This is a genomic window from Mongoliitalea daihaiensis, from assembly GCF_021596945.1.
GTDB classification, from domain to species: domain Bacteria; phylum Bacteroidota; class Bacteroidia; order Cytophagales; family Cyclobacteriaceae; genus Mongoliitalea; species Mongoliitalea daihaiensis.
Genome location: NZ_CP063779.1, coordinates 761530 through 876872 on the forward strand (window position 1 = coordinate 761530; position 115343 = coordinate 876872).

Below are 115343 nucleotides of genomic sequence, written 5' to 3' on the forward strand. Positions count from 1 at the left end.
TGCTTTCAAAAATACGGACTAGAGAATCCCATTTAGAAACCATCAAAAGCTCGTCCTTGTCAGAAACCAACTGAATGATTTTGAATGTACCATATGTTGTAGTGATCTGCATAGCCGTAAATTTTAAGTACAATCAAAATTACGGAAGACAAGGACTTTAGACAATACGTACTAGCACGTATTTTGAAGCAAAAAAATCATTATTTGAGTTTTAAAATATTAGTCCTTTATTTTTTTGAGCCCAAAGTAACAACGCGTTGGTTTTTTTATCTAGCTGTAGTTTTTGAATAATATTGCTACGATGCTTTTCCACAGTACGATCAGATATAAACAATCTTTTAGCTATTTGACGAGTGTCTAATCCCTCTGCTATTAAGCGAAGAATCTTTTTTTCAGATGGAGTGATTTTAGCATCCGTTAGTAGGCTAAACTCTTCGGTGATTTTTGGATACAAGTTTTCAGAAAAAAACTGCTGACCAGCAATGACCTGATCAAGACAACGTTTCATTTCCTCAATTGCAAATTCTTTCAATAGATAACCAGACAGGTTCAAGTTATCTGCTTCTTGGGCTAAATAAATCTCTTTATGAAAAGTGAGGATAATAATTTTAGTACCTAAACCAACGGTTTTTACTTCCTTTGCCACTTCTAAACCAGTCATCAAAGGCATTTCTAAATCAACAATCGCGAGATCTGGTTCATGCGCTTTTATCAGTTCAAAAGCATCATGGCCATTGAAAGCCTCCCCCAACACCTGCAAACCGTATTCCTCTACAAATGAGCGTACGCCTTTCAAAAACAAAGGATGATCGTCCGCTATAATAACAGTACTCATGAAATAGGAAATTGGAAGATGAATTTAGTTCCTTTATTTTTTTCTGACTCTACTTTTATTGAACCAGATAGCGCAGCACTTCTTTCTTTTAAAGTTTTTAACCCTAAACTTTTGAAATCATTAAATTTTTCAGAAAAATCAAAGCCCACGCCATTATCTTCAATAGTCATCAAGATGTAATTTGTCCGTTTTTTCAATGTAAATCGAACGCCTTCTGCTTGAGAATGTTTTAAAATGTTATTAAAAACCTCCTGGACTATTCTATATACATGTAAGCTTGCTTCTCGCTTAAAGTATGCATCAACATCTTCTATACTTTTATCAATAAAAACATCATGACTTTCATCAATTTGATCAATTAAGTAAGCAATTGCTCTAGTCAACCCTAATTCTTCCAATTGAAAAGGATGTAAAGATCTCGAAATCCCTCGCAACTCCTCTATGGCTGAACCCAATAATGAAGATGTAGAATCATCTGAAGTAAGAGCTACTTTATTTTTGATCAATAACAAACTTTGTCCAAGACCATCATGTAAATCTTTAGAAATCCGTTTTCTTTCTTCTTCCTGATAAATTAATAAATCTTGAGCGAACTGAGCCTGCAACTGTTGAGTCTTTTTTAAGCTTGATAGCCTATTAATGAGGTACAATAAAAATAATCCAACAATGATTACGGATGCAGTGATGACCAATATTCTGATCTTACTTGCATTTTCCCTAGTGATTGTATCGATTTCGATGGTTTTACTTAACAGCTCGCGCTCCTTCCGCTCTGTTTCAAACAAAGTTTGATAATAAGCAAAAGAATTAGCTTGATTGACAGCAAAAACAGAATCCTTAAATACATGATATCTTTCAAAAGCATTTAATGCCTGTTCAGGCCTATCATTTAATTTGAGTGCCTTCGCATAAAGCTCTAGCCCCTCTAACTTGTAGTCATAATTATCTGTGCTCTTTACCAACTCTTTAAAATTCTCTGCAAGTTTTAATGCCTTATCCTTATCACGACGTTCTAAGGCTTCAATCAATCTCGCTTTGGCCATACTCAATTCGGTAAACGAGCCACTTAGATTATTTACCAATACAATTGATTCTCCTAAATTAAAATAATGAGATTGCTGTGCAAGATTCTTTTGGAATGCATAGTAGTTTGCGAATTGGAAGTAAATAAGCGCTTGAAGTGTAGGGTCCACATCTTCCTCAGGAAAGTTTGCTTCTATTTCCTTTAAAAGTTGGAATTGCATTTCAGTATTGCCTACTTTTCTGTAATCATTACTTCTGTTATACATTAAGATACACCAATCATAAAATTGCTCATCCTTATTTAATTTTTGTAACAATTGTACCCGTATCTTTTCTGCTTCCTCAACCAAACCATACTTGCTGAACAAAATTGAAATACCATTTAAAACATAGTCTACGAATTCTTGGTCACCCAACTGTTCATAATATTTGCGAGCCAACTCATAATCTTCAAGGGAGGATAAAAACATTCCTCTGTAATCTTTTGCTTGTCCTCTGAAAAAGAGTGCGTCAGCAACGAAAATAGAATCATTTTCCCCAAACCTATTTTTGGCTACAGAATAGAACTCGATAGCATCATCAAATTGACCAAGATTATAGTAGGCAGCTGCTAGCTTCAAATATAAGTTTCCTCCTAAGCGGGTAGAAGGAACTTTTTCAGCAATTTTTTTGGATTCCAACATCAACGCCAATCCTTTTTCAAAATCATTTTCCCTATTCACAAATATTTCATACAGCTGGAGAGCCCAGTCTCCCGCATTGTGTAGAGAATCAACAGCAATAGCCATTGCAATACCTTCTTGGTAAAATTTAATTTGTTGCTCCAAAGAAAGCTCTTGCATGCGCTGTCGGTCTTCTTTTAAGAGTTGTCTTAACAAGGAATAACGTTCAAAATTCCCTTTTTCCTCTTTCAGTTGCTCCCATAAAGCATGCGAACTATCATCCTGAGAATATACGCTTGAAAAAAGCAACAAAGACCAAAAAAAGGCTATGTACAAAACAATATTTATTTTCATTTCAGGCATATGTGAATGTAAATAACAAAATATTTCATCAATTATCTCCATTAAAATAGGCAAATGTTTCAGACCGCTCAAAAAAAATTAGGACAGTTTAGACCAGAATTCTACTATTGATGTATATACAGGGATTTTTAAAACATAAGGCCTTGGGAATCGTTTATAAGATTGGCACATCATTTAAATAATTGTATTTCAGACTTATACAATTACAGTGATTTTCAATTGTCGTGAATTATTTAAATGCTGCACCAAAGACTAAACCAACAATTATGAAATCTATTTATCTAACAGTTTCCTGCATTTTTTTCTTTTTTCAAACCATTGCTTATGCTCAGGATGTAACAGTCAAAGGCCGTGTAATCAATGCAGAGACTTCGGAAGTACTGGAGTTTGCCAATGTCGCTATTCTTTCTCCCCAAGACTCCAGTTTGATCAAAGGTGCTGTCAGTGAGTTGGATGGTACTTTTTCCCTATTGTTGCCTCAAGGATCTTATTTACTTCGGGTAAACTTTATCGGCTATGAAAATTACTTCAGAAGTTTCCAGATCGGAGACCGTAATCCCTACAATTTAGGTAACATTCGAGTCAGACCTGCTGCAACAGACCTTGGAGAGGTAGTGGTGGAAGGAGTGGCTTCAATCTTCGAAAGTGATATCGACAAACGCACATACAATGTTGAAAACAGCATAGTGGCAGAAGGTGCAACGGCAGCAGAATTATTAAGCACACTTCCTTCTATTCAAGTAGATGAACAAGGAGGCATTTCCATGCGCGGAAGTGGTGAGGTGATGATTTTCATCAATGGAAGGCCTTCAAATTTGGGAGGCGGAGATATGGAAAGCATTCTTTCTCAGTTCCCAGCCAATAGCATCAAGTCAGTTGAGCTGATCACCAATCCCTCCTCCCGATACGATGCCGCTGGTGTAGGAGGTATCATCAATATCATTTTGAAACAAAATCAAAACTTGGGCTTCAATGGTCAGGTAAATGCCTCGGTGGGTACCCGAGATAAATACCAAGTTGGAACCAACCTCAACTATGCTACTGAAAAAGTGAATTATTTTTTCTCCTTAAATGCACAAGACCGTCAATTATTTAGAGAAGCCGAAGGTTTTCGAGAAAACTTTATTCCGGGAGTTTCCCGATTCTTGGATCAGGATGATTTTGAATTATCGAGGAGAAGAAGTGCTTTTATGCGTACTGGTTTTGATTACAATGTGAGGGATAACATGGTTTTGGGCTTTTATGCCCAAGGTAATACGAGCGATGGAAGAGAAACTGAAGAAACTAATCAGCGAAGCTTGAATCAGCTTTCAGCCATTGATTCCATTTTTGTAAGGGATAGGGCTCAGCAGCAGCTAGGCAGAAATTTTGAAACTGGATTAAACTACACTTGGAATATCGATAGTGTGGGACAACGCCTTTACTCTTCTGCTTCCATAGCATGGGATAGCAGAACACAATCTACCGGTACAGACCAAACTTTTTTCAATTCTATTAATGAACTTATTCCTGCCAATGGCCTAAATCAGCTTGAGGATATGACACGAGAAAGTCGCTTGGCTATCCTTCAGCTTGACTATGAAAAGCCTATAGGTAAAAACGGAAAACTGGAAACCGGTTTAAAAGGAACTTTCAGTAATTGGGAAAGAGGGCAGGCCTTTGCCCAAGGAGATATTGGCAATAACTTTCAGCCATCTCAAATTGATTCATTGAGTGACACATTTTCATTTACAGAAAATGTATATGCCTCATACTTTATTTTCAAAAACCGTATTAACAAATTTGGATATCAAGTTGGTGCTAGAGCTGAATATACACAAACAGAAGGAAATTTATTTAGCAACGGAGAGCGATATGTCAATGATTATTTTAACATCTTCCCGAGCGTCTATACTAGCTATAAATTGGGTGAGGAAGAAGAGATTTCTGCCAATTACAGCCGACGAATTTCCCGACCAGGGATATGGGCACTTTCTCCAATCCTCAACCTAAGAGACCAGCTAAACTTTAGTGTGGGTAACCCTCTATTACAACCGGAATTTACGGATAGCTACGAAGTGGGCTATATGAAGGGCTTCAAAAGTTATCTATTGAATGCTACGGTCTACCATCGCTACAGTACGGATATTCAGACAAGAATCGTCACTTTATTGGATAATAATATTACCATCCAAAGCCGTGAAAACGCAGATATCCGAAGAAGCACAGGTTTTGAATTGGTCAATCAATTTGAATTTACTAGTTGGTGGAATGTAGCACTTACCGGTAATTTCTTCTATTCAGAGATTTTTGGAGCCAACCTAGGCGAAGGATTCAACAACTCCAATTTTAGCTGGACAGTTAACATGCTTTCTACAATGTCTATTCCTAATCTTTTTTCCGTGCAGATTCAAGGAGACTATCGAGGGCCAATTGTTCTTCCTCAGGGACAGATTGAACCTTTGTGGGGCATCAATCTAGGGATTAAGCGTGATGTACTGAATAAAAAGGGAACTATCAGTGTGAATGTATCGGATATTTTTGATACCAGAATATTCCGCATCACCACCAATGACAGCCGATTTGATTTAAACCGAATGTTTAACCGAGAGACAAGAATCGGAACGGTTGCTTTCACTTACCGATTTGGTGGCTTTAAAGACAGAAATGGCAATCGTGAACGTGGGGGCAGAGATATGGGAGAGGATATGGATTTTTGAGTAAACAACTGATAGATAGCAAGTTGCCAGTGGCTACCAAAAGGAAAAGTCAATTCCTTTTGGTAGTTGATCAGAAATCTTATTCCAAAAAAAGCATATCAATTTTTCAACAGCTTCTCATAGTCATACTTATCATATTCCTTTAAATCCTCTTTCCTTAATTTGGCCAATTCATTTTTGACTTGAATTCTATACCAATACTCAGGTTTTGTACGAGAAAAAGAACTGATTTTAAGAACAACTTCCGGGTTCAATCTTCTTTTACCCGTTAGGTATTTATGGAGATTGCTATCTTTCATTCCAAAATAACTAGCGAGATCTTTCTTGGTGATTCCGAAAACTTTCAGATACAATTTCACAAAATCTAAAATATCAAGAATTTCATCTTCACAAATCTCATCTTTTTCAATATAATCCTCCAGCTTATACTGAATTGCAAGCAACTTATTCCTGATTTTTCGTTCATCGGATTGACCTTCGCTATGTTTCTTAACAAACTCGTTTAGCTTACCAATTTTTTCATCATTCCAGATATCCGCAGGCAAAATTTCTTTATTTTTCATAACTGGTTATCTTAAGAATTCATGTATCAATTTTTCACTTCCTTCGGGTAATATTATCATTGTTGTAGTATGATCTAATCTAACAGCTCCATATTTCTGACTATACAGATTCATCAACTTTCGCTCGTCTTCCTCGGACTCTTCCAACACGTCAAATGCTAGATATCCTTCTTTTCCTTTAATAAAGCTCTGCCGGCAAGCAAAAGCTATTAAACATCCTGCTACCCTATAATATTTCTTTTTTTCTCCCCTATTATGAGGAGCGACCTCAACAAAGGCCATGTAAACTTCATAATGTCTTTGAACATTAATTATCAGACACCCCTCTATTATTTCTGGAGATTGGATAGTGGTTAAGGCTTAGGTCTCAAAACCTTTTTTCAATGAATGTTTACTGAAATTGAATCTCCAACCTTCGGTTAAAGAAGGTAGCTTGGACTTGTTTTTTGTCACTAGCCCAATTTTAGATTTAATCCGCGAGTTGGTCGAAACATCTAAAATTTCTACATTCATGGAAATTGTTGCTATTAGTTAAATATACGAATAATTATACAAATCGTATAATCGAATTCTACGCTCATCGCAATTTATTTTCTACGATTGCACCACCTCCCTTTCAAATAAAATCGGTAAGTTTCCCTCATGAAACCTTCCCAAACAATCATCCAAGCCTTAGAAGCACTCCGAGACGAGGAAAAAGCCATTTTTCTCCAACGCTTCTTCAAAACCGGACCAGGTCAGTATGCGGAAGGGGATGAATTTTGGGGTATTGTCCTTCCAGAGCAACGGAAGATTGTCAAACAGTTTTGGAAAGGTTGCTCGGCAGAAGACATAGCCATATTACTCAATCATCCTGCACACGAAGTGCGGATGACCGGTGCACTGATACTGGTACAAAAGACACAAAAGAGCAGCTCCGGAGATGAAATCGAGCGATGGGCTCAGGTCTACTTGGACAACAAAGCTGGCATCAACAATTGGGATTTGGTGGATAATTCGGCCCATCATGTCTTGGGAAGGTGGCTATTTGAAAAAACTGACCGCAGTATCTTACAAACACTTTCGGATAGTCCTTCTCTTTGGGATAACAGAATCAGTATCCTAAGTACTTTTTACTTCTTGAAAAAAGGAGATTTCGAAGATACTTTTTACCTAGCTGAGAAAATGCTGCATCATCCCCATGACTTAATGCACAAAGCCATTGGGTGGATGATAAGAGAAGTGGGCAAGCGGGACTTTGGAGCTGCTTATGGTTTTCTTGCCAAGCACTATCACACGATGCCACGCACCATGCTTCGCTATGCTATTGAAAAGTTTGATGAACCCTTACGGAAGGATTTTTTGGAAGGGAGAGTTTAGCTAACCTATCCCCTCCAATTCACTCAATTCCAGCCAACGCAATTCCAACAATTCTGCCTCATCCTCTATTTCTTTGATTCTTGTAGAAATCGATAAAATCTCCTCATGATTTCCTGACACAGCGGATAATTTATCCATCAAACTTGTCTTTTCAGCCTGTATGCGCTCAAGAGTCTGCGAGATGCTTTCAAACTCCTTTTTTTCTTTAAAACTTGCCTTGGCAGTTACTTGCTTCGGGGCTGTTGTTTGTTCAACTTTAACTTCTTTGGTAGTTTCTACCTCTTTTTTTGAAGATTTCTGCTCCTTTTCCCGCTCTCTAAAATCGGTATAGTTGCCCGGGAAGTCACTGATGACACCTTCTCCCTCGAAAACAAACAAGTGGTCTACCAATCGATCCATAAAGTATCGATCGTGGGAAACTACTACCAAGCAACCCGGAAAATCATCCAAAAATTCTTCCAAAATATTGAGCGTCATGATATCCAAATCATTGGTAGGCTCATCCAAAATTAAGAAATTAGGACTTTTGATCAAAACCATCAAGAGCTGCAATCTTCTTCGCTCTCCCCCACTCAACTTGGCAACAGGCGTATGTTGTTGCTTCGGTGGAAAACCAAATTTATTCAAAAATTGAGCGATGGTAATGGTACTGCCCCCTGCAACTGTCACAACTTCTGCCACTTCTTTGACAATATCTATGAGTCGCTTTTCCTCATCAAAACTATCTTCTTCTTGTCTGTAATACCCGATGACAGTAGTCTGACCGATAGCCACTTTGCCTGCATCCGGTTGCCCAAGTCCAGTAATCAAATTCAAAAATGTGGTCTTACCTGCACCATTTGGACCAATGATCCCGATTTTGTCTCCTTTTTTGAAGACATAGTTAAAGTCCTCGATAACAGTTTTAGTATCAAATGACTTCTTTAATTTTTCTATTTCAATGATTTTATTTCCCAAGCGCTGGGTAGTCACATTTAATTCAATCTCCCGTTCCTCTCTTTTTCTGAAGGCCTTCTCTTTGGTCTCTTCAAAAGCATCCACACGGTATTTAGCTTTGGTACCTCTTGCTTTGGGCTGTCTTCGGATCCAGTCTAATTCTTTTTTGTACAAACTTTTGGCCTTTTCTTGTTCAGTAGCTTCGATTTCTCTCCGCTCGGCCTTTTTTTCCAAAAAGTAGGAGTAATTTCCTTGATAGCGGTAGATACCGCCATTATCCAACTCCAAAATCTGATTGGTCACTTTTTCCAAAAAATAACGATCGTGCGTCACCATCAGCAGCGCCAGATTAGCTTTGGCCAAGTAGTCTTCCAACCACTCAATCGTCTCTAAATCCAAGTGATTGGTCGGCTCATCCAATAACAATAAATCGGGCTTTTCAAAAATGGCTTTAGCGAGCGCTACACGCTTACGCTGCCCTCCACTCAAATTGCCTACGGGTAAATCCGTATCATGTAAACCTAATCTTCCCAAGATTTCCTTGATCTGATGTTCAAAATCCCAAGCTTGATAGCTATCCATCAATTCAAAAAGCTTTTGGAGCTCGTCCCCATTGTCGATACCCGCCTCAGCATCGATCATGGCTTTGTGATAGCGTTCAATGACTTTCAGCACTTCGTTGCTACTTCCATCAAAGATCGTCTGGTAAATGCTTAAGCTTCCTTCAAACACTGGATTTTGATGCACATAAGAAACTTTGACTTGTTGATTAACTGCCACGCTTCCTTCGTCAGGTACTTCAATACCCATGATGATACGCATCAGAGTGGATTTTCCAGCTCCATTAACCCCTACGAGGGCTACTTTTTGACCTTGGTCAATACCAAAGGAAATTTTTTGAAAAAGTTTACGTTCGCCAAAAGATTTACTCAGGCCTTCTACTGATAGATAATTCATACCACAAAGATAGGCAGGAAGTAGAAGATTTTTGCCTTACTTTCCTAAAAGGGTCTTGATTCCTTCTAAAATATGTTTGATCCCTTCCTTAAAATGCTCAGAAGACTCGTTGATTTGAGGTTCGTATTCCGTCTTTTTTTCCTGATAGAGCTTCTCCAGCTTTTCTTTACCTTTTTCAAACTCCGCCTCCAAGGTTGTTTTCTTCTCCCGCAACTCTGAGATCTTCTTCTCTATTTCTTCTTTGGCTTCTCCGCCTACTTCTGTACCTTTTTCAATTAATTCTTCTATTTTAGTACAAATATCTTTGAGCAGTGTCTCCACTTCCTCAAAGCCTGTTTTTCTTTGTTCCATATTCCTTGACCTTATCCAAATGATTAACAAGATACTAAGTAAGCTTGAAACTACCAGTAAATTGAAGTATGAATTGTATAGCAGTACGAGAAATTTGTTCCTCGATTTGGAACGGGTAGCCCAAGAAATTTCCGAAGAACTAAGAGCCAATGCTCCAGATTTGGGTGAATTACGCATCGGGGTCAAACGTATCAACGATCATGAGTTTTTATTTCAAATCGGAGGAGATACACTTGTTTTTATCCTTCAAAGCAATATCAGCAGGCTATCTGACGACTCTTATTTAAGCAAATCCAAGTACCTGCGAAGTGATGAAGAACTAAAATACTTTGGCCAGATTTTGATTTATAATTTTTTGAGCGATACGATTGTCTACAATCGATTGGATGATGCAGGGTATTTAATTGGAAGATTGCTTCTAAATAAAGAACAAAAATTCTTTTTTGAGGGTGAACGAAAGATCGTATTCAATTTTCCGGAATTGAAAGACAATCCTGTCACAGAAGAGAAAAAGCGTAGCCTAATTGAGCAACTGTTGATGTCAGCCTTGGAAAATGATTTGCTGACACCCGCTTTTCAGGACATCATGATGATTAGTTATCACCAGAAAGTTGAACATACTTCTAGTATGGGAAGTCCAAAGAAAATCGGCTTTGACCTTTTTGCAAAAGCAAGGGAATGAAAATCAGCACTTAAATATCTTGTAACCACAGGAAAACCTGGCAGGTTTTTAGGCAAGTCAACTGCATGTAAAGCATTTATATCGAACTAAACCTACTAGCTTTTACTACTCCACAATCAATCTTCTATAGTCTCTGGCTGCTGTGTTTGCTTTTCAAAGAGATCTGCATACACACCTTTGAGCTCAAGAAGTGCATCGTGTGTTCCCTGCTCCACCATTTGGCCATCATCTAATACGATTATCTTATCTGCCAGCTTGGCTGAAGATACCCTATGGGAAATAATAATGGAAGTACGTTGCTTCATGATCCGCTTCATTGCAGATAGGATGGAGTTCTCAGTTTTTGTATCTACGGCGGATAAGCAATCATCCAGCAATAAGATACTTGGCTCTTTGGCGATGGCACGAGCTATAGAAACACGCTGTTTTTGACCTCCAGAAAGTGTAATTCCCCTTTCTCCCAATTTGGTGTCAAATCCATTGGGAAAATCGATGATATTATTGTACACATCTGCATCTTTGGCCGCTTGCTCCACTATGGGCAAAGTTACTTCATCCATTCCAAAGGCAATGTTGCTACTAATCGAATCACTGAATAAAAATACATCCTGTGGCACAAAACCTATTTGTTTTCTTAAGGATGCTAATTGATATTGCTCAATTGGGCGGTCATCTATACGAATACTACCTTCACTTACATCGTACATACGCATCAGCAAGTATGCAATCGTGGATTTTCCGGACCCGGTAGTACCGATGATGGCAAGTGACTGCCCTGAATTAATAGTAAATGAAACATTTTTTAGTGCCTGAATGCCTGAATTGGGATAGGTAAAAGACACATTTTCAAAAGAAATGTTTCCCGTAATCGGCACTGTCAGACTTTCTACACTTTGAATATCATTTGTTTCATCCAAAAACTCATTAATTCTTGTCTGCGAAGCTGCTGCTCGTTGGACAATGCTAGTTACCCAACCCAAGGAGGTCACAGGCCACGTCAGCATATTGACGTACAAAATAAACTCCGCAATGACTCCATACCCAATTGTCCCTTCAATCACCTGCATGCCTCCAATGTAAACGGTAAGGATAGTACTTATTCCAATCAATGCTAAGATTACTGGATAAAACAATGCCTGCACGATCGTTAGGCGTATAGATTTATCTTTGTAATCTACACTTGCTTTGGTGAAATCATTAGAAGAGTCTTCTTCCCGCACAAACGCTTTCAATACTCGTATTCCTGAAAAAGCTTCCTGAACAAAAGTACTGAGGCTGGATAGACTACGCTGAATTTTTTCAGAGCGTTCGTTGATGAGGTTGTTGACAAAATAAATACTCACAGAAAGGATCGGTAACGGAAGCAGCGAATAAATTGTCAATTCAACATTCACGGAAAGCATGTATCCAATGACCATTGGGAATAAGATCAAGAGATTCAATCCATACATGATTGCAGGTCCCAAGTACATGCGTACCCTGCTGACATCTTCAGTGATGCGAGCCATCAAATCACCCGTGCTGTTTCGTCTGTAAAAACTCAGTGGTAATTGTTGGTAGTGATTGAAAATTTCATTTTTCATGTCATATTCGATCAATCGAGACATGATAATAATTGTTTGGCGGATCAAAAAGAGAAAAAATCCCCTCAACAATGCCATAACGAGTATCAAAACTCCGAAAATAAGTATGTAATGTAAGTAAGCTGACCTTGCAGGTCCTGACAATTCTAGTCCATCAATTACCCTATAAAAGGTAAAGCTCTCTACCACATAATCTATGGCAATCCTGACCAACTGCGCCGGAATAATAACAAAAACATTGGAAATGATAGTAAATAAGATTCCCAAAAGGAGATATCCCTTATACTTGTATAAATATTTATTGAGGCGCCAGAGTGGTTTCACGAAAGAAAAACTTTAAAATCACTTGATTAGTTTTAGAATACTCTATTAATTGCATTAGTAAAGCCTGTAGAAAATATATAATTTTGTGCGGGCAATTTTACCAATCAGCAATCCCAAATATAACGCATTTAAAAATTCCTAGTTCAAATGGTAGAGACTAAAACCGAGGAAAAAGTGAGAGAAGGTTCCATATATGGACAAATAACCTCTCTAGGCCATGAGCAGTTGGTCATTTGCTATGATGAGCCAACTGGCTTGAAAGCACTTATAGGTATTCACAACACTGTTCTTGGCCCTGCTTTGGGAGGGACACGTATGTGGAACTATGCCAGTGAGGCAGAAGCCATTACCGACGTATTGAGATTATCCAGAGGTATGACTTTCAAGGCTGCCATTTCAGGATTGAATCTTGGTGGTGGTAAGGCAGTAATTATTGGAGATCCAAAATTAAAAAATGAAGCCTTCATGAGAAGGTTCGGTAGATTTGTAGAAAGTCTGAATGGAAAATACATCACTGCGGAAGATGTCAACACCAAGACCAGTGACATGGAATTTATCCGCATGGAGACCAAGCATGTAACTGGACTTCCTGAATACAAAGGTGGTGGAGGAGATCCTTCTCCTGTGACTGCTTATGGAACTTACCTGGGAATGAAAGCTGCAGCTAAAAAAGCCTACGGAACTGATTCTTTGGAGGGAAAAAAGGTGGCCGTACAGGGGATTGGCCAGGTAGGTAAATTTTTAGTCAACCATTTGGTACAGGAAGGTGCCATTGTATATATCACCGATATCTTCGAAGATAGATTAAAAGCAGTTGCTGCAGATACCGGTGCTACCGTAGTAGATCCTGCAATGATCTATGATATAGATATGGACATTTATGCTCCATGTGCCTTGGGTGCTACTGTTAATGACAATACCATTTCCCGATTGAAGTGTCAAGTAATTGCCGGTGGAGCTAACAATCAGTTGTTGGACGAAGAAAAGCATGGCCAATTACTGTTAGAAAAAGGCATTATCTTTGCTCCTGACTTCTTAATCAATGCGGGTGGTTTGATCAACGTATACACTGAATTCCAAGGTGGTTATAAGCGTGAAACAGCATACGGTCAAGCTGAAAAAATTTACGACACCTGTCTCGCTATTTTAAACAAATCGGAAGCAGATCGCATTCCTTCGCAACAAGCGGCTATCGAAATGGCTTGGAACAGAATAGAAGCAGTAGGTAAAGTTAAATTATCTTACTAATCCATTAAAAATCGCTCGCAAGGGAACTCAAGCCTCTTGTGAGCGGTTTTTTTCATGATAAACAGGGGGAATTAAAGGCTGATATCCTTTGCTTCCTACAAATTGAGTATATTTACGTTCTTTAAAATCAGGTATGTTAAACAGAAGAATTCTCCGGGTAAAGGCTTTTCAAAACCTTTATGCCTATGATCAGTGCAAGTCCTCCAATTTCAACCTTGCCAAGGATCGCATCAAAGATGCTTTTCAACCGGACTTAAACAGCATGGAAGTGCAGGATAAAAATCTCCTAAAAAAAGAAGCTGCAATAGCCACTGACCTGTTTGTATCCAACCTGAATAACGACATTTTGGACACCAAAGACTTTAGCCAACCTAAAATCATCAATGCTGTCAAAGATGCTTTAAATTTTTTCAGACAATCCAATACCAAAGATTACGAGTTTTTGATCAAAAACATGGTTTCTTCGGCTGAGCGATTACCCCAATTGTATTTGTATGCAATAAAATTACTCTTGGCCTTTAGCGATCATGTAGCTGGAGAGACGGCCCGTAAAAAGAAATTCAGCGGAGATAAGGTTTCCGTTACGCTTGGGGAAATGAACATGGCAAAGAATGTATTGCTGGATAAAATCCGTCATTCTAAAGAATTTGATGCTGCCTGCACGAGAAACCAAGTGGATTTGGAAGAATTAGAGCTCGAAATTAAAGAATGGTTTAGAGATTATGTCAAGCCATTGGAAGAATACCAAGCTTACATTGCCCTTTCTACGCCTTCAGCAGATGAGGATTTCGAAATTGCCGACACCATTCTAAAAAAGGTCATTTTCCAAAATGAAGTGATTCTCAATTTCTTTTCGGAAAAAGATATGAATTGGACAGAAAATAAATCCATTGTTAGGAGTTTGGCATCTAAAGTGCTTAAAAATGTTAAATCTCACTTGGATGAAACAGGGGAAGTACTCCCTGAAATCGCCTTGAACTGGGAGGAAGATAAGGAATTCTTCCAAAATATCTTTAACTTAACCATCCAAAATGACGATCAAAACAGAAAATTGATCGCTAAGAAGACAGAAAACTGGGATATTGAACGAATAGCCCAAACTGATAAAATCATTTTATCAATGGCCTTGACAGAGATGCAAAACTTCCCAAGCATCCCAACAAAAGTAAGTATCAACGAGTACATTGATATCTCGAAGACATACAGCACTCCTAAAAGCAAGCAATTTGTCAACGGTTTGTTGGATGTGATGTCAAAAGAATTAACCGATAAGGGTTTAATCCGTAAAAGTGGTAGAGGACTCTTAGACAACAAATAGACAACGACAACATGAGCAAAAATTCAAATGCATGGATAGCCTTTATCGCAGGAGCTGGAATCGGCGCTGCATTAGGCGTTTTATTCGCACCTGATACTGGAAAAAACACAAGAGATAAGCTTTCTTACCAACTTTCCAAATACAAAGAAGAGTTGGAGAGACTCGTGGCTGATTTGAAAGAGGGCAAGAATATGCCTCATAATGAAGCTAAATCTGAAGGAAACCGTGTGATCACAGATGCGAAAAATAAAGCCGAGAATTTATTGAGTGATGTCAATAAACTGATCGAACAAATCAATAAAGAAGCAACAAATTAAAACCCTTAACGATTATGAAATACTTTAAAGTCCCTGCTTTGATGCTGGGAGCAGCTTTGATGGTATTTGCTTGTGATAGCAAAACTGAAAATGCAAGCGACCTAGCTGCAAAAAACGCAGAATTGGAACAAAGATTAGCGCGATTGGAAGCTGCACAACCTGTAGCTACGCCTACCAATGTGGTTAGCAATACCCCTTCAGATCCTTCTAGCTTAGGACAATTTAAATTTGAAGAAACAGATTTTAACTTTGGCACCATTGATGAAGGCAAAGTGATCGAAAAAATCTTCAAATTTACCAATGAAGGTCAGGCACCTTTGGTAATCTCCAATATCACAGCATCCTGCGGATGTACAAGCCCTGATTGGAGTAAAACTCCTGTAAAACCAGGTGAAGAAGGCTTTGTAAAAGTGGTTTTTAATTCCACTGCCAAAACAGGTGCACAAGCACCAACGGTTACTATTCAAGCCAATACTACTCCAAACGTGACTCGCTTGAGCATGAGAGGAAATGTTACACCTAAATTATCTGCAAGTCCTGTAGCTGCTGGTCCTGTAAAAAGAGATTAATCTATGACACTCAACTGGATACTTGCCCAAGGGATGGGCAGTGATATTATGGGCCAAGTATTTTTATTTGGTTCCATCATTTTGATCATGTATTTCTTCATGATCCGACCTCAACAGAAAAAACAAAAAGAAACCAAAAACTTTATCGACTCCATCAAAAAAGGAGACACTGTTGTCACCATTGGAGGCATTCATGGTAAAGTTTATGCTTTAGAGGGAGAAACCGTAATTGTCGAATTGGATAAAGGCATGAAATTGAAAGTTGAAAAAACTGCAATTTCTGCTGATTTTTCCAAAAAATTAACGGGAACTAAATAAGTTAACCTTGGCAAAAATCAATCGATTCTTTCCAAAACTCACTCCCGAAAAAGTGAGAAATCTCAAGGTGGCAGCTGCTTGCTTTTTAGCAGCTGCCACCTTTTGGGTTTTAAACGCCCTCAATAAGGATAATTACAATACAGTGGTAGATTATCCCATCGAAATTATATTCGATGAAACTGAATTCATGGCTGTAGATAAACTTCCTTCTAGGGTTACCATTGAAGTCAATGGCAATGGTTGGGACCTACTCCGTAAATACTTTAAATTTAATGAGACTCCTTTTCTCATTGAAATCAACAACCCCTCTACTAAAGATTATTTGCTTACTTCAGATATTAGAAGAAGCTTGGCGGAAAATATCAGTCCCACTTCCCTGATATCGATGGTAACAGACACGGTGAAATTTAAAATTGATAAAATCGTTACCAGAAAAATAAAAATTGCAGCAGACACCAGCAACTTAAGTCTTGCAAAAAATTTCAGATTGGCTAGTGCCATCGAAATTGATCCTGCAATCGTTTCTGTCAAAGGACCAACCTCTATTTTACAAAAACTAAATGGAGAATTATTGGTAACAGTCGATGAAAATAAACTTTCTGGTAACTATAACAAAATCTTACCTCTTGAACTCCCATCAGGTACTAAGGAGTATTTGGAATTAGATGAAGAAAGTGTGCACATTCGCTTTGAAGTATTTCAATTACTGGAGGGTAACAAAAGACTAAAAACCAAACTTACCAACTTTCCAAAAACAGCTTCATTAAAAGAAGATCCAGGTACAATAGTCATGTCTTATCTTGTGGATGAGCGGAAAGCAAAGCAACTTTCAGAAATGGATTTTGAAGCAGTCATCAATTATGCCAATAGGAATAGGGATGATAGTACTGTCCGCATTCAGATTTCTCCGAATCCATCTTTTTTAGAAAATGTTGTAATCAAACCAGAAGTCTTAAAGATCAAGTATGAATAATCCAATGACTGTAGGTATTACAGGTGGGATTGGCTCTGGCAAATCTACTGTTGCAAAGATTTTTTCTATCTTAGGTATACCCGTTTATTTTGCTGATGATCGCGCCAAGTGGCTGATGAGTAGCCATGCACCCTTAAAATCAGCTATCATCACACACTTTGGGGAAGAATCATATACGAGCGAAGGCCACCTGAATCGAAGCTATCTCGCCAATCAGGTGTTCAATGATCCCGCCAAAACAGCGCTCATAAATAGCTTGGTACATCCTGCTGTAAAAAAGGATTTTGAGCAGTGGATTAGCATACAGCATAGCCCGTACATTTTAAAAGAAGCTGCTCTCCTTTTTGAAACCGGCTCCTACAAAGAACTGGATATGACCATCAATGTCAGTAGCCCCTTGATAATCCGCATTACCAGAATCATGTTACGTGACCCTCATCGAACCGAAGCGCAAATTCACGCCATCATTGATAAGCAATTGCCTGATGAACAAAAGAATGCTTTGGCAGATTTTATTATTAAAAATGCGGACAATAAATTATTAATTCCACAGGTATTGAAAATCCATGAGAAAATCATTCGACAATCAGAAACTAAAAATTGAGATTGATCTGATCTAGGTAAAATTTCATTCGACTATGCTTTTCAGGTAAAAAGTCAACATGGTCGATTTTGTCGAGCTTATGGTTGTAAAACACCTCCACATACCGATCTTCCAGCAAATACAAATTCACTTTGTGGGAATAATACCGGATTCCAACAATAAAAGTACCTTCCGTATAAAGCTTGTGTATTTTGATATGAAGGGGTAACTTCTTAAACTCCTCTTGCTCCATTTATTCCAACTTTGTAAGTTCCATTTCTGACGCAATATAACCAAAAGCGGACCAATATCCCGTATCCAATACCTGTTGGAAAATACTTTTCGCCATCAGCGTATCTCCTAATGCAAGATAATAGTTACCCAAACCATAGCCCTGTGTGACATATTGAAGGCCTTGATCATCTGCTGCTGTATCCCTACTCATCAAGTCACTTGGGGATAATTTGCCCTGATACATTTGTATGCGCTTATAATAGGCGTCATTTTCAATGATATTCATATCCGAATGTACAATTGAAATAGCCTGATTTGCATCCTCCAGTCGATTTAGCTTTACCAAGGTCATATAATACCAATCTAATGTTGCCACTATCAGATCATCATTATCAGAAACCTGCATGCATTGCTCATAAGCAAGCAACGCTTTTTCGTAATCTGCTTTCAGATAATGTGCAAGCCCCAAGTGATACCAAACATTGAACTGAACAGAAGACAAGGGTATATTCAAAGCATTGGGAAGCCCATCTTCCTCTAATTGAATAGGTATTCCTTCCATCAATCGCGCTGCCTTTTCAAAATCTACAATAGCTTCATCCAATTTACGGATACTGATGTATCGATGCCCACGATGCCTCAGTGGTTCATATGCTTCCGGAAAGTCTTTGATAGCCTTCGAAAATGTCTTAATTGCCAAATCATACCTGCCTAAATACGCTTCTCTCCTACCAATCCAAATAAGATTTCCAAGAGATTGTTCGTCCTCATAAGCCTGCTCGGCCAGTTGCAATTTTTCTAGTTGAGATTTTTGAGAAGTAGAATCTACTTGAGTAACTAACGAGTCTCCTAAAAAGCTCATTCCTTGGAAAATTTTCACATCAGGAATAGATACATGGTCCAATTGCATATTGACTTTTTTGGATTCAGGCTGACATGCAATTAACAGGATGGCCAACAATAAAAAACGGGAAATCATAGTTTATAGATTTAGCGTTAGAAAACTTTGAGAAGCGAACACTCCTCTGTATTATTGAAGGTAAAAATATTCTAGTTGAAAATGAATTTAATTGGCAAACAAAATCGCAAAAACAAAAATTTCTATTGGTTATCAGCGATTTTACTTACTTTTTTGATCACATCCTGTGGCTCTTCCAAAAAATTATATACACAAAATGTCAATAAAGTAGTAGATACTGCCAAATCTTACAGAGGTACTCCATATCGCTACGGCGGAACTACGCGGTCTGGAATAGACTGTTCAGCATTGATTTACCATTCCTATGCAAGTATCGGCGTACAATTACCCCGAACCTCAGAAGCCCAAAGCAAAATTGGAAAAAAGGTCAATGACCGTAATCTTCAGAAAGGGGATTTAGTGTTTTTTGCCACGGGAAGGAGAAAAAATAAAGTAACACATGCAGGAATCGTTACAGAAAATCAACGAGGAAGAGTCCTATTCATCCACTCCTCCACAAGTTTGGGGGTAACAGAAGATAACCTTGAAAATAGGTATTGGTCCAAAGCCTTTTTATTTGGCAGGCGGGTATTGGATGAAAAAAAATAAACCCCATACATCCCAATTTGGAACGTACAGGGCTTACACACCATAAATAAAAAAATCCCAATGATTATCTTGCTTTCACTAAGGCATATTCAAAGGACGGGCGACCTCTCTCTCCATCTCTGGTAAGGGATACAAACCGGACCTTATAAAAATTACCTCGAGTATCTTTCACGATGTAAAAACGATCGTTTCTAATGGTTGGAGCCATATTTGGGCCTCCCCCACCTCGCCAATTAGACCCTATAGTCAGCCGATTATCGGCATTTAAAGTCAATCCTGGCAAATGGGTTTCATTGAAGTTGTCGTAACCAATTTCAGATTCCAGCACCTGCACTGCCGTCACTCCACCGTAAATATTATGGAAGACCAAATCTTGAAAGAAATATGCTAAAGTCCCATTGACAGCTTGAGGAAACGGAGTGGTAGCAGTACCTGCATTCCATACAAAATCCCAATCCTCCTTCTTTGGCTCCACGTCTACTTTGCCTTGCTCAAACGAGACATAAACAAAATTAAAATCAGGATTTTTTTGAATTTCCAACGTATTGAACGTAGCCGCATCTACATCTGCATGCTGCAAGACATACCTCCCATTTTGCTGCAGGATACGAATCTTTTTCCAAGGCCTCTCTTCAGCACCCATACTTCCCCTGTTAAGAATGTAAACTTTATTGTCTGCCTGAATCGTACTTACCGGAGAAATGATGGGTTGATTCAATGGATTCGATGGATTATCTACCCGTAAAAGAGCCTCCATATTGGAAAAGGTCATGTCCAAACCTCCAGATGACCTGAGATCTGCTGCTTGTGCATCACCAACTTGATTCAAATCATTGGCTGAAGTCTGGAAAGCCATCGCCCCTGTATTGCCGTTGATCAAGACTCTAAAGTCTGACCCAGTTGAAAATGCCAAATCCCAACGCTGCCGCTGTACAATAGTTTGCTCACCAGTTCGCAAATTGATAAATGCCATATTTGGAAAACTAGCACCTCCTCCATTGATTTCAATGAAGCCTTCCATGGCAGGATCAGGTTCCATAATAGGAGATTCTGCTGAATCACAAGCAAAAACCCCCATCGAGAGGACTAAAAGTCCAATTAGTAATTGATTAAGTTTCATAATAGAAATTATTTTGATAGTTGATAAGTTAATCCAAGAAAATAAGAGCGACCCACACCCATAGGTCTCATAGGTCCACCACCATGGGCCGAACCAGCCATAGCAGTACTCTCTATGTCCACAACATTCAGAGCATTTCTGACACCGACATTGATCCGTAAACCATTTTTGAGTGGCTGATTGATAGTGAAATCCATCCAATGAAACCCTGCCAACTCTACTTCCATAGGCCTTAATTCGCCCTGTCCGTCTAGTTGCATTTGAAATGCTGGCAAAGGTCCAGTCCATTTATAAAATAAATTGAATTGTGTTTTTGGACCGGGAAGTCTATAGGTCAGATTGGTATTGATTTCAGGAGAATAAAGCATGCTTGGCAAAGAGGCTTGTTCAACCGTAAGTTGATTAAATCGACCTATGTAGGATGTCCCAATATCTACAGACCATTGAGCACCCATCAAAGTAGCATTAGCCATCAAGCCTTGAGACCGAAATCTGTCTATGTTAAACATGGTAGTAATTCGCGGATCTTCCGGGTCAATGGTGAATCCAATCCTATTTCGTACATCGTTATAAAAACCATTCAAAGCAAATTTGAAAGTGTTTCGCTGCAAAGTCTTTTCATGTGTGAATGAAAAGTTATAACTATCCGACGTCTCAGCAACCAAATCCGGATTTCCTCTAATGCTATGACTCGCATCAAAGAAGTTGAAATAAAGTTCGCGAATAGAAGGAGCTCGAAAACCATTGGCATACGAAAGTCTAAAGTCCCAAGAGGCACTTAAAGCTACTTTTGCATTAAGCGATGGAATCAGCGGAGGAGCTTCGTAAGCGGAATTATATGCCTTTCTTAAACCAGGTCTGATTTGAAGAAACTTTGTCGGCTTCCACTCACCTGTAAGAAATGCTGCATAATCTTGTATGCCTCGATTTTCACTGATTCTATCTCCTACCCCATTTTCAGTATTTATATCGACACCAGGTATCAGTGTCAACGTTGGTGAAAGCATCCAGTTTGCTAACAGACGGAATGTTATTCCTTCATAGTTTAGCATAGCCTGAGCACCTTGTTGCCTGGAAAGACTGCGTTCATTCGTCCGGACATTGGTAACCCAAGTCTGAGTTTCTCGCCGAAAATCGGTATATGCAGCCTGCATAGATAGCTGAAAGGTGGGTTTTAGTTCCCAGCGTCCATTGATACGATGCATCCAACGGGTGGTAATAAAATCGGTATCAATTACTTCCAACCGATTTTCAGGACCTAGTGAATTGATCGTTTCATCCAAAAAATCTACACTGTAATCCAACTCGAAATCACCTTTATTAAAAGCTACAGATGCATTTGCAAGGTTTTGACTTTTGGGAAGCCATCGATGCTGCCTACCTTCATCACCACCTTTCCATCCTCCAAAGTTATTTTGAGTAAAGCCACCACGAAAGGATAGGTGCTCGCTTTGCCTCCAAGAAGCTCCAATCGATCGAATGTGTGTTCCTAGACCAGCGAAGGGGCTATACTCATTTCCTGCCGTTTCTTCCTGTATTCGTGCAGTGATCGAATATGAATTGACTCCTTGACCATTTTTGGTGATGATATTGATGACGCCAGCAAGAGCATCTGCTCCATAGATAACTGACATGGGGCCCTCTACAATCTCAATACGTTCAATCATATTGACATCAATCTGGTTCAAATTGATTTCATTGTTGACTCCCTGACGGCCCACCATAGGTACTCCATCAATCAGGATCTTTACATTTTGTCCCGATAACCCATTCATTTCGAGATTGGAGCTTCCTAAGGCATTATCTTGACTAAAACGAATTCCCAATTCTGTATTGAGCACTTCTTGCAAATTCATTGCAGCCCTGCTTTGAATAACCTGCTGATCAATGGTACGCACCATGTACGTAGATTGCTTGGCACTTTGTGGACCAAAGTTTCCCGTCACCACAACCTCACCTAGTTCACTGAGGGATGACTGAAGCACCACTTTTTTCATAGACTTCAATTCATCTATGTGGAGCTCGACTTGGGTGTATCCCATAGCAGCTATCTTAATTTTACTTGCAGATGGAATTTTATCTAAAGAAAAATAGCCCTCAGTATCCGCTACAACTCCTTTTCCTTCATCCCATATGATCGCTGCAAAAGGAACACTTTTGCCTCGTTCGTCTACTATTTGTATCCGTTGGCCAGCATCTGCAATAACCACCCCAACAAGGCAAATCACTAGAAGAAGTGTTCCTTTAATTTTATTTAGATTAATTCTATACATGTATTCAAATTTTTTTGGCGGGCGAACCCGCCTAAAAAGATTACAAACTGTCAATTAAATTTTTCCAAACAGGTAATTGAGCTATTCCTGGTTTTCTTAGTCCGAAAAATTGCGCAATCATTTCCCCTTCTTTATCAAAGAGCTCTAAAGAAGAAACAAGGCCATCGTCCGTATTTTTATGCACCACAAAAGCACAATCAATCTGATCTTCATTGAGATGCATATTGAAATCAGGATCCATCACATTCAACCAAGAGCCCATCTGACGAATTGTTCTAACTTTTCCCTGATGGATTTGAATGTTACCCTTATTCCCAGCAAAAATCATAATCGGCATTTTTTCAGCTGAAGCAACTTCAAGGATCTTTCTTGCAGAAAGTCTATCGACCTCATATGCCCATTTATCATTGATCCATTTGACAGCATTGAGTCTATGCACCTTGTACCTCCGAAGCATCCCAAAAAACTCATGGGTATCTTTCATTTGTTCCCAATCCTGAGTAAACGCTTCCATGTCTATGCTATCAGCATATTCAGGAACAGGGAAAGACTCCAATGCCAATTCAATATCTTGATCAGCGGCTTGGTAAATTTGGATGATATCATCAAAAGCAGCTAAATTACTTTTTTCCTGCAGATATACTTTCATTACAGCTTCTCCAGCTTTATCAAAAAACTGAAAACTCCTCATAGTACCTCTTGGCGTTTGGTTGATCACCGCATAACCAAATTTCCAACCGCTAAAAAACACGCGCTGCTCGATGGGTCCTATTACTGTCGCAACTTGATGAGGGGCCTGACCCTGAATATCAATTTTTTGAAATGTCCCTTTGTGTTCCAAAACACAACCATCATTCCTAGTAAGGGCCATTACTTTACCTAGTTTTTTGAGTTCAATTAGCAAAGAAGCCCAATCTCCCTCTAATCTTATCGTATGTGTCCCTACAGTAGTATGTAACAATTCTAATTCAGTTACACCCAATTTTTTGGCAGCGTCTCGAATACGAAGCTGAGGTTCTGATGATTTCAACTCCTCCCATGCTCTAGTTAATGACTCTTTTGATGTTTGTTGAACAAGTGTTTCCATGATTATGCTGTTTTGACAATTGCTGATGTTGTATGAATAGGTAATGATTGAATATGTATGCCATGATAGGCTTGATTATCGTATACCTGAATCGGATAATCATATACATGGTGTAATTTTTCGGAAGTCAAGGTCTCTGCTACAGAACCCGCTTGATAAATCCTTCCATTCTTTAGCATGATTACTTGGTCGGAATAGGCAGCAGCCATATTCAGATCATGTAAGACAGCCAATACCCCAATATTTTTACTTTTGAGGCGTGACGCGATGTGCAAAACATGATGTTGATGCGCAATGTCTAAGCTCGAGGTTGGTTCATCCAACAAAAGATACCGGGGGTTGGAGGACTCACCCCAAATCTGCGCTAACACTCGGGACAACTGTACCCGTTGCTTTTCACCACCAGATAATTGGCTATACAGCTTATCTTTAAAATGCCAGGTTTGCGTTTCCTCCATGACTTCTCTTACAATTGCCTCATCAGCACGATCACCTAAAGCAATCATACCCAACTCGACGACTTCCTTAGCGTGAAATGGAAAGGATAATTGGGAATGTTGGGGCATCACTGCCCGAATTTTAGCAAGATCTTTTGCTTTTAATTTTTTTAAATTCTGACCATTATATAAGATAGTCCCGTGTTGACAAACAATATCACCAGCTAGGATTTTTAGAAGCGTGGATTTGCCTGCACCATTGGGACCGATGATGGTCGTCAACTTGCCCGGTGAAATATGTAATTCAGCCGTATCTACAATTGGCCTGTGCTGAATGCAAAAATGAATATTGGAAGCTTGAAGCATATCAGTAACGAATTTGTTTAATAGATGAGAGTAACCAAATAAAGAAAGGAGCTCCAATGATAGCTGTGATGATTCCTATTGGCATTTCTGATGGAGCTACCATTGTTCGTGCAAGAGTATCTGCGACGGTCAATAGAATCGCTCCAGCTAACCATGCAGCAGGTAACACCAAGCGATGATCTGCACCAATCAAAATCCGAAGCAGGTGGGGGACCACAAGACCCACAAAACCTATCGTACCAGTAAATGCCACGGCCGTACCTACTATAAGAGCTGACCCAATTAATACAATCAACTTCGTTTGCTGTACATTGATCCCCATGTGAAAGGCCTCACTTTCTCCAATAGCTAAGGCATTTAATGCTTGAAATTGTCCCAGTATTAATCCTACAGGTATGACTGAAACCAAACTCATAATCAATACCTTTTCCCAATTGGCTCCTCCCACATCCCCTAAACTCCAAAAGGTGAAATTCCGAAGGGCTGCATCATCGGCATAGAATATGGCTAAACCAATCAAAGCCCCTGCAAGAGCATTCAGTGCTACACCCGCGAGAATTAAAAGGGATATGTCAGTTTTGCCAGCCTTGCTGGAAAGCTTATACACCAATGCAGTATTCATCAGACCGCCTACAAAAGCGAAGAGTGCTAATCCAACTTTGCCCATCCATGCAAGCCAAGCAACAGAAGAACCAAATACAATATAGACCACTGCAAACAACGCACTCCCACTGCTCACACCTATCAAACCAGGTTCGACCAAAGGATTACGGAATAAGCCTTGCAAAGCAGCACCCGCCATGGCTAGTGAGCCACCAACCAACATTGCCATCACAATTCTTGGCAATCTGATTTGTAGTAAAACATTTCGTTCCTGTAAGGTCAGGGATGCATCACCCCACTGTATTCCTACTAGAAATTGAAAAACCTTGGGAAGACTGATGGGAAAAGCACCCATGGTAAGCGATGCCGCAACTATCAGCAACAAGATGCCGGCAAGACCTACCAATATCACAGATCGCTTTTGTGTGCGGGACGATATGGACAGCAAACTTGGCATTAATTGGCACGGATAGCTTTGGCTAATTCTAAAGCAGCTTGAGCAACACGAGGACCAAACCCAGATAAGTATTGACCGTCGAAACTCAAAATATTTCCGTTTTGAAGAGCTTTTGTTTGATTCGCTCCTTTGATTTGCTGTACACCGTCTTTTCCTCCAATCGTACCCAAGCCAGAATCAAAAAACAATAGGTAATCAGGATTAATACCTACAATCGCTTCCGGGGTTAGTGGAATAAAATCTTTGAAACCCGTACCTGCTGGCTTTCCTCCTGCCATTTGAATGATTTCACTAGCAAATGTTTCTTCACCTGCCAAGAAAACCGTTTCCAATCCTCTAGCCATAATGAAGGCAACTGCTGGAGGATTGATCAAAGGGTTATTCTTAACATATTCTTCTAGGAGTGTTTGCTCAGATTTTACTTGCGCAAGTAATGTTTCGCCCTTTTCCGGCTCTTCGAGAAAGGCTGCCACCTCTTGAATAAGTCTGTAAGTACCATCAATCGATGTTGGTTTTTCAAATAATTTAACTTGAATACCTGCCAATTTCAATTGATCCAACACGTCCTCAGAAAGATACCCTGACTCAGCCAAAATCATATCAGCCCCCAAAGCCATCAGTCCTTCTCCTTTGATTTGATTTCTGTATCCTATGGATGGGAGTTGCTGCAATGAAGCAGGAAAAGTGGAAGTAATATCCGTCGCAATGATTCGCTCCAAATACCCTAAACTAACCACCACTTCAGAAACTGTACCCCCAGCAGTAATCAATTTCCACTCCTGTTTATCAACTTCCTCAGAAACTTGTTTTGAACTACATGCAAAGAGTGCACTCACTACGAATCCTACTACAAACCGCGCTATCATTATTAAGATCAATTTTAAACAACATGACAAAGGTCATATTATTTGGATTAAATCCAAATAAATACTAATTGATTTTTTCTATCATTTCAATGATTTAATTACCTGAATATGAAAGAATCCACAAGGTCCTAGGAACGGAAAATTAGTAAGGTGGTTTTCCAAACTGAATAAAAAATTTTAAGATGAAGCTAAAACCCTTAGTCAGTTTTTCAATTTATTCAGGCAACTTCAGGCTTTAATTAGGGAAACAAAACATCCGACTCAAGCCCTTCAGCTATAGGCTTAGCAAAAAAGAAATAATCACACGATTAAAATCCCCAAACATCCTTTGGTATTAAGCTTTTATAATTAATTTTGCACTCGAAATAAAAAAGCATCATTTCTTTTTATACAATAAATCAAATGGCAAACATTGGTAAGATAACACAGGTAATCGGTCCCGTAGTGGACGTGTCCTTCGAGGGCGGAAAATTACCAAACATCCTCGATGCATTGACAGTGACCAGAGAAGATGGTCACCAAATCATCTTGGAAGTACAACAACACTTAGGTGAAGATAGAGTAAGAACTATCGCGATGGACGCTACTGAGGGCCTTGTAAGAGGTACTGACTGCGTTGACAACGAGGCACCTATTTCAGTACCTACCGGAGATGCTATCAAAGGACGTTTGTTTAACGTAGTAGGTTCAGCAATTGACGGCCTTCCGGAGGTTGTATCTACCAAGCGCTTGCCAATTCACCGTTCTGCACCAAGATTCGAAGATCTTTCCACTTCTACGGAAGTATTATTTACCGGTATTAAAGTGATTGACTTGATCGAGCCTTATGCAAAAGGTGGTAAGATCGGTTTGTTTGGTGGTGCCGGAGTAGGTAAGACGGTATTGATTCAGGAATTGATCAATAACATTGCAAAAGCATACTCTGGATTATCTGTATTTGCCGGTGTAGGTGAGCGAACTCGTGAAGGTAATGACCTTTTGAGAGAAATGATCGAGTCCGGCATTGTAACTTACGGTGAAGAATTCTTGCATTCTCTAGAAACAGAAGGCGGCTGGGATCTTTCCAAAGTAGATTTAAAGAAATTAGAAGAGTCCAAAGCAACCTTCGTGTTTGGTCAGATGAACGAGCCTCCTGGGGCCCGTGCACGAGTAGCCTTGACAGGTTTGACCTTGGCTGAATACTACAGAGATGGAGAAGGTGACGGAGCTGGAAAAGATATCCTATTCTTTATCGACAACATTTTCCGATTTACACAAGCGGGTTCAGAAGTATCTGCTCTACTTGGCCGTATGCCATCTGCCGTAGGTTATCAGCCTACTTTGGCAACTGAGATGGGTGCCATGCAGGAACGAATCACTTCTACAAAGCATGGTTCCATTACATCTGTACAGGCTGTATACGTACCTGCTGATGACTTGACTGACCCTGCTCCTGCGACAACCTTTGCTCACTTGGATGCAACAACAGTACTTTCCAGAAAGATCGCTGAATTGGGTATCTACCCTGCAGTGGATCCATTGGATTCTACTTCCAGAATTCTTTCTCCAGATATTTTGGGTGAAGAACATTACGGATGTACTCAGCGAGTGAAAGAAATTCTTCAACGCTACAAAGAATTGCAGGATATCATTGCTATCTTGGGTATGGAAGAATTGTCTGAAGAAGATAAGATGGTCGTTCATAGAGCAAGAAGAGTTCAGCGTTTCTTGTCACAGCCATTCCACGTTGCAGAGCAGTTTACAGGTTTGAAAGGTGTATTGGTTGATATCAAAGATACGATCAGAGGCTTTAACATGATCATGGACGGTGAATTAGATCATCTTCCAGAATCAGCATTCAACTTGGTAGGTACGATTGAAGATGCCATTGCCAAAGGTGAAAAAATGTTGGCTGAATTAAACAACTAATTAGCAAAGCAATCAATCATGATGCAATTGACGATAATTACCCCTGACCAAAAGGTATTCGAAGGTGAAGTAAGCGAAGCTACTTTCCCTGGAGCTTCTGGTTCTTTTCAAGTATTGAAAAACCACGCTCCTCTTGTATCGGCATTGGACAAGGGCAATGTTTCCTACACGACCAAAGAAGGAAAACTTTCACTCGTCGTAGATGGGGGCGTTGTAGAGGTAAAAGATAACAAGATTGTCCTGTTGGCTGAAAAAGTCATCGGGTAACCAATCATTAACTAATTTAAAGAGGCTGGTTTGAGGAAATCAGCCTCTTTTTTATTGAAAGTCTTGAATTTCTGAAAATTAATTGGGATACAAAAAATAAAATCCTACCTTTGCAACCCTGAAAGGAGGTGTATACATATGATCATAGTCAACGTAAAAGAAAACGAATCAATCGAAAAAGCGCTTAAGCGTTTTAAAAAGAAGTTTGATAAAACTGGAGCTGTCAGAGAACTGAGAGCCAGACAACACTTTGTAAAGCCTTCTGTCAAGAGAAGAGATCAAGTTATCAAAGCTGCTTATAAACAAAGAATGCAAGCAGAAGCATCCAACTAATTGTTTGCTATCTTTTTGAGATACATTCCAAAGACACACCTGCCGAAAGTGGGTGTGTTTTTTTTTGGATTTATAGTTCGTTTGGCGGATTGGGTGATTGAGTTGTAAGTGGGTTTAGGTTATAAAATAGCATTTGAAACTCCAATCATATACTCTTCATCCCATTACTTGAAATTTTTTAGAGCGGTTTGGTGTTGCAAGAAAAAAGCATTCTCATGTCCGCTGCAATTCAATTCAATTTCGATACAACCTACACCAACCTTCCTTCATTTTTTTTCAGTGAGGTAGTTCCAACAGCTGTTGCAAATCCCCAATTGGTTTTATTGAACCAAGGACTTGCTCAAAGGCTGGGAATTCCTTTTGATGAGAATAGAATTTCAGAAATTGGAAAGATCCTTTCTGGAAATACCCTCATACCAGAGACTACCCCCCTTGCTCAAGCCTATGCAGGACATCAGTTTGGGAACTTCACCATGTTAGGAGATGGTAGGGCTATCCTCCTTGGAGAGCAAATAAGCCCTCAAGGCGAGCGCTATGACATCCAATTGAAAGGAGCTGGCAGAACTCCCTATTCACGGGGAGGAGATGGACGCGCCCACTTTGCGGCCATGCTGCGGGAGTACCTGATGTCGGAGGCTTTGCATTACTTACGAATTCCAACTTCCCGATCTTTAGCGGTCGTATGGACAGGTGAACCTGTGTACAGAGAGCGAACAAGACCCGGCGCTGTATTGACAAGAGTAGCCAAAAGCCACCTACGCGTGGGTACGTTTGAATACGCTAAAAATTTTCAGGGAGGAGCTTATCTTCAAGATCTATTAAACTATGCCATCGCAAGACATTTCCCAGATTTGGATGAATCAGAAAATAAAGCCATTGCCTTTTTTGAACAGGTCATGGAGTTACAGGCAGCATTGATTGTAGATTGGATGCGGGTAGGATTTATTCACGGAGTAATGAATACGGATAATATGTGTATCGCAGGAGAAACAATTGATTATGGCCCCTGTGCATTTATGAATGCTTATGAACCTAAAACAGTATTTAGCTCCATCGATACTCAAGGTAGGTATGCCTATGGGAATCAGCCTTACATTGCCCACTGGAATCTATCCTGTCTGATATCCGCCTTATTGCCAGCCATCTCATCCAACAAAGAGGAGGCAGTCAAATTAGCGGAAGCAAGTTTACAAAAATTCCCAGCTTTTTATGAAGCTCAATGGTTGGATATGATGCGTAGCAAACTAGGACTTACACAAGTAGATGTCAAGGACAAGCAACTCATTGATCGACTGCTTGGATGGATGCAGGGACAAAAAGCTGATTTTACCAATACATTTTTCTATCTACAAGAGGGGATATTTCCTGATACAGCAACCTATCAATCTTCTATTCTGGAAGAATGGATTTCCGATTGGGAACAACGGATTGCAAAAGAAAACAGGTCAAAAGCAGATGCTCAGACAACAATGCGCAACGTCAATCCTGCATTTATCCCAAGAAATCATCGAGTGGAGGCGGCGCTGAGTGCTGCGGAGAAAGGAGATATGGAACCATTTCACCAATTATTAGAGGTCATCCAACAACCATACCTTTTCAGACCTTCCTTGGAAAGCTATCAAGAAGTGCCGGAATCCTTTGATGAAAACTATCAGACGTTCTGCGGAACCTGATATCCTTAGTAGCCGAATATTTGCTTATTTCAGAACTCCCGCCCCGTCTGCTGTTTTGACGGGGTAAATTTCTGGTTCTATACCGAAAGCACCCATATAAGAATCCCGCAGTTTGGAAAGCGTGTCCTCCATGTGCTCTTGATCTATTAAGTTAATGGTACACCCACCAAAGCCGCCACCCATCATCCGGCTTCCCCAAACGGATTCTAGTTGACTTGCTTGAGAAACCAAATGATCCAATTCTTCACAACTGACTTGATATAACTTGCTGAGACCCTCATGGGATTGATACATTAATTTCCCTAAGGCTTTCACTTGTCCAGCTTGCAGGAGTTCAGCAGCTTTTTCAACACGCAAATTTTCCTCCACCACATAGCGGCAACGCTGACCAATCACAGAAGGGAGATCCACTGCTTCCAACATGTCAAGGCTGACATCCCGCAAAAACGTTACCTCAGGATAAGCTTGCTGGATGATAGCGACTCCTTGTTCGCATTCCATTCTTCGCTGATTGTACTGAGAATCACCAAGACTGTGGCTGACTTTGGTATTGATTAAGACTAAGCCAGCCTTACCTAATGACAAGGGCAGGTATTGATAGTTTAGACTCCGACAATCCAATTGGATAGCATGCCCTTCCTTTCCCATCACAGAAGCAAACTGATCCATCACTCCACATTTGACTCCAGCGAAGTTATGTTCTGCCTCTCTTGCAATCCGAATGACTTCATCTTTATTGAGTTCACATGAAAAAAGTTTGGCAAGTGCATAAGTAGTGGAGCACTCCAAAGCTGCCGAAGAAGATAACCCTGAACCAACCGGAATATTGCCACCAACAACCGCATTGAACCCTTCTAGTGCGACCCCTTTGGCCTGTAGGCCATACATCACCCCAATGATATAATTCGCCCAGCTTTTTTTTACAGGTTTTAAAGGTTCATCTAAAGAAATGTATATGCTATCATTCAAATCTACAGCAATCAATTGGCATGTACGCAAGCCATTTTTTGATACGGCCATCGTAATTCCAAGGTCAATAGCAGCAGGTAATACAAACCCCTGATTATAATCTGTATGATCTCCGATGAGGTTGATTCTCCCAGGAGCATGGGCTGTCACTTGAGGTGTTCCGAAGTGATGTTGGAATAGTTCGGTGATTTGGGATTGAAGGTTCATATAGGTTTAACGGATTAGAAAGGAAGCCTTTTTTATGAATAGGAGCCTATAACTGCAAGGACTGAATCCATCGCATCAACAAGGTATCATGCAATTGGTACTGTTGCTGCTCGTAGACAACAAATCCCTTGGTGAGAAGCACCTTCAAGGCAGTTGCCACAGAACTTGCTGCCCCTAAGTTGTGGATTTGTACGAATTCTTGACTTTGGGGCGACTGTACTTTTTCTTCCAATGCGATAGCTTTCAAAACCTTCCATTGGGTATCGGTAAACAACTCCAAGTAACTGCTAAATACAGGTGCTTCTTGCTGTACCATTTCATGCTTCACTTCTGCCAGCAGTTCGGGATCTACCATCTGTTGTTTTGCATACAACTTGTTACACAATAGCTGCACATAGTAGGTCTGCATTCGAGTCCATTCAAAAATATCCTGAATAATCACCTTATCCATTTTACTGGAAGATGTGGCAAAAAACCCCTGAATAAAAGCCTCATATTCATCCCTATCAATCGCCTGCAAGTCATACAGCTGCGCACTGTTGTAAAATGGACGACTTTGATCAGTAAACATAGACTGCATCATCCTACGATGACTCCCACTAAAGATAAATCGAATCATGGGTAAGGCTTGAACCCATGACCGAAAAACCGCTTCAACGTTCTTCTCTGGATAATGTAGGATTTGCTGAAACTCATCAATCGCAATAATAATTGGCTTTTTCTCCTGCATTAAAAACTCCCCGAGCACTTCCAATGATTTTTCTGTTGCAATAGGCGGATTTAGCGACAAACTTACCTGAGGAGTACCCGACAATGGATCCAGTCCAATAGTAGCTCCCAATGCACTTAATAAATTGAGCATGCGTTGCCCTATTCCACCTTTAAATTCACCAAATTTTTGAATAATTGCTGATGCGATCTTCTTATTGGCTTCTTCAATCGTTGCTGTTCCAAATAAATCAATGAATAACGTAGAGGCTTGCTTCTTTTTTTCCAAGTGATAAAAAAAATGCCGAATCAGAACTGTCTTCCCCATTCTTCTGTGGGCATAAAAGACCATATTCCGCTCATTTAAAACCTGTTCTTCCATCCATGAGAACTCTACTTTTCTGTCACAAAAGTATTTGGGACTATGATAACCGATTAGTAAAAAAGGATTTTTGGGAGCTCTCATACATTTTTAATAATTATAACGTACTTTGCGTGACGTAAATTACGTTACGTAAAGTACGTAAAATAATTTCGTATCTACTTAAGAACTTAGCTTATTTTTTTCCACAAGCTGTTGTGCAACCGTGTGTTTCTCAAACCGTTTGGAAAAACTTTGGTCCTCTGTCTTCATCCAAACATCCCAAAAGGTAAAGTATAAGCCATAATTACACTTGTAGCGTAAGTGATGCAAGTCGTGATGGGTTGCTCCCACCATCCACTTGGCCCAAGAAGATTGCAATGTCTTGGAGCCATACACTTCCACACCTGCATGATTGATAACGGCAGTGATAGACATGGTCAGTAAGAGCGCAAGCAATACAAAAAAATGCATGGGCAATACCAACACCAAAAGCGGTAGAAAAATTGCCTGCAACAAAGCTTCATAGGGATGAAATGAAAAAGAAGTGAAGGAACTCGTATACAAACTATTGTGGTGAATATGATGAAAATACTTCAATACCCCCGGTTGATGCATCCATCGATGCAACCAATAATAATAGGTCTCATGGAAAAATAATGCAAGAGCAAAACTGACAGGCATCCAAAGGATATCCCATACTCCCAATTGGGTGTACAACAAGGTCCAATCCCGCTGCCAACAAATAAGCATGATGGTACCTGAAACCGCAAAGATGATTGCTCCCAAAAAAGAATACCAGATTTCCGTCTTGACCTGAGGCAGCTTGATTTGCTGATGGAGTCTCCTATGGGGCATTTTATCCCCATAATTTTTATAGACCAATTCATGATAGCCCCAAGCCAACAAAAGGTATCGTGAAAAAACTCCTAAAAAGAGAATCCCAACAATCAACATAAAATTGGAAGGCTCTGTATAATCAACTCCTAGAAGCCAGTCTAAATTAAAATCCATAGTCATACATCAGTAACACAAAAATAGTTGGTATATCTGTTTAAACCATTCTAAAAAACCGAATTCTCCATAAAGAAAATCAATTCCCAAATGCCGTCAGCACCAACTTCCTCGATCCACCCATATCTCTGAATTCACACAAATAGATTCCTTGCCAAGTTCCGAGGTTTAGCTTGCCATTGGTAATTGGAATTTGCACACTGTTGCCTAGCAAACTGCTCTTTAGATGAGCCGGCATATCGTCTGCACCCTCATAGGTATGGATAAATTTGTGATAATTTTCAGGTACCAAATCATTAATAAATGATTCGAAATCCTTTCTCACGGTAGGATCTGCATTCTCGTTGATGGTCAGGCCAGCGGAAGTATGTTTGATGAAAACCTGCAGCATCCCTGCCTGAATCTGCCGAATTTCCGGAAATTGCTGCTCAATCAAAGCAGTGATCAAATGGTAACCTCTGGCAAAAGGCTTGAGCTGGATTTCTTTTTGGAAGAGTTTCATTATCGTAAAAAGGTCAGTTTACACATATATCCACTCAGCAAATAGAGAAAGAAAGAACCCTCCAACCAAGGAAATTCTTTATTTTTACAAAAAATGGGCTGTAGAGTACCTTTTCTCGAAAGTTAAGCCCTATTGAAAAAAATACACTTGATATGTCCAATAACGATATCCTTCGAAGCTTACGCTACACCTTTGATTTTTCAGATGACCAAATGATGCAACTTTTCAAACTTGGCGGTTTGGAAGCAAGCAGGACAGAAGTAAGTGATTGGCTAAAAAAGGAAGATGACCCTGATTTTAAAGCCATTTACGATATCGATTTAGCTGCTTTTCTGAATGGATTTATCATCAAAAAGCGGGGCAAGAAAGATGGAGAAGAACCTAAACCTGAAAAATCCCTGAGCAACAATGCCATTCTTCGGAAACTAAAAATTGCGCTAAACATGAAGGACGAGGATATCTTGGACGCTTTGGCTTCAGTGGATTTTAAGTTTGGGAAGCACGAACTCAGTGCTCTATTCCGTAAACCTACTCAAGATCAGTATAGACCGTGTAAAGATCAGGTGCTTAGGAATTTTTTAAAAGGCTTGCAAGTGAAATACCGTCCAAATTAAACGTTTTGTTGTTTTGTCCTAATCATCAAATTTTAATTCAAGCTTGTACACCATAAAATAATCCCTTTCAATCTCCATATCCACCTTCCCCATGGCCCATAGTTGTCCGTCTCTTTGGACGATGTTTCTTGGATCTGCATTGGAAGGCACAAAATCATTTATCAAACTACCATTAGAGTCAAAAATCGCAACTCTATGAGGATATTTTTTCAGCATATGTTGACGAAATTCTTGCCATTCTTCTGGAGATTTGTTCTCGTTTGAAGTCGCTAAGTCTTGCGGATCATAGCCTGGAAAATAACCTAAAATGAAGTAGCCATTTATCTGGGTAATTGTTTCGATTCTGCCGTATGAAAAGAAATTCAAGAAAGAATCTGGATTGTAGACATCCTCACCCTTATAAAAATTGTAATCGGGAATGTCCAGCGGGATTTCTTTGATTAGCCTGAACGGTCGTGTTTTCTCGTACACATAAATCTTAGGTTCTGCACCATAAACCACTAGTAATTCATCCTCCATAAGCTCAAAAATAGGAGCCCAGGCATCTCGGTAGAAATACTTCCCGTTACGATAAAGGCTTGATTCCGGGATTTTCATCAACTCCTCCCTTTTACCGGTGATTTTATCTAGTAAAATCATGGCATTTACTTCTTCATACAGTCGGCGATCACTATAATCAATGTTTCGCGAGCCCTGATCAAAGTAGAGAAACCCTTCCTCCAGAATTCCCAAACCGAAACCCATAGATTTTTTCGCAAAATTATATGGCTGTATATCTTGGATCTTTGTACGGGAAAGGAGTAGTCCCGAAAAATCATATGTCAATAGTCCATTGATTCCATAGGCCAAGAACTCATTCTCACCGACGATCTTTAAAGGGGCAAATAAAACGCCATAAGTATCTGGCAAATTACCTAGTTTAGAATAGGAGTAAAGAATATTTCCATCAAATCCCGCCACATAAATATCCTCAAAATTATTTCCTTGCTCAGTGAATAAAATCACTCTCGAATTTGGGTCGATGTCTTGAACAATGGGATTACCTAAGAATGCGATCTGAACACTGTCAATTTTTTCCAATCTAACTTGAATATTGTCGACTTGATTAGATAATTCAGACTCTTTTCTTGATTGGCTACAAGAAATTAAGAGCACTTGAAATACAAGTAATCGAACAAGATGCTTCATGGAGCCAAAATTTTGTCTTTTAAATATACTCATTGCTTAGTTACAAAACAACTAATCCTTCAGTCATAGAAAAAAGGAAAATGGTCCAGCTTTTAAGTTCAGAAAGCAAGAAATGAGTACCATATTCCGTAAACCAAGCCAAACACACTAGATACCTTGTAAAGATCAGATGTCGAGAAACTTTTTGAAAGAGCCGCTCGTAAGAAATTACCCAATTAAAATAACATTTATATCTTAACTTTATATCAGTTGATCAAACTTACCTTTGTAATATCATGAAAAAATCGCGGATCATCGTCCTTGCCCTTTTGTTGATAATCACTGGGTTCATTATCCCTATAATCATACCACACGAAACTGACTTACTAGGGTTTTTAAGTGGAGCAGCATTTGGTGGAGGTGCTGGCTTACTCATAACACAATTACTTAAAAAAAAGGAATCATAAAAAAAGCGAGGTTATTCAACCTCGCTTTTTACTTGTAGTTCTATTTCTTCTCCTGATTCATCCAGGAATTTGTACTCCGTCACCGGAAGTGAGGAATCTTTAATCAGTTTAACCCACTTAAAATATTTGAAAAACCACTTGACCCTTCTAGAAACCACCCCGTTTGTAAAATAAGCGAAAAGGTATGGGTGAAGTCCAATGTGGATGTTTGACACGTTTTGGATAGTGGCAATATGTTCCAAGTCTTTTTCCAATTGATCTGCGACCAAGATGGATGCTTGAATTTTGCCTGTACCATTACAAGATGGACAGGTTTCTTTAGTGACAATATTTACTTCGGGTCTTACGCGCTGCCTCGTGATTTGCATCAAACCAAATTTGGTTAACGGCAGGACAGTATGTTTAGACCGGTCATCACTCATTTCTTCCCTCATAGCATCGTAAATAGCCTTTTTATTATCGGCTTTTTTCATGTCTATAAAATCTATGACGATGATACCTCCCATATCGCGGAGGCGTAATTGTCTGGCAATTTCTTTAGCAGCAACCAAGTTTGTTTTTAATGCTGTATTTTCTTGGTCACTTTCCTGATTGGATTTATTACCACTATTGACATCGATGACATGTAATGCCTCTGTGTGTTCAATAATGACATAACCTCCCTGGGGAAGGCTAATCGTCTGTCCAAACAAGCTTTTGATTTGCTTTTCTATTCCAAAACTTTCAAAGAGCTTCGCTTTTCCGTTGTAAAGCTTAACAATTTTTTCTTTTTCAGGGGCTATAGACCTGATGTAAGACCTGATTTGATCGTAGATCAATTCGTCTTCGACGGTGATTGCATCGAATGATTCATTGAGTAGGTCTCGAATAATCGAGGAAGCCATACTCATTTCTCCAATTATCTTGTCGCAACTTTTCGCTTTATGAAGCTTTTTGATGCCATCCTCCCAAGAAGTTAACAGATTTCTTAAATCCTTGTCTAACTCGGTTACGGATTGCCCTTCGGCCACTGTACGAATGATAACGCCAAAATTGGCCGGCTTGATAGAAGTAATCAAGCGAACAAGTCGCTTGCGTTCCTCTGCACTTCGAATCTTCTTGGAAACACTGACGGAATCCGAAAAAGGTACGAGTACAATGTATCGCCCTGCCAAGGAGAGCTCACAGGAAAGTCTTGGACCTTTAGTGGAGATGGGTTCTTTTACCACCTGCACCAGTATCTGATTATTTTTAGAAAGGACATTGGAAATCTTTCCAAGCTTTTCGATATCAGGCTCTAAGTCAAAGTTTTTAAAGTTGAAATTAGCATACCCATTGTTTTTGATCAATTTAGTGAACTTGTTCAAACTATTGATCTGTGGCCCTAGGTCTTGATAATGCAAAAATGCATCTTTTTCATACCCTACGTCGATGAATGCTGCATTGAGCCCATTCACGATTTTGCGGACTGTACCAAGGTAGATGTCTCCAACTTTAAACTGGTTTTCTCCACCTTCTGAGTGGAGTTCAACCAAGTTTTTGTCTTTTAATAGAGCGATCCGACTTCCATTTTGAGCAGAATCAATTAACAATTCTGTGCTCAAATTTGTCTTGTTTGTATGTGTTAATACGATTGATTAGAAATCAAACAAGAAGAAGTGATTACTTCTTCTTATGTCTGTTTTTTCTAAGTCTTTTCTTACGCTTGTGCGTAGCGATTTTATGTCTTTTTCTTTTCTTACCGCAAGGCATAGTTTTAAAGATTTAACGTGGAACAATTAGTTTATAGTCTTTCCAAGTAGCTTTCAACACTTGCTAAAATCATCGGATCTGAGCTCATGTTTTTCACATCTTGAAATTGCTTTTTTGCTTTATTTGTTTGCTTGGATTCAAAATAGCTTACACCTAAGTAAAACTGACCTTGAATATTCGCAGGGTGGTGTTTCACCAATTCTTCAAATCGTTCGGCAGCTCTTCTGTACTGACCTGACTGCATAGATAAAATCCCCATATTAAATAGGGCATCTTCATTGGTAGGATCTGCATCCAAAATTTCCCGAAGCATGGTAATACCCTGCATTGGATTGGAGGAAGAAACATACGTCATAGCCACGCGGGTCTTCAAATCAGATCGAGCAGGATTTGCCTCCAATACCTTGTTCAGGTAAAAGCGGGTTTTCTCTGCCAACATCGCCACTTTTTCCTCATTCAAAGCAAAAGTATACGCTTCGTAATACGCTACACCAGCTTTTTCAAAACGCTCTAATGTCTGAATTCTTTCGGCAGCAATGTCCAAGAAATAGGCAGCAGAATCAAACTTTCCAGCTTGCGTATACAAAGAGGCTAGTGTGTCAGTAAAAGCTGCAAACTTCTCTAAATTTTCTTCCCTACTTAGCTGTTCAGAAATTCGTTGCAGTGCTTCTTGGGCCTCAGGGGCAATAGGTGCACTGTGTAAATCTTCAGCAGCGGAAGGAACTGTATTCCCTGCTTCTGAAATAGCCGACTCACCCTCATCATTATTGACAATTACCCTAGGTAAGGAAAACAACAAACCTATAGCTACTACTCCAATAACAATGGCAATGAGTTGTGACTTTTTCATCAGCGGGGAATTTAAGCAACAATTAGTCCTGCGGAGCTAATTCTTTAATTTTTTTACTGTTCTTGATTTTCTCAATAAACACTTTGGATGGCTTGAATGCTGGCACATAGTGCTCATCGATTACAATCGCAGTGTTCTTAGAAATATTACGTGCAATCTTCTTCGCTCTCTTCTTATTAATGAAGCTACCGAATCCTCTCACGTAAATATTTTCTCCTTCTGCCATGGAATCTTTTACCACTTTAAAGAACGCCTCAACTGTCTGAGTTACATCGTCTTTCTGGATTCCAGTCTTCTCCGAAATCTTGGTGATTACTTCTGCTTTAGTCACTGTTGTTGAATTTAAATTATTATCGAATAAGCTTAACCAGCTATTAACCAACTATTTTTGGGACTGCAAATTTAAAGGAAGCAATTCAATATAAAAACAAAAACCCTAAAATTAGATTGAATTGTTTAACAATAACTTCACACTTAACGTTCATAATACCTTGAATAATAATGCCTTTGCACATAATATTCTCCAATGGTTTGAAGCCAATAAGCGGGATTTACCATGGAGAAACACCAAAAATCCGTACATCATTTGGTTATCAGAGATAATTTTACAGCAAACCCGCGTCGCCCAAGGCTTGCCATATTTTAAAAAATTTTTAGAAAATTATCCTACTGTACAAAATTTGGCAGCTGCACCCAGCGAGGATGTTATGCGCCTATGGCAAGGACTCGGTTACTATTCGCGGGCACGAAACCTTCATTTTTGTGCGCAACAAGTAGTGAACGACTACGCGGGAAATTTCCCTTCTACCTATCAAGAACTCTTAAAGCTCAAAGGCATTGGAAGCTATACAGCTGCAGCCATAGCTTCCTTCGCCTTCGACGAAGCAGTGGCTGTGGTGGACGGAAATGTATTTAGAGTTCTCTCCCGGTACTTTGGGATAGCTACAGATATCGCAAGCCATGCTGGAAAGAAAGAATTTGAAACACTCGCCAATACTGTGTTACCTCCACAAGAGGCGGCAGACTACAATCAAGCAATCATGGAATTTGGCGCATTGCATTGCAGTCCACAAAAGCCCAATTGCGAAGAGTGTCCTTTAAAAAGCTCCTGTGTCGCCTTTACCAATGGGCTAGTTCAAGAACTTCCAGTGAAAATCAATAAAGTAAAGGTTAAGGAACGGTTTTTTCAATATTTCCATATGACGTGCGGAGATCAGGTGCTTATCCGACAGCGAGGAGCCAAGGACATTTGGGAAGGGCTATTCGAATTTCCCTTGATAGAGATGGACTCAGTAAACGCATTAAAAGATATCAATCAGCAAATTTTCAATGGATTAGAAGTTATCCCGACACAAATTGTCCATCAATCTTCGCAAGTATTCAAACATATTCTGTCACATCAAAGAATTTTTGCCAACTTTGTGCGGTTCGAATTTGATGAAGTACATGCTCCTGAATTGCAAGCTTGGGCACACGTACACGATTGGCAACTGGTATCAAGCGAGGCTTTCGAAAAACTAGGAAAATCACGGTTGATTTTGAGGTATTTGAACGATGAAGAATAATCCTTATCTTAATGAGGTTCTTTTTGTTAAACATTTAAACAATCAAAACGATGGCAGGAGTAAATAAAGTTATTTTAGTCGGAAATTTAGGTTCTGATCCTGAAGTAAAACATTTAGAAGGTGACAAAGTCGTCGCTAATGTTAGCTTGGCCACTACCGAAAGTTACAAAGATCGCAGTGGCAATAGAGTTGATAATACGGAGTGGCATGATTTGGAACTTTGGGATGGTTTGGCAAAAATCGCTGAATCATATTTAAAAAAAGGAAGTAAAATCTACGTTGAAGGTAAAATCAAAACAGATTCATGGCAAGATGAGCAAGGGAATAATCGAAAAAAGGTTCGCATCCGTGTACTCAATATGACCATGCTGGATTCTAGGCAAGATGGCGGAGGAACCCCTGCCCAATCAGGCGGCTACCAGCAAAACCAGCCTTCTCAAGCAAGGCCTATGCAGCCTGCCCCAACGGCTCCAGAACCTTTGCAAGAAGACGATGATTTACCTTTCTAATATTGAAGACTTGAACTTTTGAGTATTATTTGCTTAATTTTGCAAATACCAATTTAGAAACTTGATGGACGACCCATACCCGAGTCTTTTGTTGTTGGTTGAAACCTCTCAGGTTTCGACCAACTACTTGTTAGTTAATATAGTTATTTTTGTCCTGTTATTAATAGCTTCTGGCTTGGTATCAGGTTCTGAGGTCGCTTATTTTTCGTTGGATACCGATGACTTGGAAGAGATCAACAAGCAGCAAAAGCCACAATCTATCTTGGTCAAGCAACTAGTAGAGTCTCCCAAGCGCTTGTTAAGCACTATTTTAATATTGAATAATCTCATCAATATTGCATTGGTAACTTTAACCACATTTGTGGTATGGGATATCTTTGGTACAGATGCCAAAGGAATAATGATTCTCCTGATCCAGACCATCGGTGTCACCTTCTCTATCGTATTCTTTGGGGAAATTGTACCAAAAGTCTATGCGACCAAAGCAAAAATTGAATTCTCCTTGTTAATGGCCCCTTATTTAAGTGTTGCTAACAAAGTATTGAAACCACTTTCATTTATTTTGATGTCCTTCAGCAAAATCATTGAGCGGAGAATCGAGAAAAAAGGCTATGCATTGTCTGTGGATGAGTTGAATCAAGCATTGGAACTTACTAGTGAAGATAGCAGCGAAAAAGAGAAAGATATTCTAAAAGGAATCGTGAATTTTGGGACCCTAACTGTCAAGCAAGTGATGCATTCACGGATGGAAATCACAGCAGTAGAAGTTGATACAGATTTCCACGAACTCATGGATAAGATTAATAAGTCGGGCTACTCAAGGATTCCTGTATACAGAGAAACGATAGATAATATAGAAGGTATTCTTTACATTAAAGACTTATTGCCGTTTATTGAAAAGGACGAATTTTTTGAATGGCAAAAATTAGCACGCAAAATTTTCTTTGTACCAGAAAACAAAAAAGTTGACTCATTGCTCAAGGATTTTCAAAAGAAGCGCGTGCATATGGCTATTGTAGTGGACGAATACGGGGGCACTTCCGGATTAGTCACCTTAGAAGACTTAATCGAAGAAATCATCGGGGAAATAAACGATGAATTTGATGACCCTGAAGATTTTTACTTTAAAGAAATCGATAGCAACACGTATATTTTTGAAGGAAAAGTTTCCCTCAATGATTTTTGCAAAAAACTAGATTTGGATCAAAGCATGTTCGATGAAGTGAAAGGAGAAAGCGAATCCTTGGGAGGCTTATTGCTAGAGTTAAACGCCAATCTCCCCAAAAACGGTTCTAAAATTCAGTTTGCACATTTTGAATTTACCATCATCGCCGTGGATGCCAAGCGCATCAAAAAAGTAAAAGTCTCTATATTGGATAATTACCCGGATAAGCTTGGGGATTACGAAGATTGATGATTTTGTCACAATTTCGTGTTTTTGCTATTTTTCAAAATTTTATTTTGATTAATGATTTTTTATAATGAAGCCAATCATTTCATGTCAACATCTCAGAATTAAAAAATTACATCCTTTTAGAAAAAAAAATAAAAAACCATTTTTACCAATAATCACATATTTTTTTTAAAATTAGGATCAATTTAAAACTGACTATTTCAAAAATTGATGCTTTTTGAAATTTTATACATTATTTTAAAAGTAGATTTATTTTTTTCTATTTTTTAACAACAAGCCATTAATTATAGAAAAGCGGCACAAAACCGAATGTTTGGTTACATAGATTTTAAAAAAAGCAATTTTTTTTGTATTTTTTGCAACCAAATTAATAAAACCTATTAAATATTCTGTGATGAATAAAGGATTATACGATGAAGCATTTGAGCATGACGCCTGCGGCATAGGTGCAGTTGTCAACGTGAAGGGGGAAGCATCACACGAGACAATCAGCGATGCATTATTTATGCTCAGCAACATGGAACACCGAGGTGGTCGTGGCAGCGACCCCAAGACGGGAGATGGAGCGGGCATTCTTATACAAATCCCACATAACTTCCTAAAAGAAATCTGTATCAGAGGAGGTATTGAGCTTCCTCAAAAAGGGAGTTATGGCGTTGGAATGACTTTTTTCCCAAAAAACAAGCAGCTCTACAAAAAGTCTAAGGCACAACTCAATGAAATTATTGAAGAATTGGGATTTAGGCTATTGGGATACCGTGCCGTGCCAGTAGATGAAACAGTACCGGGCTCAGGCGCATTGGATGTAATGCCCAACATTGAGATGGTATTTGTGACCCATAAGACGGGAATCCAAGACATAGACTTGGAAAGAAAACTCTACGTACTGAGGAATTATGCTACGAAAACCATCAATTCAAGTATCCCTGGTGTAAACTCATCTTTTTATTTTGCAAGTTTCAGTGCTGAAACACTTATATATAAGGGACAACTGCGAACAGACCAAGTTCTTCCGTTTTATAAAGACCTTCAAAATAAAAATATCAGTTCAGCTTTAGCGGTAGTTCACTCTAGATTTTCTACCAACACATTTCCTAATTGGAGACTGGCACAGCCTTTCCGCTACCTCTCCCACAATGGGGAGATTAATACCATTCGGGGAAACCTCAATAAAATGAAGTCTAAAGAAACGCTCATGCGCTCTGTACACTTCTCTGACGAGGAACTTTCCAAATTAATGCCTATTACCAATAAGCATAATTCCGATTCAGCCAATCTAGATGCCATGGTGGAATTGTTGACACTGAGTGGTCGACCGCTCCCTCACGTGATGATGATGTTAGTCCCAGAGGCTTGGCAGGATAATCAGCTCATGGATAAAGAAAGAAAAGCTTTTTATAAATTTCATGCAGCTTTGGTGGAGCCTTGGGATGGTCCAGCGGCATTACTTTTTACAGATGGGAAATCCCTCGGGGCAACATTGGATAGAAATGGCTTGCGACCATTGCGGTACTTTATCACAAAAGATGACCGATTGATACTTTCTTCTGAAGCAGGAGCTTTACCTATACGAGAAGCTAGTATTGTGCAGAAAGGAAGAATCAGTCCAGGGAAAATGCTCTTAGCCGATTTGGTTAATGGGAAAATCCTGTTTGATGATGAAATCAAGAAAAGCATTTGCGAAGATAAGCCTTACGAAAAATGGGTAAATGAAGAGCGCTTAAAGTTGCGTTTGATGCCGGATCCAAAAAAACTGGAACACCCATACTCTACAGAGGCAATCAAACAGCGACAGACCATATTTGGATATACATCGGAGGAAATCAAGGTGGTCTTGTCGCCCATGGGCGATACTGCCTACGAGGCCATTGGCTCCATGGGAGCTGACACTCCTTTGGCTGTCTTATCCAAGCAAAGTCAGCATATTTCCAATTACTTCAAGCAATTGTTTGCACAGGTAAGTAATCCACCCATTGATCCAATTCGGGAGCGTCTGGTGATGTCTTTATTCACCAGAATTGGAGAGAGTCATAATATTTTGGCTGAAAGCCCACGTCATACCCGTCAGATTCACATTTCTCAGCCAGTATTACTCAACGAAGACCTCGAGAAACTCAAGCACTTGGAAGAGCATGGGTACAGAGCAGTGACACTCACCGCGCATTTTGAAGCGGATCATCAACCTGGGAGTTTACTTGCCGCGTTAAACCAATTATGCAAAGAAGCTGAAGGGGCAATCTATGCAGGTAAAAATATCATCATTATTTCTGATCGAAACTCTACCCCAGAAAAAGCCCCCATTCCATCTTTACTCGCCATCGGTGCAGTACACCATCACTTGGTAAAAAAGAAACTTCGAACGCGTGCAGGTTTAGTATTGGAGTCAGCAGATATTCGGGAAACACACCATTTTGCCACTGCAATAGGGTATGGCGCTTCAGCAATCAATCCCTATCTAGCCTTAGAAACATTAGCCGATCTTAATGAACGGGGATTGCTTTCTAAATCTTTGGATCAAAGACAGCTCTTTAAAAACTATCAGGACGCTTTAGGCAAAGGATTACTGAAGGTCTTATCCAAAATGGGCATCAGCACCTTACAATCCTACCAAGGCGCTCAGATATTCGAGGCTATTGGTTTAGGGCCCGAAGTCATCGATCGATGCTTCAAAGGTACCATCAGCAGAATATCTGGGATTTCCTTTGATGAACTGGCAGAAGAGGTTCTGATTCGTCACCATGCGGCCTATGAAACACAAAGCCCAGTCCTGGAAACAGGGGGGATTTATCAGTGGAAACGAAGGGGTGAAAAACACTTATTCAACCCAGAGACCATACATCTGCTCCAAAAGTCAACCCGCTTGGGAGATTACGATTTGTATAAAAAGTTTGCTCAAAAAATCAATGAGCAGACAAAAGACGCCTTAACCTTACGAGGACTGTTTGAATTCAAAAAGAGAATTTCGATTCCAATCGAGGAAGTTGAACCGGAAGAACAAATCCTGAGAAGGTTTGCTACGGGCGCTATGTCATTCGGCTCAATTTCCCATGAGGCACATGCTACCTTAGCCATTGCCATGAATAGAATCGGCGCAAAATCCAATAGTGGAGAAGGAGGCGAAGATGAAATCCGGTTCAAACGAAAAGAAAATGGAGATTGGGAACGATCTGCAATCAAACAAGTGGCATCGGGGAGATTTGGAGTAACCTCCAATTATCTGACCAACGCCGAGGAATTGCAAATCAAAATGGCTCAAGGAGCAAAACCTGGAGAAGGTGGACAGCTACCCGGCCACAAAGTAGATGATTGGATTGGACGAGTGCGGCATTCGACGCCTGGGGTTGGATTGATTTCTCCACCACCTCACCATGATATTTACTCGATTGAGGATTTGGCTCAATTGATTTATGATTTAAAAAATGCCAACCGCAGAGCACGTATCAATGTAAAATTGGTATCTCAAGCTGGAGTGGGTACTGTGGCTGCCGGGGTTGCTAAAGCACAAGCCGACGTCATCCTAATTTCAGGAGCTGATGGAGGTACAGGTGCATCGCCCTTAAGCTCCATCCGACATGCAGGCTTGCCTTGGGAACTTGGCTTGTCAGAAGCACATCAAACATTGGTCAAAAATAATCTTCGCAGTAGAGTTGTTTTACAGACAGATGGACAACTACGCACTGGTAAAGATATTGCCATCGCCACATTGCTAGGGGCAGAGGAGTGGGGAATTTCCACTGGTGCACTTGTAGTAGAAGGATGCATTATGATGAGAAAATGCCATATGAATACCTGCCCTGTAGGAATTGCCACCCAAGACCCTGAATTACGCAAACTATTTACGGGTGATCCAGATCATGTGGTCAACTACTTCAAATTCTTGGTTCAAGACCTCCGTGAAATTATGGCTTCCCTTGGGTTCCGCACCATTGATGAAATGGTGGGCCAATCGGATGTTTTGAAAACGGGGCATATGGATCATTGGAAATGGGATAAATTAGACTTATCTCCAATATTCCATAAAGTGGAAGTTCCCGATCATGTGGGAATCCATAAGCAAATTGACCAAGAGTTTGAGTTGAAAGAAATCTTAGATAGGAAGCTGTTGGAAGCTGCAATACCTGCTTTGGAACAAGCCAATGCAGTCCAAGGGAATTTTAAAATCAAAAACACAGATCGTACCGTTGGGGCCATGCTCTCTAACGAGATTTCTAAAATCTATGGCAGTCCTGGCCTACCCGAAGACACCATTCACTTTCAGTTTACAGGCTCAGCTGGACAGACGTTTGGCGGGTTCCTGACCAAAGGAGTCACCTTTGAACTGGAAGGAGAGTCTAATGATTACTTTGGGAAGGGTTTATCTGGAGGCAAACTCATCATTTATCCAAGCCGAAATGCTTCTTTCGTTCCGCATGAAAATATCATCATCGGAAATGTGGCCTTCTACGGCGCTACTTCGGGCGAAGCTTACATCAATGGCAAAGGAGGAGAGCGCTTCTGTGTACGAAATTCAGGTGTTCAAACTGTGGTCGAAGGTATCGGAGATCATGGATGCGAATACATGACGGGAGGACTGGTGATCAATCTCGGTGAAATCGGGAGAAACTTTGCTGCTGGTATGAGCGGGGGTATAGCCTATATTCTTAAGGAATATGATTACCTGATTAATACCGAAATGGTAGACCTTGATCCTCTCAATGAAGATGACTTTGTAACCATCAAAACAAAACTTCAAGCCCAGCTGGAACTAACAGGGTCTACCTTGGCAGGGGAGTATTTAGAAAATTGGTCTACTTACAAAGAGAAATTCATCAAAGTAATCCCAAGAGATTACAAAGAGGTATTGAGAAAAAAAGCAATTGAAAACACTTCAACATTGGTATAAGATGGGAGCAAAAGACGGATTTATGAAGTTTGGAAGGGAGTTGCCGCAAACGCGACCCCCACAAGAGCGCGTAAACGATTACAAGGAGATATACGAAGATTTTGAAAAAGATAAGTTAACAAAGCAGGCCGCAAGGTGCATGGACTGTGGGGTGCCCTTTTGTCATCAGGGTTGTCCTCTCGGAAATATTATTCCAGAGTTTAACGATGCCGTGTATAGGAATGAATGGGAAGAAGCCTATTTTATTTTGAAAAGCACAAATAATTTCCCAGAGTTCACAGGTAGGATATGTCCAGCACCTTGCGAGTCCTCTTGTGTCTTAGGAATCAACAAGGACCCTGTAGCCATTGAATTGATAGAAAAATCAATCGTGGAGAAGGCTTATGAGATGGATTTGGTCAAAGCAAATCCACCCAAAAGCCGCACAGGAAAATCGGTGGCAGTTATTGGTTCTGGACCAGCTGGACTAGCCGCAGCAGATCAGTTGAACCAAGCAGGACATGAGGTAACTGTGTTTGAAAAAGATCAAAAAGCAGGTGGACTGTTGCGATACGGGATTCCTGATTTCAAATTGGAGAAATGGGTGATCGACCGACGGATCCAATTGATGGAAGCGGAGGGCGTAATATTCAGTAATGGAACGGAGGTAGGCTTCAATATTAAGGCTGAAAATATTCTGAGAAACTTTGATGCAGTCGTAATTTCTACAGGAGCACAACAGCCAAGATCATTGAATATCAAAGGTTCAGACTTTAAAGGCGTACACTTTGCCATGGATTTCCTAGGCAAGCAAAACCAAGTCATTGCAGGTGAGCTATCTGAAAATCCAATCAATGCAAAAGATAAACAGGTACTGGTTATTGGCGGAGGGGATACAGGTTCGGATTGTATAGGAACTTCCAATAGACATGGGGCCAAAAGCATAACCCAACTAGAATTACTGCCAAAACCTCCACAACAACGGACTATTCTGAATCCATGGCCTGAGTGGCCGATGACCCTTCGAACCTCTAGTTCGCATGAAGAAGGAGCCGATCGGGTCTTTTCTGTACTAACAAAGGAATTTGTGGGTAACCAAGAGGGAGAAGTCACGGGCTTAGTACTGGTAGATATCGAATGGAAAGAGCAACATGGACGCATGCAATTTGTGGAAGTTCCAGGAACAGAACGTACCATCCCATGCGATTTAGCTTTTATTGCTATTGGGTATACTGGCCCTGCTGCCAATGGACTCTTAGGGGCATTTGGCGTACAGCAATTAGAAAACACTTTACCAAAATCCAAAAATTACCAAAGCAGCAATCCAAAAGTATTCTTAGCAGGAGATATGCGCAGAGGCCAGTCTCTGGTTGTTTGGGCGATTTCCGAAGGACGGGAAGCTGCTGTAGCTGTTGATGAATTTTTGATGGGCACCTCTTCCCTACCTAAAAAAGATGAGGGTTATTATGAGGTAGAAGAGCAATTTATAAGCGAACAAAAATTAGTTTAGTTGACAAGTACCCAAAATCAAAAAGTGAGGTCAATGACCTCACTTTTTTTCAATCATCGTCAACCAACTGTTAAAACTAATTCATGATTGGATTCAACTCTCGGGTAGGCTTGTCTTTTTTATTCTCTCCTTGCTTGCCTCCTCTTCTTTGCTTACCATCACCTTCTTTAGGCCCACCTCTTCGGTTTCTCATATATTGACCATCCTCGGTTCCTCCTCTGCGGTTTTGCATGCGAGGACCTTCTCCTCTATTTCCTTGATTTTGGGCTCTCATTTCTTCCCATTTTTTCTGCTGATCAGGAGTTAAAAGTTGCTCGATTTCTTCTTGTTGGGTAGATCGTTGTTCCATCATACCTTTTCTTTGCTGCTCCCGCTCTTGCTGTCTTTTCTCAACTTGACCTTGTCGCTCGCCAGCATGCTTCAAATTAATGGCATAAATGGCTTCCTTTTGTTCAGCTGAAAGCTCCAGCGATGTCGCCAAGCGTTCAGTCATTCGTTTGGCTCTTTCTTCTGGGGTTTGAGCTGCTCCCTGACCTCTTTGTGCATATCCTGCAAAAGAAAATAGTAACATTGCGGCAATCAATACTAGCTTGTTCATGGCTTTCATAGTTTGTTAATCGTGAAACATATTCGCAAGAAAGCTGTACCCGGGATTTGCCTTTTTATATGCGATTTATACTCATTAGACTCACAAAACCAAGGTAGGTTTAATAGCCTGCCTTGTTTAAAATGTTAAGAAAGGTTAACTGGAGATTGGTTGATTGGTCGTTAGTTTAGTAGTGATTAGTTGATTAGTGATTATTGATTGGTTGATTAGTGATTAGTTGATTGGGGCGAAGATGAGATTGCTCGGTTTTATTGCTTGAGTCCATGGGGGGCCCATGGTACTATAAACAATCCTCCTTTTAGTAAGCATCCATTGGTCTTGTTTCTTGCCTATTGATTCTTGTTTCTTTGTCAGGTCCTGAAATTTCTTGACACTTTTTTCTTTTGTTTTCAATGCTTTTGCTTCTTTTTAGATGGATAAATCCCAATCCTTCCAGTTTTCAAAGATATACTCCTGTGATTGGGTGTGTTTTCTCACGTTCCATGGTAGTGGGTTAAAACCCACGTATATGAATCAGGAGATACTCATGTTTTCCCGGGTTAAAATCCGGAGCAATTGATGGAGCTAAGTAGTTGATTCTTAATTTTTCTCTTTGCGTACAAATTTTTCCACGCGAATTTTTCTACGTTTTCCGTGTATTCTGCGAACTAAACTCTCATTTCTCGCTTCTCGTCTCTCGCTTCTCGTCTCTTGATTCATTGACATTTGACCTTACCAAAAACCGGTACAATAAAAATTCATGCTTTTTCTTAAAAATTCCTTCAATTTGCGATATGATGAACAACAACCACATCTACTACTTCGGCTATGCCAGCAATTTGGACATAGAAACCTTGAAGGGAAGACTTCCAGCAGAACCAAACTTGATGGGTATTGGCTTGTTGGAAAACCATGAATTTCAATTTAGCTTTCCCAATCCAGATGGTAGTGCTCGGGCAAACATTCATGCAAAAGAGGGAGGAAAGGTATTCGGATTGGTATTTCAAATCTCTGCAAGCGCAGTAGATTACTTTTTAAATTCTGAGCCTGGATACGATTTTATACCCAAAGAAATCCTAGTGGGTGGAGCCTTAATTACTGCCTACACTTTTCAATCAAAGATTAGAAGAGAAGGACTTACACCCAGCAAGGAGTATATCGATACCATTGTCAGAGGGGGCCAAACTCAAGACATCCCCTCTTGGTACTTAGAAGAAGTTATTTCCAAATCAATCTAAAAAATAAACGCGTTTGACCCTGCTGCTGATGTTGGTCAATAACTCGTAGGGAATGGTTGCGATGGTTGTCGCCAATTCCTTGAGGGATATACCCGGTCCATAGATGATGACTTGATCCCCTTCTTGGGCATCAATCCCACTGATATCCACCATGCACATATCCATACACACATTGCCGACAACCGGTGCTTTTTGGCCATGAATCAGCACAAATCCCACACCATTGCTAAATCTACGATCAAATCCATCTGCATAACCTATTGCTATCGTAGCAATACGACCACCTTTTGGCAAATAGCCTTTCCTTGAGTAGCCTATACTCTCTCCAGGCTCAATTTCCTTAATCTGAGAGATGGTCGTCTTTAAGACCGAAACAGGTTTTAACTGGGTATCATGTCTTCCATTGACCTCCACTCCATACAAACCAATGCCTAAGCGGACCATGTCAAATTGAAACTCAGGAAAACGAACGATTCCTCCTGAATTGAGTGCATGTTTGAGGGGTTGATAGCCCAACTGATGCTCCAGTTCAGTAGCCATTTTTTGAAATAAATGTAACTGATGCATTGAAAAGTCATCATGCATGTCTTCATCTGTGCCCACCAAATGCGTATACATGCTCGCTACACGTAGTTCAGGGAATTTTTTAAGCAGGCCAATCAACTCAGGCAAATCACTTTCCTTAAAACCTAGGCGGTTCATGCCTGTATCAAGGTCTAAGTGGATCGATAGTTCAGCCGATTGATTTCGGCAAAAATATCCCAATTCCTTAAAAAATTGGGGACTATAAACCACTGGCTCTAATGTATGCTGAAGCAATTGCCCAAAAGATTCCTGCAAAGGATTGAGAACCATCATAGGCAACCTGATTCCTGCCTCTCGAAGTGAAACTCCCTCGTCGCTGTATGCCACTGCTAAGTAATCCGCTTTCAATTGCTCCACATGATTGGCTATTTCGGAAGCTCCTCCCCCATACGCAAAAGCCTTGACCATGACCATCACCTTTGTAGATGGTTTCAGCTGCGTTTTGTAAAAATTGTAGTTATGGGTCAATGCATTCAAGTTGATTTCTAAAACAGTTCCATGCACCTGTTGCTGTAAACGTGCAACTATGGACTCCAATGCAAAAGCCCTTGCACCTGTCACCAAAATCAAATCCTGGTGAAAATTCAAGTTCTTTATAGACTGCAGAAATTGAGCCGTCTCTTGATAGCCTATAAAGGACCCTTTCCAAAACGTTTTCAATTGCTGAATCTGTGTTCCTATTCCAATTAACTGATCAATTTGATAGAATTCCAATAGGCTAGCCACCTCCCGATACACCTGAGTTGGCTCACCAACTTGCAACAAATCTGATAATATTAAAATCCGTCGGTTTTTTTGCCGCTGAGCTGCCATAAAATCCAATGCCAACCGCAATCCTGCCAAGTCATTGTTATACGTGTCATCAATCAGCAAACAGTCATGAATACCCGCTTTGAGTGTCAGACGCATCTCGACGGGACGCAAATGCCGTAACACTTGCTGAATCTGCCCCGCCTGTAAGCCTAATACCATAGAGGCTACTATGGCATGGCGAATGTTTTCCAAGGAAGCTTCATCCGTAAATGGAACAGTAAATGTAAACATGCTCAAATCAGGTTTGAGCAAAATAATTTTAGAAAAACTACCTTCTTTTTTTACTGATAGGGTGTAATCAGCACCGGCTTGATCAGACCATGCTATCAACCGATCTGCTGCAAAAGTTTTCTCTAAATACGAGGCTATGGATACATGCTCCTTTCGGTAAATTATAAACTTGGATGCTACAAAGAGTTGTGCTTTTTCGATAAGTTTTTGAAGCTGAGAATCAAATCCCTCTTCATGAGCTGTTCCGATATTGCTAAAAATTCCTATATCCGGTTTTAAAATTGACTCTAGTCGCCTCATCTCTCCCACTTTCGAAATGCCAGCCTCCATGACCGCCACCTGATGATAAGGTTTGATTCCAAATACAGAAAGGGGAACACCCACTTGGGAGTTGTAACTTTTCGGACTTTTGGCAAGTGCATATGCTGTACCAAGCAATTGACCTAGCCATTCTTTAATGATGGTTTTGCCGTTGCTCCCGGTAATCGCAACCAATGGCTTTTCAAAAAGGCTCCTTTGATAGGCTGCTAGTGCCTGTAAGGCCTCATGCGTATCAGCCACCTCTAAAATAACCAAAGACTCCCGGCTGAGCTGCGGTAATTGAATGCCCTTTTTTACCAAAAAACCCTTCACTCCCTGTGCTATTAACTCAGGAATAAATTGATGCCCATCGAATTTTGCCCCCTTAAGTGCTACAAATAAGGTATTGTACGGCTGACTGACAGTACGGGAATCAATGCTAACCTGAGCAAAGGACTGTTGCGCATAGCCCTGCTCCAGTCTTGCGGCAGTGATTTTTACGATCTCCTGAACACTTAATTCCCGTAGCATAGTTTTTATGATTCTTTTTTAACAAAGAATACCTGTTTGATCCAACGAGGCAAAAAGATCGCCCCTAACAATAGGTATGGATAGTAGGATAGCAACCTCCATAATATACTGGTCACAAAAGTATATCCACCCAAAAACTCGGTGAAGAATTGGGTAAAGAAAAACTCTGCGGTACCGCTACTTCCCGGAGTTGGAGAAATCATCATCACAATCCACATGATCACCTGTCTAGCAAATACAATTACATGTTCTGAAAAACTAAGTGAATCGTATGCTGTAATTAAAGCATTCAGCATCAAGTATCTGGATGACCAGATAAATATAGTCGCCCCAACAATCGGTATCCAATATTTAATCTTTTTCCCTTTGAGTTCCTTAGAAGCTTCGATAATTTGATTGCCGTATTCATGTGCATCGTACTTCCACTTCCGGAGCCACTTGATCGAAAATAACTTAACCAAGACCCATTTGAAAACCCTTGGCCTAAAAAAGAGCGCAAGTGCCATTACTAAGGAGTAGATCGCATACAAAGCATAACTGGACCAAAAAAGAATTTCCAAACTTTTACCCAAACGCATTTCCATCAATCGACTGGCAGGAAAAATATTCCCTTGAGCAAAATATAGAATGATGGGAGCACCAATCACAAAGAAAAGATTATCCAAAATAGCCGTCACCATCACGTAGGCTATGGCTTTACCTAGTTTAATCCCTTCTTTATTGAGGATAAAAACAGCAACAGCAGTACCCCCAACAATAGAAGGGGTAACAGCAGATGCAAACTCCCATAAAATTATCACATACAAAGCGCGCGTCCATGTCAGCTGCTTATCGGTAATTTCTCGAATTCGATAAATGTAACCTACATCTCTCCCTAAAATCACCAGAATTGCTAAAAATATACCCAAGGGAGCCGCATCAAATACACTTTTTAGAGTCTTGGCATTCACATTTGGATCCGCGTAAAACAATCCAAATACAATCGCAATTCCTATCAGTACAGGCACCCAAACCTTATTGGGATTCAGGGTTTCGAAAATCTTTTTGTTATCCAACTTCATATCAGGCGACAGGCACTGTTTCTATTTTTTCTACCCAGAAATTATTAAAGCCCTCTCCGATGACTATGGTGACCAAGGAAAGTTGTAAAAGCTCCAGAATCGCTAAAAAGGTATAAATGACGAATATTTTATCAGGCTTATAGCTGATAAAGTCTGAAAAGGGGATTTTGTTTTTAAAACTTATTTTTTCCAAAACAAACTCTTTTTGCTGCTCAATGGTATATGGATACTGAATGACGGTATGTTTGGTTTCATCCGTACGGGAGGCATACTTAGACATCACACGCTGAAAGACCTTTAGCAGTTTATATAAATCTATATCTTGAATCTCTGCTTCTACATCTTCCACCTTCGAAAGTTCCTTTAACTCAGCCGCAATATTACCGCGCTTTTCTTTGGACATTCTAAGTTCCTCCATTGAAGCTAACTCTCCAATGACGGATTTATATTTTTTATATTCTAGCAGATGTCTAACTAGCTCTTCTCGGGGATCAATTTCTTCACCTTCCTCATTGAGTTCAGGACGTGGGATTAACATTTTTGACTTGATTTTCATCAAGGTAGCTGCAAATAAGATGAATTCACTCGCTACTTCAATCTCCAATTTTTCCAATTGATGAATGTAATCCAAAAAATCCCGTGCAATCTTGGAGATGGGAATATCATAGATATCCAGTTCATCTCTTTCGATGAAAAAGAGCATCAGATCGAAAGGACCCTCGAAAAGTGGTAATTTGATTTCGAAACTCAAGGATTGAATTTATTTTGTGTTAATTTTGCGCAAACTTGAATTCAAAGATATTCAATTAATAGTAAATTGATGGGCCAGAATACAAATGGTTTTAATTAATTTACGAAGCTAAGGGGATAAGTGAAAAACAATATACTCCCCAACTTGTTATTTTCTTTTATAAAGAAACAGACCGCTGATGATAATCCAACCAGGTAAATTGCTTGCTCAGATCAACACGCCAGATGATCTCAAAAAGTTTTCCAAAGATCAACTTATTCAGATTTGCGATGAATTAAGACAATTCATTGTAGACAATGTCTCAGTATATGGAGGACATTTTGGGGCTAGCTTAGGAGTTGTCGAACTCACTGTAGCATTGCATTATGTGCTCAATACACCTGATGACCAATTGGTGTGGGATGTGGGCCATCAAGCCTATGGTCATAAAATATTAACTGGGAGAAAAGAACAATTTCATACCAACAGGATATACGGAGGTTTATCAGGATTCCCAAAACGTAAAGAAAGTGAGTACGACACCTTTGGTGTGGGCCACTCAAGTACTTCTATTTCTGCCGCCTTGGGTATGGCCATGGCGTCCAAATACAAAGGATTATCTCGCAAACAACACGTAGCAGTGATTGGAGATGGTTCAATGACAGGGGGTATGGCTTTTGAAGCGATGAATCATGCAGGAGTCTCCGATACCAATATGATCATCATCTTGAATGATAATTGCATGTCGATTGACCCAAATGTGGGTGCTTTAAAAGATTATTTGACAGATATCACCACTTCGCATACCTACAACAAGGTAAAAGATGAAGTTTGGAATCTCCTAGGTAAATTCAGCAAGTTTGGTTCCTCTGCTCAGGAAGTGATTTCTAAGGTAGAAGGTGCCATAAAATCCACGGTTCTTAAGCAAAGCAACTTATTCGAATCATTGAATCTCCGATACTTCGGCCCAGTAGATGGACACGATGTACACCACTTGGTAGAAATCTTATCTGATTTACGTGATATCCCAGGTCCAAAAATCCTTCATTGCGTCACCGTAAAAGGAAAAGGATATGCTCCCGCAGAAAATGGGAATAAAACTACTTGGCATGCACCAGGCTTGTTTGATAAGGTAACAGGAGAGATTTATAAGAAAACTCCGACGAAACCACAAGCACCAAAATATCAAGATGTTTTTGGTCACACCTTGGTGGAGTTGGCGAAAGAAAACGATAAAATCATGGGGATAACCCCTGCCATGCCATCAGGTTCATCGTTGAATATCATGATGAAAGAAATGCCTGACCGCGCATTTGACGTGGGGATTGCAGAGCAACATGCGGTAACATTCTCCGCAGGTTTGGCAACTCAAGGATTGATTCCTTTCTGTAATATTTACAGTTCATTCATGCAGCGTGCCTATGATCAGGTGGTACATGATGTAGCCTTACAAAACTTGCAAGTGGTATTCTGTCTTGACAGAGCAGGATTCGCTGGTGCAGATGGGCCTACGCATCACGGTGCTTACGATATTGCTTATTTCCGATGTATTCCCAACATGGTGGTTACGGCACCGATGAATGAAGAAGAGTTGAGAAATTTGATGTTTACCGCTACTAAGTACGAAGGACCATTCTCCATCCGCTATCCTAGAGGACAAGGCGTAATGCCTGAATGGAGAACGCCTATGCGTGAAATCCCAATCGGGCAAGGTAGGATAGTCAAAGAGGGAGAGGATGTGGCAATCTTAACCATTGGTCATATCGGTAACTATGCTGTAGAAGCTTGTAAGATGTTGACAAAAGAGGGGCTAAATCCTGCTCATTATGACATGCGTTTTGTTAAGCCTTTGGATGAGTCCTTGTTACACGAGGTATTCGGAAAATTCAAAAAAGTGATCACTGTAGAAGATGGCAGCTTGATGGGCGGTTTTGGTTCTGCTGTGATTGAGTGGATGCTAGATAATGGCTATCAATCCCAAGTGAAGCGATTGGGGATTCCTGATCGTATTATAGAGCATGGAGAACAAATTGAACTCCACAGAGAATGTGGATTTGATCCGGAAGGTATCGCGGAAGCTGTCAGAGAGATGGCTGAAGTAAGTGTAAAGTAATTTTGCCAATCGTTCTTCGAAAAAATGGCTACAGATTCTTCTTTTAATCAAACGATAACAAACCTATTCATATTGAATAGGGAGACAAACCTTCTAAATTCTTCGTTTTATCTATTGGGCTCGTAAAAACCATAGCTTTGGGCCAAAAAATATAAAAGAAACCACTAATTTAATTCATGAAAATCATGAATTATTAGTTACCGCTTGGTATGAGTACTTCGGTTATAAATAAATCTCCATTAGCAAGAAAGGTAAGGTTTGATGAACAACGATTTTATATTCTTTTAGATGATGAAAGGGAATTAGGTATCCCTTTAGACTGTTTCCAAAAACTAAGAGTAGCAACCTTTCATGAATTGAATGAATACAGGTTAATCGGAAAGGGAGAAGGGATACATTGGGAAAGCCTTGATGAAATATACTCATAGAAGCCTTACTGTGAAAGCAGTAAGGCTTTTTTATTTAGATTCAAGTGAAATTTAAATCGGAAAATCCGTGAAAAATTAATTATTTCCAATTAATGTGTTGATTCTCTGAAATCTTGGTATCATATTGTCATGTCATACAATTAATGCCCACTATGAAAAAAATCTTTTTTGTAATCTCTCTAGCCTGCTTCGTATTGAGCAACGCTTTTGCGCAACAATCTCCCAAAGGCACAGCTGATATCCCACTCAGCTATTACCTACCCGAAGGATACACCTATAACTCAGAGGTACCCACCCCCAAATCCTTTTTGGGCTATGAAATCGGCGAATGGACCATCGATTATGGTCAATTGATCCGATACTTTGAAGCTTTGGCTGCCAGTTCTCCAAGAGTTCAATTAGAGGAATTTGGAAAAAGTCACGCCAAGCGACCCCAACTTTTGCTTACCATTACAGCACCAGACAATTTTTCCAAACTCGCTGAAATCAAAGAAGACAGGCAAGCCCTACGGGATGCGAGCGCAAGCATAGACTATGCCGCCATGCCAGTAGTATTGCAAATGGGTTACAGTGTCCATGGCAATGAAGCAAGCGCCATCAACTCAGCAGTGTTGGCTGCTTACCATTTTGCTGCAGCCAATGAGGTCAGAGAAGACTTAGAAAATATCATCGTATTAATCGATCCCCTTTTAAATCCAGATGGATATGCCCGGTATTCCACTTGGGTCAACTCCCATCGATCCATGAATCTCAACGGTGATCCCAATAATCGTGAACTCGGAGAGGCTTGGCCTGGGGGCAGAGGCAATCACTATTGGTTTGATTTGAACAGGGATTGGTTGCTTGTACAGCATCCAGAATCTCAAAATCGAGTGGCTAAATTTCAGGAATGGCTCCCCAATATCTACTTGGATTATCATGAAATGGGTACCAACACCACCTTTTTCTTTCAACCGGCCATTCCTTCCCGAGACCATCCTCTGATACCCAAAAATATCATCGACATGACCAAGCGCATGGCCGATTACCATGTAAAAGAATTTGATCAGAGCAAAGGCATGTACTTTGCCAAGGAACGCTTTGATGAATACTACTTTGGGTACGGATCTACATACCCTGATATCCAAGGGTCGGTAGGCATTCTGTTTGAGCAAGCATCTTCCCGTGGACACTTACAAGAGAGCGACTTTGGATTACTGACCTTTGCCCACACCATCAAAAATCAGTTCAAAGCCGCCTTGAGCTCCTTTGCCGCTGCTGCAGAAATCAAAGGAGATTTTAATAAGCTGACACATGAATTTTATAAAGATGCAGTCAGTTTAGCGGCTTCAGACCCTGAAAAAGCATATATTTTTGGTTCTGCTGTAGATGCAGCTAGGGGATATCATTTAGCAGATATATTGCGCCAACACCAGATAAAAGTATTCGAGCTAAACGAAGATATTACAGTCAATGGTGTTGCCTACAAAGGTGGTAATGCCTACATCGTCCCTACAGACCAAGCACAGTATCGTCTGATTAAAGCTATGTTTGAGGTAAGAAATGAATTTAAGGACAGTCTTTTCTACGACGTATCAGCTTGGACTCTTCCCATGTCTTTCAATTTGGATTATGCTGCTCTCAATAGCAGAGTATATAACTTAGCCAATGTGAGCCCTATTCAGGATGATTTTGCTTTGACTCCTGGAAAATTGATCGGTGAAGAGGAAGCGGTCGCATATGCTTTCGGTTGGGAGAGTTACTATGCACCTAAAGTAACATTTGAACTACTTTCCAAAGGTTATTTAGTGCGGACAGCCACCGAAGCCATTATCATTCCTACAGGAAAAAGATTGGAGCGAGGCAGTATTTTGGTAGGGTTAAAAAAGGATGCTCCGGCAAGTGATTGGGAAAAATTGGAAAAAGATCTTACAGAACTTGCGGAATCCTCTGGCCTAAACATCCATAAGGTCAGTACAGGATATACTGCGGGATACAATATCGGATCCCCAACCATGCCCGTATTGAAAAAACCTACGGTTGCATTGATTGTCGGTACGGGAGTCAATTCCTTGGAAGCAGGAGAAGTATGGCACCTCCTAGACAAACGAATGGATATGGATATCACGCTTTTACCAATTGAGCGTATTTCCAGTGCCGACTTGAGCCGATACAACGTGCTTGTCATGCCCAATGGGAATTACAATGCACTAAACAAGGCACAAGCGGAAAAAATCAAATCTTGGACAACTCAGGGAAATACTTTAATCGCCCGAGGAAATGCTTTAAAATGGTTGAATGAGCAGGAAATCGCTACCTTCAAATTTAAAGAGGAAGACGAAAAGAAAGAGGAAGGACTAAAGCCTTATGCAGACTATGAAAAAAACACAGGCGCTCGACTGACTAGTGGAACCATTTTCCACGGAAAAGTAGATACTACCCATCCTTTGGGCTACGGATTTGATCAAGAAAAAATCTATTTATTCCGAAACAATAATTTATTTTTGGAAGCAGCTACGAATCCATACGCAAACCCTGTCAGCTACACCGCTGAAGGATTGGCTTCCGGATATGTGCATCCTGAGAATTTAGAGAAAGTCAAAAATACCGTTTCTACACAAGTTAAAAAGGTAGGCAGTGGTAGAGTTGTAGGGTTTGTTGATAATCCTAATTTCCGAGGGATATGGTTTGGAACCAACAAACTATTTTTAAATGCAGTATTCCTTGGGCAGATTATCCAAAGCGGAACAGCGGATTAATCTCTCACAGATCGAGGTTCTCGCAGATCAAAGAGATTTGGTGGATTACCACGGATTTTGATTGACTATTATAAGATGGCTGAAGATATTGATAGTTTTCAGCCATCTTTTTATAAAAGGGTTTAAATTTGAGTCATGGAAAATAAGTTTTTAAAAAAGTACCCTACCTACTTTTCTTGGTTAGTCAGCTGGTCTCTATGGATATGGGCAGGGGCCGCAATTCTGTACTATTTATTTCTTATCGGATTTGATTTTGATAATTTAATTCAAACCGATAAACTGTTTCAAAGCATTTTGTGGATGGTATTTATGCAGGTATTTAATTATTTCTTTTTTTACCGATACCAAAAGAAGCATGCACTGAAGCAACAGCAGGAGGAGAATTTGGAAAACAAGGGATAGTTTGTTCCTATGGTAAGTAGTATGGTTACCGCAAAGTTCTCAAAGTCTAAAGCCAAGGTCTCAGAGGTCGGAATTAGATACTGATTTCCCTTCCAAAGAATGATAGCGTTATTTTTAGAAAGTTAAAATTTATCACAACCACCCAATGAAAGCAAGTCAGCATTCGTGTAATGAGTCATGGGTGTTCATTCATGTACCTGACTGACAGCATTGGACGGCAATATCTACCTGTTTAAAAAAACCGAAGTTGTCTTATGCGAGTTTGAGTTTTAATTCGCCTTTTCTTTTGACGATTTTAAGCTCGAAATGTTGATTGATAAATGCCTTGCAGTGGTTTTCAGACCATTCTGCACGACCTTCGCCATCATACAACAAGGTCATCCGAAGCATCGTCTTTACATAAGGCTCATGCTGTCCTAACTCCCTACACCAAAGTTGCATCTGAGCTGTCCAGTCATCCTTAAATTTCTCCAAATGCGTACGACCATCAAAAAGTATCTCTAGTTGATTGTCTCTATTCTTGTAGCGGTAGATTCCGCAGAGCTGCCAGTAAATCATGCGTAAACGATCTAGCGGATACTCATACGTGTCCAAAATTTTCTCAAAAGTCTTGTCCATCAGCATCAACGGATTGTATAGCTGCGTATAGGACTTCCTCAACTCATATACCATTAAGTCAAGCATTTCATCTTCTAGTTGAGATTGTGCTTGCCTTAGGATATAATTTTTGTCTAATGGAAAGAGCTTTTGAATCATGTTACCGTCAAATATTTTGCAAATTAGGAGAATTCATGCAAAAAATAAAGCATCTGACTTATTTTAACTTTTCAATTTCTGATAATACTCCCTGAATCAAGTCTTGTTCAAAGCCTCTTCCCAACAAATACTGCTGCACTTTCATTTTTCGTTGAAAGCTGTCAAACTTTTCCAGACTGTTCCATTTTTTCTCACTTTCTCCCTTAAGCACATGGTAGTATTCCTCTGGATCAATTTCTCTCATCCCTGTTTGGATGCATCGATCTGAAATCTTCTTAAACTTCAACGCTTGTCTAATTTTGATCCTACCCCATTTTTTCAGAGAAAATTTGCCTCTAGCAAACGCTTGCGCATAGCGCTCTTCATTCAGAAAACCCTCTTCTATCATGACAGCAATCAGTTCTTCCGCCTCTTCTCCATGAATACCCCGCTCTGTCAATCTCATCCGTACATCCTGCTGACAGCGCTCTTGATAGGCACAAAAAGCCGCAATCTTCACCTTTGCCTCCGCAGGTGTCCAATACTTTTTCCTGGGCACTGAACCGTAATCTTTTCTTGAGTAGGACATTTTGTGTAATTTAGCCTTCCAAAAGTAAGGCCTTGCGCCACTTTTTTCAAATCTTTCATTAAACCATTACAAACCATGCGTAAGAAAATTGTAGCTGGAAACTGGAAAATGAACCTTGGCTTTGACGAGGGACAAAAACTAACTTCCGAGATTGTTAACATGCTGAAAGATGAGGAACACAGCGGTGTGACTGCCATCTTAAACCCTCCATTTGTTCATTTGTACCCAGTTAAGAAACTCATCGGAGATACACCAAACTTATTTTTGGGAGGACAAAACTGTTCAGATAAAGCCTCAGGAGCTTATACTGGAGAAATTGCAGCTTCCATGCTTGCGTCATTTGGAGCCTCCTATGTGATCTTGGGACACAGCGAGCGCAGAGAATATTTTAAAGAGTCCAATCAATTGCTCACAGAAAAAACTAAACAGGCGTTAGCCAATGGCCTAACTCCTATTTTTTGTTGTGGAGAGCCTTTGGATATCCGTGAAGCAGGCACGCATGAGGAGTATGTGAAAAATCAGTTGACAGAAAGTTTATTTGATTTTTCTGCAGAAGAAATCTCCAAACTAGTCATCGCATACGAACCTATCTGGGCCATCGGAACTGGTAAAACTGCCTCTTCTAATCAAGCACAGGAAATGCATGCTGCCTTAAGAGGTCATTTTGCTTCGAAGTATGGACAGGAAGTTGCCGATAATCTATCTATTCTTTATGGCGGCAGCTGTAATCCGGGCAATGCCAAAGAGATCTTCTCCAAGCCTGATGTGGACGGAGGTTTGATCGGAGGCGCATCTTTGAAATCAAGAGATTTTGTGGATATTATTAAGTCCTTTTAAGTACGGAAAAAAGTACGTAATTTTGTCCAAAATAAACTTCCATGATAGCAGCAAACTATTCCGAATTCAGAACAGGTTTAAAAAATTTTCTTGATCAAGTAGAACAGGAAAATGAGATTTTGATTATCAAACGAAAATCAGGTAAAGGGGCTGTTGTGATCTCTCTTGAAGAGTATAATGCTATCATGGAAACTCTTCATTTATTAAGCTCTAAGAAAAACGCCGATAGATTATATGAATCTATCGAACAAATGAAATCAGGCAAAATCTTACATCCTACCTTAGAAAGCTGATGAAACTAGCCTTCACCTTACACGCTTGGGAAGATTATAATTATTGGCAAAAAATAAATCCCAAAATGGTGAAGAAAATAAATGAGTTAATCAAAGTTATTCTTCGAACGCCCTTTGAAGGAATAGGGAAACCTGAACCTTTAAAACATGATTTAGCAGGTTTTTGGTCTAGAAGAATTGATCAAGAACATAGAATTGTCTATCATGTAGATGGCCTTGAGATAACAATCATTTCATGTAGATTTCATTACGATAGTTAATACTCCCCATGCAATACCTTGAATTTAAAATTTCCTGTGCCGAAGATTTTCGTGAAATATTAATTGCGGAACTGTCTGAAGTTGGCTTTGATTCTTTTTTGGAGACTGATACTGGCTTTGACGCTTATATTCCAGAAGATCAATTGGACCGCAGTACCTATGATGAGGTGATTGCTCGCTATGCTTCCGTCGCTGACATTCAGGTAGTCGAAGGAAAAATGGCGAAAGTCAATTGGAATGAGGAGTGGGAAAAGCACTACGATCCGATTATGGTGGAAAATCAGGTATATGTACGTGCTTCCTTCCATGAGGAAAAACCCGAATTCCCTTATCAAATCCTGATCAACCCTAAAATGTCTTTTGGTACAGGACATCATGCGACCACTTATTCCATGATTGCCCATCAGCTGGAAACAGACCACCAAGGCAAACGGGTATTGGATATCGGAGCAGGTACAGGGATTTTGGCAATTATGGCACATCTACTAGGGGCATCTGAGGTGGAAGCTTTTGATATCGATGAGTGGTGTGTAGAGAACGGAGATGAAAACTTCTCCCTCAATAGCATGTCTCATGTGAAGATGGGGAAGGGGACTGTGCGTGAAGTAAAACCTCAAGGAAACTATGACATTGTCTTGGCCAACATCAATAAAAATGTGCTGCTCGACGAAATGGAAGTCTATGGTACACTGGTAAAACCAGCTGGATACCTTTTGCTAAGTGGTTTTTACGAACATGATATTGTAGACATCGAAGCAAGTGCCGCTAAACATGGTTTACAGCTGCTCGGGAAAAAGGTAAAAGATAATTGGACTGCCTTAAAGCTTCAAAAACTATGAGCGAACTGATCATTTATGGGATCTTATTTTTGGCTCTGATCGGCCATACGCTATTAGCTGGCAAAATGTACCGAACAGTGCATGAAGACAACACCTTATCCCTTCAAGAAAAGAATGACTGGAAACTCAAAGCACTGATTTTTCCTGGGTATTTTTGGGGGAAGTATAACAGCTCGCAAAGGCGCGGAGGCGCAAAGAAATGAAGGTTTACATCAATTATATCAGCAATTAGACGCTCAACAAAGCCGTTATAATTAAGCAAAGCTGCTAATTAAAAATCACCCTTCCCGATAAGGAAACAAGGAGAGGAGATGCTGCGCAGCTAAGGCAATTTCGTCTTGACGCTTTTCTACTGCAATTTCCATCCATGGAGCATACGGTGTATCGGTGTGTTCAAACATAGCGGATTTATATTCCTGATATTTTTCCCATAAATCGTATGACTCATAATCCAAGGGCAGTAACTTCCATTTAGCCAACGGGTCATGTTGGATTTCGGCCATCCTTTTTTGTTGTTCTTTCTTACCAACAGTAAAATAAAATTTCACCAAATGATACCCGGAATCTACCAACATTTGCTCAAATCCATTCACTTGTTTCATAAACAAATCATACTCCTCAGCCGAGCACAAGCCATGAATAGGCTCAATTAAAGCCCGGTTGTACCAGCTGCGATCCCAAAAGACCATCTCTCCCGGCTGAGGGAGCTTTTCTACAAATTTTTTGAAATACCACTCTCCTGTTTCAGGATTGCTAAGATGGGGAAGATTGACCTCTATGCGATAATGTCGGGGATTATTATGAGATAAAATATTTCGGATGATCCCACTCTTTTCGATGGAAACGCCTCCATGAAATAATAAGATCAACTTTTTTTCATGCTTGATCAGCCATAATTGCAGCTTAACCAGCTCTGCTTTGATTTCTCTTAGCCTAATCTCTGCTTTGGCCGCTTGCAGTGCTTTCCCAAGATCTACTTTTTTGGAAGCCAATAAATGCTTCAATCCTACTTTGGTGTTTAAGACCTCTAAATCTTCTTCACTCAGTTCCACTTTGCTCATACGTCCAGTTTTTTAGCTTTCCTGAAATACTTATACACCACATTTGGATCATGATGAAGGGTCGCTTGTGTGCTTCCTTTTCCATCGTAATCAAATTGGGATAGCACGTAGCGTAAACTCTCAAGTCTAGCCAACTCCTTATCATTGGTATCCACAATTACCCAAGGACTGTATACAGTATGTGTATCTGTAAACATCAGTTCTTTGTAATGTGTATTTGTATCCCACAACTCCTGCCCTTTTAAATCCACAGGACTAAACTTCCACTGCTTCAAGGGGTTGCCTAGGCGGTCATCAAATCTCTTTTGCTGCTCTTCCTTACTGATATCAAACCAAAACTTAATCAGTTTGATCCCATCCTCGTGCAACATGTATTCAAAACTTGGAACCTCTGCCATGAATATCGGATACTGCTCGGGTGTACAAAAGCCCATCACCGGCTCCACCACAGCCCTATTGTACCAGCTTCGATCAAAAAATTTGATTTCTCCCCTATTGGGTAACACTTCTATATAGCGCTGAAAGTACCATTGTCCCCGTTCAATTTCGGTGGGCTTAGTCAATGCCACTACTCCTGATGCATGAGGATTCAAGTGCTGAACAAAACGCTTAATTGACCCGCCTTTTCCAGCAGCATCCCGTCCTTCAAAAATTACCGCCACACGCATCTGATTCTTAATGATGTGTTGCAACAACAAAGCCAACTCCGCCTGTAATTCTTTCAACTCTTCCTCATAGGCTAATTTCCTTAAAGTAGACTTCAAATTAATCCCTTCCGCCTTTGCCAAAGCGATCAATTCTTTTCGGGTTTGGACTTTTTCCAGATGTTTGAGTTTAAACATAGTACTTAGCTTTCACTAAATTTATCAAAAAAATTAAGAAATCCAGTATAATTTAATTTTCAAAAACTCATTTGCTGAACCAGTGTTTGATAAAACAGGTTATTCAAGAGCATATATTGATCAATCAAAACATAGCCACGCATTCACCTACTTATGAAATACTTCCTGCTGTTCGTATTCTTCCTTAGTTTTCAAAGTATAGCTCAGCAACCCATCCAAATCTTAGACAAACAAAGCCAAGAACCTATTCCAGGGGTATTTGTGAAAGTAGGAAAACAAGTGTTGATTTCCGATGATCAAGGAGTAATTCAATACAACTTTCAGGAAGGTGATTGGCTGTTCCTCAATCATTTGGGATATGAAAATCTGACTACAAAGTTTCAAAAAGACCTGAATCGCATCCTTTTAGTTCCTTTCACTGCCGGACTTTCCGAAGTTGTAGTACGTGGATTTGAATCAGAAAGACCACTCCTAGAGCAAGCAGGGGCCATTGTACAAGTAAAGGAACACGAACTCTATCGCTTCAACGAAAATTCTATCCTCAGCGCCTTCAACACCAAAGCTGGCGTACGGGTAGAACAGCGCGCTCCGGCAAGTTATAGGATTTCAATTCGAGGTAGTTCTCTTCGCTCCCCTTTTGGAGTTCGCAATGTCAAAGTTTACTGGAATGACATTCCCTTCACTTTTGCAGATGGCACGACGGATCTGAACATTCTGGATTTAACTAATATCCAACAATCGGAAATCATCAAAGGTCCCTCTGGAAGTATTTTTGGTGCCGGAAATGGTGGCGTCATTCGCTTTGAAAGCAAGCAGCAAGTCCAAGAAAATTATCTTTCTTCTGATCTTGGGGTGGGTGATTTTGGATTGCTTCGTTACCGCATCGGTATTGATCAGCAATTGGAAAAAGGAAGTATCAGTGCTTCCTATGTACATCAGCAATCGGATGGATACAGGGAACATAGTGCTATGGATAGGAAAGTTGTACAAATAGCCTATCAGTCGGCAGTTTCTGAAAAACAATCCATTGCCACCCAAATTTTATATTCAGATCTACACTATCAAATACCAGGGGCGTTGAACCCGTCACAAGTAGAAGAAAACCGAAGACAGGCTAGGCCGGGGTCTGTGGAACAAAATAGTTCCATTGCCCAACAGACACTTTTTGGAACCCTTCGATACGAAGTCAGATTCAATGAGCGCTGGAAAAACATCAGCTCCCTCTACGTCAATACAAAAGAGTTTGAAAACCCATTCATTTTAGATTACAAGCGGGAAACTGCCTTTAGTTATGGAGGGAGAACAGCATTTACCAATGAGGGAACTTGGGGCAGGTTTCCTGTGCGCTTAGTAGTCGGTGGAGAATATCAATATGGAAATACGGCGGCCCAAAACTTTGGTAATCGAAACGGAGTAGCGGACACTGTGCGATTCAGCGACGATTTGATTACTACACAGGCATTTTTATTTCAACAGTTAGAACTTGATTGGACCTCTAAACTCCGTATGACAGTAGGGCTTTCTGAAAATTTTAGCAGATACGATATTCTTAGAAGCATTGATGCGGGCCCCAATGCGCCATCGTCCAATTCCAGGAGATTTGATCCTCTGATCATACCTCGGTTGGCGATGGTTTATAGGATCAATGAACTTTCAGGCGTTCATGGAAGTATCAGCTCTGGATTCTCTCCGCCAACTATCGCTGAGGTACGCACCAATGAGGGAAGTATCAATTTGGACTTGGAAGCAGAGAGGGGGATAAATTATGAAATAGGCTATAGATCCCAGTATGGGATATTCAATCTAGATGTTACGGCATTTTATTTTCAACTTGATCAAACCATTACCACCTTTACGAATGAACAAGGAGTGGTTTTATTCCGAAATGCAGGCGCTACCGATCAGAGGGGTATAGAAGCAAGTTTGGATTATGCACCCTACCGAAATCAGGCCACTTGGATTCGGGAAGTCCGCTTGAATCATGCCTATACGGGTCATTATTTTACTTTCGCACGTTATGAAAGTCGAGGCACTGATTTCTCAGGAAATCAACTGACAGGCGTTGCGCCGCATACCTTGGTAAATTTATTAGATGTACGCAGCAGATCAGGCTTTTACATCAACATCACCCACCAATATGTGGATCAAATCCCTTTGAATGATGCCAATACGGTTTTTCAAGATGCTTACCATCTTGTGGGTTCAAGGATAGGGTGGAGAGAATCGTTGGGCAGCCGTTGGGATCTGGATCTCTATGGAGGTGTGGATAATATTTTAGATGAAACGTACAGCTTAGGAAATGATCTGAATGCATTTGCAAACAGATTTTATCAGCCAGCGCCTGGGAGAAATTTTTATGGAGGAATCAAAGTTGGGCTTCGGTATTGATAGAATCACCTAGGACACCAAGGTTATTTGCAGCGCTCAGAATGGAGCAATCAGTGAAGGCACAACCTATATTCTTGAGCTAATACAATCAAAAAATTTGGTAATCGAAATTTCATCTAAGCTACTCTCGATTCAGAAAACAAGTCGTAAGCAGCAATCATGGTTTGTCGCTCCGGACTAGTCCCATACTTACTGTAGGAGTTGATTTCTGCGCGGGTTTCTACATATACTGGGAAATAGTTGTTTTCGAGTTCATCCCATACAATCAGCAAGTAGGTATAAGGCATAACGGAAGAGCGGCCTTTTTCCAACCATGATTCAAATACGGACTCTTGCAGCGACAAAGGATAATCGGGACTATCAAACATAGCATTGGAATAATAAAGCCAAAGATAGCTTCAAAATCTTGTTTATATTGCGTAAAAATGCCCTAAAATGTATAAGGCTACCTTTCTGATATCCCAAATGGACTGCCCCTCTGAAGAAACAATGATTCGGATGAAGCTTTCCTCTATCTCCTCTATACAGCAGCTGATTTTCGATATCCCCAACCGGAAATTGGAGGTTTATTATATAGCTGATTTTGAACTGATTGAAAAACAGTTACAAACTTTAAATCTCGGGAGCACTTGGGTTGAAACAATTGAAGTATCGGCTACCTCCATCCCTCAAGTACCACAGGAACGCAAACTTCTTTGGATAGTCCTAGGAATCAATTTTGGCTTTTTTGTGATTGAAAGCGTCGCTGGGGTATTGGCAAAATCCATGGGTTTGATTGCTGATAGCTTGGATATGTTGGCCGATGCCATTGTGTATGGATTGGCTTTGATGGCGGTAGGAAAAGCGCTTAAAACCAAGCAAAACGTCGCAAAAATAGCTGGTATATTTCAAATCTTATTGGCTATCATTGGCTTTTCTGAAGTAATCAGGAGGTTTAGTGGTATGGAGAATACACCGGATTTCCTTTGGATGATAGTCGTGTCATTTTTTGCATTAGTTGCCAATGCCTACTGCTTATATCTTTTACAAAAAAGTAAAAGTACTGAAGCCCATATGCAGGCAAGTATGATTTTCACCTCCAATGATATCATCATCAATACCGGGGTTATCATCGCAGGTTTGGCCGTACTATGGTCGGGATCTGCTGTCCCAGATCTAATTGTTGGGGGAATTGTGTTTTTGCTAGTGATGCAAGGCGCTGTGCGAATTTTAAGGCTATAAAAAAAGAGCCAAAAAATATTGGCCCTTTTTTTATTGATTAAAAAATTGTTTGTTCACCCGTTGCAAACTTAGCGATGGAAGACAAGTAAAAAAATACCTAGAATTAGGTATTTTTTGGTTAATTCAGACCTATTCTTGGATTAAATCTATGATTTCTGAATTTTCCTCAACAGCATAAAGCCTCCATTGTCGCTGTTCAATATCGAAATAGGTTCGATCATCAGGAAACTCGATGTATTCTTCTTCTCCAGAATTTTGAGGATAATAAGGGCTTAAATCTTCGCCTTTAATCAATAGATCAAAAAGCATCATACTCTTTTCCAACATTTCAGGAATTTCAAATTTCCATGTTCGGAATAGTTCCTCATAATAATCAATTGTACCATCGGCGTCTCGCCGTACCCGAATAGCAAGGGCCACTTTTTTCTGTTTGATGGAGGGAGCAATTCTTGAAACCATGTAATATTCATACAATTCCTGTGGGCTGTAAGCTTCAAGGGTATAATCTGCTACCAGCTTAGAATAATATTCATCAAAAACATCGTCAAACTTATTCTCGTGAGTACCTTTTTTAGGTAGATGACCAAAATAGCGGACAGTTGAAAGAAGTAACTGCTGCTGTTCTTGATTAGAAAGGTGTGTCGAAGGGCTATAAGGATCTTTGGATTGACATCCTGCCAATACAAGTATCAGAATTATGGATACGTAAAGCTTCATAAATGTTGGAATCTACTAAAAAAGCCTGCCAGATTGACCTTGAGCAATCCGGCAAGCTTTAAAGTTTATGTGTATCAATATTTACTGAGCATAATTTCTATTCAATGGATTGAAATCAACCCATCCGTCTGTCCAGTCACTGGCTCCGAATCCACCGATATAAGGAACTGTTTTGTCAAAGAAATTCCCTAGCTTAGGATTAGTAAAATCTGCACCTGCCGCTAAAGTACCATTTGGTAGTAGAGCAAAGTTTGGATTACTAGGATACGTTTGAAGCGTAAATCTTGCAAAGAAGTTTTCTGGATTTAAACCATATCCTCTGTAGAAGCCTTCCCAATCTGCATCCACACCTGGTACTGCTACAGTTTGGTTTTTAGCCGTCCAGATATCTTCTACATCAGCAACAGCTGCACCACCACCAGCAGCAAAAGCCACGTTTGGATATAACATGATATTATTTTCCAATACTCCTCTTCCAGCTCTATACTGCTCTGTAACGGATGCTGTATTAAATCTCAATCCCACTGGGAAACCAGTAAATACAGAGTTGAAAATAGAAACTGCTGTTCTTCTTCTTAAGTCGATCATCTGAACATTGTTAGCAGAAATAGATCTGTTTACTCGATCTCTTGGACCATATACAGTGATATTTGAGAAAGTACCAGTCGTGTATGGCTGAACATCATTATCATTAGGCCCGTTATCGCACTCAAACGCATTGGATTGGGACTGATCTGCGAAGAATGGATTTCTTACAGCAAGACCGAACTGAACGTTACCAGAATAGCCGAAATCCACATCAAAGTCATCATCCCAGGTAGAGATGGATACCAAATATTTCCCATCAACGTTTCCACCAAACCACTCAAAACCGTCATCACCACCATAAGAAACAACCAAGTGCTCCATTTTGGTGCCTCTTCCAACACCACCCATCGTGATAGAGTTTGTTTCGTTGTTTGGAGTCAATTCGATACCTGCATATTCAACACGAAGAAACTCATATTCACCAGATGAATCGTTGTCATCATCACCACCAAAGTTTCTCAATGGTTCGATACCTTCAATTGCGGGATTAGCTTGATTAGTTCTTGCTTTACCTAAGATTACCAATCCACCCCAATCACCTCTATCTCTTTCACCAGGTTCCTGAGCAGATGTCATGACAATTGGGTTTTCTCTAGTTCCTTTGGCTATCAACTTACCTCCTCTATCTACTACAAGAGTTCCTCTGGTTCTCTTCTCTCCAAAAATGATAGTGCCAGGCTGAATAGTCACGGTCACACCGTCTGGAACAAATACCTGACCTGAGATCAAATACTGACGATCATTTGTTAACGTTCTGGTTGTAAGGTTACCTGTAAGAACTACGATATTACTTTCCTCTTCAAATACTGCTACTACGGCTTTATTTGAGTTCATCGTGATAGAAGTGCTCGCATTAGTGCCAGAAGCATCCCCTTCCCAACGAACAAACTTCCAACCAGCAGCAGGAGTAGCAGTAAGGGTTACATTTGCATTTTCAGTTTGCTGACTTGTGCCTGGCTCTACGGTACCTCCTTGTGAAGGAAGGGAAAGTACGCTAAGCGTAAATGTGGTTGAGGGAGTTTCATCCTCGCCACAAGAGAACATTACCAAAGCGACTGCTAAGGCAAGAAACGTCCTCATCAAGGTGTTGAAATTTTTCATTAGTTTTAAATTAAGTATAAAGTTTAGTTTGTTATTTACTTGATTCTGTAGCTAAGAGAAATACTATACAGAGATCCTTTTCTCCAGAGAAACATTGGATCATCGATTGAGCGATCAATTTTAGTATCAAAATTGGAATCCTGATAAAATCTATATTGATAGTTGAAGAGATCTTGAATGCCAAACTTCAGCGTAGTCCTATCCTTGAATGTTTTGCTTACGGTTAGGTCTACCACATGTCTTTCTAGCTCGTAAATCGAGGGGAAGTTTGTATTACCCGCTACAAAAATTCTTGGTCCTTGGACGTTGTATGCTAAACTTGCAGAAAAATCAGTGACAGGATCGATGTAATACACAGCTGCATTGACCATGTATGGAGATTGCCCCTGCAATGCACGCCTATTAGATTCAAATATTACATCTTCTCCCAAAAAGACTTCCGACCATACCAAGGAAGCATTCATATTGAAAGAAAGGTTTTTAAGAATAGGAGCAGAAGTGACAGTTCCTAGAGATTTTCTAACCTCTACCTCAGCGCCATAGGTAGTAGCATCAACGGCATTATCATAAGTAAAAAGCAGGGTTTCCGTTACATTCCCCTGTACCATTTCGATAGGATTTTTAAAATACTTGTAAAAGCCTCCAATAGAGATCGTCTCTCCTTCATTTGGATAAAACTCATAGCGTAAATCAATATTATCAATCCGTGCCATTTGAAGATTTGCATTTCCAAACATCCCAGCAATCATCTCAAATGAATAATATAAGAAAGGGGCATACTCACGAAACTCAGGTCTATTCACTGTCTTGCCGTAGCCAGCTCTTACCAATGATTTTTTATTGATGTTATAGTCAATATTAAGAGAGGGTAAATAAGCTAATTCTATGTTTTCAACATTGATAGGGCCTACATCATTTCCCGAGGCTACTGTCTGAACAGAGTATTCTGTTCGAAGACCGCCTGATAAATTGAAATCAGCAATTGGGTAAACAGCTCCAAGATAACCTGCAGTTACGAGGGTGCTTGCATCATATGCATCAGAAGGACGTGTACCCTCTTGTACCAACCATCCGTCACCCTGTCTGTAATTTTCAGGTGCAAATGCTTGATAGATTGGTTGTCTAAGCAACTGCTCTCCCACTTCTTGATTATGGAATCCTGGGAAAAAAGTAGTGATGTATCGAGCAGAAAAATCTCGCTCCTTGTAATCTATCAAATAACCAGCTCTGAGGATTCTTGGCCGGTCTTTTTCAACACCAGCAAATTTCTTTTCAAAATTCACTCCATTGACATACCCAAACTCATTTACATACCCATAGTATCTACCCAAATCCTGAGGGCTAGAACTTGGAGGCGCAATGATTACAAATTCTTTTTCAGCACCCGATTGAACAATACGTGTTCTTAACCTTCTGAAATCAGGCTCCTCGTGGTACAGTTGGTTATATCCCAATACCCAGTTTAATTTTGCAGACTCATCACTAAAAAGATGTGTCCCTTCTAGTTGACTGGAAAACAATCGCTTAGACTCGTATCGGAAAGAATAATCCTGTGCTCCATCAGGTCTTTGCACAAAGTCAGCACCTGTTCTGACAATCGTTTCACTTTGACCGTTGATATTGAACAAGTTTCTAAACTCAATTTTATTGGAAGCATTTAATCGAAGCATCCAATTGGACATTAAGCCAACTTCATTGGTTTTTTGATAGGTGTTATCAAAATACTCATCTCTTTTTTCGGTAGGACGACCTGGCTCAGGAAAAAAATATCTGCTTCTGTCAGCTAAGAAATATTGATATTCCTGAGAAATAGATGCACTTGTTATCGTAGAAAGTCGTTTTCCAAATACACTCCAATTCTTTCCAAAAGCAAACCCAAAACTTGCATTAGGAGATGCATTCGTGGTGTCCATTCGGTAGTTGTTATCCAACTGCTGACCTGCCTGTGCTCTTAATGGATTTCCAGCACCTACAGAAAGCAACTGATCTGTGGTAGGAAAAGTCTCTGGCAATCCCCTACTGCTATCAAAACCTAACCAGTCTGTACGCGAGCCACCTGTCTGTGCATGCTGTCTAAATGTAGTGTTTTGTCTAAATCCGGTTCCTATGCTGATATTGAAAAAATCTTCATCTGGGGCATTTTTGGTAAATACCTTAATCATTCCACCAGCAAAATCTCCCGGGACCTCAGGTGACGCTGATTTGTAAATCAACATTCTATCCAAGTTGTCACTAGGAATCAAATCAAAAGAGAATGTTCTCTTGTCAATTTGAGTAGTTGGAGCAACAGAATTATTGATCATGACCACATTGTATCGATCGTCTACCCCTCTTACTCTTACAAATTTGTTGTCTACAATACTTACTCCAGAAACGCGCTTCATTACTTGAGCAGCGTTTCCATCCTGCGAAAGTTTAATTTGATCGGCAGAAATACCAGATACTACTTGAAGAGATTTCCTGATTTCAGAAACAACCGCCACATTGGATCCAGTTTCTCGAGAGGCTAATACAACAACCTCTCCTAAGTCACCTAAATCTTCTTCTAATTCTACATCCAAAACTGTCACTTTTTCAGAGTAAATTTGGATATCCTCAAACTTGAGGGATTTGAAGGAGATAAAGGAAATGAGAACCGTGTATTTTCCAGGCTCTACTCGTGAAATTTCAAAATCCCCATCTAAACCTGTTGCAACTCCATAAGAGGTGCCTTCTAGGCGGACGTTGGCGCCGATAATGGTTTCTCCCGTTCGGGCATCTTTTACTACTCCTCTCAGTGATCCAGATTGGGCCATTGCAGTAGACCCAACTAGAACGAGTAGAAATGTTATGAGTAAATTCTTTTTCATTGGATGTTCTCTTTGTACAGCGTGTTTTTTACGAACGCCACAAAGGTCATCAGCAAATGTTACTTGAGTGGGTATGAAAAATTATCAATTCATTAATTAGTACCTATCAAAAAAATATAGCCATTACAATTTTTTAACATTGTAATGGCTATAAAATTAATCAAACTCAAAAAGCGTGCTTTTTATACAAAAAGACTTCTTATTTGATTGTTACGGATTTGTTAATGGGAATTTTATCCAAGAAGCGTTTGACCAAATCTCGGGTACTTACGTTATCAGCTTCTGCCTCATAATTGAGAATAATTCGATGACTCAAAACATCTTCGGCAATAGCTTTGATATCCTCGGGCAAAACATAGTCCCGCTTGTCCATGTACGCAACTGCCCGTGCAGCCAAATTTAAGTTGATACTGGCTCTTGGGGAAACACCAAATTGAATATATTTTGCTTCTTCCTTCATGCCGTATTGTTCAGGAAAACGGGTAGCAAAAACCAATTCGATGATATAATTCTCCAAAGGCTCTGCAATTTTCACTTCATTGATTTGATTGCGGATAGCAAAAATATCTTCTTTGGAAAGTATAGCTTGTACATCAGATGTATACGACATATTTGCCATGCGTCTCATGACTTCCATTTCATCCGCTTTGGAGGGATAGTCAATATGAACCTTCATCATAAATCTATCCACCTGTGCTTCGGGCAATGGATACGTACCTTCCTGATCAACTGGGTTTTGCGTAGCAAGTACCAAAAAGGGTCTATCCAATTGAAAAGTAGTCTCACCAATCGTCACCTGCTTTTCTTGCATGGCTTCCAGAAGTGCGGATTGAACCTTGGCAGGAGATCGGTTGACCTCATCCGCCAAGATGATATTGGAAAAAATAGGCCCTTTTTTGACCTCAAAGTTAGCCTCTTGCTGATTATAAATCATGGTACCGACCAAATCTGCTGGCAACAAATCTGGGGTGAATTGAATCCGCTTAAAATCTAAGTGCAAGACTTTTGCTAATGTATTAACGGTAAGCGTTTTTGCCAATCCAGGTACACCCTCTAGCAAAATGTGTCCATTGGTAAATAAACCTATCAGCAGTCGATTGATCATTCTGTCCTGACCTACCACTACTTTTTTTACTTCTTCAATCGCTTGTTGGATTTTCTCCTGATGCATGAATTATTTATTTTCTTCTATGAAATTCTCTGATGCAAATGCGCTGTATTAAACCTATATGCAAATTACCCGCCTAAATTAGAATAATTTGCTTTTTCTGACAATTTAGCGATGCGGTTCTTGATAAAAGGTAAGAATAATTAACATTTCAACGTCTTCGTTTGACCGAAGGATTGTATGAAAGCTTTTTTTCAGAACCTTTTTTAGTATTTTGAATCTTCTTCTCCGAAGTATTCAGCAATTTATAAATTTCTTCTTGTGTAAATTCCCTTACTTCCCCTACTTCATATCCCTCGATCGTCAGGTTTTCCATCGACCACCTGACCAAGCGTAGGGTTGGAAAGCCTATCGCTGCTGTCATTTTCCGTACCTGCCGATTTTTACCTTCCAATAAGCTTAAAGAGATCCAACTATCAGGTACTGACTTACGGAAACGAATGGGGGGATTTCTTTCTGGCAAAACCGGTATAGCTTCCAATATCTTGGCAAATGCCTTCTTAGTCTTGTATTGCTTGCCATCTACGGTGATTTCTACCCCATTTTCCAATGCCTGCACTTCCTCTTGGGTAGGAACGCCTTCTACTTGCACCAGGTAACTTCTTTTGTGCCCAAATACAGGATGTAACAGAAAATTGTTCAAGGCCTTATCATCGGTAATTAAAAGTAATCCCTCACTATCCTTATCCAAGCGGCCAACTGGATACACCTCGGGAGGAAAATTGAATACGTCTTTTAAGGTTTCCTGATCCCCACTAAACTGACTAAGAATTCCAAAGGGTTTGTAGATGACGAAATAGCGGTAGGGCATATAGGCTAGAGGTAGTTAGAATACAAAGCTAAAAAAAACGATTGGAATGCCATCAAACAAAAAAGCCTCGCATTTCTACGAAGCTTTTGTACCAGGAGCGGGAATCGAACCCGCACGACCTAATGGTCACAAGATTTTAAGTCTTGCGTGTCTACCAGTTCCACCATCCCGGCTTACTCTACTGCTAGAGCGTGTGCTTTGAAATAACAAAGCCCTCTTCTCAAGGGCCTTATTTGGAGCGAGAGACGAGATTCGAACTCGCGACCCCGACCTTGGCAAGGTCGTGCTCTACCAACTGAGCTACTCTCGCTTTTCTGACTTCAACCTTGTGTCTTTGTCAATTGTGAGTGCAAATGTATACCTCTTTTCTATATTTGCAAAACGTGCCAATAATTTTTTTTTATCTTTTTTTAAGTAAAACAGCCTTGAAATTGATTTTCAAGATCTTACTGCAGGCTATTCGCAAAAAGAATTTTCAGCATTTCGGGAGTATTTTTTGCACCCAGCTTTTTAAGGATATTTTTTCTGTGCGTATACACTGTATTTATGGCAATATAAAGTTTTTGAGCAATCTCCTCTGAGTTAAAGCCTTCCATCAGCAGCTTGGCCACCATTTTTTCTTTTTTAGTCAGGTTCACATTGATTTTTGGCTCCGTACGTGTACTTAAAACCTTCGTTCCGTCTTTGGATGTGTAGGAAAAACTCCAATCATAACTTGTAGTTTGTGGGGGAGTGGTAAGCTCTACGATCAGATGCAGATCTATCACTATATTTCCATTTTGGTCGACGAGATAAGGGCGTACCCTTGCAAAAAACCACTTGACCACCTTTGTATCCTTATGCACCCATCGGACAGTATACGTCCACTCAAAGCTTTCCTTTTCCTTGGAAGTCAATGTATGCCAGGTGTCAAAAACAATTTTTTGAAATCGAAACAACTCAGGCAAATCATCTGGATGGATCATACCAAGACCGGCTTCCATTCCTTTATTTTTAAGAAAAGACGCTGGATATCCGGTGATTTCCTCCACATTATCTGTATAAAATGCAAGTTTGAGTTCCCGATAATCAAAGCAAGCAATGACCAACCCCTCTTTTAGACCAATATGTTGTGCTGTTAATTCAAGATTAGCCAAACGTTGTTGTTCATCCGAATTTGGAACAAATTCTCTTTCCTGCCATTCCCTAAAATATACGGCATATTTATCTTGCCTTTGCAAGTCTTGTATCAATGACTCTTTCATAGCTTATTAAAAATTAAAACTAAGGAAAATCTAAATAAAGATAGCAAATTAATCGAGTTTTTTCTTGATTTCATTTAACTTTAATAAGGCCTCAATAGGTGAAATAGTATTGATATCTATCGCTTTAATTATTTCCTGTGCTTCTTTAAATTTAGGATCTATCTCAAACAAACTGAGTTGATAATTATTTTTTGGAATATCTTTCAGTCGATCAGAAGATTGATACATAGCCTTATCTTTTTCTAAATGAGTCATAATTTCGGATGCCCTGAGGACAACAGGATTGGGCATACCAGCCATTTGTGCCACATGAATACCAAAACTATGTTCGCTACCACCCTCTTTGAGTTTTCTCATAAATATCACTTTATTACCTACCTCCTTGACCGAAACATTGAAGTTTTTGATCTTCTTAAAATCAGTGGCTAGCTGATTGAGTTCATGGTAATGCGTGGCAAACAATGTTTTTGCACGGTATTTCGGATGATTGTGTAAATACTCCACAATAGACCAAGCTATACTGATCCCATCGTAAGTGGAGGTACCTCTTCCGATCTCATCCATTAAAACTAAACTTCTATCCGAAAGGTTATTTAAAATGCTAGCCGTCTCAGTCATTTCCACCATAAATGTGGACTCCCCCTTAGATAAATTATCAGAAGCACCCACCCTGGTAAAGACTTTATCAATGATGCCAATTCGTGCATAACTTGCTGGCACAAAGCTTCCCATCTGTGCCATCAACACAATCAAAGCAGTCTGACGAAGTAGCGCTGATTTACCTGCCATATTGGGGCCAGTGATGATGATGATTTGTTGACTGTCGTTATCTAGATAAATATCGTTGGGAATATAGGGCTCTCCTACAGGAAGTTGACGCTCGATCACTGGATGTCTCCCATCCTTGATTTCCAAGGTATCCGTATCCGAAATTTTCGGTATCACATAATTATTTGATTTGGCCACACGAGCAAAAGAAATGAGGCAATCCACTGTCGCTAAAACTCTGGCATTTTGCTGAATATTCACAACATATTCGGAAGCATCCTGAACCAATTCATTAAAATACCTTTGCTCAATCGCAATCATTCGGTCTTCTGCATTCAAGATTTTCTCTTCGTACTCCTTCAACTCCGGTGTGATGTAGCGTTCGGCATTCACAAGCGTTTGCTTTCGAATCCATTCCTGCGGAACTTTGTCCTTATGCGCATTCGTGACTTCCAAATAGTACCCAAAAACCTTATTGAATGCCACCTTAAGTGAGCTTATTCCGGTGCGCTGTGTTTCCCGTTGCTGCAAGGCGACTAAGTAATCTTTCCCTTGATTGGCTAACCCCCGGTACTCATCCAATTCTTCATCCACTCCACTCTTGATGATATTGCCCTGATGCACAAGCATGGGCGCATCCTCCATCAATTCCCGTTCGATTTTTTCCAACAAAAACTCACAACTATGAATTTGATCTGCCAATTTTTTGAGCGAGTCATTGGCTGTATTCTTCAAAGCATCTTTGATGGGCAAGGTATTTTTTAAAGCCTTCTTCAGCTGATTCATTTCTCTAGGATTGATGCGGGCTACCGCTACCTTAGAGATCAATCGCTCCAAATCTCCTATTTGCTTTAAATGTTGCATAATATCCTCCACCAACTCTTCTTGCTGATAAAAATATTCTACGACTTTTAGTCGCTCATCAATGGGGTCTTTTTCTTTTAGCGGGAGTACAAGCCATTTACGCATCATACGGGAACCCATCGGAGTAATGCTCTGATCCAAAATCGTAATCAATGGAATGCCTCCATCTTGGGGAGAATACACCAACTCCAAATTACGGACCGTAAATTTATCCAGCCAAACATACTTTTCCTCTGCAATCCTAGCAATGGAAGCAATATGTTTGACTTCCTTATGTTCGGTTTCTTCCAGGTAAAATAACACCGCACCAGCAGCAATGATCCCTTGGGAAAGGTTTTCAATGCCAAAGCCCTTCAACGTAGAAGTTGCAAAGTGATTGGTTAGTTTTTCGTAGGTATAGTCATACTGATACACCCAATCTTCGCAATGAAAGGTGGAAAAGTTTTCTTTTAACATCTCCTGCGCCTGTTGCTTGAAAGCCTTGGAATAGATAATTTCTGCGGGAGCAAAGGATTGAATCAGCTTTTCTACGTAGGACTCACTACCCTCTGCCACCATAAATTCGCCAGTGGATAAGTCTAAAAAGGCAATACCAAACAAGTCCTTTGAAAATGCAATGGAAGCCAAATAATTGTTTTTTCGCTTGTCCAACACATTATCATTGAAAGAAAGGCCAGGTGTCACCAACTCAGTGACTCCCCTTTTCACAATTCCTTTGACTTCTTTGGGATCTTCTAGTTGATCACAAATAGCCACACGGTTGCCTGCTCTGACTAATTTTGGCAGGTAGGTATCCAACGAGTGATGAGGAAAGCCTGCCAATTCAATATGGGAAGCCGCTCCATTGGCTCTCTTCGTCAAAACAATGTCCAATACCTTACTTGCAGTAACTGCATCTTCCCCGAATGTTTCATAGAAATCCCCTACTCGAAAAAGCAACAAGGCTCCCGGATGTTTTGCTTTGATCGCATTGTATTGCTTCATCAAGGGGGTTTCTTTTACTTCCTTTGCTTTGGCCATTTCAACCTATTTAAAATCTTTCTGCTAATTTTGACATGGAATAAAGCCTGAAATTACAGCATATCATCAGCCTAAACAAAAACACATGAAAAAATTAAGTATGGACGAATTGAACAGACTCAGTGTAGAGGAATTCAAAAAAGTTGAAAAAACACCCATCGTCATCGTTTTGGATAATGTGCGAAGCTTAAATAATGTAGGCTCTGCTTTCCGGACCTCAGATGCTTTTTTGGTAGAAAAGATTATTTTGTGTGGTATTACAGGAACCCCTCCACATCGGGAAATCCAAAAAACAGCACTGGGAGCTACAGAGTCTGTAAATTGGGAGTATGCAGCAAATACACTTGAAGCAGTTCAACGATTAAAAAATGATGGATACATGGTTTGTGCCATCGAACAAGTAGATGTATCTGTACCATTGGATCAATTTGAGGTGACCAAAAATGAGAAATATGCTTTAGTATTCGGCAATGAAGTTTTTGGAGTAGAAGAATCTATCATCTCTGCTGCCGATCGGGTCATTGAAATTCCCCAACTTGGAACCAAGCACTCCTTAAATATTTCAGTCAGCTTAGGAATTGTTGTTTGGGATTTGATTTCCAAACTAAAGAAATTAGCATAAAAAAAGAGGCCATTTCGGCCTCCTTCGCAATGAGTATTTTAGGTTTAATATTTTTAATCTTCTCTAAATTTATCAACAATGTAAAGGAAAAGATTAAATGATAACGTAGACATACTTTCCTTTTTGACTTGCTCTTTGTCGCTTCCTTGCTTAAACAATGGGTTTTCTTTTTTCACTACTGGAGCTGAAGGAGTAGCTGCAGGAATTTTTGCTGGAGCAGGCTTGGAACCGATACCATCTTTTCCTTCAACATAAGAAGCATCTACTGTTTCAAAATTAACCACATCTGCACTTTTAGGAACATCTGGCATATTCCTATCTTTATCGCTTTGGGCCAATGTATTGCCGCTCATCAAAAAACCGAAAAATATAAAACTCGAAAGAGCAAAGAAATATTTAAGTTCGATTTTATTAAGAGAGTTCATAGATTTGGTGAGTTATATACTATTTAACACTTATTTTCGTGTAAGGTTTCCAAAAGTATAAAAATTAATTCTCGAATGCAAACGATTGACTTTAGTGATTTTCAAAGAATTGAGCTCCGAATTGGCACAATCGAACGTTGTGAAATCTTTGAAAAAGCCAAAAAACCATCCTATAAATTATGGATCAACCTAGGTGAACTGGGAATTAAAAAATCTTCTGCACAAATCACTCAAGTCTACCAGCCAGAAGAGCTAATCGGAAAGCAGGTTTTGTGTGTGTGTAATTTTCCTCCCAAACAAATCGCAGACTTTATGTCAGAGGTTCTTGTCACAGGAGTGAACAATAATGAAGGTCATGTGGTATTGATGACCGTTGATCAAAAAGTACCGGATGGAAGTAAGCTTTATTAAACGTGTGAAGAAGGAAGGATGAGGCGAGATGCGAGAGACGAGTGTCGTGACTTAACAAAGGAGGGGCTAACTAAGATTTTTAGATTTTAGAGGGTAGACTTGAATTCCTTCAGACAGGATTTAGACTTAAAAGTATGTACAAAGTCTTATGAGGGGGTCGTGATACTTAATAGCAGCGTCCGGAACGTGAGACACTGGAACACAAAACTCACATTTGAGGAACGTCGACCTCTAATCCACTATCCAACAACCTACAGGCATATACTTTCAAATCTGGGCAAGTTCCTGCTTTTACCTGCCCAGTTTGAAGATCAAACCTGTATTCATGTAAAGGACAAACCACTTCCTCATACTGGGTGATTCGACCCTGAGTAAGATCTGCTTTTCTATGGGGACATTGGATCTCAAAGGCAAAGATTTGCTCCTCTATTCGCACAATACCCAGTTGATATTGGCCAACCTTAATTTTTTGTATGCGTAAGTTGGGAAGAAAACTCTGAACTTCTGATTTGTTCCGTCCAAGGAAATATGTTTTCATAAGCATTTATTAAACTGTAATTTAGCATATAAACATTTATCAAACTACTGTATGAAAAAGCTATTGATCATTCCAATGTTGTTTTTGGGGTCCATCCTATTCGCACAAAGCATAGAAGGCGCTTGGAAACTCACGCACCAAAATGGGCAAGAGATTACCAATGCAGAATATATAAAACTGATACAAGATGGATATTTTGCGTTTGGGGCTAAATTAATGGATGGTGATAAATTTTTAGGTGCCGGAGGCGGAGATATAAAAATTGAAGGGAATCAATACATTGAAACACTCGATTTTTATACACTAGATCCCGAATCGGTAGGCACCACGGTATCCTATGGATTTGAGTTAAAGGATGATCAACTATTGCTTTCCAAAACGATTGATGGTCAGCCTGTACAGGAAGTTTGGCGAAAAATAGGAACTAGAAATGATGCCTTGACAGCCAACTGGGTTTTTACCGGAAGAAAGTCTGAGGGTGAAATCAGAAGAAGTACACCTGGAGACAGAAGAACCGTCAAAATTTTGACAGGAGGAAGATTTCAATGGATCGCATTTAATTCAGCAACAAAGGAATTTATGGGTACAGGAGGTGGAACCTATGCTGCTGAAAATGGAAAATACATTGAAAGCATTACTTTTTTCTCCAGGGATGATAGCCGAGTAGGAGCATCGTTAAGTTTTGATTTTGAAGTAATTGACAATGAGTGGCATCATTCAGGCTTAAGCTCCACGGGAAATCCCATTTACGAGATCTGGAGTAAATACCGGGATGCCTACACACCTTCAAAGTAAACATACAAAGACTGTTTGATGGTTACAATCCATCAAACAGTCTTCTTTTCAAACCAACTTTAACAACGTTCTAAAAATTACCAAACGGTCTCCGTACCGATTTTGAGTATCTGCCTGAAGTTTTGGCGCAAAGTTTTGCTGATAGTTCATGATATTTTCCATGCTATCAGCAAAATACTGTACAGAATAATTTAAGCTGCCATCCTCGGAATCGTGCATGATTTTGAAAAGTTTGTTTTCCACAAACATACCTGTGGCGAGCACATGCGGAATGTGTTCAGATTTCATCCAATCCAACCACTCTTTTTCCATTTCTTTCTCAACATTGACAGTCACATTGTATAAATACATATTTTTACGCGTTGAATGAGTTTATCTACCAGATTACTCAACAAATATACGGGAGTGTTGTTAAATGACAGGAAAAAAACGACGGAGACATGACTCGAATTGCGGAAAAAGAAACCCCTACTATGATCAATAAACTGAGGCAAAAACAAAACACCGTCAAATTTGTACTGACAGTTGTTTATATAGTTGGAATCGTAGGGATGGCTATTCCCAGTGTGCGAACTATTTTCCAAGCATTAACGCCCATTCATCTATTATTTAGTTTAGGGATATTATTACTATTTCATCGAGACTGGAATACATCCTTTATAGTATTTGCATTAGCAGCCTTTTCCATAGGCTTTCTTTCTGAAGTTTCGGGTGTTCATACAGGGTTTCCTTTTGGTAATTACATCTATGGTCCCGTATTAGGAGTCAAACTATGGGAAGTACCTTTGATGATTGGAGTAAACTGGTTTTTATTGATTTACACTAGCGGACAATTAGTCAAAAAGTATATTTCAAATAAGGTTGTAGCTTCCTTTATTGGGGCATTAGTGATGACAGGAATAGATTATTTGATTGAACCCGTAGCTGTAGCGCTTGATTTTTGGACATGGGATGGAGGGATTATTCCTTTGTCCAACTACTTAGGTTGGATAGGTGTCTCCTTTTTAATTCAATTGATCTACCATTTTGGGTCATTCCAAAAAGATAACTCGCTCTCAACCTATCTTTTAATTCATTTGGTAATCTTCTTCGCTGCCCTCAATTTTATCTTGTAGGGCCCTTGAACAATCTAATCGAATCAAAGTTATGTTTGTAATGTATGCAGTAATATTTACAATTTTGGGTTTTTTGTCCATGGAATTGGCGGGTTGGTTCATTCATAAATATCTTATGCATGGCCCTCTTTGGTCCATACACAAAACCCATCATGAGCCTTCCAAATCCTTTTTTGAACTTAACGATGTATTCTCATTACTATTTGGCTCCATTGCCATTGTATTGATCTTGTTAGGTGTCGGAGAATTGGATTACAGATTTTGGATGGGCGCTGGAATCAGTATTTATGGGATGAGTTATTTCTTCATCCACGATGTATTGGTGCACAGAAGGTTTAAGTGGTTTGAGAGACCTCGAAGCAAATGGCTTTTAGGTATATTCAAAGCACATCAAGCACATCATGCCACTAATAAAAAAAATGATGCGGTTTCCTTCGGTTTATTTATAGTTCCAAAAAAATACTTTAAAAGTAAGTAACGTGAGTACCTATTCAATCAAAGACCTCGAGCAGCTATCTGGTATAAAAGCACATACACTTCGTGTGTGGGAACAACGATACAATTTGTTGATGCCCAAACGGACGGATACCAATATCAGGTATTACGATGATGATGACTTGAAGCTTATACTAAATGTAGCCTTACTAAATGATAACGGTTACAAAATTAGTAAGATAGCCAATATGACAGATCATGAGATGAGAGAGGAAGTCGTTAAATTGACGGACAGAACGTTGACTCATGATGATCAGATACATGCCATGACATTAAGCATGATTGAAATGGATGAGGAGCGATTTGACAAAATACTATCAACCAATATTCTCAAGTTAGGATTTGAACAGACTATGATGAATATCATTTATCCGTTTATGTCCAAAATTGGAGTTCTTTGGCAAACAGGCGCTATTAACCCTGCTCAAGAACATTTCATAAGCAACTTGGTCCGACAAAAACTAATCGTAGCTATTGACGGGCAAGTGTACAAAGGCGGAGGTAAAAAATTCCTCTTATTTTTACCTGAGGGGGAGTTACATGAAATTTCCATCCTATTTGCTTGTTATTTAATCAAATTAAGTGGACACAAAGTACTCTACTTGGGTCAAAGCACGCCAAGTGAAGATCTGTTCTCTGTTTACAAATTACACAAGCCAGAGTTTTTGATGACAGTGATTACTACATCACCTTCTACAGAATTTGTCCAAAACTACGTGGACAATCTTGCAGAAAACTTCCCGCAGTCCACTATCATTGTATCAGGTTATCAGGTAGTGGGTCAAGATTTTAAATTCCCTAAAAATGTAACACCGCTATACTATCTACGCAGTCTAAAGGAATATTTGCAAGAAATCAATCAGGTACTTCAAGAGAAATAGTTGAAATAATTAAACAAAAGATTAAACAAGACGGATTTTTTTAAATCCGTTTTTTTTTGATCTAAACCGTCTTTAAACGTGTATAAATGGACATAATAAGCGATTACCACTTCAAAAATCTTACTTTTGTTTAAGTTTTTTTAAATTTTATTAGACAAAATGTTTGGAAGTTGTTTAAGTTTCACTACATTTGATTAAACAAAATGATAGAAGCCATGACAACTCTAGAATTCAGTTACTCGTTAAACAAATTATCAAGTTCTTTGAAGCCTTTCGCTCTCAAACTTACCAGAGATACAGATGATGCAAACGATTTGCTTCAGGACACAATGGTAAAGGCATTTACTAATAAAGATAAGTTTACGGAAGGGACAAATCTTAAGGCATGGTTGTACACCATTATGAAAAATACTTTTATTACCAACTATCAACGAATGGTAAGAAGAGGTACTTTTGTAGATACTACTGATAACCTTCATTACTTGAATTCAGGTGATACCTTGGTAGAGAATAATGCATATGGTGACTTCACTATGGATGACATTTACAGCGCCATTGAAAAACTAGATGATGTTTACAAAGTTCCATTCATGATGCATTACAAGGGTTTTAAATATCATGAAATTGCCGAAAAATTAAACATTCCAATAGGAACTGTTAAAAATAGAATACATATTGCTAGAAAACTGTTGAAAGAAGATTTACACGTGTATCAACACAAAAATTGATTTTATGTCTAAAAAAAATGTAGTTGTGATAGGTTCAGGATTTGCAGGACTATCAGCAGCAACTCATTTGGCACACAACGGATACCAAGTTACCTTATTAGAAAAAAATACAACCCCCGGTGGTAGAGCTCGCAAGTTCGAATCCGAGGGTTTTGTCTTTGATATGGGGCCAAGTTGGTATTGGATGCCAGATGTATTTGAAAGTTACTTTGCAAATTTCGGCAAAAAGCCCTCAGATTATTATACGCTCAAAAGACTAGACCCATCCTATACTGTAGTATTTGGCGAAAATGACTTTTTGGATATCCCTGCGGATCTTAACGAATTCAGAACTATGCTCGAACGCATCGAGCCTGGCGTCGGCCCTAAGCTGGATGAGTTTTTAAAACAAGCCGCATATAAATATGAGGTTGGTATTAAGGACTTGGTCTATAGACCAAGCAGAAGTCTTTTGGAATTTGCCAGTCCCGCATTATTAGCGGATATGCTTCGAATGGACATTTTTCAGTCCATGTCCAAGCACGTAAGAAAATTCTTTAAAGAGGATAAAATTATCCGTCTGATGGAGTTTCCTGTTCTGTTTTTGGGAGAAACAGCCGATAATATCCCAGCGCTCTATTCCTTGATGAACTATGCTGATATTGCTTTAGGAACGTGGTATCCTGATGGAGGCATGCATAAAATCATTGAAGGGATGGTGGCTTTGGCAGAAGAAAAAGGGGTTGTATTCCAATACGATGCAGAGGTTGTTTCCTTGGAAGTAACTAATGGTGTGACAACTGGAGTACTAACCAAGAATGGAAAAAAATATGCAGCAGATGTAGTGGTAGCTGGTGCAGACTACCACCACATAGATCAACACGTATTGGCTCCTGAATACAGAAACTACGATGCCAAATACTGGGATAAAAGAGTTATGGCCCCTGGGAGTTTATTGTTTTACCTCGGTGTCAACAAAAAGCTAAAGAACTTAAGACATCACAACCTTTTCTTTGATGAGCCTTTAGGGCCACATGCAGATGCCATTTATACAAATCCAAGATGGCCAGAAAAACCTTTGTTTTATGCTTCCGTTCCATCTATATCAGATGCAACAGTAGCTCCGGAAGGTATGGAAAACCTATTTTTATTGGTACCTCTTGCTCCTGATTTGGATGATTCAGAAGAAATGCGTGAAAAATACTATGATATTATCATGGACAGGCTAGAGAAATTGACTGGCCAAAATGTACGAGATCATGTCATATACAAGCGATCCTATGCCCACAAGGACTTTAAAAGTGACTACCATGCATTCAAAGGAAATGCCTATGGACTTGCCAATACGCTTTTCCAAACGGCCATATTAAAACCTTCTTTGAAGAATAAGAAAATCAGAAATCTATATTACACCGGTCAGTTAACTGTACCAGGCCCAGGAGTTCCTCCTTCACTGATCAGCGGACATGTTGTCTCAAAAGAAGTGATGAAAGAAAACAAATTATAAACTAATTGGTATATTGAGGGTATGGATGCTAAAAAACTCTACGATGATACAACTTTCGAGTGCAGTAAACTGATCACACAACGGTATAGCACCAGCTTCACCTTGGGTATCAAAACCCTCGACAAAAAGTTTCATCTTCCCATTTATGCCATTTATGGCTTTGTCAGGTACGCTGATGAAATCGTGGATACATTTCACGATCAGGATAAAAAGTCTTTACTGGCAGACTTTAAAAAAGACACCTATGAATCCATAGCAAAAGGTATCTCTCTCAATCCTGTACTTCATGCTTTTCAATTGATTGTCAATCAATATCAAATTGATTTAGATTTGATCGAGGCATTTTTGAAAAGTATGGAGATGGATTTGGACTTTAAAACCTACAATGACTCTAAGTACAATGAATACATCTATGGTTCTGCCGAAGTAGTTGGATTGATGTGCCTGAAAGTATTTGTAGAAGGAGATCAGAGCGAATACCTGCGCCTTCGGGAACCCGCTTGCAAGCTGGGAGCTGCTTTTCAAAAAGTCAATTTCCTAAGAGATATCAAGAGTGATTACGAAGAACGTGGCCGAGTCTATTTCCCTGGAGTAGACTTTATGTCATTCGACAAATCTGCCAAGGTTTTAATAGAAGAGGATATACAGAAAGATTTTGATGAAGCTCTTATTGGCATTAACCAACTACCAAAAGGAGCCAAATTGGGAGTGAAAGTGGCGTATCTGTACTACCAAAAACTGTTTGACAAAATCAAGGGTTTGCCTGCCGAAACCATTACACACGAAAGAATCCGTATTCCAAACACCAAAAAGATTTCTCTATTGATCGGAACCTATTTTGGGATGAAATTAGGTTTTAGTTAAAATTCTTAGGATACATTAATTATATTTGAGTTAACAGATTGAAAAACAATTTTCAAATATCCAAAGTTTCTAGCATATGATGAATTTGCGTGTGTATATAGACCAACATTCGGGCTTTTGCTTTGGCGTTGTTTATGCAATTGAAATGGCCGAAGAAATACTAGAAGAACAGGGATACTTGTACTGCTTAGGAGATATCGTCCATAATGATGAGGAAGTTAATAGACTTACCAATAAAGGTCTTAGGATCATTGACCATGATCAGCTCCGAAACTTGCGGGATGAAAAAGTATTGATTCGCGCACACGGTGAACCTCCATCTACCTATGAGCTTGCCATCCACAATAACCTCACTTTGATTGATGCGAGTTGTCCTGTGGTTTTGAAACTACAAAACAGAATCAAAAACTCTTACGATAAAGACGAGACGATTTATATTTACGGCAAGCATGGACATGCAGAAGTTATTGGCCTGCTCGGTCAGACAAGCAACAATGCTGTAGTTTTCCAAGACATCAGTGAATTAGACTTGGATGCTTTACCAAAAAATCTGACACTTTACAGTCAGACCACCAAAAGCACGGATAAATTTTACGAAATCAATCAAATCCTTCGTGAAAAAGGTATCACAGTCAATACCAATGATACCATTTGCCGCCAAGTTTCCAATAGAGACAAAGAATTAAGAGATTTTGCAGATAAATTTGATAAAATCGTTTTTGTCAGTGGCACTAAGTCCTCCAACGGAAAAGTGCTTTACAACGTATGTAAAGATAAAAACCCCAATACTTATTTTGTATCCAACTCCGACCAAGTTGATAAAGCTTGGTTTAACGAAAATGATACAGTGGGTATATGTGGGGCTACATCTACACCCATGTGGTTAATGGAAGAAGTCAAAAACAGATTGCAGACTTTCTGAAATCACCGCAGTACAACCAAAATATGTCCTCTTTAGCAACTCAAACTTCCGATTCCATTGGCTCTAAAGGAACGGCAATAGCCCTATCCATTATTTTTTCATGGGCAATATTGCTGGTCATCTTACTGCGTTGGGAGTTTTCCTGGGACAATCCCTTAGTTTATGTTGCAGTCCTGTTACAAATGCACTTGTACACCGGCTTATTTATTACTGCCCACGATGCGATGCACGGTGTAGTATCTCCTCATAAAAAATTAAATCATACGCTGGGTTGGATTTCGGCAATCCTTTTTTCCTATAACTTTTACTGGAAACTTTTCCCAAAACATCATGAACACCATCGCTACGTTGCTACTGACAAAGACCCTGATTATCACGCTTCCGGTAATTTCTTTATTTGGTACCTAAGCTTTATCAGACAGTACGTAACTGTATGGCAAGTCTTATTGATGGCTATAACCTTCAATATTCTCAAGCTCTTCTTACCTACAGAAAACCTCATTGTTTTTTGGATGGTCCCTGCTATTCTTTCTACCTTACAATTATTCTATTTCGGAACATACATCCCGCACAAAGGAGCGTCTGATAACAAACATCACTCCCGTTCCCAATCAAAAAATCATCTGTGGGCATTTATTTCCTGTTACTTTTTTGGTTACCATTTTGAGCATCATGATTCACCAGGAACTCCTTGGTGGAGACTATGGAAAATCAAAGAAAATAACCAGTAGTCACTTAACTGCTAAAAAACGCAAAATAATCCCTCTTTAACTGAACAATTATTTGGTAGAAAACATTTAGCATATGTTAGAAAGCTAAACCAATGAAACGTTCATTTACAATTTTAATCTGTTTATTGATGTCACTGTCTGTTTTCGCCCAACAAGGTGCAGAAATCAGAGGTCGCGTATTCAATCCTGTCAATAATGAAGGGATTCCCTTTGCCAATGTAATCATTCTAGGCACCGACTACGGTGCAGTTACTGACATTGATGGTAACTATGTTTTATCAAACATTGAGCCCGGACTCTATAACATTCGCGCAAGCTTTGTTGGCTACCGATCGCAAACGCAGTTCGAAATCCAAGTTACACGTGCCAGAGCTGTACAATTAAACTTTGAGCTTAGAGAAGAAGCATCGGATTTGACTGAGGTTACTGTGAATGCAGATTTTACGCGTTCGGATGAAACCCCCATTTCAGTAAGAAGACTCAATACCAATGAAATCGAACGATACCCTGGTGGTAACCGAGATATTAGTCGTGTAATCCAATCCCTCCCAGGTGTGGCTAGCACAGCAGCCTTCAGGAATGATATCATCATCAGAGGTGGTGCGCCCAACGAAAATAAATTCTTTATTGATGATATCGAAGTACCTGTCATCAACCACTTTGCCACTCAAGGTTCTTCTGGTGGACCCGTCGGTATCCTCAATGTAAACCTCATAAAAAATGTAGATGTTATCACTGGTGGATTCCCCGCTGATCGGATGAATTCACTCAGTTCATTCTTCAATTTCGAGCTGAAAGAAGGAAGAAGTGATAAAATGTTTACCCAGATGACCATAGGTGCTAGTGAATTTACGGTCTCCAATGAGGGTCCTATTGGCGAAAAAACCACCTATTTGATATCAGCCAGAAGGTCCTACTTGCAGTTTTTATTCAGAGCAATTGGACTCCCATTTCTTCCCGATTTTTATGACTTCCAAGTGAAAACTGTCACCAAAATCAATGACAAAACCGAACTCACATTCCTTGGTGTAGGAGCGATCGATTTATTTTCATTGAACTTTGATGAGCCACGCAATGAAACTGTGGAAGAACGTGAAAACAGATTATTCTTGCTAGATAATCTACCTATTTCCACACAATGGAACTATGCTACTGGCTTACGCTTAAAAAGATTTCGTGAAAATGGATTTTGGACTTTTGTTTTGAGCAGAAACATGCTCAATAACCGTTCTTTCAAATACGCAGGAAATGATGAATCCATGCGGGAAAATTTATTGTTTGACTATTTGTCTCAAGAAAGCGAAAATAAATTCCGCGCTGAAAACTCCATTTTTAAAGGTTCTTTAACCTTAAAATATGGCGTAAACTATGAATTTTCTCGATTCACCATTAGTAATTTTGACCGACAGACCCTTGCGCCCATTGGACAGGTGATCGATGTTAGCAGTAAATCACTCTTTCATAGTTATGGGGCTTTTGTATCGGCTAGCAAAAACTATTTGAATGAACGCCTATTGATTTCGGGAGGAGTTCGGATAGATGGGTCTGACTTTGGACAAACTGCTCAAAATCCCTTGAATCAAATCAGCCCACGTATCAGTGTTTCGTATCAACTAAAGCCCAATCTTTTTTGGACCTCCAATGCTGGTATTTATTATCAAAGACCCCCATACACAGCTTTAGGGTTTAGAAACAACGAGGGAGTACTAATCAATCAAGAAAATAATATCCAATTTATTCGCTCCTCACAATTAATTACAGGCATAGAAAAAGTAATTCCAGAGAAGAGTAGAAGATTCAGCATGGAGGCTTTTTACAAGCATTACAACAATTACCCTTCTTCTGTATTGAATGGAATAGCACTCGCAAATCTAGGGGCAGACTTTGGAGTGATTGGCAACGAAGAGGTCCGATCCGATGCTGAAGGCAGAGCATATGGATTGGAGTTTTTGGCGCAGCAACGATTCTTTAACAATTTCTATGGTATCGGTTCTCTAACCTTGGTACGAAGCGAATTTACCAATCCAAATACAGAAGGTTTTATACCATCGGCTTGGGATAACCGTTTCATTGTGAGTTTGACTGCCGGCAAACGATTTGGTAAAAACTGGGAAATTGGAGCTAGATGGAGATTCCTAGGTGGTACGCCTTACACGCCAATTGATGTGGAAACCTCTTCATTGATTGAAGTTTGGGATTTGAGAGGATTACCAGTGCTGGATTTTTCACAAATCAATGCTCTTCGATTGAGGTCTTTCCATCAGTTGGACCTTCGGATTGATAAGCGTTACTTTTTTGACAAGTGGAACCTGAATTGGTATTTTGATATTCAAAATGCTTATAACTTCCTTGCCGAACAACCTCCGCTGCTTATCCCCACACGAAACACAGATGGCAGTTTGCAGGTTAATCCAAACGATCCCACAAGATATAACATGAGACTTGTAGACAATCCCGCAGGTACTATTTTACCTACTGTAGGTTTGATTGTAGAGTTTTAAACAGTCTCAGGATTTATCACCTTTATTTAACTAACTTTGTCCCCATGAAAATTTGGTTGTTTTCTTGGGGACTTTTTTTCTTCAGCATTCCTGAGCTCTTTTCACAAGAACTTGATTCAATTCCTGACACAAAAAGGCCAGTCATCGAACAAGTGTTTGATTTTGGGGATCAGGTGATCAATTTTATTTCAGGAGAAAAATGGACCATCATTCCTGCCGTGGTATATAGTCCTGAAACCAGTTTGGGGCTTGGTGCCCGGGCTTTGCGAATTTTTAGGAGTAAGGAAAATCCAAACTTACGGCCTTCAACTCTCCCGATCACATTTTTATATACGCTCAATAATCAACAAATATTGACAACTGAATTAGAGTGGTGGGCCAATGATAATAAATCCTACACCAATGCCCGAATAGAACTCTCCAATTTCCCATTCAAATATTTCGGCATTGGCAATCATCCATTATCGGGAACGGGCGAATCTTACACCACTCAATATGCCTCGTTCCATGTCAATTATGAGCATATGCTTTTGAAGGGAATTTATTTAGGCCCTCGATACGAATTTCGGGTTGACCGTATTTCCAACCGACTGGATAATGGCCTTCTGGAGACAGAAAGACCAATAGGATTTGATGGGCAGCTGCTATCCGGCTTGGGATTAGTCCTTAACCATGACACGAGGGATAATATCTTTCAACCAGAGAAAGGCTGGTTTAACCGGGTATCTTGGATGCAGTTTTCACAAAGTCTAGGAAGTAGGGTTAACTTTAGTCAAGTGACCTTGGATGCTAGGAAATACATCACCATTAAGCCTCAGCAGGTGTTGGCAGTTCAATCGTGGTGGAGTTTTACTCAGGGCGATGCCCCTTTTCAAAACATCTCATTGATCGGAGGAAGTGAGCGTATGCGAGGCTATTTTGAAGGGAGGTTTCGTGATCGTCATGGTATGGTTCAGCAAGCAGAATACCGCTTTCGTATTCATCGAAATTTGGGGATGGTAGCTTTTGTCCATGCTGGCCAAGTAGCATCTAGTCTAAAAGATTTTTCAAAAAATCAGTTTCGCTATGGAGCGGGAATTGGCTTTCGATACCGTTTGACCCCAGATGGTTTAAATATTCGCTTAGACATCGCAGTGGGCGATCAACGTGCATTTTACTTTGGTTTGAATGAGGTGATTTAATGAAAAGGCTATTAGATTTCCATACCCACCAATCCCCAAATCCCACACGTCTATATAATTTGGATACTCCCCATCCATTGGACTATCCTTTTTCAGTGGGTATCCATCCATGGAAATTAGACGAATCATGGGCAAAGCAATTGGACGAACTAACTCCCCTACTGGAGCACCCTCGCGTTTTTGCTCTTGGAGAAATTGGCTTCGATAGGTTGAAAGGTCCAGCTACTGAAATACAGCAAGCTGCTTTTCAGACCCAAGCAGACTTAGCCAAGTACCACAAGCTACTAATCATCCTCCACTGTGTGAAAGGATTTCATCTTTTGCAAGCTTACCTAAAACGGAATCCTGACAGCGCTCCCATCATTTGGCATGGCTGGAATTTAAAAATAGAACTAGCACAAAGTCTTTTGACTTATCCCGTTTATTTTTCTTTTGGAAAACATCTTCTACTTGAGAAATCTCATGCCCAACAATGGCTCCAAAAATGTCCAAAAGATAAAATTTTTTTCGAGACTGATGATTCTGATCTATCGATAGAATCGATTTATGCGCAAGCTTCTGTACTTTTGGGCTGTTCAATTGAACAATTAAGCGCATTGACGCATTCTAATTGGAAAAAAATCTCAAATAAACAGTGGTATGAATGATTTTGCATGGTTGTCCCGAACGGAACTAATCGTGGGTAGAAGTGGCTTAGAGAAATTAGCATCAAAACATGTACTCGTGGTCGGGCTTGGAGGAGTAGGCTCCTTTGCTGCTGAATTTATCTGTCGTTCAGGAATAGGAGAAATGACGATCATTGACGGAGATACGGTGGATGTGTCCAACTGCAATAGACAACTACCCGCAACTCAAAAAAATGTAGGCCAATCAAAAGCCGAATGGATGGAAGAGCGCCTGCTATCTATCAATCCAAACTTAAAAATACATGTGATCAAGGAATTTTTAAATCCTGAACCCATGAATGAACTTTTGGAAAAGCATACATTCGATTATGTGGTAGATTGTATAGACAGTATTACACCCAAACTTGTCCTGATTCAAAGCGCCATCAACAAAGGCTATCCAGTAGTAAGCTCCATGGGAGCAGGAGGAAAAGTAGATCCTACCAAAGTCAGAATAGCACCTATTGAAGATACTTATAACTGCAAGTTAGCAAGATACGTACGCAAATACCTGAAAAGAATGGGGATCAAAAACGGCTTTAAAGCTGTTTTTTCCGAGGAGCTGCCCATGAAAGAAAGTTTGATGCTAACCGATGGGAAAAACTATAAAAAATCAGCTTATGGAACTATGTCTTTCTTACCTGCTGCATTTGGGTGTAGCTGTGCTTCTGTAGTGGTCAATGACTTACTTGCGAGCTAATCCAAAAAAAGAGGCTGTCTCATAAGTCAATACTTTCAACTATTGCTCAAAATTAATTTGGCATTCATGCAGAGGAACCTAGTGTCTTAGAGCCTTCGTGGAATATTTAGCCACAAAGACTCTAAGTCACAAATGGATAGATTCTTAAACAGAATTTTATTTGGGAGAAAATTCTGAAAATCTATTTATAAATAGCCTCTTTTTTGTTATCCTTTCATCAAGGCATTGTATCTTTTTTCTACTACGGACCAATCAATGATATTCCAAAAAGCGGAAACATAGTCCGGCCTTCTATTTTGATAATTTAAGTAGTATGCATGTTCCCATACATCAATACCTAACAAAGGGATCCCTTGAATATCGGAAACATCCATTAGCGGATTGTCTTGATTCGGTGTAGAACCCACTTGAAGTAGGTTGTTTTTATCCAAAACTAACCAAGCCCAACCAGAACCAAATCTTCCTTTTGCAGCATCTTCGAATTTTGTTTGGAATGCTTCATAGCTACCAAATGCTCCATTTATAGCCTCTGCCAAATCTCCACCTGGCTGACCTCCACCGTTGGGCGACATCACTTTCCAAAATAATTCATGGTTATAATGTCCACCTCCATTATTTCTCATCTTGGTGGAGTAGTTGGAAATGTTCATCATCACCTCTTCCAATGGCTTGCTTGTATCCACTCCTTCTTCAGCAGCAGCCTCAGCCAGATTTTTGGCATAAGCAGCAGCATGCTTGGTGTAGTGAATTTCCATGGTCATAGCATCAATATGAGGCTCCAAAGCGGTATAATCATAGCCTAAAGGCATTTGCTCAAAACCAGTACTCAAGAGTATTTGGGTAGAATCCCCACCTTCAGAACCACCACCACAGGCAGTCAAAAAAGCAGAACCTACCAAGCTACTTCCTATCCCTAAAGCTAGTGTAGCTTTGCTACTTTGACTCAGAAATGTCCGTCTGGATACGCGATAGTTTGTTTTTTTCATATCTATAAGTTTTTCTTTTGACCTGTTTAGTTTTACAAAAGATAAGCACCAAGTTAACCAATTCGTCTTGAATATAAAACCAAAATAGGACAATACGTCGCAATTTATGACAAGATGGTTAAGTTTGTAAAACCATCTTACTATTGGATTGGTTTTTGAAACAAACGAAAGAAATCCCACAAGGGATGAATTCTTATGGAAATTTTATTTTACAAATACCAGGGAACTGGTAATGATTTTGTGATGATTGACGATCGGGAGTCAACATTTCCAATCGATAATCTAGCGTTAGTTCGCTCTCTTTGCGACCGAAAGTTTGGTATTGGCGCAGATGGATTGATTGCCGTTCGAACGCATGATTCCTTTGACTTTGAAATGATTTATTTCAACGCCGATGGAAGTCAGAGTATGTGTGGGAATGGCGCCCGCTGTGCGGTTGCATTTGCCCATTTTTTGGGTATCATTGGTAAAAAAACGAGCTTTCTTGCGATTGACGGACCCCATGCCGCTTGGATAAACAATCCTGCATGGGTAGCATTAGAGATGAGCCCTGTAAAGAGTCTGGAAATAAAAGATAATGACCATTTTGTAAACACAGGTTCTCCCCACCACGTACAGTTTGTGGAGCATATTCATGATTTCCCAGTAGTGGATACAGGCGCCAAGATACGCTATGATCAGTCATATGCTCCAAACGGAACCAATGTCAACTTTCTAAGTCCCATCAGTACAGAAGAAATTTATGTGCGTACATATGAACGTGGCGTAGAAAATGAAACCCTCTCCTGTGGCACCGGTGTTACTGCGTGTGCATTGGTATTTGGAAAAGCAGTCGGAATAGAAAAGGTATTCATACAGACTCTTGGAGGGAAATTGGAGGTTTCTTTCACTAGCAGGGAAGATGGCAGCTTTGATAACATCATCTTAAGTGGTCCTGCCGAACAGGTATATCAAGGTAAAATAGTCAAAGAAATATAAGCGGATGCAAGAAATAGTGCGTTTCAACAACACATCAGCAGCCTTTATGTTAGGAAGTTTACAATTATTCATAAAAAGGGCGTAATTTTAAGGCCCTGAATTATACAAAACAGCTATGTTAGATATTATTGCCAAAGGATTAGCCAAAGTTTTTGGAACAAAATCCGATAGAGATATAAAAGAGTTAAAGCCAAAAGTAGCTGTAATCAATGCAGCTTTTAGCAAATTGCAAGGGCTGACGGATGATCAACTCCGTGGAAAAACAGCTGAAATCAAAGGAATCATCGATGCAGAATTGAAATCCTTCGATGATAAAATCGAAGAGTTGAGAGCGCAGATTGAAGCGTTGGATCCCAAACAAGTTCATGAGAAAGATGCGCTATTTAATGATATTGACAAAACCGAAAAAGACAGAAATGCAGCATTAGAGGTGGTCTTGGAAAAGGTCATGGCAGATGCTTTTGCCGTCGTCAAAGAAACAGCGAGAAGGTTTAAAGAGAATGGGAAATTGGTTGTCAATGCTACTTTGAAAGATAAGGAGCTGGCTGCCCGCAAACCAAATGTGGAGATCAGTGGCGAGCAAGCTATTTGGCACAACAAATGGATGGCTGCCGGGAGTGAGGTTGTTTGGGACATGGTGCACTACGATGTTCAGTTGATTGGCGGGATGGTGCTGCACTCTGGAAAAATTGCCGAAATGGCAACAGGGGAAGGTAAAACATTGGTTTCGACCCTCCCAGCATACCTCAATGCCCTATCCGGACGCGGTGTCCACATTGTAACTGTCAACGATTACTTGGCAAAAAGAGACTCCGAATGGAACGCTCCTTTGTTTGAATTCCATGGCTTAACCGTGGATTGTATTGATAAATATCAACCAAACTCTGATCAACGAAAAAAAGCATACCAAGCCGATATTGTCTACGGAACCAACAATGAATTTGGTTTTGACTACCTGAGAGACAATATGGCAAGAGATGTGAATGATTTGGTGCAAGGAAAGCATCACTTCGCCATGATAGATGAGGTGGATTCCGTATTGATTGACGATGCACGTACACCTTTGATCATCTCCGGTCCAGTACCAAGAGGAGATCAACATGAGTTTATGGAGATGAAACCGAGGGTTTCCACTCTTGTAGATGAGCAGCGTAAGCTGATTCAGGGATACTTAGGTCAAGCAAAGAAACTTATTGCTGAAGGAAATGATAAAGAAGGCGGACTTGCATTGTTTAGAGCTTTCAGAGGGATGCCAAAATACAAGCCTTTGATCAAATACCTATCTGAACCAGGGATAAGGGTAATCCTTCAAAAAACTGAAAATTATTACCTGCAAGATAATAAGCGGAACATGCACGAAGCTGATGAACCGCTCCTATTTACAATTGATGAAAAAACCAACGGTGTAGAACTGACGGACCGTGGTATAGAAACCATCACTACGAAAAACGAAAACCCTACTTTCTTTATCCTTCCTGACATCGGTGTCGAAATCGCCGAAATGGAAAAAAATCCGGATATTGACGATAAGGAGAAACTTATCAGAAAAGAAGAAATCATCAAGGACTATAGCGTCAAAGCTCAACGAATCCATACAGTGAATCAGCTTTTAAAGGCTTACTGTATGTTTGAGAAAGACACGGAATATATCCTGGTAGATGGAAAAATCAAGATTGTAGATGAGCAGACAGGCCGGGTAATGGAAGGGAGAAGATACTCTGACGGTCTTCACCAAGCATTGGAAGCAAAGGAAAATGTGAAAGTAGAGGATGCTACACAGACCTATGCCACCATCACTTTGCAAAACTACTTCCGTATGTACCACAAACTAGCTGGTATGACAGGTACGGCAGAGACAGAAGCGGGTGAATTTTGGACCATCTACAAATTGGATGTCGTGGTAATTCCTACCAATAAACCAATTGTCAGACAAGACCGTGAGGATAAAGTCTATAAAACTGTCCGCGAAAAATTCAATGCAGTGGCGGATGAAATCGTAGAATTGACCAATCAAGGCAGACCAGTCTTGGTAGGTACTACTTCGGTAGAAATTTCTGAGGTATTGAGTAGGATGCTTACGATTAAGAAAATCAACCATCAGGTATTGAATGCCAAGCAGCACGCCAAAGAAGCGGACGTGGTTGCGGAAGCTGGAAAACCTGGCACAGTGACCATTGCTACCAACATGGCTGGTAGAGGTACCGATATTAAATTGACTCCTGAATCCAGAAAAGCGGGTGGTTTGGCGATCATCGGTACAGAGCGTCACGAATCCAGAAGAGTAGATAGACAGTTACGGGGTCGTTCGGGACGTCAAGGGGATGTAGGTTCCTCTCAATTTTTTGTGTCTTTGGAAGATAGTTTGATGCGTCTGTTCGGTTCGGATAGAATCGCCAAACTGATGGACAGGATGGGCTTGGAAGAAGGAGAGGTAATCCAACATTCCATGATTACCAAATCCATCGAACGTGCGCAGAGAAAAGTAGAAGAGAATAACTTTGGCATCCGTAAGCGTCTCTTGGAGTATGATGATGTCATGAACTCCCAACGAGAGGTAGTCTATAAGCGAAGAAGAAATGCACTGAAAGGTGAACGCTTGGAGTTGGATATCCTCAATGTCATGTACGACGTATCGGAAGGCTTGGTCACGATGGCCAAATCCACCGAAGATTTGGAGAACCTGCGCATGAATATCTTCACTTCTTTGGGAATTGATTATCAATTCACAGAAGCAGATATCAGCAGCAAGGATGTAGGCACTTTAACATCTCAGCTTTTCAATGCAGCTTATCTAAGTTATAATTCCAAGAATGATAAAATCTTGGAAAAAGCAATGCCTGTGTTGAACGATGTTTATGCCCAAAGAGGTGCGACAGTGAAGGAAATTATGGTTCCAATCACGGATGGAATCAAGCAAATAGGGGTAGTGATTAACCTAGAATCTACACTTCAACATGATGGCAGGGACCTCATCCGTGCCATTGAGAAAAATGTGACCTTGGCAATCATCGACCAAAACTGGAAAGAGCATCTCCGAGACATGGATGATTTGAAGCAATCCGTACAAAACGCGGTATATGAACAAAAGGACCCGCTGTTGATTTACAAGTTTGAAGCATTTGAGATGTTTAAGCGCTTTGTAGGCAAACTGAATGAGGATACCATTTCATTCCTGTCAAGAGCGGAGCTTCCAACACAAGACCCTAACCAAGTAAAGGCTGCCCAAGCTCCTAGAAGAGAGGAAGGACAGGTAAAAGCTTCTAAAGAAGATGTGGGAAGTAGTCTAAATCCTGGAGCAGGAAGACAAGCGGCGGCGGCTGTGGCGAATAGAACTGCAGCTCCACAGGTAGTCGCTCCGAGAAAATCAGAAAAAGTTTACGGAAGAAATGACCGTGTCAACGTACAATATGCAGACGGTAAGCTTTTGAAAGATGTTAAATTTAAGAGCGTGGAGCAAGATGTCGAAAACGGTAAATGTATCATCCTTGAAGATTAATCCAAGCATATGAACAAGTCCTCTCTCTTTCTGGTATTGGGATTAGGGTTTTTGTCCTATTCTTGTGCTCTCTTTTCCCCAAAGCAGGCGAGCACAGGAACTGCTTTTGACAATTACACCGAAGACCTCAGTGTCAACAGAATTACCTTCACTGACCTAGACAAAGTACAGCTGAGTACTCCTGAAAGAGTGGACATGTCTTCTACTGGTAATTTGGCTGTAGATTCGGATTTAGCCATTGCTGTTCAACGCAACATAGATAAAAATAGGTCCGAACGCACATGGAATGGATTCACAGTGTTAGTATACAGTGGAGTGGATCGGGACCAAGCATTCAAAACAAGAAATGAATTATTTACCCTCTTTCCTGACTTGAAGCCCGACCTGCAGTACCAGCAACCTCGGTACTTGTTAAAGGTAGGTAAATTCTTAAACCGCATTGAAGCACAGGCACCGTATTACCAATTAAAAGAAAAATTTCCCATGGCTAGGATCATCCAAGATCGATTTCAGCGTGAGGGATATGTCAATCCAGACCCAATAGATGATGGTGAAAGACCTAATCAAGTCACTGGCGGCAGACTATAAAGCATCCATTATTGCCCATAGGAGACACCTACATGCTCATCCTGAATTATCTTTTCAAGAATTTGAAACGGCTTCCTATGTGGAGCGGGAACTGCGCGATATTGGAATTACATCCATAGAAACAAAGGCAGAAACAGGTATTGTAGCATTGATCCAGGGGAAAAACCCTGACGCTAAAGTAATTGCCTTGCGTGGTGACATGGATGCCTTACCCATACACGAGCAAAATGATGTATCCTATAGATCTACTAAGGAAGGAATCATGCATGCTTGTGGACACGATGTACACACCTCTTCCTTGTTGGGAACAGCAAGGATTCTTTTCAATTTACGGGAGCATTTTGAAGGCACGATCAAACTTATTTTTCAACCGGGGGAAGAACTAATCCCTGGTGGCGCATCCTTGATGATTAAAGATGGTGCGCTTCAAAACCCAGTTCCAGCTGGAATCATAGGCCAACACGTCATGCCTTTGATCCCTGTTGGACAAGTAGGTTTTCGAAAAGGCATGTACATGGCCAGTGCAGATGAATTGTACATCACTGTCAAGGGAAAAGGGGGCCATGGTGCCCTTCCAGAATCTTTGATTGACCCCGTGTTAATTGCTTCTCACCTCATCGTCGCCCTACAACAGGTTATCAGCCGCAATGGCTCACCAAAAATACCTTCAGTCCTTTCTTTTGGTCGGGTTGAGGCCTTAGGAGCTACCAATATCATTCCTAATGAAGTAAAAATTCAGGGTACCTTCCGAACCATGGATGAAGCCTGGAGAGCAAAGGCTCATGGACACATGTTAAGCATTGCCAAAGGATTGGTAGAAGGTATGGGAGGAACCGTGGACTTTGAGGTTCGAAAAGGTTATCCTTTCTTAAAAAATGCAGAGGCCTTAACAAGCAGAGCAGAGCAAGCTGCCATAGCCTATCTAGGTGAGGAAAATGTACTGCCTTTAGACATTTGGATGGCTGCAGAGGACTTCTCTTACTATACCCAAGAAATTGACGGTTGCTTTTACCGTCTAGGTACTCGGAATGAGGCCAAAGGCATTGTGTCAGGTGTACATACGCCAACCTTTGATATTGACGAAGATGCCTTAGAACTAGGGGCTGGGTTGATGGCTTGGATAGCGGTGAGTGAATTGAAATATACTTCGTGAAATAAATTGAAATACGCTGAAGCGAAGTAATGGGGGATATTGAGGGATATTGGATATTGGTGGATATTGGTGGATATTGGTGGATATTGGATATTGTTGGATATTGGCTTTGGGGTGTTAACTAAGTGAAATAAGTAGAAATACACTGAAGCGAAATAAGGTAGAAATAGATATTTATCGATATTACGAGATATTGGTTGATATTGGATATTGGCTTTGGGGTGTTAACTAAGTGAAATAAGTAGAAATACACTGAAGCGAAATAAGGTAGAAATAGATATTTATCGATATTGATTGATAATGGGATATTGGAGGGCGTATCAAAAAAACTTTGCGCTCCTTGCGAAAACCGTAGCGGGCGTGGCGTGAACTTATCTCAAATGAAATATGGTGGAAATAGATATTTATCGATATTGATTGATAATGGGATATTGGATATTACGGGATATTGGATGTTTGAAGATATTGGATATTGAGGGATATTGGATATCAGTATTACGGTAGTAATCGGAGATAAAGAGTTGGGGAACACTGGAAAGAATACAATAAATAGTAAGATACATGAAAACAACAAAACACCTGACGCTGGCCATTCTTATGGTTTTTTCCTTTCAGACGAGCTCGTTTGCTTGGGGAGCGATTGGACATTATGTTATTGGAAAAATTGCAGAGTGGCAGATGCAGCAAGAAACAGTCAAAAAAGTAGAAGCTGTATTGAAGCAAGAATCCATTTCTGGAGTAGGGGTATGGATGGATAATATCCGCTCTGATAAAAAGTATGACTACACAAACACCTGGCATTGGGTAACTACCGTAGATGGGGAATACGATCCAAGTATTCAAGAACCTACAGGAGATGCCTATTCTGCATTTTTGATGTTGAAAGAAAACCTAAAAAAAGGCGGCTTAACTCCCGAAGAGGAGCGTGACCAATTGCGCATGCTGATCCACATAGTAGGAGATCTACATCAGCCCTTCCATGTAGGCAAGCCTGGTGACAGAGGAGGGAATGATGTCAAAGTGAGCTATTTCAATAAGGAAACCAATATCCATGCGATATGGGATTCGGACTTGATCGAAAACAAAAAAATGAGCTACACCGAAATCGCAACCGAACTTCAGAAGAGAATCAATGGAGACGTCTTGAAGCGTTATCAAGCAGCTACGCCTGCTGACTGGTTAAAAGAAGCTGCAGCCATACGCCCAGCCATGTATGATATTCCTGCAAATAATCGTATCGGGTATGAATACATCTACAAGCACTATCACCATGTGGAAGAGCGCTTGATGGCAGGTGGGATTCGATTGGCACAGGTGCTGGAGGAGATATATGGAAAGTAATTCTCGCTAATCATAAAATTAAAAAGACCAATCTTCTCGTCGAAGATTGGTCTTTTGTTTTAAACTACTTCCTGACAGCTTTATAAGCTAGAATTAAACTTAGTTTCCTGTTCTAAAGCTCCATGTGGGACTATTGGCAACATTTCTACCTTCAAATCTAGCTAAGACATACCAGAAATAGGTTGTATTTGGTCTTAAGTCAGATACAATAACTTCTGGTGATGCAAGATTTTCCCCTACCAACCGCTGGGTGGTGGAGTTTGACTCAAAAATAAACACATTGTACGTTAACTGACGATCTCTCGCATCTTGTTCCACTCTCCAGCGGAACGCGAATGTTAATGGCTGATTGGTGGACCCATTTCCTGGTACAGGGTCAAAAATGGATACATTCCCGATATTGCGCTCATCTTTGAGCAAGAAAAAGGTAGCAAACGTGTTTTCACCTTCAAAAACTGCAACACTTACATTCGAATTGAGAAAATCCCTTCTTCGCGCTGAAATACTAACGTCTCCTCTTCGGACACGATTAAATCGAAACTCCCCTGTAGGACCTGTAATAACCGTTGTACTAGCAGGAGTAGTTGCCACCAACACACCCTCTAAAGGCTCTAAAGTTTCTCCATCTACAACAATCCCAGAGATTGACCCAAAGCGATCAATATCTACTCTTTCTTCTTCACATCCAGTAAAAAAGATAAGTAGTAATACAAACGAAAGATATTTTAAATTCTTATACATCATACTTATTTGCCCAAATGAAAGCGTAAACCTACTTTAAAACCCCAAATAATATCATTAAAACTCCCTGAGACGACACCATCGTAGTTATCACTGAGAAGCTGATTGATATAACCTTCTGAAATCAAGCTTACCTTATTTCCTATGAGGTAATCAATCCCAACACCCGTAGTTACAAATGGCATAATGCTACTGTTTGAAAGACCAACGTTTTCTCCAAAATTATACAATAAACCTGCTCCACCTCGCACGTAAGGCGACAGCTTACCCGTTGGGTTCGTCAGGTACATGAGATTTAAAGAACCATAATAATCCGTAGTCTGCAAAACATCACGTATATGGATTTCTTGAAATCCCAATCTAGTTTCCATAAAAAGCGTAGGTGAAAGCCCAATACCCAAAGATGTTTCAAATCCAGGACGCTTGAAACTAGTAGAATAATCTCCTAAATAAGACTGCCCTTTACCCGCTAATGACAAAAACATGGAAGTCCGATAATTTGGCCGATGCAATCGCCCAATATAGTCTGTTTGAACGTTTGCCTCTTTCTCTGCTAGATAGCTTTTGACATGAGTACCATTCAGCTCATTTTCATCTTGTGGAGACCAAAGATTATCAACAATTCCTTCTAAAATCAAACTATGAACAGCCTTTTCAACGGCCTCATTGATTGCCATTTCCCTTGGTTCGTTGTATGTAAAGCCTGTTTCGGCCTCTAAAAGTCTTCTAAACCTAACAAAACGGAAAAAACCTGAGGTAACTTCTTGAGATAAAATAGATTTTGTAGTGTAAACGGTCTTTAAAATTTTTCCGTTACTCGTCGACACGGCCCTCAAATAAATGCTTACTCTGTCTTCTCTATATTGGGAAGATGCATCCGCTCCAAAGTAACGAACACCCGCTCCACCCGTAAAAACGTTCGTCTCGTAAGAAATAATCCCACCTTCTAAGAGAACTCCTGCAAAAAGCAAAGGAGGAAGCAGAATATTAGTGGTCCCCTCATATTGCTCCCTACTTGATCGAATAATTTTTCGCTCATTCAGTAAGTTACTAATGTTTTCCCGTTCGATAGGGACAAACCAACCCGATTCTTCTAATGCACGAATAAGGATATTAGTTGCTCCTTGGGTGATGGCCGTAGAAAAACTAGCTCCCACTGTGGACTCTTTCAACTGTCCTGTCTGGTCACGAAACTTATATACAGCAACAACTATTGGCTCTTTAGGCGCTGGTAGGTCTAGCAATTCTGATTTCATAGGTGTCTCTTGGCCTAATCGAGCATCTCTATTACCTAAAGGCTGATAATAGAATGGAGAGCAACCCATGATCAGCAACACAAACAACACAGAAAGCTTGTGTGCAAAAGCTTTTATTGGGGACTTAAGCATGAATTTTCTTTGGTTTATTTAAAAAAATGGAACTTCAACAACCGTGGTTGCACCTGTACGAATGTCCACAATTGTAATGTTAAGACCTCTGCCCCCATCGCTGATTTCTATTTGAAAATCGCCTAATATGTATGTCCCTTGCTCAATAGAACCTTCACCAAATTGGCGTGTAACAAGCTCTCTTGACAAACGGGAAAGAATCTGTCTATTCAAACTTTCTGAAAATTCTTGCAAAGGATCTCTAGAGAAACCTAAGCCTCTATCTGTTTGATTGGGATCTCTGGTAGTATCCTGAGCTTGTGCAGAGCTCAATAACCATTGATAGTTAAAGGTATTTCCTCCAAAAGCAGGATTTCTTGGGGTATACACCAGCTGCTGGGAAAAAACCTCAGCAAATGATATCAAGCTTAAAAACAATGTAAAAACGAATACTTTTTTCATGGTTATTTCAATTTAGAATATGCCTGAACCTTTACGATCTTCACCATCCAACTCCCGGATAAGTTCTTCATATTGTGCTAAATACATTTGGGTTATTGACACGGAATCTCCGACGATCTCTTCTATATAATCTAATCTTGGTTGTAGAAATGATTGGTATACCATCGTCTCATTGATAAAAACCTCTATCAAGGTTTGATTTGCCCTAAATGGCCTCTCCATAATAAAAATAGAATAGTTTCTTGCATCTACAGGTGGCTCCCAATCTCTATAAAACAAATCAAAAAAGTCCCGCCCACTTTTTGTTTTAGTCTCATCAATAAGAAGCCCGTCAATTTCAAGCGAGGCATCTGATTTGACTTTTTCAGTAGCTTGCTCAATAATATCATTTAAGAGCAACTTGAGACTTTCAGGTGCTTCTTTGATTACTTTGGTAGAATCAGACTGCCCATGAAGATTCATGGAGAAAATCCCTAAAAAGCAAAATAAACATCCAAATCTCCAAACGCTACTCATAATCTATTACTTCTTAACGGAAACTAAAATAGAGAGTTTAATTAAATTTCACAAGGCAATTTACAAGCTATGTAAATAATCTCCCCGAAAAGTTCAGGGAGATTATTTTTTATTCAAAAACTAAATTACCTTAAAGGGAAAGCACTTTGTGTAATAGTAGCAGAATTGCCATTACCAACCATGTTCAATGTAGCAGAATTACCATTCCCAAACTGATTGATAATACCAACATTGTTATTGCCTTGGATCAAGAAACCTTCAGCAGCAAAATTGGAAGCTCCTGCATTGACAATGTTAGCATCGCCGTACTGATTGATTGTAAGTGAATTATTATCACCACCCATAGCTCCGCTAATGGTATTTCTATCACCATTTTGAGAAGCCATAAACTCGGAATTATTAGCTGTTAAGCTGTTCAATCCCGGACCGGTTCCTCTTGAATTCACATAGATAAAGTTTCTATCACCAACCTGAGAAGCCATATACGTATTGCTGCTACCAGTAATTTCAATTCTTTGGTTATTCAAATTACCGTTTTGAATTTGAGTAACTTCATTGAAGCTTCCTGCTACCCACTGACTTGCCCTGTTATCGGAACCAGTTTGACTAATTGAACCAAAGTTTTCATCTCCTTGCTGACGGATTGCAGCGGAGTTATCTCTGTCGAATTGATTGATAAGAGCTACGTTTTCATCTCCAATCTGAATAGTTTCACCCAAAATAGTATTTCTTGTAGAGTTGATGGTAGACCTGTTTAGATTACCCACCTGCTCCTGAATAAATGTACCTCCTATAGAACCAGCACCTTGAGCTCTATTGATGGAAGCATAATTGTAATCACCAGTTTGAAGCTGTCTTACAAAACCTCCATCAGCATAATACTGAGAGCTACCAGTTGGATTCAAAAGAGCTGTATTGTCGTTCCCAACCTGAGTTTGGGTAATTTCAGTGATATTAAACCCTCTTAATCTCCTAGCATCAGCGGTATTTCTATCACCAATTTGAGTTTGGTAAACTCTGATATTGGTAGGCTGAGTCCAATGAGCAGTAGTGGCACGGTTATCATTTCCAATTTGTATCTGCTCGATAATTGACCCACCAGCAAATACTTGAGATCCCTGACCTGCAGATGCAAAATTTCTATCACCCTCTTGATACTGTAGTCCCTGTACATTCTGACGGCCTAAGAATGAAGCCGTGTTGTTTGCGCCAATCTGAGTTACCTCTACCTCAGAACCACTACCACCAGTAATTGCCACTGAACTGCTGTTTTGACTACCTGTTTGTACAACAGTCGCCTGATGGTTATTTCCCTCTTGACTTACGTTTGCATCATTGCTTTGAGCAATTGCAACGGAGCCGCTAAACAATAGAGCGGCGAATAGATTTAATTTTTTCATAAGAATGAATTAAGTTGATCGTTAATTTTTTTCAAATATAATAAAATGTATTTGAAATCAATAAAAATGTATTATAAAATATTTTTATAGATATTATAATGAAATTTAATGTAAAATTTCAATTACTTTTTAAGCAGTAAACTATTGTTTACGTAATTTTTTAAATCATTTTTTTGTTATTATTCCAAAGATTATTCTGATGTAGGATGGATTCCATAATCCTAAAAAAGTATTCTGATTGTCTGCCATTATAACAGAGTTAAAATAAATCATATGCTATTACGGATAAGGGACCACAGATAACAGACACCAGAAAATATCATGAATATATTCATTTGCTTAGTGGCTGAAGTGATAGTAGATAATCATAAAAAGTCTTTTGGTGATCCCCAATTATACACGTGCAAGAATATTGCTACTATTATCATGCGGATAATCTTCCACGGTGGGAATTCATCCGACCGTAGCCAAAAAACAGCTTCATATGGTATACTCATTGATAACTGATGGGAAAGCGGACATACAAAAAACATTGTTCAAAAAAACTTACCCAAGCGTTTCTTACAAAAGAGTGAAATCAAATTGCGACCTTACCTATTCAATTTAACGATTTCCAATTGGAAAGGTGGAAAATGTCGAAACATTGACCTGCATACCCACACCACCAATTCCAGGGGTTTGAGTTATTTCAATGGGAGTAGAAACTGTACTAATGTCTCCACGAAAAGATTGCCCATCGCCAAATTGGTTGAGGATAAATTGATCTCCGAACGTACTGTTAGTACCGCTAAATATAATATCTATTAAATTATTGGACCCCACTTGATTGAGCGCAACATTAAAAATTGCATTGCTAAAATTTTCAATATTGGTGTTGACGACATTTCCATTACCAGTCTGTTGGATGGTTTGGGTAATATTTTGACCAGATGATGAAATATTAGCAACATTACCAATGCCAATCTGAAGTAAGGACGAACTTAAATAGGTACCTACTTGCTGAATAAATCCTATATTTAGCTCATTGGATTGTAAGATAACTGCTGTATTAGAACCGTTACCCGTATTTTGTTGAAGAATCTCCGATTTATTTGAGTTTCCTAGCTGCTGAATAACCGCAACATTTTTTTGAGAGCTGAACTCAATCGATAAAATTTCCGCATTAATTAAATCTAAATTATTACTTATAGCCATACCAGATTGAGCAATTGAACCTCCAACTGCGATAAACCAGAATAATATTACACTTATGATTTTTTTCATGGTCTTTGCTATACTATGTAAAAATAAGAAAAAATTAAAAGAAAGATATGATTTAACTACATAGAAAAAACGCTCCATGACTTCAAATAGAAACATGGAGAGTTTTAATATATTATCGCTGGATTACAGTAGCAGTGTTATTGTTTCCTATTTGAGTGAAGGAAGCAATATTTAGATCACTAGTTTGTGAAACAATCGCTGTATTTCCATTGCCAGATTGCAATACATCTAAGAGATTATTGTTACCAAGTTGCAATGCAGGATCCCCCACATTTACACCTCTTATCAGATTATTTTCACCATCTTGAACCAATATTGCATCGTTACCATCACCAGTTTGAACCAAACTTGCAAGATTTCCAACACCTGATTGCTCCAAAGAAGCAAATGAATTAAGACTTCCTTGCTGATTAATATTGGCAAAATTCATGTTTCCACTTTGATCAATCAGTGCGAAATTGTCTCTACTAGACAACTGATTTACAGAGGCTTGATTGGAATTTCCTACTTGATCGATGATAATTTCATTCGGTTGATTAGATTGTCTTCCCGAAGCAACATTGTCATTACCTTCTTGGTAAATGCTTCCAAAGTTTCCTCCATTAAAAGTCTCAAAAGAGGCATTGTTTCTTTCACCAATCTGCTCAATCAAATGAATACTGACCGCTGTTCCAGATGGGAATCCCTGACGTTGTCTAATTACTGCGTTATTTTCATTCCCAGATTGGTCAATGGAAGCTAGGGCATTATTAGACTGAATATTTCCCCCACCAAAATCGCCTTGTTGGATAGTACCAGTATTCAAGTTTCCTGCTTGTCTAAGTGCCGCAGCAAAATTATCATTACCAGTTTGATCTACAGTTCCTCTATTAGCATTACCATCTTGACTGGTGATAGCCACGTTACGAAGACCTGTTTGAGTAGTAGTACCAACGTTGTTATTTCCTGTTTGGGTAACAACTGCCTCGTTTTCTTGTGCCATGACGAAAGTCGCACAGAAAGCCATGGAGAAAATTAAAATACTTTTTTTCATTTTTAAGAATTTAAGCAAATACTATTTAACGTTGAATAATAGAAGCTACGTTGCTCATACCGGACTGATTCATCGTAGCTATGTTGCCATTTCCAGTTTGCAAAATAGTACCGATGTTTAAATCTCCTAATTGAGTAAGTGTGGCAGTGTTACCAATTCCATCTTGATTGACAGTTGCTGTATTAGTGTACCCCTCTTGGCTAATAGTAGCACTATTACTCTCTCCAAACTGAGACAATCTAGCAGTATTAAAATCACCTAATTGAGTGATGGACGCAGATTGATCGTCTCCACTAAAGGTAGCATTACCCCTTGGGCCTTGATCTATTCTAGCGCTGTTTTCATTACCTTCTTGTGAAATAGAAGCCAGGTTTGTCAAACCACCTGCTTGACTTTGTGAATTGATAGATGCACTATTGTAATTTCCATCTTGTAAAATAGAAGCATCAGTTCTTCCCATCAGATAAACCCCTGCGCTATTATTATCACCCAATTGTGTTACGCTAAGGAAACTTTTGTCACCATCAAAACTAGTTCCATTTTGCATGTAAGCTCTTTGATTTCTATTCCCAATAACTCCGTTAGAGTTAACAGTACTCAAAAGGTTATTATCACCTATTTGTTGGATACCAGCGGATGTCCCACCTCCTCCTGCATCATTTGGTCCAGCTTGGGTTAAACCAGCGTAGTTATTATCACCCAACTGTTGGATAGTAGCTGAGGCAGCTCTTTGTTCTTGTCTGATGACAGCATTATTACCCGCTCCATCTTGGGAAATACTTGCAAAATGTCCTGCACCATTTCTGAAGCCATTACCAAGTACTTGTTCAATTCTAGCAGAATTGCTTCCAACCTGCACAATACTAGAAACATTAGATGGATTAACTACAGCATTAGATCCAGTTGTTTGAATTGTAACAGCAGTGTTCTCACCCGTTTGATCGGTAGATGACTGATTATTGTTACCCGTTTGGGTAGTTGTTGCTGTATTTTGCGCAAAAGCAAAAGTTCCAGCAAAAAGCATTGCGAATAATAAACTCGACTTTTTCATACGTTTGTGTGTAAAATTGAAATAAGAATTTTGTTTGTTTAAAAGAATACATACTATTTTGCCTACTGCAAAAAAACCTAAGGAGCCAGAGGCGACTCCAAACGCGACTCATAAAAAGAAGGTTAACTTCTTATTTTGGGTTTATTGAACCAGACCGAATGACAACCTTGTTATTATTTCCTGTCTGCTTGATTTCTACTTTTTTGGGACTTTGTGAGGAACTAATGGATTGAATATCAACAGAGTTCTGCTCACCCTGTTGTTCAATTTTTCCCTTGGTCCAATCACTTTTAATTACTTCATTGGTAGTCCCTTTGAATTGAAGGTTATCAATTTGTATACTATTACCTTCACCTGTAGAGCGAATGCGTAACGAATCATTTGTATGGTGCATAATCAACTGCTGATGTGCTTGTACAATGCTGTCCCTTTTGGCATATATCTTCGCTTTTCTTTCTTCTATCCTACGTTGTACATCATCCTGAGCAAACGCATGATGACCTACACTTGACAAAATCATAAGGGAAAATAGGAGAAGGATAATTTTCATTTCAATTTAATTTATTTGCATTTCAAACTTACATTTTTGCTTTTTATGCCGAAATACGTAATTTCCATGCCATTGAAAAAACTATGAGTGTTTTCACTCATACAAATAGATAATTCTGATTTTTATTAATATTTTTAATCCACTTGGCTACAAAACTGGACCGTTTGTTAAAAAAAATTCCGAGCGACAACTCGGAATTTTTTTTGATATATTTCGCACATCATCTTTGAATCACGTTGGCATAATTCATATTACCAGTTTGAGTGATCGTGGTTCTGTGCCCGTCTCCTCTTTGTATTAACCTAGCTTCATTATCATTTCCAAACTGCAAGATTGTTGCAGAATTACCATTTCCAATCACGTCAATGTCTACGAAATTAAAGTCACCGTTCTGTCTAACGAAATGATTGTTGAAATCTCCCTGCTGACTCAAGCCAACAAGGTTACTATTACCTGTTTGATCTATGCCGTAATTTTCACCAGCATTACCCCAGTAAGGAATAGCTCCTGTATTGTTGGAATTCCCGAATTGTTCCACAAATACTGAATTTACGCTACCTCCCCTCTGTCTCGTAGTGGCAATATTTCCATCACCTACTTGGTCGATAATTGCTAATTGATTACCTGCGTTTTGTCCAGAAAACGCGTAATTAGAATTTCCTTCTTGAACATGAAAAGCTTGATTCCCACTCTGAGCTTGTTGTACTAAGGACCAATTGTTGTCACCCAATTGACTTTGCTCACTGTAATTGCCTCCATTGAATTGATTCAAAGTTGCAGTATTTCCATTGCCTTCTTGAATTTGAAATGCAACATTCGGTGCCGCAGGGTTTCCCCAAGGGTTTCTTTGTGTAATGGTAGCCGTATTGCCATCACCGACTTGCTCTTGAGAAGCGAAGCTATCGCCTTGTTCCCTCTGTTCAATAGTAGCTACATTACCTTGACCACTTTGCAATTGAATCGCTAGGTTATCAAATGTTAATGCGTTGGTCGTATTCTCACCAACTTGTACAATAGAAGCTGTATTGGAACCTGACTGATCTTGATTGGCGGCATTACTACTTCCGACCTGCTCAACAGAAGCAGCATTTGACCCGGTCTGCTCTGTGGTGGAAGAATTTTGATTTCCAGTCTGACTTACCGTTGCAGTATTCTGCGCAAAAGCAAAAGAACCTGCAAAAAGCATTGCGAAAATTAAGATAGGTTTTTTCATTTGATGTTGAATTTGGTAACTAACTTATGCTGATGATATCTTTAAAATACATTTTTATGCATTTCAAAATTACTTTTTTGCATTCAGTCAAAAAATGGGTATTTACCGATATCCAATAAATCATATGAGTAAAATCACTCAATACACACAGCCAAAGTCTTAATTTTGAATTAATTAGTGATCTTTACTTTCTATATCAACCTAAATTAAGCCTAGCAATTGCTTCAACGATATTGGTGGCGTCGAGCTTTTTCATAATATTCGCACGATGACGCTCCACTGTTCGATTAGAAATCTCTAGCTCCTTGGCAATGACTTTAATCGGCACCCCTAGTTTGGATAGATTCAGTACTTCCAACTCACGCTGGGTAAGTAAAGTGCTATTTTTTGAGGGCATTGCAGACGAATGAGTACTATCGGTTGTTTCTTCAAATTTTACACTAATTGTGTATGATGCATTTGCCTTATCTTTTAACCTTAGGAAAATAAGGTTCAAACTCGCACTGGAATCAGAATTTTTAAACGCTGCTTTCACAGAAAATTCTGACAGCAGATTGGAACTAAATCGAAGATACGTTTCGTGAAAGTTCCCACTTTTAAGAGATAGAATATGTGTCAATAAATAGTCTAATGATTTATTTATTAAGGAATCATCTAGTGGTGGAAATAAAGATCTATTGCCAACAATTTTCTTAATGCGGTCACTTTTTATGCGAAAAACAACACTTGAAGTGAGATTTAATAATTGATCTGCATCGGGATGGTTCAAAATATTGTATCCAAATCGCTTACCAACACAATTTTTAAGTTTATTGTATAGGGAGTTTTGATCAAAGGGAGCAAAAAACACATTGTCTGCCCCCGACTCCAGCAAAATCTTGACCTCGGTTA

General features: G+C 39.8%; 108 protein-coding genes and 2 tRNA genes (2 of these 110 only partly in view). 53 read left to right on the plus strand and 57 right to left on the minus strand.

Going from position 1 to position 115343, the window contains the following annotated elements:
• The 3 genes from IPZ59_RS03060 to IPZ59_RS03070 all read right to left on the minus strand — a co-directional run.
• Positions 1–112: the beginning of a hypothetical protein gene (locus tag IPZ59_RS03060; protein WP_236138416.1), read on the minus strand. 170 nt of this gene lie to the left of the window's left edge; only the first 112 of its 282 coding nucleotides appear in the window; it begins with the start codon at positions 110–112; its stop codon lies off the left edge, out of view.
• Between the two features lie 99 nt (positions 113–211).
• A complete protein-coding gene (locus IPZ59_RS03065; RefSeq protein WP_236138417.1) occupies positions 212–835 on the minus strand; it encodes a response regulator in 624 nt (207 codons plus the stop codon).
• Positions 832–2874 carry an ATP-binding protein gene (locus IPZ59_RS03070; RefSeq protein WP_236138418.1) on the minus strand — a complete coding sequence of 681 codons (2043 nt, stop codon included), beginning with the start codon at positions 2872–2874 and terminating at the stop codon, positions 832–834. Before IPZ59_RS03070 ends, IPZ59_RS03065 begins: the two co-directional genes overlap by 4 nt.
• Before the next feature lie 275 nt (positions 2875–3149).
• Between IPZ59_RS03070 and IPZ59_RS03075 the strand changes: the two genes are divergently transcribed.
• Entirely contained in the window at positions 3150–5582 is a 2433-nt protein-coding gene (locus IPZ59_RS03075; protein WP_236138419.1) for an outer membrane beta-barrel family protein, read from the plus strand.
• A 98-nt stretch (positions 5583–5680) separates the two neighbouring features.
• Here the strand turns inward: IPZ59_RS03075 and IPZ59_RS03080 are convergent, their stop codons facing one another.
• Entirely contained in the window at positions 5681–6145 is a 465-nt protein-coding gene (locus tag IPZ59_RS03080) for a helix-turn-helix transcriptional regulator (protein WP_236138420.1), read from the minus strand.
• A 6-nt stretch (positions 6146–6151) separates the two neighbouring features.
• A complete protein-coding gene (locus tag IPZ59_RS03085) occupies positions 6152–6427 on the minus strand; it encodes a hypothetical protein (RefSeq protein ID WP_236138421.1) in 276 nt (91 codons plus the stop codon).
• Between the two features lie 360 nt (positions 6428–6787).
• Here IPZ59_RS03085 and IPZ59_RS03090 point away from each other — a divergent pair, with 360 nt between their 5' ends.
• Positions 6788–7504 carry a DNA alkylation repair protein gene (locus IPZ59_RS03090; RefSeq protein WP_236138422.1) on the plus strand — a complete coding sequence of 239 codons (717 nt, stop codon included), beginning with the start codon at positions 6788–6790 and terminating at the stop codon, positions 7502–7504.
• On the opposite strand, the gene IPZ59_RS03095 is transcribed toward IPZ59_RS03090, so the two are convergent.
• Both IPZ59_RS03095 and IPZ59_RS03100 read right to left on the minus strand, forming a co-directional pair.
• Complete coding sequence (locus IPZ59_RS03095; protein ID WP_236138423.1) at positions 7505–9397, minus strand: ABC-F family ATP-binding cassette domain-containing protein; 1893 nt, start codon at positions 9395–9397, stop codon at positions 7505–7507.
• Positions 9398–9433: 36 nt separating this feature from the next.
• On the minus strand, positions 9434–9748 hold the full coding sequence (locus IPZ59_RS03100; protein ID WP_236138424.1) for a hypothetical protein: 315 nt from the start codon (positions 9746–9748) through the stop codon (positions 9434–9436).
• A 19-nt stretch (positions 9749–9767) separates the two neighbouring features.
• On the opposite strand from IPZ59_RS03100, the gene IPZ59_RS03105 reads away from it, so the two are divergent.
• On the plus strand, positions 9768–10430 hold the full coding sequence (locus IPZ59_RS03105; RefSeq protein ID WP_236138425.1) for a hypothetical protein: 663 nt from the start codon (positions 9768–9770) through the stop codon (positions 10428–10430).
• 116 nt (positions 10431–10546) lie between these two features.
• Here the strand turns inward: IPZ59_RS03105 and IPZ59_RS03110 are convergent, their stop codons facing one another.
• Positions 10547–12337, minus strand: coding sequence for an ABC transporter ATP-binding protein (locus tag IPZ59_RS03110; RefSeq protein WP_236138426.1), 1791 nt, complete (start codon positions 12335–12337; stop codon positions 10547–10549).
• A gap of 147 nt (positions 12338–12484) precedes the next feature.
• Between IPZ59_RS03110 and IPZ59_RS03115 the strand changes: the two genes are divergently transcribed.
• The 7 genes from IPZ59_RS03115 to coaE all read left to right on the plus strand — a co-directional run bounded on the left by IPZ59_RS03115 (position 12485) and on the right by coaE (position 17684).
• Positions 12485–13585 carry a Glu/Leu/Phe/Val family dehydrogenase gene (locus IPZ59_RS03115; protein WP_236138427.1) on the plus strand — a complete coding sequence of 367 codons (1101 nt, stop codon included), beginning with the start codon at positions 12485–12487 and terminating at the stop codon, positions 13583–13585.
• Between the two features lie 133 nt (positions 13586–13718).
• Positions 13719–14903 carry a transcription antitermination factor NusB gene (gene nusB, locus IPZ59_RS03120; RefSeq protein ID WP_236138428.1) on the plus strand — a complete coding sequence of 395 codons (1185 nt, stop codon included), beginning with the start codon at positions 13719–13721 and terminating at the stop codon, positions 14901–14903.
• An 11-nt stretch (positions 14904–14914) separates the two neighbouring features.
• The gene (locus IPZ59_RS03125) at positions 14915–15220 is read left to right on the plus strand and encodes a YtxH domain-containing protein (RefSeq protein ID WP_236138429.1); all 306 of its coding nucleotides are present in this window, start codon (positions 14915–14917) and stop codon (positions 15218–15220) included.
• A gap of 14 nt (positions 15221–15234) precedes the next feature.
• On the plus strand, positions 15235–15789 hold the full coding sequence (locus tag IPZ59_RS03130; protein WP_236138430.1) for a DUF1573 domain-containing protein: 555 nt from the start codon (positions 15235–15237) through the stop codon (positions 15787–15789).
• A gap of 3 nt (positions 15790–15792) precedes the next feature.
• On the plus strand, positions 15793–16107 hold the full coding sequence (yajC, locus tag IPZ59_RS03135; protein ID WP_236138431.1) for a preprotein translocase subunit YajC: 315 nt from the start codon (positions 15793–15795) through the stop codon (positions 16105–16107).
• Between the two features lie 7 nt (positions 16108–16114).
• Positions 16115–17080, plus strand: a complete 966-nt coding sequence (locus tag IPZ59_RS03140; protein WP_236138432.1) for a YbbR-like domain-containing protein — start codon at positions 16115–16117, stop codon at positions 17078–17080.
• Complete coding sequence (gene coaE, locus IPZ59_RS03145) at positions 17073–17684, plus strand: dephospho-CoA kinase (RefSeq protein ID WP_236138433.1); 612 nt, start codon at positions 17073–17075, stop codon at positions 17682–17684. Before IPZ59_RS03140 ends, coaE begins: the two co-directional genes overlap by 8 nt.
• On the opposite strand, the gene IPZ59_RS03150 is transcribed toward coaE, so the two are convergent.
• Together IPZ59_RS03150 and IPZ59_RS03155 are read right to left on the minus strand one after the other, a co-directional pair.
• Positions 17674–17916, minus strand: coding sequence for a hypothetical protein (locus IPZ59_RS03150; protein WP_236138434.1), 243 nt, complete (start codon positions 17914–17916; stop codon positions 17674–17676). The two genes, coaE and IPZ59_RS03150, sit on opposite strands and share 11 nt — an antisense overlap.
• Entirely contained in the window at positions 17917–18876 is a 960-nt protein-coding gene (locus IPZ59_RS03155) for a tetratricopeptide repeat protein (RefSeq protein WP_236138435.1), read from the minus strand. It abuts the gene before it with no gap.
• 81 nt (positions 18877–18957) lie between these two features.
• On the opposite strand from IPZ59_RS03155, the gene IPZ59_RS03160 reads away from it, so the two are divergent.
• Positions 18958–19464: a C40 family peptidase gene (locus IPZ59_RS03160; RefSeq protein ID WP_236139762.1), complete on the plus strand. Its 507-nt coding sequence runs from the start codon at positions 18958–18960 to the stop codon at positions 19462–19464.
• A gap of 64 nt (positions 19465–19528) precedes the next feature.
• On the opposite strand, the gene IPZ59_RS03165 is transcribed toward IPZ59_RS03160, so the two are convergent.
• From IPZ59_RS03165 to IPZ59_RS03190, 6 genes are read right to left on the minus strand one after another with little or no spacing between them, the layout of a single operon-like run.
• Positions 19529–20584, minus strand: coding sequence for an HmuY family protein (locus tag IPZ59_RS03165; RefSeq protein ID WP_236138436.1), 1056 nt, complete (start codon positions 20582–20584; stop codon positions 19529–19531).
• 8 nt (positions 20585–20592) lie between these two features.
• Positions 20593–22857: a TonB-dependent receptor gene (locus tag IPZ59_RS03170; RefSeq protein WP_236138437.1), complete on the minus strand. Its 2265-nt coding sequence runs from the start codon at positions 22855–22857 to the stop codon at positions 20593–20595.
• A 40-nt stretch (positions 22858–22897) separates the two neighbouring features.
• Positions 22898–23944, minus strand: a complete 1047-nt coding sequence (locus IPZ59_RS03175; protein WP_236138438.1) for a hemin-degrading factor — start codon at positions 23942–23944, stop codon at positions 22898–22900.
• Positions 23945–23946: 2 nt separating this feature from the next.
• Complete coding sequence (locus IPZ59_RS03180; RefSeq protein ID WP_236138439.1) at positions 23947–24747, minus strand: heme ABC transporter ATP-binding protein; 801 nt, start codon at positions 24745–24747, stop codon at positions 23947–23949.
• A 1-nt stretch (position 24748) separates the two neighbouring features.
• A complete protein-coding gene (locus tag IPZ59_RS03185; protein WP_236138440.1) occupies positions 24749–25807 on the minus strand; it encodes a FecCD family ABC transporter permease in 1059 nt (352 codons plus the stop codon).
• Positions 25807–26673: a heme/hemin ABC transporter substrate-binding protein gene (locus IPZ59_RS03190; RefSeq protein WP_236138441.1), complete on the minus strand. Its 867-nt coding sequence runs from the start codon at positions 26671–26673 to the stop codon at positions 25807–25809. The genes IPZ59_RS03185 and IPZ59_RS03190 overlap by 1 nt, the downstream gene beginning before the upstream one ends.
• A gap of 402 nt (positions 26674–27075) precedes the next feature.
• On the opposite strand from IPZ59_RS03190, the gene atpD reads away from it, so the two are divergent.
• The 4 genes from atpD to IPZ59_RS03210 all read left to right on the plus strand — a co-directional run bounded on the left by atpD (position 27076) and on the right by IPZ59_RS03210 (position 30854).
• Positions 27076–28581 carry a F0F1 ATP synthase subunit beta gene (gene atpD, locus IPZ59_RS03195; protein ID WP_236138442.1) on the plus strand — a complete coding sequence of 502 codons (1506 nt, stop codon included), beginning with the start codon at positions 27076–27078 and terminating at the stop codon, positions 28579–28581.
• 18 nt (positions 28582–28599) lie between these two features.
• Positions 28600–28848 (plus strand): ATP synthase F1 subunit epsilon, encoded by a 249-nt coding sequence (atpC, locus tag IPZ59_RS03200; RefSeq protein WP_236138443.1) that lies wholly within the window; start codon positions 28600–28602, stop codon positions 28846–28848.
• A 138-nt stretch (positions 28849–28986) separates the two neighbouring features.
• Positions 28987–29181, plus strand: a complete 195-nt coding sequence (gene rpsU / locus IPZ59_RS03205) for a 30S ribosomal protein S21 (protein WP_236138444.1) — start codon at positions 28987–28989, stop codon at positions 29179–29181.
• A 215-nt stretch (positions 29182–29396) separates the two neighbouring features.
• Positions 29397–30854 carry a protein adenylyltransferase SelO gene (locus IPZ59_RS03210; RefSeq protein WP_236138445.1) on the plus strand — a complete coding sequence of 486 codons (1458 nt, stop codon included), beginning with the start codon at positions 29397–29399 and terminating at the stop codon, positions 30852–30854.
• Positions 30855–30878: 24 nt separating this feature from the next.
• Here the strand turns inward: IPZ59_RS03210 and galK are convergent, their stop codons facing one another.
• The 4 genes from galK to IPZ59_RS03230 form a co-directional block, all read right to left on the minus strand.
• Entirely contained in the window at positions 30879–32030 is a 1152-nt protein-coding gene (gene galK / locus IPZ59_RS03215) for a galactokinase (protein ID WP_236138446.1), read from the minus strand.
• Positions 32031–32076: 46 nt separating this feature from the next.
• The gene (locus tag IPZ59_RS03220; RefSeq protein ID WP_236138447.1) at positions 32077–33204 is read right to left on the minus strand and encodes an AAA family ATPase; all 1128 of its coding nucleotides are present in this window, start codon (positions 33202–33204) and stop codon (positions 32077–32079) included.
• A gap of 78 nt (positions 33205–33282) precedes the next feature.
• Positions 33283–34113, minus strand: coding sequence for a sterol desaturase family protein (locus IPZ59_RS03225; protein WP_236138448.1), 831 nt, complete (start codon positions 34111–34113; stop codon positions 33283–33285).
• A gap of 79 nt (positions 34114–34192) precedes the next feature.
• The gene (locus IPZ59_RS03230; protein WP_236138449.1) at positions 34193–34615 is read right to left on the minus strand and encodes a secondary thiamine-phosphate synthase enzyme YjbQ; all 423 of its coding nucleotides are present in this window, start codon (positions 34613–34615) and stop codon (positions 34193–34195) included.
• Positions 34616–34767: 152 nt separating this feature from the next.
• On the opposite strand from IPZ59_RS03230, the gene IPZ59_RS03235 reads away from it, so the two are divergent.
• Complete coding sequence (locus tag IPZ59_RS03235) at positions 34768–35229, plus strand: YehS family protein (protein ID WP_189584148.1); 462 nt, start codon at positions 34768–34770, stop codon at positions 35227–35229.
• Positions 35230–35247: 18 nt separating this feature from the next.
• On the opposite strand, the gene IPZ59_RS03240 is transcribed toward IPZ59_RS03235, so the two are convergent.
• The 4 genes from IPZ59_RS03240 to IPZ59_RS03255 form a co-directional block, all read right to left on the minus strand.
• On the minus strand, positions 35248–36417 hold the full coding sequence (locus IPZ59_RS03240; protein WP_236138450.1) for a hypothetical protein: 1170 nt from the start codon (positions 36415–36417) through the stop codon (positions 35248–35250).
• Positions 36418–36874: 457 nt separating this feature from the next.
• Positions 36875–38446, minus strand: coding sequence for an Rne/Rng family ribonuclease (locus tag IPZ59_RS03245; RefSeq protein WP_236138451.1), 1572 nt, complete (start codon positions 38444–38446; stop codon positions 36875–36877).
• Positions 38447–38625: 179 nt separating this feature from the next.
• Positions 38626–39444, minus strand: a complete 819-nt coding sequence (locus IPZ59_RS03250; RefSeq protein WP_236138452.1) for a tetratricopeptide repeat protein — start codon at positions 39442–39444, stop codon at positions 38626–38628.
• Between the two features lie 22 nt (positions 39445–39466).
• A complete protein-coding gene (locus IPZ59_RS03255) occupies positions 39467–39826 on the minus strand; it encodes an HU family DNA-binding protein (protein ID WP_262893061.1) in 360 nt (119 codons plus the stop codon).
• Between the two features lie 70 nt (positions 39827–39896).
• On the opposite strand from IPZ59_RS03255, the gene mutY reads away from it, so the two are divergent.
• The 5 genes from mutY (at position 39897) to IPZ59_RS03280 (ending at position 49303) form a co-directional block, all read left to right on the plus strand.
• Positions 39897–41009: an A/G-specific adenine glycosylase gene (mutY, locus tag IPZ59_RS03260; RefSeq protein ID WP_236138453.1), complete on the plus strand. Its 1113-nt coding sequence runs from the start codon at positions 39897–39899 to the stop codon at positions 41007–41009.
• 50 nt (positions 41010–41059) lie between these two features.
• A complete protein-coding gene (locus IPZ59_RS03265; RefSeq protein ID WP_236138454.1) occupies positions 41060–41518 on the plus strand; it encodes a single-stranded DNA-binding protein in 459 nt (152 codons plus the stop codon).
• Between the two features lie 64 nt (positions 41519–41582).
• On the plus strand, positions 41583–42932 hold the full coding sequence (gldE, locus tag IPZ59_RS03270; RefSeq protein WP_236138455.1) for a gliding motility-associated protein GldE: 1350 nt from the start codon (positions 41583–41585) through the stop codon (positions 42930–42932).
• 394 nt (positions 42933–43326) lie between these two features.
• Positions 43327–47814, plus strand: coding sequence for a glutamate synthase large subunit (gene gltB, locus IPZ59_RS03275; protein WP_236138456.1), 4488 nt, complete (start codon positions 43327–43329; stop codon positions 47812–47814).
• Between the two features lies 1 nt (position 47815).
• Complete coding sequence (locus tag IPZ59_RS03280) at positions 47816–49303, plus strand: glutamate synthase subunit beta (protein ID WP_236138457.1); 1488 nt, start codon at positions 47816–47818, stop codon at positions 49301–49303.
• A 76-nt stretch (positions 49304–49379) separates the two neighbouring features.
• On the opposite strand, the gene IPZ59_RS03285 is transcribed toward IPZ59_RS03280, so the two are convergent.
• Positions 49380–49901, minus strand: a complete 522-nt coding sequence (locus IPZ59_RS03285; RefSeq protein WP_236138458.1) for a DUF4890 domain-containing protein — start codon at positions 49899–49901, stop codon at positions 49380–49382.
• 782 nt (positions 49902–50683) lie between these two features.
• Between IPZ59_RS03285 and IPZ59_RS03290 the strand changes: the two genes are divergently transcribed.
• Complete coding sequence (locus IPZ59_RS03290) at positions 50684–51127, plus strand: gamma-glutamylcyclotransferase family protein (protein WP_236138459.1); 444 nt, start codon at positions 50684–50686, stop codon at positions 51125–51127.
• Here the strand turns inward: IPZ59_RS03290 and IPZ59_RS03295 are convergent.
• Genes IPZ59_RS03295 through IPZ59_RS03305 form a run of 3 tightly spaced genes read right to left on the minus strand, consistent with a single transcriptional unit; the run spans position 51119 to position 55399 of the window.
• Positions 51119–53587, minus strand: coding sequence for a bifunctional UDP-N-acetylmuramoyl-tripeptide:D-alanyl-D-alanine ligase/alanine racemase (locus tag IPZ59_RS03295; RefSeq protein WP_236138460.1), 2469 nt, complete (start codon positions 53585–53587; stop codon positions 51119–51121). The two genes, IPZ59_RS03290 and IPZ59_RS03295, sit on opposite strands and share 9 nt — an antisense overlap.
• Before the next feature lie 5 nt (positions 53588–53592).
• Positions 53593–54648, minus strand: a complete 1056-nt coding sequence (locus IPZ59_RS03300; RefSeq protein ID WP_236138461.1) for a lysylphosphatidylglycerol synthase transmembrane domain-containing protein — start codon at positions 54646–54648, stop codon at positions 53593–53595.
• A 1-nt stretch (position 54649) separates the two neighbouring features.
• Entirely contained in the window at positions 54650–55399 is a 750-nt protein-coding gene (locus tag IPZ59_RS03305; protein WP_236138462.1) for a segregation and condensation protein A, read from the minus strand.
• Between the two features lie 178 nt (positions 55400–55577).
• Here IPZ59_RS03305 and dxs point away from each other — a divergent pair, with 178 nt between their 5' ends.
• The 4 genes from dxs (at position 55578) to IPZ59_RS03325 (ending at position 61059) form a co-directional block, all read left to right on the plus strand.
• Entirely contained in the window at positions 55578–57491 is a 1914-nt protein-coding gene (gene dxs / locus IPZ59_RS03310; protein WP_236138463.1) for a 1-deoxy-D-xylulose-5-phosphate synthase, read from the plus strand.
• Positions 57492–57700: 209 nt separating this feature from the next.
• A complete protein-coding gene (locus IPZ59_RS03315) occupies positions 57701–57919 on the plus strand; it encodes a DUF2442 domain-containing protein (RefSeq protein ID WP_236138464.1) in 219 nt (72 codons plus the stop codon).
• A gap of 152 nt (positions 57920–58071) precedes the next feature.
• Positions 58072–60657, plus strand: a complete 2586-nt coding sequence (locus tag IPZ59_RS03320) for a M14 family zinc carboxypeptidase (protein WP_236138465.1) — start codon at positions 58072–58074, stop codon at positions 60655–60657.
• Between the two features lie 135 nt (positions 60658–60792).
• The gene (locus IPZ59_RS03325) at positions 60793–61059 is read left to right on the plus strand and encodes a hypothetical protein (RefSeq protein WP_236138466.1); all 267 of its coding nucleotides are present in this window, start codon (positions 60793–60795) and stop codon (positions 61057–61059) included.
• 252 nt (positions 61060–61311) lie between these two features.
• On the opposite strand, the gene IPZ59_RS03330 is transcribed toward IPZ59_RS03325, so the two are convergent.
• Positions 61312–61815 (minus strand): hypothetical protein, encoded by a 504-nt coding sequence (locus tag IPZ59_RS03330; RefSeq protein ID WP_236138467.1) that lies wholly within the window; start codon positions 61813–61815, stop codon positions 61312–61314.
• Positions 61816–61873: 58 nt separating this feature from the next.
• Positions 61874–62383, minus strand: coding sequence for a regulatory protein RecX (locus tag IPZ59_RS03335; RefSeq protein WP_236138468.1), 510 nt, complete (start codon positions 62381–62383; stop codon positions 61874–61876).
• A gap of 75 nt (positions 62384–62458) precedes the next feature.
• On the opposite strand from IPZ59_RS03335, the gene tpiA reads away from it, so the two are divergent.
• Genes tpiA through IPZ59_RS03360 form a run of 5 tightly spaced genes read left to right on the plus strand, consistent with a single transcriptional unit; the run spans position 62459 to position 64815 of the window.
• Positions 62459–63220, plus strand: a complete 762-nt coding sequence (tpiA, locus tag IPZ59_RS03340) for a triose-phosphate isomerase (protein WP_236138469.1) — start codon at positions 62459–62461, stop codon at positions 63218–63220.
• A 41-nt stretch (positions 63221–63261) separates the two neighbouring features.
• A complete protein-coding gene (locus tag IPZ59_RS03345; protein WP_236138470.1) occupies positions 63262–63513 on the plus strand; it encodes a type II toxin-antitoxin system Phd/YefM family antitoxin in 252 nt (83 codons plus the stop codon).
• Entirely contained in the window at positions 63513–63773 is a 261-nt protein-coding gene (locus IPZ59_RS03350) for a Txe/YoeB family addiction module toxin (RefSeq protein ID WP_236138471.1), read from the plus strand. Before IPZ59_RS03345 ends, IPZ59_RS03350 begins: the two co-directional genes overlap by 1 nt.
• A gap of 8 nt (positions 63774–63781) precedes the next feature.
• A complete protein-coding gene (prmA, locus tag IPZ59_RS03355) occupies positions 63782–64612 on the plus strand; it encodes a 50S ribosomal protein L11 methyltransferase (protein ID WP_236138472.1) in 831 nt (276 codons plus the stop codon).
• Positions 64609–64815 (plus strand): hypothetical protein, encoded by a 207-nt coding sequence (locus IPZ59_RS03360; protein ID WP_236138473.1) that lies wholly within the window; start codon positions 64609–64611, stop codon positions 64813–64815. Before prmA ends, IPZ59_RS03360 begins: the two co-directional genes overlap by 4 nt.
• Positions 64816–64890: 75 nt before the next feature.
• Here IPZ59_RS03360 and IPZ59_RS03365 read toward each other — a convergent pair whose 3' ends face one another.
• Both IPZ59_RS03365 and ppk2 read right to left on the minus strand, forming a co-directional pair.
• Positions 64891–65673, minus strand: coding sequence for a polyphosphate kinase 2 family protein (locus IPZ59_RS03365; protein WP_236138474.1), 783 nt, complete (start codon positions 65671–65673; stop codon positions 64891–64893).
• On the minus strand, positions 65670–66515 hold the full coding sequence (gene ppk2 / locus IPZ59_RS03370) for a polyphosphate kinase 2 (protein ID WP_236138475.1): 846 nt from the start codon (positions 66513–66515) through the stop codon (positions 65670–65672). Before ppk2 ends, IPZ59_RS03365 begins: the two co-directional genes overlap by 4 nt.
• Before the next feature lie 153 nt (positions 66516–66668).
• Here ppk2 and IPZ59_RS03375 point away from each other — a divergent pair, with 153 nt between their 5' ends.
• Complete coding sequence (locus tag IPZ59_RS03375) at positions 66669–68903, plus strand: TonB-dependent receptor family protein (protein ID WP_236138476.1); 2235 nt, start codon at positions 66669–66671, stop codon at positions 68901–68903.
• A 116-nt stretch (positions 68904–69019) separates the two neighbouring features.
• Here IPZ59_RS03375 and IPZ59_RS03380 read toward each other — a convergent pair whose 3' ends face one another.
• Positions 69020–69271 (minus strand): hypothetical protein, encoded by a 252-nt coding sequence (locus tag IPZ59_RS03380; RefSeq protein ID WP_236138477.1) that lies wholly within the window; start codon positions 69269–69271, stop codon positions 69020–69022.
• Between the two features lie 67 nt (positions 69272–69338).
• Here IPZ59_RS03380 and IPZ59_RS03385 point away from each other — a divergent pair, with 67 nt between their 5' ends.
• Entirely contained in the window at positions 69339–70124 is a 786-nt protein-coding gene (locus tag IPZ59_RS03385) for a cation transporter (RefSeq protein WP_236138478.1), read from the plus strand.
• Positions 70125–70253: 129 nt separating this feature from the next.
• On the opposite strand, the gene IPZ59_RS03390 is transcribed toward IPZ59_RS03385, so the two are convergent.
• The 9 genes from IPZ59_RS03390 to mutS form a co-directional block, all read right to left on the minus strand.
• Positions 70254–70841: a hypothetical protein gene (locus tag IPZ59_RS03390; RefSeq protein ID WP_236138479.1), complete on the minus strand. Its 588-nt coding sequence runs from the start codon at positions 70839–70841 to the stop codon at positions 70254–70256.
• 81 nt (positions 70842–70922) lie between these two features.
• Positions 70923–72530, minus strand: coding sequence for an InlB B-repeat-containing protein (locus tag IPZ59_RS03395; protein WP_236138480.1), 1608 nt, complete (start codon positions 72528–72530; stop codon positions 70923–70925).
• 35 nt (positions 72531–72565) lie between these two features.
• Positions 72566–75379 (minus strand): TonB-dependent receptor, encoded by a 2814-nt coding sequence (locus IPZ59_RS03400; RefSeq protein WP_236138481.1) that lies wholly within the window; start codon positions 75377–75379, stop codon positions 72566–72568.
• Between the two features lie 199 nt (positions 75380–75578).
• The gene (locus IPZ59_RS03405; protein ID WP_236138482.1) at positions 75579–76550 is read right to left on the minus strand and encodes an AAA family ATPase; all 972 of its coding nucleotides are present in this window, start codon (positions 76548–76550) and stop codon (positions 75579–75581) included.
• 148 nt (positions 76551–76698) lie between these two features.
• A complete protein-coding gene (locus tag IPZ59_RS03410; RefSeq protein ID WP_236138483.1) occupies positions 76699–77358 on the minus strand; it encodes a pseudouridine synthase in 660 nt (219 codons plus the stop codon).
• A gap of 89 nt (positions 77359–77447) precedes the next feature.
• Positions 77448–77531: transfer RNA gene (locus IPZ59_RS03415), tRNA-Leu, on the minus strand.
• A gap of 61 nt (positions 77532–77592) precedes the next feature.
• A tRNA-Gly gene (locus tag IPZ59_RS03420) sits at positions 77593–77668 on the minus strand.
• Positions 77669–77804: 136 nt separating this feature from the next.
• Positions 77805–78602, minus strand: a complete 798-nt coding sequence (locus IPZ59_RS03425) for a LuxR C-terminal-related transcriptional regulator (RefSeq protein WP_236138484.1) — start codon at positions 78600–78602, stop codon at positions 77805–77807.
• Between the two features lie 48 nt (positions 78603–78650).
• Positions 78651–81254, minus strand: a complete 2604-nt coding sequence (gene mutS / locus IPZ59_RS03430) for a DNA mismatch repair protein MutS (protein ID WP_236138485.1) — start codon at positions 81252–81254, stop codon at positions 78651–78653.
• An 85-nt stretch (positions 81255–81339) separates the two neighbouring features.
• On the opposite strand from mutS, the gene IPZ59_RS03435 reads away from it, so the two are divergent.
• Complete coding sequence (locus tag IPZ59_RS03435; protein ID WP_236138486.1) at positions 81340–81876, plus strand: RNA methyltransferase; 537 nt, start codon at positions 81340–81342, stop codon at positions 81874–81876.
• A 53-nt stretch (positions 81877–81929) separates the two neighbouring features.
• On the opposite strand, the gene IPZ59_RS03440 is transcribed toward IPZ59_RS03435, so the two are convergent.
• Positions 81930–82301: a hypothetical protein gene (locus IPZ59_RS03440; protein ID WP_236138487.1), complete on the minus strand. Its 372-nt coding sequence runs from the start codon at positions 82299–82301 to the stop codon at positions 81930–81932.
• Positions 82302–82376: 75 nt separating this feature from the next.
• Here IPZ59_RS03440 and IPZ59_RS03445 point away from each other — a divergent pair, with 75 nt between their 5' ends.
• Entirely contained in the window at positions 82377–82712 is a 336-nt protein-coding gene (locus IPZ59_RS03445; RefSeq protein ID WP_236138488.1) for a tRNA-binding protein, read from the plus strand.
• 208 nt (positions 82713–82920) lie between these two features.
• On the opposite strand, the gene IPZ59_RS03450 is transcribed toward IPZ59_RS03445, so the two are convergent.
• Positions 82921–83250 (minus strand): Rieske (2Fe-2S) protein, encoded by a 330-nt coding sequence (locus IPZ59_RS03450; protein ID WP_236138489.1) that lies wholly within the window; start codon positions 83248–83250, stop codon positions 82921–82923.
• A gap of 51 nt (positions 83251–83301) precedes the next feature.
• Between IPZ59_RS03450 and IPZ59_RS03455 the strand changes: the two genes are divergently transcribed.
• Entirely contained in the window at positions 83302–84045 is a 744-nt protein-coding gene (locus tag IPZ59_RS03455; protein ID WP_236138490.1) for a hypothetical protein, read from the plus strand.
• A gap of 48 nt (positions 84046–84093) precedes the next feature.
• Here IPZ59_RS03455 and IPZ59_RS03460 read toward each other — a convergent pair whose 3' ends face one another.
• Positions 84094–84396 carry a DUF4286 family protein gene (locus IPZ59_RS03460; protein WP_236138491.1) on the minus strand — a complete coding sequence of 101 codons (303 nt, stop codon included), beginning with the start codon at positions 84394–84396 and terminating at the stop codon, positions 84094–84096.
• A gap of 89 nt (positions 84397–84485) precedes the next feature.
• Here IPZ59_RS03460 and IPZ59_RS03465 point away from each other — a divergent pair, with 89 nt between their 5' ends.
• The 12 genes from IPZ59_RS03465 to IPZ59_RS03520 all read left to right on the plus strand — a co-directional run bounded on the left by IPZ59_RS03465 (position 84486) and on the right by IPZ59_RS03520 (position 96314).
• Entirely contained in the window at positions 84486–85160 is a 675-nt protein-coding gene (locus IPZ59_RS03465) for a carotenoid biosynthesis protein (RefSeq protein ID WP_236138492.1), read from the plus strand.
• A 31-nt stretch (positions 85161–85191) separates the two neighbouring features.
• The gene (locus IPZ59_RS03470; RefSeq protein ID WP_236138493.1) at positions 85192–85638 is read left to right on the plus strand and encodes a sterol desaturase family protein; all 447 of its coding nucleotides are present in this window, start codon (positions 85192–85194) and stop codon (positions 85636–85638) included.
• Position 85639: 1 nt separating this feature from the next.
• Complete coding sequence (locus tag IPZ59_RS03475) at positions 85640–86536, plus strand: MerR family transcriptional regulator (RefSeq protein ID WP_236138494.1); 897 nt, start codon at positions 85640–85642, stop codon at positions 86534–86536.
• 215 nt (positions 86537–86751) lie between these two features.
• Positions 86752–87264: an RNA polymerase sigma factor gene (locus IPZ59_RS03480; protein ID WP_236138495.1), complete on the plus strand. Its 513-nt coding sequence runs from the start codon at positions 86752–86754 to the stop codon at positions 87262–87264.
• A gap of 4 nt (positions 87265–87268) precedes the next feature.
• A complete protein-coding gene (locus tag IPZ59_RS03485; RefSeq protein ID WP_236138496.1) occupies positions 87269–88750 on the plus strand; it encodes a phytoene desaturase family protein in 1482 nt (493 codons plus the stop codon).
• Between the two features lie 21 nt (positions 88751–88771).
• Positions 88772–89614 (plus strand): phytoene/squalene synthase family protein, encoded by an 843-nt coding sequence (locus IPZ59_RS03490; RefSeq protein ID WP_236138497.1) that lies wholly within the window; start codon positions 88772–88774, stop codon positions 89612–89614.
• A 76-nt stretch (positions 89615–89690) separates the two neighbouring features.
• A complete protein-coding gene (locus IPZ59_RS03495) occupies positions 89691–90536 on the plus strand; it encodes a 4-hydroxy-3-methylbut-2-enyl diphosphate reductase (RefSeq protein WP_236138498.1) in 846 nt (281 codons plus the stop codon).
• Between the two features lie 23 nt (positions 90537–90559).
• Entirely contained in the window at positions 90560–91267 is a 708-nt protein-coding gene (locus IPZ59_RS03500; RefSeq protein WP_236138499.1) for a fatty acid desaturase, read from the plus strand.
• A 92-nt stretch (positions 91268–91359) separates the two neighbouring features.
• Positions 91360–93768 (plus strand): TonB-dependent receptor, encoded by a 2409-nt coding sequence (locus tag IPZ59_RS03505; protein ID WP_236138500.1) that lies wholly within the window; start codon positions 91360–91362, stop codon positions 93766–93768.
• Between the two features lie 44 nt (positions 93769–93812).
• The gene (locus tag IPZ59_RS03510; protein ID WP_236138501.1) at positions 93813–94949 is read left to right on the plus strand and encodes a BamA/TamA family outer membrane protein; all 1137 of its coding nucleotides are present in this window, start codon (positions 93813–93815) and stop codon (positions 94947–94949) included.
• Positions 94949–95596 carry a TatD family hydrolase gene (locus tag IPZ59_RS03515; RefSeq protein WP_236138502.1) on the plus strand — a complete coding sequence of 216 codons (648 nt, stop codon included), beginning with the start codon at positions 94949–94951 and terminating at the stop codon, positions 95594–95596. The genes IPZ59_RS03510 and IPZ59_RS03515 overlap by 1 nt, the downstream gene beginning before the upstream one ends.
• Entirely contained in the window at positions 95589–96314 is a 726-nt protein-coding gene (locus tag IPZ59_RS03520) for a tRNA threonylcarbamoyladenosine dehydratase (protein WP_236138503.1), read from the plus strand. Before IPZ59_RS03515 ends, IPZ59_RS03520 begins: the two co-directional genes overlap by 8 nt.
• Before the next feature lie 206 nt (positions 96315–96520).
• On the opposite strand, the gene IPZ59_RS03525 is transcribed toward IPZ59_RS03520, so the two are convergent.
• Positions 96521–97300 carry a superoxide dismutase gene (locus IPZ59_RS03525; protein ID WP_317208032.1) on the minus strand — a complete coding sequence of 260 codons (780 nt, stop codon included), beginning with the start codon at positions 97298–97300 and terminating at the stop codon, positions 96521–96523.
• Between the two features lie 195 nt (positions 97301–97495).
• On the opposite strand from IPZ59_RS03525, the gene dapF reads away from it, so the two are divergent.
• The 5 genes from dapF to IPZ59_RS03550 all read left to right on the plus strand — a co-directional run bounded on the left by dapF (position 97496) and on the right by IPZ59_RS03550 (position 104856).
• Complete coding sequence (dapF, locus tag IPZ59_RS03530; RefSeq protein WP_236138504.1) at positions 97496–98278, plus strand: diaminopimelate epimerase; 783 nt, start codon at positions 97496–97498, stop codon at positions 98276–98278.
• 115 nt (positions 98279–98393) lie between these two features.
• Positions 98394–101774 (plus strand): preprotein translocase subunit SecA, encoded by a 3381-nt coding sequence (secA, locus tag IPZ59_RS03535; protein WP_236138505.1) that lies wholly within the window; start codon positions 98394–98396, stop codon positions 101772–101774.
• Between the two features lie 9 nt (positions 101775–101783).
• The gene (locus tag IPZ59_RS03540; RefSeq protein ID WP_236138506.1) at positions 101784–102362 is read left to right on the plus strand and encodes a hypothetical protein; all 579 of its coding nucleotides are present in this window, start codon (positions 101784–101786) and stop codon (positions 102360–102362) included.
• A complete protein-coding gene (locus tag IPZ59_RS03545) occupies positions 102322–103515 on the plus strand; it encodes a M20 metallopeptidase family protein (RefSeq protein WP_236138507.1) in 1194 nt (397 codons plus the stop codon). Before IPZ59_RS03540 ends, IPZ59_RS03545 begins: the two co-directional genes overlap by 41 nt.
• A 561-nt stretch (positions 103516–104076) precedes the next feature.
• Complete coding sequence (locus IPZ59_RS03550; RefSeq protein WP_236138508.1) at positions 104077–104856, plus strand: S1/P1 nuclease; 780 nt, start codon at positions 104077–104079, stop codon at positions 104854–104856.
• A gap of 99 nt (positions 104857–104955) precedes the next feature.
• On the opposite strand, the gene IPZ59_RS03555 is transcribed toward IPZ59_RS03550, so the two are convergent.
• The 11 genes from IPZ59_RS03555 to IPZ59_RS03605 form a co-directional block, all read right to left on the minus strand.
• Positions 104956–105600 (minus strand): carboxypeptidase regulatory-like domain-containing protein, encoded by a 645-nt coding sequence (locus IPZ59_RS03555; RefSeq protein WP_236138509.1) that lies wholly within the window; start codon positions 105598–105600, stop codon positions 104956–104958.
• A 2-nt stretch (positions 105601–105602) separates the two neighbouring features.
• A complete protein-coding gene (locus IPZ59_RS03560) occupies positions 105603–106985 on the minus strand; it encodes a CsgG/HfaB family protein (RefSeq protein WP_236138510.1) in 1383 nt (460 codons plus the stop codon).
• Between the two features lie 18 nt (positions 106986–107003).
• Positions 107004–107426: a curli production assembly/transport component CsgF gene (locus tag IPZ59_RS03565; protein ID WP_236138511.1), complete on the minus strand. Its 423-nt coding sequence runs from the start codon at positions 107424–107426 to the stop codon at positions 107004–107006.
• 12 nt (positions 107427–107438) lie between these two features.
• The gene (locus IPZ59_RS03570; RefSeq protein ID WP_236138512.1) at positions 107439–107942 is read right to left on the minus strand and encodes a curli production assembly/transport protein CsgE; all 504 of its coding nucleotides are present in this window, start codon (positions 107940–107942) and stop codon (positions 107439–107441) included.
• Between the two features lie 125 nt (positions 107943–108067).
• Positions 108068–109342 carry a hypothetical protein gene (locus IPZ59_RS03575; protein ID WP_236138513.1) on the minus strand — a complete coding sequence of 425 codons (1275 nt, stop codon included), beginning with the start codon at positions 109340–109342 and terminating at the stop codon, positions 108068–108070.
• Between the two features lie 603 nt (positions 109343–109945).
• Positions 109946–110605, minus strand: a complete 660-nt coding sequence (locus IPZ59_RS03580; protein ID WP_236138514.1) for a hypothetical protein — start codon at positions 110603–110605, stop codon at positions 109946–109948.
• Between the two features lie 112 nt (positions 110606–110717).
• Positions 110718–111638 (minus strand): hypothetical protein, encoded by a 921-nt coding sequence (locus IPZ59_RS03585; RefSeq protein WP_236138515.1) that lies wholly within the window; start codon positions 111636–111638, stop codon positions 110718–110720.
• 25 nt (positions 111639–111663) lie between these two features.
• Entirely contained in the window at positions 111664–112689 is a 1026-nt protein-coding gene (locus IPZ59_RS03590) for a hypothetical protein (protein WP_236138516.1), read from the minus strand.
• A gap of 130 nt (positions 112690–112819) precedes the next feature.
• The gene (locus IPZ59_RS03595) at positions 112820–113239 is read right to left on the minus strand and encodes a hypothetical protein (protein ID WP_236138517.1); all 420 of its coding nucleotides are present in this window, start codon (positions 113237–113239) and stop codon (positions 112820–112822) included.
• Between the two features lie 220 nt (positions 113240–113459).
• Positions 113460–114452, minus strand: a complete 993-nt coding sequence (locus tag IPZ59_RS03600) for a hypothetical protein (protein ID WP_236138518.1) — start codon at positions 114450–114452, stop codon at positions 113460–113462.
• A gap of 196 nt (positions 114453–114648) precedes the next feature.
• Positions 114649–115343, minus strand: the 3' portion of a protein-coding gene (locus tag IPZ59_RS03605; RefSeq protein ID WP_236138519.1) for a LuxR C-terminal-related transcriptional regulator. The gene runs 223 nt beyond the window's last position; the window shows 695 of its 918 coding nt (coding positions 224–918); its start codon lies beyond the right edge, outside the window; it ends in the stop codon at positions 114649–114651.

Excerpts from the sequence above, each read along its gene's own strand:
- IPZ59_RS03495 (WP_236138498.1), top strand. The coding sequence starts at position 89,691 with ATGATGAATTTGCGTGTGTATATAGACCAACATTCGGGCTTTTGCTTT.
- IPZ59_RS03080 (WP_236138420.1), bottom strand. The coding sequence starts at position 6,145 with ATGAAAAATAAAGAAATTTTGCCTGCGGATATCTGGAATGATGAAAAA.
- IPZ59_RS03525 (WP_317208032.1), bottom strand. The coding sequence starts at position 97,300 with ATGAAAAAAACAAACTATCGCGTATCCAGACGGACATTTCTGAGTCAA.
- IPZ59_RS03380 (WP_236138477.1), bottom strand. The coding sequence starts at position 69,271 with ATGTTTGATAGTCCCGATTATCCTTTGTCGCTGCAAGAGTCCGTATTT.
- IPZ59_RS03300 (WP_236138461.1), bottom strand. The coding sequence starts at position 54,648 with ATGAAGTTGGATAACAAAAAGATTTTCGAAACCCTGAATCCCAATAAG.
- gldE (WP_236138455.1), top strand. The coding sequence starts at position 41,583 with ATGGACGACCCATACCCGAGTCTTTTGTTGTTGGTTGAAACCTCTCAG.
- IPZ59_RS03560 (WP_236138510.1), bottom strand. The coding sequence starts at position 106,985 with ATGCTTAAGTCCCCAATAAAAGCTTTTGCACACAAGCTTTCTGTGTTG.
- IPZ59_RS03190 (WP_236138441.1), bottom strand. The coding sequence starts at position 26,673 with ATGATAGCGCGGTTTGTAGTAGGATTCGTAGTGAGTGCACTCTTTGCA.
- IPZ59_RS03465 (WP_236138492.1), top strand. The coding sequence starts at position 84,486 with ATGACTCGAATTGCGGAAAAAGAAACCCCTACTATGATCAATAAACTG.
- IPZ59_RS03335 (WP_236138468.1), bottom strand. The coding sequence starts at position 62,383 with ATGTCCTACTCAAGAAAAGATTACGGTTCAGTGCCCAGGAAAAAGTAT.
- IPZ59_RS03585 (WP_236138515.1), bottom strand. The coding sequence starts at position 111,638 with ATGAAAAAAAGTATTTTAATTTTCTCCATGGCTTTCTGTGCGACTTTC.
- IPZ59_RS03580 (WP_236138514.1), bottom strand. The coding sequence starts at position 110,605 with ATGAAAAAAATCATAAGTGTAATATTATTCTGGTTTATCGCAGTTGGA.
- IPZ59_RS03075 (WP_236138419.1), top strand. The coding sequence starts at position 3,150 with ATGAAATCTATTTATCTAACAGTTTCCTGCATTTTTTTCTTTTTTCAA.
- IPZ59_RS03170 (WP_236138437.1), bottom strand. The coding sequence starts at position 22,857 with ATGTATAGAATTAATCTAAATAAAATTAAAGGAACACTTCTTCTAGTG.
- IPZ59_RS03165 (WP_236138436.1), bottom strand. The coding sequence starts at position 20,584 with ATGAAACTTAATCAATTACTAATTGGACTTTTAGTCCTCTCGATGGGG.
- IPZ59_RS03130 (WP_236138430.1), top strand. The coding sequence starts at position 15,235 with ATGAAATACTTTAAAGTCCCTGCTTTGATGCTGGGAGCAGCTTTGATG.
- IPZ59_RS03395 (WP_236138480.1), bottom strand. The coding sequence starts at position 72,530 with ATGAAAAATTTCAACACCTTGATGAGGACGTTTCTTGCCTTAGCAGTC.
- IPZ59_RS03360 (WP_236138473.1), top strand. The coding sequence starts at position 64,609 with ATGAGCGAACTGATCATTTATGGGATCTTATTTTTGGCTCTGATCGGC.
- IPZ59_RS03390 (WP_236138479.1), bottom strand. The coding sequence starts at position 70,841 with ATGAAGCTTTACGTATCCATAATTCTGATACTTGTATTGGCAGGATGT.
- IPZ59_RS03210 (WP_236138445.1), top strand. The coding sequence starts at position 29,397 with ATGTCCGCTGCAATTCAATTCAATTTCGATACAACCTACACCAACCTT.
- atpD (WP_236138442.1), top strand. The coding sequence starts at position 27,076 with ATGGCAAACATTGGTAAGATAACACAGGTAATCGGTCCCGTAGTGGAC.
- IPZ59_RS03065 (WP_236138417.1), bottom strand. The coding sequence starts at position 835 with ATGAGTACTGTTATTATAGCGGACGATCATCCTTTGTTTTTGAAAGGC.
- nusB (WP_236138428.1), top strand. The coding sequence starts at position 13,719 with ATGTTAAACAGAAGAATTCTCCGGGTAAAGGCTTTTCAAAACCTTTAT.
- IPZ59_RS03290 (WP_236138459.1), top strand. The coding sequence starts at position 50,684 with ATGATGAACAACAACCACATCTACTACTTCGGCTATGCCAGCAATTTG.
- IPZ59_RS03125 (WP_236138429.1), top strand. The coding sequence starts at position 14,915 with ATGAGCAAAAATTCAAATGCATGGATAGCCTTTATCGCAGGAGCTGGA.
- IPZ59_RS03440 (WP_236138487.1), bottom strand. The coding sequence starts at position 82,301 with ATGAACTCTCTTAATAAAATCGAACTTAAATATTTCTTTGCTCTTTCG.
- IPZ59_RS03485 (WP_236138496.1), top strand. The coding sequence starts at position 87,269 with ATGTCTAAAAAAAATGTAGTTGTGATAGGTTCAGGATTTGCAGGACTA.
- gltB (WP_236138456.1), top strand. The coding sequence starts at position 43,327 with ATGAATAAAGGATTATACGATGAAGCATTTGAGCATGACGCCTGCGGC.
- prmA (WP_236138472.1), top strand. The coding sequence starts at position 63,782 with ATGCAATACCTTGAATTTAAAATTTCCTGTGCCGAAGATTTTCGTGAA.
- IPZ59_RS03220 (WP_236138447.1), bottom strand. The coding sequence starts at position 33,204 with ATGAGAGCTCCCAAAAATCCTTTTTTACTAATCGGTTATCATAGTCCC.
- IPZ59_RS03250 (WP_236138452.1), bottom strand. The coding sequence starts at position 39,444 with ATGAAAAAGTCACAACTCATTGCCATTGTTATTGGAGTAGTAGCTATA.
- galK (WP_236138446.1), bottom strand. The coding sequence starts at position 32,030 with ATGAACCTTCAATCCCAAATCACCGAACTATTCCAACATCACTTCGGA.
- IPZ59_RS03175 (WP_236138438.1), bottom strand. The coding sequence starts at position 23,944 with ATGGAAACACTTGTTCAACAAACATCAAAAGAGTCATTAACTAGAGCA.
- IPZ59_RS03375 (WP_236138476.1), top strand. The coding sequence starts at position 66,669 with ATGAAATACTTCCTGCTGTTCGTATTCTTCCTTAGTTTTCAAAGTATA.
- IPZ59_RS03445 (WP_236138488.1), top strand. The coding sequence starts at position 82,377 with ATGCAAACGATTGACTTTAGTGATTTTCAAAGAATTGAGCTCCGAATT.
- IPZ59_RS03295 (WP_236138460.1), bottom strand. The coding sequence starts at position 53,587 with ATGCTACGGGAATTAAGTGTTCAGGAGATCGTAAAAATCACTGCCGCA.
- atpC (WP_236138443.1), top strand. The coding sequence starts at position 28,600 with ATGATGCAATTGACGATAATTACCCCTGACCAAAAGGTATTCGAAGGT.
- IPZ59_RS03350 (WP_236138471.1), top strand. The coding sequence starts at position 63,513 with ATGAAACTAGCCTTCACCTTACACGCTTGGGAAGATTATAATTATTGG.
- tpiA (WP_236138469.1), top strand. The coding sequence starts at position 62,459 with ATGCGTAAGAAAATTGTAGCTGGAAACTGGAAAATGAACCTTGGCTTT.
- IPZ59_RS03500 (WP_236138499.1), top strand. The coding sequence starts at position 90,560 with ATGTCCTCTTTAGCAACTCAAACTTCCGATTCCATTGGCTCTAAAGGA.
- IPZ59_RS03150 (WP_236138434.1), bottom strand. The coding sequence starts at position 17,916 with ATGGAGCAAGAGGAGTTTAAGAAGTTACCCCTTCATATCAAAATACAC.
- IPZ59_RS03400 (WP_236138481.1), bottom strand. The coding sequence starts at position 75,379 with ATGAAAAAGAATTTACTCATAACATTTCTACTCGTTCTAGTTGGGTCT.
- IPZ59_RS03470 (WP_236138493.1), top strand. The coding sequence starts at position 85,192 with ATGTTTGTAATGTATGCAGTAATATTTACAATTTTGGGTTTTTTGTCC.
- IPZ59_RS03095 (WP_236138423.1), bottom strand. The coding sequence starts at position 9,397 with ATGAATTATCTATCAGTAGAAGGCCTGAGTAAATCTTTTGGCGAACGT.
- secA (WP_236138505.1), top strand. The coding sequence starts at position 98,394 with ATGTTAGATATTATTGCCAAAGGATTAGCCAAAGTTTTTGGAACAAAA.
- IPZ59_RS03545 (WP_236138507.1), top strand. The coding sequence starts at position 102,322 with ATGGTGAAAGACCTAATCAAGTCACTGGCGGCAGACTATAAAGCATCC.
- IPZ59_RS03575 (WP_236138513.1), bottom strand. The coding sequence starts at position 109,342 with ATGAAAAAATTAAATCTATTCGCCGCTCTATTGTTTAGCGGCTCCGTT.
- IPZ59_RS03185 (WP_236138440.1), bottom strand. The coding sequence starts at position 25,807 with ATGCCAAGTTTGCTGTCCATATCGTCCCGCACACAAAAGCGATCTGTG.
- IPZ59_RS03325 (WP_236138466.1), top strand. The coding sequence starts at position 60,793 with ATGGAAAATAAGTTTTTAAAAAAGTACCCTACCTACTTTTCTTGGTTA.
- IPZ59_RS03520 (WP_236138503.1), top strand. The coding sequence starts at position 95,589 with ATGAATGATTTTGCATGGTTGTCCCGAACGGAACTAATCGTGGGTAGA.
- IPZ59_RS03450 (WP_236138489.1), bottom strand. The coding sequence starts at position 83,250 with ATGAAAACATATTTCCTTGGACGGAACAAATCAGAAGTTCAGAGTTTT.
- IPZ59_RS03160 (WP_236139762.1), top strand. The coding sequence starts at position 18,958 with ATGAATTTAATTGGCAAACAAAATCGCAAAAACAAAAATTTCTATTGG.
- IPZ59_RS03320 (WP_236138465.1), top strand. The coding sequence starts at position 58,072 with ATGAAAAAAATCTTTTTTGTAATCTCTCTAGCCTGCTTCGTATTGAGC.
- IPZ59_RS03565 (WP_236138511.1), bottom strand. The coding sequence starts at position 107,426 with ATGAAAAAAGTATTCGTTTTTACATTGTTTTTAAGCTTGATATCATTT.
- IPZ59_RS03240 (WP_236138450.1), bottom strand. The coding sequence starts at position 36,417 with ATGAAGCATCTTGTTCGATTACTTGTATTTCAAGTGCTCTTAATTTCT.
- IPZ59_RS03345 (WP_236138470.1), top strand. The coding sequence starts at position 63,262 with ATGATAGCAGCAAACTATTCCGAATTCAGAACAGGTTTAAAAAATTTT.
- IPZ59_RS03455 (WP_236138490.1), top strand. The coding sequence starts at position 83,302 with ATGAAAAAGCTATTGATCATTCCAATGTTGTTTTTGGGGTCCATCCTA.
- IPZ59_RS03515 (WP_236138502.1), top strand. The coding sequence starts at position 94,949 with ATGAAAAGGCTATTAGATTTCCATACCCACCAATCCCCAAATCCCACA.
- ppk2 (WP_236138475.1), bottom strand. The coding sequence starts at position 66,515 with ATGTTTAAACTCAAACATCTGGAAAAAGTCCAAACCCGAAAAGAATTG.
- IPZ59_RS03085 (WP_236138421.1), bottom strand. The coding sequence starts at position 6,427 with ATGGCCTTTGTTGAGGTCGCTCCTCATAATAGGGGAGAAAAAAAGAAA.
- coaE (WP_236138433.1), top strand. The coding sequence starts at position 17,073 with ATGAATAATCCAATGACTGTAGGTATTACAGGTGGGATTGGCTCTGGC.
- rpsU (WP_236138444.1), top strand. The coding sequence starts at position 28,987 with ATGATCATAGTCAACGTAAAAGAAAACGAATCAATCGAAAAAGCGCTT.
- IPZ59_RS03265 (WP_236138454.1), top strand. The coding sequence starts at position 41,060 with ATGGCAGGAGTAAATAAAGTTATTTTAGTCGGAAATTTAGGTTCTGAT.
- IPZ59_RS03365 (WP_236138474.1), bottom strand. The coding sequence starts at position 65,673 with ATGAGCAAAGTGGAACTGAGTGAAGAAGATTTAGAGGTCTTAAACACC.
- IPZ59_RS03405 (WP_236138482.1), bottom strand. The coding sequence starts at position 76,550 with ATGCATCAGGAGAAAATCCAACAAGCGATTGAAGAAGTAAAAAAAGTA.
- IPZ59_RS03385 (WP_236138478.1), top strand. The coding sequence starts at position 69,339 with ATGTATAAGGCTACCTTTCTGATATCCCAAATGGACTGCCCCTCTGAA.
- IPZ59_RS03115 (WP_236138427.1), top strand. The coding sequence starts at position 12,485 with ATGGTAGAGACTAAAACCGAGGAAAAAGTGAGAGAAGGTTCCATATAT.
- dxs (WP_236138463.1), top strand. The coding sequence starts at position 55,578 with ATGATAATCCAACCAGGTAAATTGCTTGCTCAGATCAACACGCCAGAT.
- IPZ59_RS03315 (WP_236138464.1), top strand. The coding sequence starts at position 57,701 with ATGAGTACTTCGGTTATAAATAAATCTCCATTAGCAAGAAAGGTAAGG.
- IPZ59_RS03460 (WP_236138491.1), bottom strand. The coding sequence starts at position 84,396 with ATGTATTTATACAATGTGACTGTCAATGTTGAGAAAGAAATGGAAAAA.
- IPZ59_RS03225 (WP_236138448.1), bottom strand. The coding sequence starts at position 34,113 with ATGGATTTTAATTTAGACTGGCTTCTAGGAGTTGATTATACAGAGCCT.
- IPZ59_RS03600 (WP_236138518.1), bottom strand. The coding sequence starts at position 114,452 with ATGAAAAAACCTATCTTAATTTTCGCAATGCTTTTTGCAGGTTCTTTT.
- IPZ59_RS03100 (WP_236138424.1), bottom strand. The coding sequence starts at position 9,748 with ATGGAACAAAGAAAAACAGGCTTTGAGGAAGTGGAGACACTGCTCAAA.
- IPZ59_RS03540 (WP_236138506.1), top strand. The coding sequence starts at position 101,784 with ATGAACAAGTCCTCTCTCTTTCTGGTATTGGGATTAGGGTTTTTGTCC.
- IPZ59_RS03090 (WP_236138422.1), top strand. The coding sequence starts at position 6,788 with ATGAAACCTTCCCAAACAATCATCCAAGCCTTAGAAGCACTCCGAGAC.
- IPZ59_RS03435 (WP_236138486.1), top strand. The coding sequence starts at position 81,340 with ATGAAAAAATTAAGTATGGACGAATTGAACAGACTCAGTGTAGAGGAA.
- IPZ59_RS03105 (WP_236138425.1), top strand. The coding sequence starts at position 9,768 with ATGATTAACAAGATACTAAGTAAGCTTGAAACTACCAGTAAATTGAAG.
- mutS (WP_236138485.1), bottom strand. The coding sequence starts at position 81,254 with ATGGCCAAAGCAAAGGAAGTAAAAGAAACCCCCTTGATGAAGCAATAC.
- IPZ59_RS03330 (WP_236138467.1), bottom strand. The coding sequence starts at position 61,815 with ATGATTCAAAAGCTCTTTCCATTAGACAAAAATTATATCCTAAGGCAA.
- IPZ59_RS03570 (WP_236138512.1), bottom strand. The coding sequence starts at position 107,942 with ATGAGTAGCGTTTGGAGATTTGGATGTTTATTTTGCTTTTTAGGGATT.
- IPZ59_RS03410 (WP_236138483.1), bottom strand. The coding sequence starts at position 77,358 with ATGCCCTACCGCTATTTCGTCATCTACAAACCCTTTGGAATTCTTAGT.
- IPZ59_RS03235 (WP_189584148.1), top strand. The coding sequence starts at position 34,768 with ATGTCCAATAACGATATCCTTCGAAGCTTACGCTACACCTTTGATTTT.
- IPZ59_RS03285 (WP_236138458.1), bottom strand. The coding sequence starts at position 49,901 with ATGAACAAGCTAGTATTGATTGCCGCAATGTTACTATTTTCTTTTGCA.
- IPZ59_RS03595 (WP_236138517.1), bottom strand. The coding sequence starts at position 113,239 with ATGAAAATTATCCTTCTCCTATTTTCCCTTATGATTTTGTCAAGTGTA.
- IPZ59_RS03490 (WP_236138497.1), top strand. The coding sequence starts at position 88,772 with ATGGATGCTAAAAAACTCTACGATGATACAACTTTCGAGTGCAGTAAA.
- dapF (WP_236138504.1), top strand. The coding sequence starts at position 97,496 with ATGGAAATTTTATTTTACAAATACCAGGGAACTGGTAATGATTTTGTG.
- IPZ59_RS03550 (WP_236138508.1), top strand. The coding sequence starts at position 104,077 with ATGAAAACAACAAAACACCTGACGCTGGCCATTCTTATGGTTTTTTCC.
- IPZ59_RS03425 (WP_236138484.1), bottom strand. The coding sequence starts at position 78,602 with ATGAAAGAGTCATTGATACAAGACTTGCAAAGGCAAGATAAATATGCC.
- IPZ59_RS03280 (WP_236138457.1), top strand. The coding sequence starts at position 47,816 with ATGGGAGCAAAAGACGGATTTATGAAGTTTGGAAGGGAGTTGCCGCAA.
- IPZ59_RS03480 (WP_236138495.1), top strand. The coding sequence starts at position 86,752 with ATGACAACTCTAGAATTCAGTTACTCGTTAAACAAATTATCAAGTTCT.
- IPZ59_RS03230 (WP_236138449.1), bottom strand. The coding sequence starts at position 34,615 with ATGAAACTCTTCCAAAAAGAAATCCAGCTCAAGCCTTTTGCCAGAGGT.
- IPZ59_RS03505 (WP_236138500.1), top strand. The coding sequence starts at position 91,360 with ATGAAACGTTCATTTACAATTTTAATCTGTTTATTGATGTCACTGTCT.
- IPZ59_RS03180 (WP_236138439.1), bottom strand. The coding sequence starts at position 24,747 with ATGCTTCAAGCTTCCAATATTCATTTTTGCATTCAGCACAGGCCAATT.
- IPZ59_RS03555 (WP_236138509.1), bottom strand. The coding sequence starts at position 105,600 with ATGATGTATAAGAATTTAAAATATCTTTCGTTTGTATTACTACTTATC.
- IPZ59_RS03510 (WP_236138501.1), top strand. The coding sequence starts at position 93,813 with ATGAAAATTTGGTTGTTTTCTTGGGGACTTTTTTTCTTCAGCATTCCT.
- yajC (WP_236138431.1), top strand. The coding sequence starts at position 15,793 with ATGACACTCAACTGGATACTTGCCCAAGGGATGGGCAGTGATATTATG.
- IPZ59_RS03590 (WP_236138516.1), bottom strand. The coding sequence starts at position 112,689 with ATGAAAAAGTCGAGTTTATTATTCGCAATGCTTTTTGCTGGAACTTTT.
- IPZ59_RS03070 (WP_236138418.1), bottom strand. The coding sequence starts at position 2,874 with ATGAAAATAAATATTGTTTTGTACATAGCCTTTTTTTGGTCTTTGTTG.
- IPZ59_RS03155 (WP_236138435.1), bottom strand. The coding sequence starts at position 18,876 with ATGATTTCCCGTTTTTTATTGTTGGCCATCCTGTTAATTGCATGTCAG.